A 115,343-nucleotide genomic window follows, 5' to 3' on the forward strand; every position below is an offset into this window, starting at 1 on the left:
CAAACCCTTGGCCTAAAGCCTCACAGTTTAAACGCCGCGTGCACGGCCACGCCAGTTTCAAGGCGCTGCTCCAGATTTCACCGAACCTTGAACTACGCACAAACTGGGACATTTATGCCCGTGAATTTGCGCAAGCACTCACCATTGCACGTCGTCCAACAGAGTTAACGTCTTTTATACCAAAAGAGCCGATAACGCGTTTCGAAGCGAAGTATATTGCCAGCCAGCATAGACTGTGGCGGGTTTGCTCCACGACCAGCCCGTGACGTTCTCCTCTGTTTGCGATAGAGTGTGCGCCTAATTTAGGAGGACGCATGACTCAGGCCAACGACCCCGTGTGGGAACGAATCCGCCAAGAAGCTGCGCATGAAGCTCAACAAGAGCCCATACTCGCTAGCTTTTTCCACGCCACGATCTTGAACCATCGTAAGCTTGAGTGCGCCCTCAGTTTTCACCTTGCCAGCAAATTAGACAGCCCAACGGTACATGCGCTGCTGCTGCGAGAGGTCATCATGCAGGCTTTCGAGAGCGACCCTGAGCTCGGAGTTGCGGTACGCCAAGACCTGCTTGCGGTCGAAGAACGCGACTCAGCATGCCACGAACTGTCTGTGCCCTTTTTGCATTTCAAAGGGTTCCACGCGCTGCAAACCTATCGCGTGGCCAATTGGCTATGGCGGCAAGGCAGACACTCTTTAGCCTTATTCTTTCAAAACAGAATGTCGAGCGAGTTCGATGTCGACATTCATCCCGCGGCCAAATTAGGACATGGCATCATGCTCGATCATGCCACCGGCTTGGTGATTGGCGAAACCGCAGTGGTTGGCAACAACGTATCAATACTGCAGTCAGTCACTTTGGGGGGCACTGGCAAAGAGGATGGTGACCGCCATCCTAAAATTGGCGACGGCGTTCTGATCAGCGCAGGCGCTAAGATACTGGGCAATATCACCGTGGGCGAAGGCGCCAAAGTGGGTGCTGGCTCAGTGGTACTTGACCACGTACCACCGCACGTCACTGTGGCCGGCGTGCCCGCCAAAATTGTAGGTCGACCCGCGAGCGAGCTACCTGCACTAGAAATGGATCAGGGCTTCGATAACGCTAGCTAGCGGGCAACAGCCTGGTGGTATACCGGCGACAACTCCACGACTGCGTCAACAAAGGCCTTGACGTGATCAGGGTTAACACCGGGCGTTACACCGTGCCCAAGGTTAAAGATGTGGCCCGAACCATGACCGAAGCTTTCTAAAATAGTCGCAACCTCTTCACGAATTCGCGCTGGACTTGCGTACAAAATCGCAGGGTCCATATTGCCCTGCAAAGCGACTCGACTACCAATTTGTTGGCGCGCAGAACCGATGTCGGTCGTCCAATCCAAACCGACACAATTAGCGCCGCAATCTGCAATTGAAGATAACCACTGACCGCCGTTCTTGGTAAACACAATCACGGGCACGGAGCGACCATCCGCTTCTTTCGTCAGTTGCGCGATAATTCGCTGCATGTACTTCAACGAGAACACTTTGTAGGCCGAAGCACTTAAACTACCGCCCCAGGTATCAAAAATTTGTACGGCCTGCGCACCCGCGGCAATTTGCGCGTTTAGGTAATCTGCTACTGCATCGGCCAACAAGGCCAGCAGCTTATGCATCACCTCAGGCTGGTCATAGGCCATAGCTTTAACGCGAGCGAAGTCCTTGCTACTGCCGCCTTCAACCATATACGTCGCTAGTGTCCACGGGCTACCGGAAAAGCCAATCAAAGGAACTTCGCCGTTCAATTCATTACGAATCGCGCTGACTGCGTCCATAACATAGCTCAAATCGTCTGCCGCTTTGAAATCATTTAAGGCATCGATATCTGCCTCACAGCGCACCGTCTTGTGGAACCTAGGTCCTTCACCCTCTTCAAAATACAGACCCAGACCCAGGGCATCGGGAATGGTCAAAATATCCGAAAACAGGATTGCCGCGTCCATTGGGTAGCGTCGCAAGGGCTGCATAGTAACTTCACAAGCGAGCTCAGTATTCTTGCAAAGATCCAAGAAAGAGCCAGCCTGGGCGCGCGTTGCCCGGTACTCAGGCAGATAGCGGCCCGCCTGACGCATCATCCAAATCGGCGTGCGATCGACAGGTTGACGCATTAAAGCGCGTAAAAAACGATCATTTTTTAAATTCGACACAGGCTCGCTCGCTGTAAATTTACACGTCTAAGTAGTCTAAGATGCCTTCTGCAGCTTGGCGTCCTTCCCAAATAGCAGTCACTACAAGATCACTGCCGCGGACCATATCGCCCCCAGCAAAAATTTTGGGGTTCGTTGTTTGGAACTTAAAATTCTGATGCTCTGCCGCCACAACACCTTGCCAATCATTCAGCTCAACACCCGCTGAGCCAAACCATTCTGCAGGGCTTGGCTGGAAGCCAAAGGCGACAATCACGGCGTCCGCATCGATTACCTGCTCGCTGCCTTCGATAGGCTCAGGTCGACGACGGCCATCAGGGCCCGGCTCACCGAGCGCAGTTTCGACCACGCGAATACCGCTGGCCTTACCGTTGGTTTCCACAACTTCAATCGGCTGGCGGTTAAACAAGAACTGAATGCCTTCTTCACGCGCGTTTTGGACTTCTTTACGAGAACCCGGCATGTTCACTTCATCACGACGGTAAGCACAAATGACTTCTTTAGCGCCTTGTCGAACAGCGGTTCGAACGCAGTCCATCGCCGTATCACCACCGCCCAAGACCACCACGCGCTGGCCTTTTAAGTTAACAAAGGCTTCAGGGTCTTGTTGATAGCCGCGATTGTTGTTTACGTTGCCAATTAGGTAATCCAAGGCTTTATGCACACCGGGCAGATCTTCACCTGGGAAACGGCCCAACATCGCTTTGTAGGTACCCATGCCCAAGAACACCGCGTCGTAATCGGCCAGCAATTGCTCGATCGTGATATCACGGCCAATCTCGGTATTTAACTTAAATTCAATACCCATGCCTTCAAACACTTCGCGACGACGAACCATAACGTCTTTTTCAAGTTTGAACTCTGGAATACCAAAGGTCAGCAAACCGCCGATTTCAGGGTAGCGATCGTAGACAACCGCTTTAACACCGGCACGAGTCAGCACATCGGCGCAACCCAAACCGGCAGGGCCCGCGCCAATAACGGCAACCCGCTTATCGGTTTGCACGACGCCCGACAGATCAGGACGCCAGCCCATCGCCAAGGCTGTGTCAGTAATGTATTTCTCGGTAGCGCCAATCGTGACCGCACCAAAACCATCGTTTAATGTGCAGGCGCCCTCGCACAAGCGATCTTGCGGGCACACACGCCCACAGACTTCTGGTAGCGTATTGGTCTGATGCGACAGCTCTGCTGCTTCAAACAAGTGCCCCTCGGACACCAGCTTCAACCAGTTGGGAATGAAGTTGTGTACGGGGCATTTCCACTCACAATAGGGGTTGCCACAGGCCAAACAACGATCGGCTTGGTTCTCTACCTGCGACTCAGTGAATTGATCGTAAATTTCAATGTACTGGGTTTTACGATTCTGAATATCACGCTTGTTCGGATCGTTACGTCCAACATCAATAAACTGAAAATTGTTTCCTGCACGGCTGCCCATAATGCCTATCCTCCTTGTGATTAATCCGTATCTCGCAGACGCGACAGCAAAGTACCAAGGTCTGCGGCTTTAGGTTTAACCAACCAGAATTTACCGATGTAATCTTCAAAGTTTTCTAACAAATGTGCCGCCCACGCCGAGTCGGTCTCGCGGGCGTGGTCTTTAATGCGCTCTCGCAAGTGATGGCGGTAAGCCTCCATATACTCTGCGTTAATGCGACAGATCTCGACCAATTCGCTGTTATAACGATCAATGAACGTTCTGTCTTCGTCCAGCACATAGGCGAACCCACCGGTCATGCCGGCGCCAAAGTTTACTCCGGCTGCACCTAAGACGATGACCGTGCCGCCCGTCATGTATTCACAGCAGTGGTCACCGGCACCCTCAACAATCGCATGAGCCCCACTATTACGCACCGCAAAGCGCTCGCCCGCCGTACCCGAGGCGTAAAGCTCGCCACCTGTGGCACCGTAGAGGCAAGTGTTACCGATAATGGCTGCGTCTTTGGCTTCAAAAGCACTGCCCTTAGGCGGATACAATACTAATTTACCGCCGGCCATACCCTTGCCCACATAGTCGTTGGCATCACCCTCTAAGTACATGTGTAAGCCACCGGCATTCCAAACACCAAAGCTTTGACCGGCTGTACCCTCTAAGCGCATAACCACAGGGGCAGACTCCATACCTAAGTTGCCGTGCCGCTTCGCAATTTCACCGCTTAAGCGTGCGCCAATCGAGCGATCGCAGTTACCCACACGATAACTGAATTCGCCACCGCTTGCTGCCTCGATCGCTGGCAGTGCATCCGCAACCATGCGCTCAGCCAGTTCGCCTCGATCAAACGGATCATTAGACGCAACTTGGCAAAACTGGGGCTGATCGGCCGCCGCGGGATCAACGTGCAAAATCGGCGCTAAATCTAGATGGCTCTGTTTCGTGGTGTTGCCCGGCAACAGCTCGAGCAAATCAGTTCTACCGATCAGCTCTTCAATGCTTCGAACGCCAAGCTTCGCCAACCACTCTCGAGTTTCCTCAGCCACCATCGTAAAGAAGTTAACAACCATATCAACCGTGCCGTTGAAATGATCATCACGCAAACGGCTATCTTGAGTGGCAACCCCTGTTGCGCAGTTATTAAGGTGGCAGATACGTAAGTACTTACAACCTAACGCAACCATGGGTGCAGTGCCAAAACCGAAACTCTCGGCACCCAAAATGGCCGCTTTGATAACATCAAGGCCGGTTTTCATACCACCATCAGCCTGCAGCCTGATGGAGCCGCGCAAGCGGTTACCACGCAGTGTTTGCTGAACTTCAGCCAAGCCTAATTCCCAAGGCGAGCCCGCATGACGAATCGATGTAATCGGGCTGGCCGCGGTTCCGCCATCGTACCCGCTAATGGTAATCAAATCGGCATAGGCTTTTGCCACACCCGCAGCGATTGTGCCAATACCGGGCTCCGATACCAATTTCACCGAGACCAACGCGTCAGGGTTGACCTGTTTTAAATCAAAGATCAGCTGCGCTAAATCTTCAATCGAATAGATATCATGGTGGGGAGGCGGCGAAATCAACGTCACGCCAGGAACCGAGTAACGCAACCGCGCGATGAGGTCGTTCACTTTACCGCCCGGTAACTGACCACCCTCGCCAGGCTTGGCACCCTGCGCCACTTTAATTTGCAGTACCTCAGCATTCACCAAATAGTGCGGCGTTACACCAAAGCGACCCGAGGCAATCTGCTTAATTTTTGAAACGCGCTCGGTGCCGTATCGCGCTGGATCTTCGCCGCCCTCACCCGAATTTGACCGCGCTCCGATGCGGTTCATGGCAGCCGCTAGCGCTTCGTGTGCTTCTGGGCTTAGCGCCCCCAGCGACATGCCCGCTGAGTCAAAGCGCGGCAATATCGCCTCTATCGATTCAACGTCATCTAACGGCAAGGCCTGCTCTGCTAACACGGGCTTCATCAAATCGCGCAAGGTCGCCACAGGGCGGCTATTCACCATCTGACTGTACTTTTGATAGATGCCTCGGTCGCCAGTCGCAACCGCTTGCTGCAGAGCCAAAACAACATCGGGGTTAAAGGCATGATATTCCTGCCCATGCACGTATTTTAGCAAGCCACCCTGAACCAACGATTTGCGCAATGACCACGCCGTTCTCGCAAGCGCCTTTTGATCATCTTCGAGATCCGTGAAATCAGCGCCGCTAATGCGGCTGGCAACGCCTTTGAAGCAAGTATCAACGACTTCTGACGCCAAACCAATAGCTTCAAATAGCTGCGCACCGCGATACGAACTGACTGCCGAGATGCCCATTTTGGACATAATCTTCAACAGCCCTTTATTGATACCCTTGCGGTAGTTTTTGTAGCAGATACTAGGATCGCCCAAAATCTCGCCTTTGCGCAATAAATCGTCTAATACTGAATAGGCCAAGTAGGGATACACCGCGGTAGCCCCAAAGCCCAGCAAACAGGCAATTTGGTGTGAGTCGCGCGCGCTACCGGTTTCTATGACGAGGTTGGCGTCGCAGCGCAGGCCCACTTTAATCAGGTGGTGATGCACCGCACCGGTCGCCAACAAGCTGTGAATCGGCAAACGATCTGTCGCAATCTTGCGGTCCGAAATAATCATTATCGTGGCGCCATCGCGGACAGCTTGCTCAACTTGCTGGCACAGTCCCGCTACGGCTTGGGCAAGGCTCATGTCAGCAGGTGCATAAGTCGCGTCGATATCGGCGACCTCAAACCCCGAACGGTCAAGGTTGAGCAGGCGGTTAAACTTACTTTGCGACAGTACCGGCGAGCGCAGAATAATGCGTCGCGCATGCTCTGGACCCTCGGTAAAAATATTTTGTTCACGACCCAAATCGGTTTCGAGTGACATCACGATCGTTTCCCGCAAAGGATCAATCGGGGGGTTAGTCACCTGCGCGAACTTCTGCCGAAAATAGTCGTACAAGCTTCGTGTTTGCTGCGACAGCACCGCCATTGGGGTATCGTCACCCATGGATCCAACCGCCTCGTTACCCGATTCTGCCAAGGGTCGAAACACTTGATCTCGCTCTTCGAATGTGACCTGGAACATCTTTTGGTAAGCGTCTAGTTCGGCAACGTCAATGCCAGGATCGACCTCGCCATCGAAGGTGCCCTCGATACGTTCAGAATTATCACGCAGCCACTGCTTGTAGGGCTTTCGTGTCTTCAAGCGGTTATCGATGTCAGCGGTGTGCAGCACCTCGCCGGTTTCAGTATCCACCACTAACATCTGCCCAGGACCCACACGACCCTTCGCCACAACGTCTTCAGGCTTGTAGTTGTAGGTGCCGATCTCAGACGCAACGGTCATGAAGCCGTCTCGCGTTTTGACCCAACGCGCTGGTCGCAAACCGTTGCGATCGAGTAAACAGGTCGCGTAGCGGCCATCCGTTAGCACGATACCGGCAGGACCATCCCAAGGCTCCATATGCATCGAGTGATATTCATAGAACGCTCGCAGGTCTGGATCCATTGATTCCAAGTTTTGCCACGCTGGCGGAATCAACATCCTCAAAGCACGCGGCATATCAACGCCACCGGTAAGCAGAACTTCGAGCATGTTATCCAAACTTGATGAGTCCGAACCCGTGCGGTTAACGATAGGCTGGATATCAGCGATATTCGGTAACATGTCGGTTTCAAACAGAGCTGAGCGAGCATCGGCCCAGTTCCGGTTACCTTCGATCGTATTAATTTCGCCATTGTGCGCAAGCAAACGGAAAGGCTGCGCCAAGGGCCACTTAGGCAAGGTATTGGTGGAAAAACGCTGGTGAAACACACAAATAGCCGTTTGCAGACGAGGGTCACCCAAATCGGCGTAAAATTGTGCCAAATCAGCGGGCATGACCAAGCCTTTATACGACACAACCTTCGCTGATAAGCTGCAAAGATAAAACGCTTCGTGTGCAAAACCCGATAAGGCTTGCTCTGTTTTACGTCGCGCAATCAATAGCTTTGCTTCTAGCGAGACCGATTCATCCGCCTCGTCTTGCACCACAAAACATTGCTCAATTCGGGGTAGGCTCGCCAGAGCAATCTCACCACAAATCGAGGCGTCTGTAGGCACAACACGCCAACCCAGAGGTTTCAGACCTTGAGCACGCAAGGACGTTTCCAGCGCCGTTCGTTCAGTAGCAGCAGCGTCTTGATCTTGACTTAAGAACGTCTGACCAACGGCAAAGTGGTCTGGCAAATCAATGCCGAGTACCTTTTTCGCCTCATCTTTAAAAAAGCTTTTGGGCATTTGGAATAACAAGCCGCAGCCATCACCGGTCTTACCATCTGCGGCGATACCACCTCGGTGAGTCATGCACGTTAACGACTCAATCGCTGTTTGCAGCAAGCGGTGACTCGCTTCACCTGTGGTTTGGGCGATTAATCCAAACCCACAGTTGTCGCGGAATTCTTCAGGGCGATATAGGCCAGCGTTCATAGCTATTCCAATAAAGTTAACAGTTGTAGATAACGTGTGCGGAGCACTCCCCGCGTGAGGCTCAAGGGGCACTTCTTCTGAGGGGGAAGCGGATTTTACACGCTCTTAGGCATCTCGACAAACACAGGCCCAAAACTGTACAAGATTTGCCTCGAATTAGAGGGCTTATCCGTCGATTAGAGCGGTTAATTCGGCTTCGGTGACATCATCAACGACAACAGCAGACCCCAGTGCATTCAACAGCACAAAGCGCATTTGTCCATCAATCACCTTTTTGTCCAGAGCCATCAGGTCGATAAAAGTCGCTGAGGTCATGTCTTGCGGTGCCCATACCGGCAAACCTAAATCGACCAAGAGTTGCTCGAGTTCAACCACCAAATCAACATCCACCGAACCGCGCATCGCCGATAAACGCACGGCCATGACCATTCCTGCAGCAACAGCCTCACCGTGCAACCATGAACCGTAGCCCATGTGCGTCTCAATCGCGTGCCCAAAGGTGTGGCCTAAATTGAGAATTGCCCGCAGGCCAGATTCGCGCTCGTCGGCCGCCACGACTTCCGCTTTGATCTCACACGAACGTTGAATGGCATGGCGCAGCGTATCGACATCACGTGCCGCCAAAAGGTCTCGGTTAGCACAAATCCAACGATGGAACTCGGGGTCGTAAATTAAACCGTACTTAACGACCTCGGCCAGCCCCGCCGCATACTCACGTTCACCAAGAGTCGCAAGCGTACTCGTATCAATGACCACCGCAGTAGGCTGATAGAATGCACCGATCATATTTTTGCCCAATGGGTGATTGACCGCGGTTTTACCTCCGACGGAGGAATCAACTTGAGCCAGCAGGGTCGTAGGTATCTGAATAAAATCAACACCACGCTGATAGCACGCGGCGGCAAAGCCGGTGATATCACCAACAACACCGCCCCCTAAGGCAATGAAGGTTGTGCTGCGATTGTGCCGCGCAGCGAGCACCTGATCGAAAAGATCACCCAAGGTCTGCCACGTCTTATACTGCTCCCCGTCAGGTAGTATGACCGAAGTTACCAGCATAGTATCTGGCAATTGTCGCAGCACGGTATCAAGATACAAAGGGGCGATGGTTTCGTTGGTCACCACGACCACTTGTCGACCCTTAATCGCCCCAGCTATCAAATTGCTAGCGCTCAATAAGCTCGCGCCAACATAAATAGGATATCGGCGGTCGCCAAGTTCGACGTGTAATGTAGTTTGCTGCTGTGACATGTTTTCGCTCGCGCGTTATAGGGCTTGATCACCGTATTGGCGGGCAAGCTTGGTGGCAATAGACCGAGAGTTGGCGCCATCGGTTTCGATGATTTGCGTCGCAATGTCGCGATACAAAGGGTCGCGAATGGTCATTAGACGCTCGAGCACCGCTCGCGGATTCTCCGTTTGCAGCAACGGACGCTTGCGGTCGTTCGCGGTGCGGCGCAGCTGCTCATTCAAAGATGCACGCAAGTATACCACCTGCACGGGCTTTAAGAGGACTCGATTTTCTTCACGCATCACGATACCACCGCCGGTGGCAATAACGCCCTCAGGCATCGCGAGCAGATCTTTCAGCACTTGAGTTTCACGATCCCGAAAGCCTTGCTCGCCCTCAACATCGAAAATCCAAGGAATATCGGCACCGGTGCGCGCCTCGATTTCGGCATCGCTATCTTTAAAAGGCAGACGCAACTTTTTTGCAAGTAAGGTGCCAACGGTGGTTTTGCCGGCCCCCATGGGGCCGACTAGGACAATCAAAGCCATACTGACAGCTCTAGTCGAGTAAAGAATCTGCCAGTATACGCGGAGTAATAAAAATTAGCGTCTCTGTTTTTGTGCGAGACGTCGAGCTGCTCTTAAAAAACTGCCCCATGATCGGGATGTCGCCTAGCACTGGAACTTTGGATACTTTTTCAAGATCTTCGGTACGGAACACACCGCCCAGGACAATGGTTTCACCGTTACCGACCAACACCTGAGTGGTAAGCTCCGTGGTATCGATCGTGGGAATGCTGCCGCCATTACCAGAAGGCACCAAATCACCGATACTGTCTTGGTTAATCACAAGATCGAGCAAGATACGATCATCCGGCGTAATATTAGGTGTCACGTCAAGCTGCAGCACAGCCTCTTTGAACTGAGTCGCTGTTGCACCACCTGCCGATGACTCTTGATAAGGCACCTCAGTACCCGATTTAATCGAGGCCTTTTGTTTATCGCCGGTAATTACTTTGGGCTGAGACACAACCTCACCCTTGCCCACGGCCTCTAAGGCACTCAGCTCGGCGGTTAAAAATACGTCCTTACTGGTAAAGCCTACCGCAAAACTGCCTGCGGGCTCGGCGACACCCAAGTCAACTAAGAGCGAACCCGGCAGGGAAACAGACCCAGGCAAACCGTCAATGATCGACTGGTTTAAATTAGTGACATTCTCCACGTCGCCACTGATCGACAAGGCATTCCCGAAAAAGTTATTGTTGGTGTGCCCGCCGCCCCAAGAGATGCCGAGCTCATCATCGAGATTCGATTGCGCAATGACGATACGCGCCTCGATCATGACCTGACGAATCGGAATATCGACCAAATCAATTAAATTACGAATTTCGGCGAGCTTAGCCGACGTTTCCGTAACGATAAGCGAGTTAGTTCTGGGGTCGACAATGACGCTACCCCGCGTCGAAATCAATGAACCACCCTCTTCACTGCCCGCTGAGAACAAAGCGACGATAGCGTCCGCTTTCGCGTAACGAATTCGAATGAATTCGGTATTCAAAGGCGCCAATTCAGCGATTTGTTTATTGGCTTCAATTTGCTGACGTTCGCGTTCGGCGATTTCATCTGCAGGCGCGACCATCAGTACATTGCCGATCTGGCGTTTGTCCAAGCCTCGAGTCTTTAACACCAACTCGAGAGCCTGATCCCAGGGCACGTTCTGCAAGCGCAAGGTAATACGGCCGGTTACCGTATCGCTCGCAACTAAGTTAAGTTCAGTAAAGTCGGCAATAAGCTGCAATACAGCTCGAACTTCGATGTCTTGGAAATTTAATGAGATACGATCGCCCACATAGGCAAACTCGTTGCGACGGTCCTCGACTTCTTCAACCGACAACGCTTTGACGCTCAGCACATACTGATTATCTGTTTGATAGGCCAAATAATCGAAATCTTTGGCGGTTTTCAGCGTCAATACCGTACCGAGCTCGGTCGTATTCACATCTACGCTGTAGACTGGAGTGGCAAAATCGGTCACATCAAAGCGACGCAATAAACGCTCAGGTACGGCAGTGTCTTTGAACTGGACCTTGATGTCACCGGCCTCCGAATACACGTTCACGTCGACATTCGGGTTACTCAAATCCAATAATAAGCGACCCTCGCCATCCGTAGTGCGCTGAAACTGGAGATCGGTGATCATGGCCTCGACGTCTAAGACCTTTTCGACTTTCGCCATGACGGCATTTGGGTCGGATGCTGGCTTGGTATAGTCACCCTGGCCACCCTCGCCGACCGTGACGAAGAATGAATTACCCTCGACGCGTGTTTCGTAAGGCACCAGCTTGACCAAATTCACGATCATTCGAGTACGTTCGCCCGCCTCCACGACCATAACCGCGGTTGCATTGCCATAAGGCAGAGAAAAACGCTTGCGATCCAGCCCACTTTTCGTATTGGCGAAGTCCAAGGCAATACGCGCGGGCTTCTCCACGGTGTAGCCCTTGTAATCATCCGGTACCGAATCGAAATCCATACGGATTTCGAACTTGCCACCCGATCGCGAGGTGAAGCTAATTTCTTCGACCACACTGGCCATCGACTGAGAAGTTAAGGTCAAAGCAAACGCAGCCGCCACCCATCGCGCCGAAGCCCTGCTTAGTAAAGTTCTGACGGTACGCCACAACATGCTATTACCCCTCTCCCAAATTCATTCCGCTGAGCATGATCGAGCGAGGCCGCTCTACCCAACCATCTTCTGAACCATCGCTCACGATTTCAACCACCGCAACATAAGTAGGCCCCATGTCAATCACACGCCCGTGATTCCGACCAATATAGTTACCCAGACCCACGCGATGAATTCCACCGTCGGGGTCTTGCATCAGGGTCCAATCCTTACCGTTGCGACGAATCGTGCCCACCATGACCAACGATTCAAGCGTGTATTGCTCTAAAAATTCTTTTGGCCTGTTTGGATCTGGCCGCACCGCTGACACAGACTGCAACTGCGCCACATCCTGAACCGCGACAGGCCGCTCAAATGGGCTGCGTGTCGTTGTCGCACTGTAGGCAAAAGCTTCGTAATCTTTGAAGGGCGGTATCGCGGCAATAATACCCGCCGGGCGAGCTCGCTTCTCTGCCATGAACTGATCGAGATCACTGAAGTCGTCGTTAGCGCACGCTGCCAAACCCAGCACCACGCCCCCGGCGACTAGCCTTTTACACAACCTCAGCATCACCCACCATCCCTGTAGCGGTAGGTTTTAGCAATCATGTTCATGCGCAAATCACCACCGCCCCGCGCCGTTTCGATGCTGAAATCGTGCAGCGTCACAATGCGAGGCAAGCCAGCCATCGACGAGACGAAACTCCCCAAATCATGATAAGAGCCCGTGGCGACAATCGCGATCGGTAGCTCGACGTAAAATTCATCGGCGCGCTCGTCTTGTAGATCGATGCTGGCAATTTCTAGACCGTTCGCCAAGCCTTTGTTGGTGATGTCTTCAAGCAAACCAGGCACCTCAGTGTCACTAGGTAATTGACTCACAAGCGCACCAAAGGAATCTTCCATTTCTAACATCTGACGCTTGTACGCGTCCAAATTTGCTGCTTTGAAGGCCTTGTCTTCAAAATCTTTCTTGGTGTCTAGCTCTTTCTGCTCAGCACGAGCCAAATCTTGCTGAAGACCTTTAACATGATAGTTGTACCCAACAAAAAGCACTGCCGCAAAGACTAAGACCCACAACAACACGAGAATGGGCAGAGGCCAAGAGCCAATATTATCCGGGTCAAGATCGCTGACATCGAACTCTTTTAAATTACGTAAAGTATCTTCAATGGCCATTATCGCGCACCCTCGCCATCCGGCTGGATTTTCACAGACAAATTAAAGGTGGTTGCCTGCGGACCAAACTCAGGCGCAGCTCTCACCGAATCGAGATTCGGCGACGAAAACCAATCGGAAGCCTCTAGGTTTCGCATTAAACTCGACACTCGGTTATTCGATTCAGCAACGCCGCGGATACTGATAACACCGTCAACAGACTGCAGACTGGTGTAATAAACACCGTCGGGCACCGTGCGAACTAACTGGTCCATGACCCGAACAATAATGGGGCGATTGCCCTGCAAGTCCTGAATCACTCGCATGCGATCAAGCAACTGGGTACGCCTTTTTTGCAAATCACGGATTTCAGCCACCTGAGCGTTCAGTACCGTAATTTCATTTGCGATATAGTCGTTGCGCCGCTTCTGGGCGTCAATTTTACCACTGATCACAAAGTCCACCGCGATCAACAGCGCAATGGCGATTAACGCTATCAGCGCCGACACCAAGTAGAACTCTCGCTTTTTCTGCTCGCGGAGTTCTTCGCGCCAAGGCAGTAAGTTAATGTTCGCCATCAGTCAAAACTCCTCATGGCCAAACCGCAGGCGATCATCATCGCCGGGGCATCACCCGCCAAGGCAACCGCATCTACCTTCGATGAAATGGACATTTCAGCAAAAGGATTCGCAACCGTCGCAGGGGTTCCCAATTTGTCCTGTACCAGGGTATCGAGGCCCTGCATAGACGCCACACCACCGGCTAAAATGATGTAATCCACATCGTTGTACTGACTGGACGAAAAGAAGAACTGCAAAGATCGAGCGACTTGCTGAACCACCGCGTCTTTGAAGGGCTCAAGCACTTCGGGCTCGTAATCGTCGGGTAACCCGCCTTGTTTTTTGGCTAAACCTGCTTCTTCTAGCGGCAAGCCGTAGCGGCGCATAATTTCATCGGTGAGTTGCTTACCACCAAATAACTGCTCACGGGTGTATATTGTTTGGCCTTGATGCAAAACGCTTAATGTGGTCATCGTCGCACCAATATCTACGACGGCAACCGTATTGTCCGGCTCCAAATCTAGTTGGTGCTCGATCAGCGTAAACGCTCGCTCCATCGCGTAGGCTTCGACATCAATGATTTTGGCCTCTAGACCCGCTTCTTCAATTGCCTCAACCCGAGCCTCGATAGTTTCACGTCGACATGCCGCAATCAAAACGCTGTCGTAGTTTTCGGTATCCAGCGACGGCCCTTGAACTTCAAAATCAATGGCGACTTCTTCGAGCGGATAGGGAATGTACTGGTCAGCTTCTACCGCTAGCTGAGCCTCCATCGCGTCGTCGTTCAAACCTTCGGGCATATCAACCAACTTGGTAATAACGCTAGAACCAGCCACTGCAGCTGATACAAACTTAACCTTCGTTTTGGACTGGTTAACGACTTGCGTGATGGCTTTAGCGACGCCGGCAACGTCGTTAACATTTTTTTCGATAACAGCGTCCACAGGTAAAGATGCCACGCCATAGCTTTCGACGCGGTATCTTTCGCCGCTGCGACTCAACTCCAAGAGCTTCACAGTCGTTGAGCTAATATCTAGGCCCAGCACCGTGATCTTAGGTTTTTTACCGAACAAATATAGCAACTAGCGCCTCACCATCTTGCAGATATGCTAATGTGTCATATTACTTCACATTACCACAAAGATATAGGGTTGTTGGACTCGCATGCAAGCATCATTAGCGCCTATAATTCAACCCATGCCCTACCTAATCATCAAATGTTGCTGTGACTAAATCTTTTCCTCGCTGGGTATATGCCGTAATCGCGCTTGCTGCCATGGGAGCGTGCGGCGTCGTTTGGGGTCTCGCTGGACTCTATCTGTATCTGAGTCCAGGCCTGCCGGCACCCGAGACATTAAAAGAAGTTAAGCTTCAAACCCCAATGAAAGTCTACAGTAGCGATGGCCAGCTCATCGCACAATTCGGAGAGCAAAAGCGCACACCTCTGACCTTCGATGAAATTCCAGAGCCTTTCATCCAAGCTCTTCTCGCCGCTGAAGACGACAACTTTTTTAACCACGGCGGCATTGATTTTATGGGCCTGGCGCGCGCCATGTCACAGCTGGTCGTCAGCGGCTCTATTGTCAGTGGTGGCAGCACGCTCACCATGCAGGTGGCGCGAAACTATTTTTTGACGCTGGACCAAACCTTCATCCGCAAGTTCAACGAAATCTTGCTAGCGATCGAAATCGAACGGGCGCTGAGCAAGCAAGAGATTTTTGAGCTGTACTTTAATCGCGTATTTCTCGGACATCGGGCCTATGGTTTTGAAGCCGCATCCGAAGTGTATTACGGCCGATCGATCAAGGAGCTCAGCTTGTCGCAATGGGCGCTGTTAGCGGGCATACCCAAAGCGCCCTCTCGCGACAACCCGGTTTCTGACCCCCAAGCAGCCAAAGATCGGCGCAATTGGATTCTAGGCCGCATGGTGAAACTCGGCTATATCACAAGCACTGAAGCCGAAGCCGCAAAGCAAGAACCGGTTCTCGCATCGTTACATGGCGGCCAAGTCGAACTCAGGGCGGATTACGTCGCAGAATTGGTCCGCGCCGAAATGCTCGAGCGCTTCGGCAACAGTGCCTACACCGATGGCTATGTCGTCACCACCTCGATAAACGGAAATTTGCAGGCCACCGCGCGACGGGCGGTGATTAATGGGCTGCAGGAGTATGACCGACGCCACGGCTATCGCGGCGCCGAAGCCAAACTCCCCGGCGACCCAATGATCAATAAAACCGAGTGGCAAGAAGCGCTAAACCAACGTCCGAGCATCGCCGATATGCAGGCCGCAGCGGTAATAGACGTCAACGAACGCGACATAAACGCGATGCTCAGCAGCGGACGGACGGTCCAGATTGCTTGGCAGAACGGCTTACAACAAGCCAATCCATACATCAACGAAGACTTATTCGGACGCAGCCCCACAAAGGCGTCGGACGTAGTTGCCGTAGGCGATGTCATACGCATCCGCGAAAGAATTAACGGCGACTTCGAACTTACCCAGCTGCCCGCCGCTCAGGCCGCCCTCGTTTCACTTGAAGCTAAAACAGGTCGAATTTTGAGTCTCGTCGGCGGCATTGGGTTCAGCAAAAGCAAATTCAACCGCGCCACACAGGCCAAACGTCAACCCGGCTCCAGCTTCAAACCGTTCATTTACGCAGCGGCCTTAGACGCGGGCATGACCGCCGCAAGCCTCGTAAACGACGCCCCACTTGTCTTTAAAGATGCATCGCTAGAGGGTGTGTGGCGTCCTGAAAACGATGGCGGAAAGTTCTACGGACCCACTCGCTTACGCTGGGCTCTGACCAAATCGCGCAACCTAGTGTCTATTCGGATACTCGAGAAAATGGGCGTACGCAATATGCTGAAATACGCTTCAACGCTGGGGTTTAGCACCGACGAGTTCGCGCCCGATTTATCGCTTGCTTTGGGCACACACGCCATGACTCCGATCGAAATCGCCAAAGCCTATGCCCTGCTCGCTAACGGAGGTTTTTTAATCGAGCCTTTTATTATCGAAAGAATCGAATCGGCCACTGGGGAACTATTGTTCGAAGCCAATCCGGCGCAAGCATGTGACCCCTGCAAAACGCGTGAGGAAGTATCGATGGCCGATGTTTTAGCCGGCAATATCGAAACGCCACAAGCCCCCAGGGTTATGGACGAACGCATTCACTTCATTTTAGACAGCATGCTAAAAGACGTTGTAAAGCTGGGAACTGGTCGCGCAGCTCTAAGCCTAAAACGCAATGACCTTGCGGGAAAAACAGGCACCACCAATGGACCTAGAGACGCGTGGTTTTCAGGCTACAACCCGAACATCGTGACAACAACGTGGGTTGGCTTTGATGATTTTTCAGAGTTGGGCTCAAGAGAATTTGGCGGTACTGCGGCACTGCCCATTTGGATTGACTTTATGCGTGAAGCCCTGAAAGGACAACCCGAAATTGATCGCCAAATTCCTCCCGGTATCGTCAGAGCGACGATCGACAGCGAGACCGGCCTACTGGCTCGATCCGGACAAAAGAACACCTTAGAGGAATATTTTCGGGCAGAGCTGGCGCCAAAACGCTACGCTGACGAAGCCCAAACCGGAAGCCAAGACCTGTTATTGGATGTGTTCTAAATCACACCTATTAGGCCGCCCCGCTCCTACCAACAGCCTGACATCTTTTGCCCCACAAATAAAAACGCCGCGCTTGAGCGCGGCGTTTTAGAATTCGTTCTACGCTTATTTCGCAGCGCCACGGCTACCAAAACGGCGCTTGAAGCGATCGACGCGGCCACCGCTATCAACGATTTTCTGTTTGCCGGTATAAAAAGGGTGACACTGCGAACACACATCGACATGAAAGTCTTCACCGATGGTTGAGCGAGTCTGGATGGTATTGCCGCAGCTGCAAGTTGCTGTAACTGCAACGTATTTTGGATGGATATCCGCTTTCATGCTATTTCTCCGTTGGGCACCACCGCCACCTCGTCGTTGCAAGGCACCGCAGTGCATGGCACTGATGTTGTTAAAAGGGCGCGTATTGTACCTTAGATTTAACAATAAGCAAGCCACTGCTTTTGTCTGCTACACTAGCCACTCTTAAGCCAATATTTACAGCGCATGCCGATACTGAGAATCGCAGTGGCCAAGCCCTTGCGAACAACCTTTGATTATCTACCGCCATTGGACTGCGACGACGCCAGCATTGCTAAGTTGCAGCCAGGCACCAGGATAGAGGTACCTTTCGGTAGAGCGCAGTTAGTGGGTATCTTGGTCAATCGCGCACCGGAATCAGAGGTTAACCAAACCAAGCTTAAGCGAGCAACACGGATTATCGATCCAATCAGCTTGCTACCAAAACCATTATTTGAGCTGTGCCTTTGGGCGTCACAATACTATGCACATCCAATTGGCGAAGTTCTGACGCTGGCTTTCCCGCCGCTATTACGCAAGGGCGTGGAGACTAACGCACCGCATAATGCCATCAAACTAACCCCAGAGGGGCGCCTTGCACCACAGGGGATCCTCAGAAGCCCCAAACAAGCGGCCCTTATAGAACGCCTGCAACGCCACGAAGCCACCCGCAGCGCACTCAAAGCCGAGGGTTTTAGTAGCAGCATCATAAAAGCACTGATCGATAAGGGGCTGGCAATACCCTGTCGCATTGAAGACTCCGAGTTCAGCCCAAGCGAGAGCGACCCACAACCGCGGCTTAATTCCCAACAGCAGTTCGCGGTAGCGCAGCTCTCGCAACACGCCGGATTCAAAGCCTCTTTGCTGTATGGCATCACAGGTAGCGGCAAAACCGAGGTGTATTTGCAAACCATTGCCAACACCATAGCCTCGGGCGCGCAAGCCATGGTGCTGGTGCCAGAAATTGCGTTAACACCACAAACCGCTGCACGCTTTCAAGGCCGATTCGGCGCTTGTGTTGGCGTACTACATTCAGGTCTTACGGAGACCCAGCGTGCGCGCGAGTGGGAGCGAGCTCGGACGGGCAAGTTACAGGTACTACTCGGCACGCGATCTGCGCTATTCACACCCTTTCAAAATCTGGGCCTGATTGTGGTCGATGAAGAGCACGACTCGGCGTACAAACAACAAGACGGATTTCGTTATCACGCCCGCGATCTCGCCGTCAAACGAGCACAAATCGAACAATGCCCAATTATATTAGGCAGTGCCACACCATCACTCGAAACCATCAGTAACGTTAACATCGGGCGATTTGAGCAGTACACCCTCAACACACGCGCTAAAGCCGCCAGCCTGCCCAGTTGGCAGATCATTGATGTGCGCCAACAAAGCCTAGAAGCAGGCTTGTCTCAAACATTAATAGATGCCTGCCATCACACCTTGGGTAAAGGCGAGCAAGCACTGCTCTTCTTGAACCGACGGGGTTTTGCGCACACACTCCTGTGCCATGATTGCGGCTGGGTCGCGGAATGCGACAATTGCGACAGCCGAATGGTCATCCACAAGCGCCACAATCGCCTTCGCTGCCACCACTGTCAGGCACAAAAGCCGCTACCCAAAACCTGCCCTAGTTGCCACAGTAATCATTGGCAGGGCGTGGGGTATGGTACAGAGCGCGCGGAACTGGCCCTGCAAAGTTTATTCCCGCACACGCCCATTCACCGTATCGATAGCGATACCGTGGGTTCAGCTTCGCAGCTCGACCACGTTCTGGATGCCATCAACGCGAATCAAACCGGCTGCTTAATTTTGGGCACCCAAATGCTCGCCAAGGGTCATGACCTAGCAAAAGTGACACTGGTAGGGATCGTCGACACTGACGCCCTGTTATTCAGCTCTGACTTCCGTGCCGAAGAGCGCCTAGGTCAACTCTTGACCCAAGTTTCTGGTCGATCGGGCCGCGGCGACAGACCGGGTACCGTCATGCTTCAAACCCATCATCCCGATGCCGAAATATTCCACCAGGTGATCCATCAAGATTATAGGGAGACGGCAAGCTCTTTACTGCATGCTCGACATCAAACCGGGCTGCCGCCTTTTGGCCAAATTGTGATGGTGCACGCAGACAGTAAAGATCCGAGCGAGGCGGAGCGTTTTCTGAATTCAGCACGTCATACCTTAACCTCAAGCCTGCCGCAGAATCATGTACTCATTGGGCCACTCCCAGCCCCCCTATCAAAACGTGCAGGTAAGTTTCGATATCAACTGACCTGGCTGGCGCCGCACGAGAAGAATTTGCATCGTTTTGTTCATAGTATTGCCGATACTCTGACGCGACTGCCTCACAAGAGCGAGCTGTCTTGGGCCATTGATATCGACCCACATGACTTTTTGTAGTCGAGGTAGGTCTGGCCATTGCTTTCGTAAACTTGGATAATACGCCTTTTCTCGGAGCCCTAACACAATCATGCAAGATCACCTGCAAGGCCTCATCGCTCAGGCACTGAACGCACTCGTGGAACAGTCGACACTGCAAAAAGACTCCGTTGGCGCAATTCAAATCGAGCGTACACGCGACCCATCGCACGGTGATTTCGCCAGCAACATCGCCCTCGCCATGGCAAAAAAAGCGGGGCTTAACCCTCGCCAGCTTGCCGAAAAAATTATCGCTGCCCTGCCCGCGGATAAAGCGCTAGACCGTTGCGAAATCGCCGGACCCGGCTTTATTAACTTCTTTTTATCAAAATCTGCCAGCACCTCCGTCATTGCCAGCATCTTAGAGCAGGGTGCAGCGTTTGGAACCAACGCTTTGGGCAACAATCAGCGCGTCCAAATCGAGTTTGTCTCGGCCAATCCGACGGGCCCGCTACATGTAGGGCACGGTCGAGGGGCCGCTGTCGGTGACACCCTGTCGCGCCTGCTACAAGCGTGTGGTTATCGAGTCGATCGAGAGTTTTACTATAACGACGCAGGCGCACAAATTGATCACCTAGCGCGCTCCGTACAAGCGCGCTGCGAAGGCTTAGATCCTAGTAGCCCTGAGTGGCCACAAGACGGCTATCGCGGGGAATACATTGTCGATTTAGCGAAGGCCTTCCAAGATAAAGCCGTCATTCAGGCCGAAGACCGCGAGGTCGCTGCCTCGGGCGACATTGGCGATATCGATGCCATTCGAGAATTTGCGGTTGCCTATTTACGTCGTGAGCAAGATCTTGACCTAAAGGCTTTTGGCGTCGAATTTGACTACTACTTTCTAGAATCATCGCTCTACGCTTCCGGTGCTGTAGACGACACCGTCGAACGTTTGCGCGACAACGGCTTTACGTATGAAGACGACGGGGCGCTATGGCTGAACACAGAAGCCTTTGGCGATGACAAAAACCGCGTTATGCGCAAGCGCGAAGGCGGCTATACCTACTTTGTGCCGGATGTTGCCTACCATTTAAACAAATGGAATCGCGGCTACGACGTCGTGATTAACGAACAAGGCGCAGACCATCATTCGACAGTCACTCGCGTGCGCGCAGGATTGCAGGCGCTCAAAGCCGGCATCCCCGAAGGCTGGCCCGAGTATGTGCTGCATCAAATGGTGTTGGTCATGCGCAACGGTGAAGAAGTCAAACTCTCTAAGCGCGCCGGCAGCTACGTCACGCTGCGCGACCTAGTCGATGAAGTCGGTCGTGATGCCACGCGCTATTTTCTCGTCGCCCGCGCACCTAGCTCACAGCTGACCTTTGATATTGACCTTGCCTTATCACAAAGCAACGAAAATCCGGTTTACTACATTCAATATGCCCATGCGCGAATCTGCAGCATGCTCAACAAACTGGCCAACACACCGAGTGCCAGCGTCTCGGATGCGGCACTTGCAGCATTGAGCGAACCACAGGAAGAGGCGCTGATCAAAGAGCTAGACAAATTCCCTGAGGTGGTAAAACAAGCCGGACAACAGCGCGCGCCTCACATGATCGCCAATTTCCTGAAAGATTTAGCAGCAGCCTTCCACACCTTCTACAACGCTCACAAAGTGCTGGTTGATGACGCCACTACCCAAGAAGCTCGCGTCGCCCTGTGTTTGGCGACCCAACACGTGTTGCAAAATGGCTTAGATATCTTGGGCGTCAGCGCACCGGAGTCGATGTAAGTGTCGAGACCACAGGCGCGAAGGGCCAATCAAACACCGAAGCCAGCAGGTAAACCCGCGTGGGCAGTCTTCCTGTCTGGCTTAGTGACGGGCAGCATTGTGACGCTTGTTGCTCAAAATCTCGACTACGGCGCTCTGCTACAATCGCAGAATCAAGAGACCGCCAGCGGCGCTCAAGAGCAGCAAAAGCCGAGCCCGAAATTTGAATTTTACACGGTACTGCCCGAACAAAACTTGAGTAAACCCGCGTCTAAGGTAGACAATTCGAAACAAACAGCCAGCCGCACCGACAGCAACACTCGGACGGATTACTTCATTGTGCAGGCAGGGTCGTTTCGCAACGAGGCCGATGCAGATCAACGCCGCGCAGAGCTGATTCTGCTTGGGCTGGATCCAAAAATCGATCAGGTGACCAATCAAGCGGGACGCTGGCACCGCGTGTTTGTCGGACCACTAAGCGAGCGCAGTGAGGCGGAACGAATTAAAGCTCTCACCGCGAGTCAAAACATCGAAACTTTGATTTTAAGCCGAAAAGCCAACTAAACCTTGAATTTTCAGGGTCTGGCCACACATCCACCTAAGAGGTGATCTATGGAACAGTTCAGAGGCACGACGATTGTTTGCGTGCGGCGCGACAATCAAGTCGTCATTGCCGGTGACGGGCAAGTATCAATGGGCAACACAGTCATGAAAGGCAATGCTCGAAAAGTTCGTCGCCTCTATAAAGACCAAGTGATTGCCGGTTTTGCCGGTGGCACCGCTGATGCGTTTACTCTGTTCGAACTTTTCGAAGCGCAACTCGACAAACACCATGGACATCTCGTTCGCGCCGCGGTGGCTTTAGCTAAAGCTTGGCGCACAGAGCGCAGCCTACGACAGCTCGAAGCCTTACTCGCCGTTGCCGACAAAGAAACGTCCTTAGTGATCAGTGGTAACGGCGATGTCATTGAACCTGAAAATAACTTAATTGCTATTGGCTCAGGCGGCCCTTTTGCTCAATCTGCAGCGCGCGCACTACTGGACAATACGGAACTTAGCGCCCACGATGTCGCCACCAAGGCCCTCACCATCGCCGGCGATATTTGTATTTACACCAACCACCACCACACGGTGGAAATAATAGATTACTAGGCCCAACTATGTCTGATATGACCCCAAGAGAAATCGTTCACGAACTCGACCGACACATAGTGGGCCAAGCTGATGCGAAGCGAGCCGTGGCGATAGCGCTGCGAAATCGCTGGCGCCGCATGCAGCTGCCAGCCGACTTGCGCGCAGAAGTCACACCAAAAAATATTCTGATGATCGGCCCCACCGGGGTCGGAAAAACTGAAATCGCCCGACGTTTAGCAAAACTCGCCAAAGCGCCCTTTTTAAAAGTAGAGGCCACTAAGTTCACCGAAGTGGGCTACGTAGGGCGAGACGTGGAATCGATCGTGCGCGATCTCGTCGAAACGTCAATCAAAATGTATCGCGAACAAGCGGTAGAACAAGTGCAATTTCGCGCCGAGGAAGCGGCCGAAGAGCGCATCCTAGACGCCTTACTACCGCCAGCGCGTACAGAGGACAGCTCGAGCTCAGGTGCCGCTCGCCAGATGATGCGCAAAAAACTCCGCGAAGGCGATCTCGACGACAAAGAAATAGAAATAGACCTGCGCGAACGCGTTGCCGGCGTAGAAATCATGGCACCGCCGGGCATGGAAGAAATGACGCAACAGCTTCAATCCATGTTCAGCTCAATGGGACAAGGTAAACACAAAAAGCATAAGCTCACCATTAAAGAGGCGTTCAAAGCCTTAAGTGAAGAAGAGGCCCACAAGCTCATCAACGAAGATGAGCTCAAACAAAAGGCTGTGCAAGCGGCTGAACAAAACGGTATCGTATTTATTGATGAGCTGGATAAGGTCGCCAAACGCGGTGATACGGGAGGCGCCGACGTATCGCGCGAAGGCGTGCAGCGCGACCTCCTGCCCTTGATCGAGGGTAGTTCAGTGAGCACTAAATATGGTTTTGTTAAAACCGACCATATTCTGTTTATCGCCTCGGGCGCGTTCCACCTATCCAAGCCCTCTGATTTAATTCCGGAACTACAGGGTAGATTGCCTATCAGAGTAGAACTCGCGGCACTTACCCCCGACGATTTTGAGCGCATTCTTACAGAACCCAAAGCCTCGTTAACAGAGCAGTACACAGCTCTGCTCGCAGCCGATGGCTTAGCCATACAATTTACACCGGACGGTGTACGCCGCATTGCCGAGTCGGCGTATCAGGTCAACGAGCAGGTCGAGAATATCGGCGCAAGACGCTTACACACGGTGATGGAGCGATTGCTCGATGAGGCCTCTTTCAGTGCCTCCGATCATGCGACAGGCGAGACCTTGATTATTGATGCAGACTATGTCGATCAGCATCTCGGTGCATATCGCGACGACCAAGACTTATCTAAGTTTATTTTGTAAGCCATGACTCAAATACCGACACTGACCGACATCAAAGTCAAACGCAAATCAGGGCTTGTCAGCTTAAGCTTTGATTCGGGCGAGCTTTTTGACCTAAGCTTCGAGTTTCTGAGGGTTCATTCGCCCTCCGCCGAAGTCAAAGGCCATGGGCCAGGGCAGGAGGTTTTACAAGTTGGCAAAAAGAATGTGCAAGTCAAAGGGCTGAGTCCCATTGGGCATTATGCCCTACAGATCGAGTTCGACGACGGACACGATTCAGGGCTGTACTCCTTCTCGTACCTGTATCAACTCGCCACGCAGCAAGAAACCTTATGGTCACGCTATTTGCGCGCCCTCGAGGAAGCGGGCGCAAGTCGCGACCCGGATGTGCAGGTCATTCGCTTGGGCAATTGATCGAGAACACTGCACAAGTTGCCACAACGCGCTAAACTAGGCGCCTATCGCAGATAATGAGGCAGCCGCATGAGCGAGCAAGGCAAAACCCATTTTGGCTATCAGCAAGTGGACGTGGACGAGAAAGCAGGTCTTGTCGCTGGCGTTTTTCACTCGGTGGCGAGTCGCTATGATCTCATGAACGATCTAATGTCAGGCGGCATTCACCGCTTGTGGAAGCGCTTTACCATCGAATTAAGCGGTGTGCGCAAAGGCCATTCCGTGCTGGATATTGCCGGCGGAACAGGTGATTTGGCCGCTAAATTCGCAGACATTGTCGGCCCAGAAGGGCGCGTTGTGCTTGCGGATATCAATGAGTCCATGCTGAATGTTGGCCGCGATAAGCTGCTGGATCAGGGCAAAGTCGAGCCCTTGAGCTATGCGCAAGCCGATGCTCAATTTCTGCCGTTTGCCGACAACAGTTTTGACTGCGTAACCATCGCCTTTGGCTTGCGCAATGTCACCGACAAAGATCTTGCCTTAAGATCAATGCTTCGGGTTCTAAAGCCCGGTGGCCGCTTGCTGGTACTGGAGTTCTCTAAACCTACCAACGATTTGCTCAGTAAAGCCTATGATGCGTATTCATTTAACGTTCTACCAAAACTAGGCCAGTTAATTGCAGGAGACTCCGATAGTTATCAATATCTGGCCGAATCTATCCGCATGCACCCCGACCAAGAGACGCTGAAAGAGATGATGCTAGATGCCGGCTTCGAGCAATGCGAATTCTTTAATATGACTGGCGGTATCGTGGCCTTACACCGAGGTTTAAAGCCTTGGTAGATTTACCAACACTCGACCCGACGCTTCACGTTGCCCTGCTCGGAGCAGCGGAAGAAGCCATCAATCGAGCCCTACCCTATGCGCCGCAGACTCAAGCCACACTCGCCAAACTTGAGGGTCAAAGTGTGCAGGCCACGGTAACCGAGCCCCACTTTCATGTGACCATCATACTGGGCAAGACCCTGCAACTGCGCGCCGTGTATGAAGAAAAAGTCGATGCCTCCATAGAGGGAACCTTGCGCGAGTACCTCGCTGCGGCTGCGGCCGACGACCCAGCCATTGCCCTGATAAACGGCAATTTGCGCATTCGTGGCGACAGCCGGCTGATGCAGAACCTACAACGCCTGGTGAGTGAACTCGATATCGACTGGGAAGCACCTATCGCCGCTGTGGTGGGTGACGTCGCAGGACATCAAATAGGAAAAACACTGCGAGGTTTGTTTGCCTGGGGCAAGCAAAGCCGCTCATCGGTAGAACGACAACTTAGCGAATTCATCTTAGAAGAGGCGCGCTTGAGCCCCTCGAAACGTGAACTCGAAGATTTTTATCGGGATATCCGCAAGCTGCAACAGAATATTGACCGCGCCGAAGCCAAACTCAAGCGCCTCGCCCGCCAGAGAGGCAGTTAATGCCGTCGCTAAAACGTCTTACACAGATTAGACATACCGCCAAAAAATATGGCCTCGCCGAGTTCGTGCCTTTGCAAGCACTGCCAGCAACAGCGCGTTTACTCACCCGATCTTTTTTGGGTCCGCAAAAACATAAGTTGACCCAACCGCGCGCTGAACGATTGCGCCTCGCTCTGGAATCGCTGGGGCCTGTATTTGTTAAATTTGGGCAAGCACTCTCGACGCGACGCGACCTACTGCCGTTAGATATCGCCGATGAGCTCGCTAAGCTGCAGGATCAAGTGCCACCATTCTCTAACGAACTGGCACGCGAGATCATCGAGACGGAGCTAGGCGATTCGGTTAACAACCTATTTGCAGAATTCCAAGCCGAGCCCTTGGCCTCAGCATCGGTCGCCCAAGTGCACAAAGCAAAGCTGCGTACGGGCGAATCCGTCGTCGTTAAAGTCATACGGCCTGACATTGAAGCAACCATCATTGAAGATACCCGCTGGATGGCTTGGCTGGCCCGATGGATTACGCGATTGCATCCTGATGGACACCGCCTAAAAGCTCAAGACGTGGTAGCCGACTACACGGCCACGATTCTGGATGAGCTCAACCTGGCGAGAGAAGCAGCGAATGCCAGCCAGTTGCGACGTAATTTTGAAAACAGCGACCAGCTATACGTACCTCAAGTCTACTGGGACTACACCACATCCCGTGTGTACACGATGGAAGAGGTGACGGGTATTCCCGTCAACAACCGAGCTCAACTCGAAGCGCTTGATGTGAACTTTAAATGCTTGGCAGAGCGCGGCGTCGAAATCTTTTTTACTCAGGTGCTGCGCGACAGTTTTTTTCACGCCGACATGCACCCTGGCAATATTCTCATCGACGCCAACAACCCCAACACACCCAGCTATATCGCCCTTGATTGCGCAATTATCGGCAGCTTAAGCGCCGACGATCAGTACTACTTGGCTCGCAATCTACTGAGTATCTTCAAACGCGACTATCGCACCGTGGCCGAGCTTCACGTCGAATGCGGATGGGTCCCACCCCACACCCGCGTTCAAGATTTTGAAAGCGCCATCCGGACTGTCTGCGAACCCGTCTTTGAAAAACCCATCGCCGAGCTGTCGTTTGGACAACTACTGCTTAACCTATTCCAAACCGCTAGCCGCTTTGATATGCCTATTCAGCCCTCGCTGGTGCTGCTACAAAAAACCCTGCTCAACATAGAAGGTCTAGGACGAGAGCTCTACCCACAGCTCAACTTATGGGACACCGCTCAACCCTTCCTTGAGAACTGGATGCAAGAGCGCTACTCAGCAAGCAACACACTCCAGCGTTTAAAAGATGAAGCTCCTGGACTGCTCGAGCAACTGCCTAAGTTACCGAACCAGATGATAGAGCGACTCTTGCAGACTGCTTCACCTCAGACCACCGAGACGCCACAACGTCAAGTTCAGTCACCTTTGTGGATCATTGGCAGCTGGGTGCTCGGCGGGTTAACCGTGGGCACCGCGCTGTCGGGCTTGACCGCCACGGCCGCTGGGTTAAGCGGTGCATTTTTACTATTAATACTCTGGAGATCCGCAAGATAACATGACTTCACCCCTACTTTCGGCGATTAAATTTAACGAGCAGGGCCTCATTCCAGCGATTGCTCAAGATGCTGACTCCGGCGATGTGTTAATGATGGCCTGGATGAATCAAGACGCAGTGCTCGCAACGCTCCAAGAGCAGCGAGCCGTGTATTTCAGCCGCTCACGCGATCAACTCTGGCGTAAAGGTGAAAGTTCAGGCAACGTGCAGCAATTAGTGGATATCCGCCTCGATTGCGACGGCGACACGCTCTTGTTGAAAGTGCGTCAAATAGGCGGTATCGCTTGTCACACGGGACGTGCCAATTGCTTTTATCGCGCACTCAAGAACAATGAATGGTATGATTCCGAGCCTGTTATCAAGGATCCCGAGAGCTTGTACGGTAGCTCCACGAAAAGCGAGTAAACGCGATGTCCGAACTACTGCAGGCACTGGCCGAAACTCTAGAGCAACGCAAATCTGCTGCGCCAGAATCCTCGTACGTGGCGTCGCTTTATGCGAAAGGATTGAATAAAATCCTCGAGAAAGTGGGCGAGGAAGCCACCGAAGTGATTTTAGCGGCCAAAGACGCTGAAACGTCGGGAGCTAAAGACGCAGTGACGCAAGAAATGGCAGACCTCTGGTTTCACTGTATGATCTGCCTTGCGCATCTAAATTTATCGCCGGATGACGTGCTCAAGGTTCTAGCAGAGCGTCAAGGCTTGTCCGGCCTGGTCGAAAAAGCGTCCAGAACACCATCAAACTAAGGAGATTACTATGGGCCTAGGTGGAATTAGTGTACCGCAGCTACTGATCATTTTAGCCATTGTCATCATGCTGTTTGGAACGAAACGGTTGCGCACACTCGGCAGTGATTTGGGCGCGGCTGTTAAGGGCTTTCGCAAAAGTGTGAGCGCCGACGAAGAGGCAAACATTCAAAATAAAGAAGCCCAAGACGATCCAAATAAGCCTTCGAACACTGACACAAAGTAAGGCCTCCGGTGTTCGACATAGGGTTTGCAGAGTTACTGCTCATTGCTGTCGTAGCCTTGCTTGTCATTGGCCCCGAACGGCTGCCCGGCGCCATAAAAACAGCGTCGGTATGGCTCGGGCGCCTGAAACGCAGCTACAACGACATCAAGCGCGAGGTTGAACTCGAGCTTCACAACAACGAGGTCATGGAAAACCTAAAGCGCGCGCAATCAGAAATAGAAGATACGATCAACGTCGATCTCAACGCCAGCGCGCCCGGCGACACAAAGCCTGCACAACCGTCCGTCGATCCAAAGCAGACTGCGCAACGCAACACCCAGGCCGACTCCTAGTCTATGAGTGAATCGACCGATCAAGCCCAACCATTAGTCGCGCACCTCACCGAACTGAGGGATCGCTTACTCAAAGCCCTATTGAGTGTGCTGGTTGTATTTCTGTGTTTGTTCCCCTTCGCCAATGAAATTTACACCTTCGTCTCTGAGCCATTGCGGGCCATTTTGCCTGCGGGCTCAAGTATGATCGCAACCGAGGTAGCGTCGCCCTTTTTAACACCTTTTAAACTGACGCTATTTGCGGCTCTGTTCATTTCCATACCCTACGTGCTGTTTCAGGTTTGGAGCTTCATAGCCCCGGGCATGTATCGACAAGAGAAGCGTCTAGCCATACCGCTGTTAGTATCTAGTGTACTGTTATTTTACGCCGGCGCTGCTTTTGCGTACTTCGTCGTCTTCCCCTTGGTGTTTGCGTTTTTTACGAGCGTGGGACCCACCGACGTCACGATCATGACCGACATTAATCGTTATCTTGATTTTGTCTTAAAGCTATTTTTCGCATTTGGGCTGGCTTTTGAAATACCCATTGTCGCGGTACTTCTGATTTGGGCGGGCATTAGCACGACCGAGTCTCTCAAACAAAAGCGCCCCTTCATCATCGTATTTTGTTTCGTGTTTGGCATGCTGCTCACACCCCCAGACGTGATTTCACAAGCGCTGCTGGCGATTCCCATGTGGTTGCTGTTTGAGGTCGGCGTATTTTTCGGTCGGTTTATCGAGCGTCGCCCGGACGCCGACAGCGCCGCCGCCACTGATGAGTAAGCCCTCTAAGCAGTCGGGACTCGGGGTACTGCTGCCCATCCTCCGGTTGCTGCGCCCCTACAAAGCCCGCGCTACGGTCGCTGCCATCGCTCTGTGCTTTACTGCAGCTGCGACTCTGGGCCTAGGCTTTGGCGTGCAAACTTTAATTGATGTGGGCTTTGCCTCCGATTCTATTGCAGGATTGCAGCAGGCAATGCTAACACTATTGGCCATTGCCAGTGCCATCGCCGCAGGGACCTTTACGCGCTTTTATTTTGTGTCGTGGCTGGGTGAGCGAATCTCGGCGGATCTGCGCGCTGAAGTATTCAACAACTTAGTAAACTTGCACCCTAGTTTTTTCGAGGAGAACCGGCCTGGCGAGATTATGTCTCGACTGACCACCGACACCACCCTATTGCAAACCATCATAGGCTCATCGCTAAGCATGGCCTTGCGCAGCATGCTCACCCTAAGTGGCGCCGTGATCATGATGTTTGCCACCAACTGGAAACTGAGCCTATTCATCGTGGTTGGAGTCCCCGCCATCTTGGTGCCAATTTTGTTTTTTGGCCGCAAAATCCGCAAATTATCCAGCGCAAGCCAAGACTCCATGGCGCAAGTCGGAACCTACGCCGGAGAGGTCATCCATCAACTCAAAACGGTACAGGCTTTTAACCGCCAGGCGTTCGAACAGGGCATGTTCAAAGGGGAAGTCGAGAGTGCATTCGACGTAGCCAAGCAACGTATCCGCAACCGCGCCCTATTAATCGGTGTCGCGATCTTTGTGGTTTTTGCCAGCATGATCGGTATGCTCTATTCAGGCGGCAGCGATGTAATCAACGGAGTTATGACCGCCGGTGAACTGGGAGCCTTTATTTTTTATGCGGTCATGCTCGGCTCTGGCTTTGCCACAGTGTCCGAGGTTTGGGGCGAAGTACAGCGGGCCGCAGGCGCGGCTGAGCGCCTAATTGAACTCATGAACGCAGAATCCGAACTCATCGAGCCACCTGAGTCACCTGAGTTGGGCACGCAAGAAGCAGCCATTGAGTTCAAGGACGTGTCATTCGCCTACCCTTCACGACCCAATCAATGGGCCCTGGAAGGGTTCAATCTCAGGATCAACGCCGGAGAATCCGTTGCCTTGGTGGGCCCCTCCGGAGCCGGTAAGTCGACTATTTTTGAGCTCATACAGCGCTTTTATGACCCACAGCAGGGTGAAATCCAATTTGGTACCACTGCAATAAAACAAACGAGCTTGATGGAATTGCGCGCCCAAATCGCAGTGGTGCCGCAGCAACCGGTGCTATTCAGCACGACGGTCCGCAACAATATCGCCTATGGGCAACCAAAATGTACATCAGATCAAATAGAACAGGCCGCAAGAGCCGCTCACGCGCATGATTTCATTGAGCAGCTACCCGACCAATACGACGCCTATTTGGGCGAGCAGGGTGTGCGTTTATCCGGCGGTCAGAAGCAGCGCATTGCGATAGCGCGAGCCATTCTGAAAGATCCCAGAGTGTTGCTGCTCGACGAAGCAACAAGTGCACTCGACACCGAGTCGGAGCATCATATCCAGACAGCCTTAGCGGAGCTGGTGCAAGATCGCACGACAGTTATCATCGCCCATAGACTCTCGACCATCTTGCACGTCGATAGAATTGTTGTGGTAGATCGAGGAAAAATCGTTGCACAAGGCACGCATCACGAGCTGCTAAAAACCAGCCCCTTGTACAAACGGTTAGCAGAACTGCAGTTTAACGAGCGGGCTCACGCCCGCTCGCAAGAGATGGCCTAGCTGAATTCTCGAATCAATCCGCCGATTGACTCTTTTGCATCACCAAACAGCATACGAGTGTTCTCTTTGTAGAACAGTGGGTTCTCGATGCCGGCAAAGCCAGAGGCCATAGAGCGCTTCAACACAAATACCGTTTTTGCCGTATCAACGTTGATAACAGGCATACCGTAAATCGGCGAAGACTCGACCTCTCGTGCTGCTGGGTTAACGACGTCGTTAGCGCCGATAACAATAGCGACATCCACAGTTTCCATACGAGGGTTGATCTCGTCCATTTCCAGCAACTGATCATAAGGAACATCGGCTTCGGCCAACAGCACGTTCATGTGACCAGGCATACGCCCTGCCACGGGGTGAATACCAAAATTCACCTCGGCACCGTTTTGCTCGAGTAGCTCACACAATTCCTTAACGACGTGCTGTGCCTGCGCAACCGCCATACCGTAACCCGGAATAATCGCAACGTTAGTCGCAGCCTCAAGCACGTAGTAAGCGTCTTCGACCGAGATCGGTTTAATCTCACCCTCAACCACGGTCGCCTCGGTCACACCCGAACCAAACCCGCTAAACAATACGTTGCCCAAAGAGCGGTTCATTGACTTACACATGATTTGAGTCAGGATAATACCCGACGCACCCACCAGTGAGCCCGCCACAATCAAAATATTATTGTTAATGGCAAAACCCGCCGCACACGCCGCCAAACCCGAGTACGAATTGAGCAGTGAAATCACAACTGGCATATCGGCACCGCCAATGGGAATCACTGCCATGATGCCAAACAGCAGGGACAATCCAATAACTGCGTACAGCCAAGTCGTGTTAGTAGGGTCCATCGACAACATAACCGCGGCGCCAATGATGCCAAGCACGATTAACGAATTCACTACTTGCTGACCGCGGAACATAATCGCACCGCTGCCCAAAGTTTCACTCAATTTACCGTAAGCAATTAAGGATCCAGTGAAAGTTACACCACCAATTAAGACCGACAGCACGATGGTAATAACGGTAAACGTTGAAGCATCGCCACTTAAAGCCGCCCAACCGACGAGTAAGCTGGCAAGGCCACCAAAACCATTAAACAGTGCCACCATTTCTGGCATAGACGTCATTTGTACCAGACGCGCCGCTACAGCACCGATCAGACCACCGACCAAGACACCAATAATAATCCACTGATAGCTGACAATGCCTTGGTCAATCAAGGCAGCCACGATGGCAACCAGCATACCGACAGCAGACAGCGTGTTGCCTTTACGAGCAGTAGCCGCCGAACCCAGCAGTTTAAGGCCCATAATGAACAAGGCGGCCGACGCCACATAAGCCAACTGAATAATCAAACCATTCATAGAACTCATTTGCGGGCCCCCTCTTTCTTCTTGAACATTGCCAACATGCGATCGGTCACTAAGTACCCACCCACCACGTTGATCGAGGCAAGAGCAACCGCAGCAGCGCCTAACCACTGTGCCAAGTCTTGGTCACCCGTCCCAGCCAAAGCGATAGCACCCACTACGGTAATACCAGAAATGGCATTGGCGCCCGACATCAAAGGCGTGTGCAGGGTAGCTGGCACCTTATTAATAAGTTCAAAACCTAAAAATACTGAGAGCATCAAAATGAAGGTCAAAAATACAATCGTCATGCTACTGCCCTCCCTCATAGAACTGTTTGATTGTGGCGTTGGTCACCTCACCACCGTGAGTTATGATGCAACCGGGCAAAATATCGTGTTCAAAATCGATCACAAAACTGTTGCCCTCTTTGTCCCAGCTGTCTTCGACCAAATTGAACAAGTTGGAGGCGTACATTTGGCTCGCGTCCTTGCACACGTAATTGGGTAGATTACCCAGGCCCACAATGGTCACGCCGTTCACGGTGACGACCTCGTTAGGGACTGAGCCTTCGACGTTACCACCCGTCTCTGCCGCCATATCTACGACGACAGAACCCGGCGTCATCCCTTCGAGCATATCTTGGGTGACGAGTACCGGCGGTTTGCGACCAAAGACTTGCGCGGTCGTAATGACAATATCAGATTCGGCAATGACGGCTTTTTGTGCCTCACGCTGCATCGCGATTTGCTCGTCGGTCAGTGCCTTTGCATAACCGTCTTTGGTTTGCCCCGTCTCACCCAAGTCAATTTCTAAGAAGGTCGCGCCTAAAGACTGTACTTGCTCAGCCACCACCGCTCGGGTATCGAACGCCGTGACACGGGCGCCTAAACGCTTAGCCGTTGCAATGGCCTGAAGCCCAGCAACACCCGCTCCAATGACAAACACTTTGGCGGGTTTCAGTGTGCCAGCAGGCGTCATCATCATGGGCAGAATACGGGGCAAATGCATCGCTCCCAGCATGACCGTCATGTAACCCGCTAAGTTAGCTTGCGACGACAAGGCATCCATTTTTTGGCTGCGGGTAGTCCGTGGAATCATCTCCATACTAATAGACGTTACGCCTTTGGCTCGCAAGGCTTCAATCAGCTCACGCTCGTTGAACGGATCCAAGTAGCTCACATGGATGCAGCCTTCGCGCATAAGTGCAACTTCTTCCAAGCTTGGCTTACGCAAACGCAACAGTACGTCTGCTTGCGTAAACAACGCTTCTCGGTCAGCGCTTATGCTCGCACCTGCTTCCTGATATTCACTATCGCTGTACCCTGTTCCTTCACCCAAACCCGTCTCGATAACAACCTCGGCACCAAGACGTACTAGTTTCTTTGCGGTTTCTGGGGTAACAGGCACGCGGTTTTCTCCGGGATGAGTCTCCCGTGGAACGGCTATACGCATTGCTAAGTTCCCTTGTTGTAATAATGTTTGCTGCCGTGGCGCACAGAGCATGTGCCACACACGAGTCCACTCGCGCACAAAAGTGGCGCGAAAGTTCACTCTATCACACAAAAATGGATCGGCGTATGGTCAAGAATGGCTATATCGACGATCCTAGTCGCAATGCGTGTCACATAGACACGCTTAAGTGAGCGGCTTAGGAGGCCTTAAGTTGCAGGAAGGGGTTCATCCATCGGTGACGCATGCGAGTGAACTTCAAGGGGGCATCAAGTACCGCTAAGCAGATACAATCTTCGTCCGCTAGCGCGGCTGGCGAATGCACATCACCCGCCTCACGGAATAGGAAATCGCCTGCGTGGTAGGTTCCATCAGAATCACTGAACCCGCCTTCTAATACCAGTGTCATTTCTGAGCCGCGATGGTTGTGCTCAGGAATCACACCGCCCGCTTTGATATGGTATAGGGCGAACTCGTAATACGGGTCGCCCGTCGTCAAATACGAGATTCGAAGCGACGACGTGATTTTTTTCCAGGTGAGATCGCTAAAGTCCCCCTGCATAAGACGCTGCAGTATCGCTGGCGTGCTGGATTGTGCCCCCTTCGACTCTTTTGGGTACGTCAAGGGTGCGTCTTCGTCGAGCCGAGACATCACAATATCGAGCTGACTGTCGCTAACGCTCACGGGCTCTAAATCTTCAAATAAGCTCGCTGCCATAGCCGTCTGTGCTTCGGATATCTCTTGGCACTTCGTACAGTAGGTCAAGTGCATTGATACGCACGCCGATTGAGCCAACGAGAGCGTTCCAGCGGTGAACTCAGTGAGCATCTGTAAGTCAGGGTGAAACTTCGCCATCTTTCTTAATCTTCCATCTGTATCTGTAGTTTCTGGATCGCCAATCGCACACGCGATTTCACGGTTCCCAGCGGTAAATCCAGCTCACTGGCCACTTCGGAGTGCGACTTGCCCTCCATGTACACCTTGGCCAATATGTGTGCCTGGTCAGCGGGCAGTGTATCCATCATTGATCGAATTCGATCTCGAGTTCGTCGCTGATGTAACATGACCGCCGGTTCCTCGCCATCCTGATCCAGAGATACATCGTCTGCAGAGAGAGGCGTATCGAACTTTTGTAAGCGCCGATACAAATCTGTTCGGCAGTTACGAGCAATCGTGTATACCCAGGTGCTTGCAGACGCCTTGTCTGGGTTGAACCCATCGGCTTTCTGCCACACCTTCAACATCACTTCTTGAACCAATTCGTCGGCGTGATTCGCCGACAAAGTGGAACCTGACAAGGCAAAGGCTTTGATCAGAGGAGCGAATTGTTTGAAAAACCGTGCAAACGCTGACCTATCGCGATGTTTCGCGATAGAGCGCAAACACTGGCTCCACTCGTCTGTACGCCGCCCAGACTCAAGGTTGGTTACCTCGTCTCCCGGCTTTTTCGTCACCACGGACATATCCTTGCCTCGATGTATGTCACTTAAGTATACGCACATTTGTCAAGGTGGATCACTTTCTTCGTTGATCTGATCTTAAAAAACCCGCGTAAGTGCTTCTGTAAGAATCAAAATCAATCACACGCGAGAGGTGTTGCGGTGAAAATTGCGGTTATCGGCTCGGGCATTTCAGGTCTTACCTGTGCTCATTATTTAAGCAAGGCGCATGACATTACGGTGTTCGAAAGCGCCCCACGAATCGGCGGCCACACGGCAACCGTCGACGTGCAGCTTGGGCCCCGCAGGTACGCCATTGACACTGGGTTTATCGTATACAACGACTGGACGTACCCCAACTTTATTCAGTTGCTCAACGAGATTGGCGTGAGCTCGAAAGCAACATCCATGGGTTTTAGTGTCAAAGATAGCGCAGCCGGACTCGAGTACTCTGGGAGCTCGCTTGACACGCTGTTTGCGCAGCGGCGCAATCTAATGTCGCCCAAATTTATCCGGATGGTGCGCGATATACTTGCCTTCAACAAAGATTCACAGCGAGATTTAGAAAGCGGTGCATTGCGGGCCGACGAGACACTGGGCGAGTACTTGCAGAAAAAACGGTATTCTGAGAGCTTTCGGCAGTGGTATCTGATACCTATGGCGGCGGCAATATGGTCAGCGTCTTGGCAGGCCATCGAGTCCTTTCCCGCTCTATTCTTCCTGCGGTTTTTCAAAAACCACGGTCTGCTGAACATAAAAAACCGCCCCCAGTGGCGAGTCATTGATGGCGGCTCACGCGAATACATCGCCCCACTGACCGCGCGCTTTGCCGATAAAATTATCACCAAGGCGGCCGTTACTGACGTCGAGCGACGCCCGTCAGGCGTGCGCTTCAAAGCGGGCGGGCAGACCTACGAATTCGATCAAATCGTTATCGCGACGCACTCCGATCAAGCGTTGGCGATGTTAAAAGATGCAACGACGACCGAGAAAGAAATATTGGGAGCCATTCCCTACCAAACCAATGACGTGGTGCTACATACCGATGACCAAGTACTGCCACGCAACCGCAAGACATGGACGAGCTGGAACTACTCGCTGACCCCCGACCGAAGCCGTGCGGTTGTCACCTACAACATGAATATACTGCAAGGGATACAGGCACCCGAGACATTTTGCGTCACGCTCAACCAAACCCACGGGATCAACCCGAATCGGATTTTAGGTCGGTTCAGCTACGACCATCCAGTATTCTCACTTGACGGAATTGCAGCCCAAAAGCGCTGGGACGAGATCAATGGAGTAAACAATACTTGGTATTGCGGCGCCTACTGGCACAACGGCTTCCATGAGGATGGCGTCAACAGCGCGCTTCGTATCGCACAAGCGATACCGAAGCAAGCGCGGGCAGCTGCCTAATGAACCGTTTGTACGTCGGTACGCTCTACCACCGACGACAAGCACCGACCATTCATAAGTTTACGTACTCAGTCTTTTTACCTTACCTGAATGTTAGTCGTCTCGACGAAAGCTTGCGTCATCTCCCGGGCTGGGGCACGGGTCGCTTCAGTCCCGCAAGCTTCCGGCGCACTGACTTTCTAACACCTCACGATCAGGACCTCGGTACCGTCGTGAAGGATAAAGTTAACCAAGAACTTGGGTTTAGACCTAGCGGAGACGTTTACTTACTCGCAAATCTGCGTTACTTCGGCTACTCGATCAATCCCATTGCCTGCTACTTTTGCTTTGACACCAGCGAAGAACTTCAGGCCATCGTGCTCGAAGTCACGAATACGCCTTGGGAAGAGCGCATTACCTACGTAGTGCCATGCGCCAATGGCCAGGCCGACTTCCAGTTTCATAAGGCTATGCATGTCTCGCCCTTCAACCCGATGGACATGACCTATCATTTCGCGTGTAAGGCCCCCAACGACAAGCTCAACCTCCGGCTACAGGTCAGTCAGGCGTCGGAACCCATATTTCTGGCCTCACTTGCCTTGACAGCCCAACCCCTAACAGCAAAATCGGCCGTCGCAATCTTGTGGCGCTACCCCCACATGACTGTGAAAGTCGCCGCAGGAATTTACTGGCAGGCACTAAAGCTCTGGCTAAAAAGGACGCCAGTCTACGCACACCCAAGTAAGGAGCATGCACTATGAATACCCCCAGCGTAGGAAGTATTCGCTTACCCAAAATTGGATTACGCCAGGGCAAAAGTAACATTGCCCGGCAACTCTTCTTAACCTTGCTCCACAAGGCCCAAGTGGGTCACTTAGAATTACGCGAGGGTGATCAGAGCATGCAGTACGGCCAGGCCGACTGCGCTTCAGGTATTCGCGCCAGTGTTCAAGTCCATGACCAACAGCTCTACAGAGATATGTTAGGTGGAGGCTCGATCGCGGCAGGCGAAGCCTATATCAGGGGTTACTGGTCTACGCCAAATCTTACTGAAGTCATGCGTTTCTTTAGCGCAAATTTACACCTACTGGAGGGTTTCAAAAGCAAACACTCATGGTTATTCAAACAGACCCTGCGGCTACAGCATTTTTTCAACCGCAACACACAAACGGGCTCCAGAAAAAATATCGCTGCCCACTACGATCTGGGCAATGATTTCTTCCAGCACTTCTTAGACCCAACAATGATGTATTCAGCCGCGGTTTACGAGGATAACACTTCCAATCTTCATGAAGCCTCGATCAATAAACTTCGGATCTTATGCGAACAGCTCGAACTCAAGCCCAGCGACCACCTCGTAGAAATTGGCTCTGGCTGGGGCGCAATGGCGGTCTATGCCGCACAAAATTATGGCTGCAAAGTGACGACCACTACTATCTCGCAAGAACAGTTCAAGCTGACCTGCGAGCGCGTTAAAGAAGCAGGACTTGAAGACCGCGTCACCGTATTGTGCGAAGACTACCGCGATTTGAAAGGTCAATATGACAAGCTGGTGTCTATCGAGATGATCGAAGCCGTGGGTCACGAGTTTTTCGCAACCTACTTCGCCAAGCTAAGCTCGCTTTTAAAGTCCAACGGCGTCGCCGTTATTCAAGGAATCACCATACCCGATGCACGTTATGAAGCTTACAAGTCCAGCGTCGACTTCATTAATCGCTATATTTTCCCGGGAGGTTGCCTACCCTCGCTAGGCCAAATTGCAACACATATAGCAGAGCAGACTGACCTTGAGATGATACATTTGCGCGACATCACTCAGGACTACGCCCGCACACTAGCCGCCTGGCGAGATCGCTTCTTTCAAAACCTTGGGGCAATCAAAGCCATGGGCTTTGACGATGACTTCGAACGCTTGTGGGAGTACTACTTGTGCTACTGTGAAGGCGGCTTCAGGGAACGCGTGATTGGCACCGTACAGCTAACCTTCGCGAAGCCCGGATACCGACCGTCGTTCTAGGCCCGTCGTGAAGTGCAAGCGTCTGGGTGCGAATCAAGCGTCGCGCTGCTGCAGTAAGATCGCAGGTACAATCAGCGCAAAACCAACAACCGTCGCCGGATGAATAGGTTCGTCCAGCACAAGCTGTATCAGGACCAATGACAACACTGGGGCTAAAAAAATCAAATTCGCCACGCGAGCCACGTTAACCGCTCTCGATAACGCTTGTGACCACAGCAAAAACGTGACGCCCATTTCAAATAACCCGATATACACGGCGGCACCCAAACCCTGCCAGCTGAGCTGAGCGAGACCACCGCCATAAGCGAGATAAGCAATAGCCACAGGGCAAGACATCACAAACATCGCAGCTAAAGCCACATCTTTCGGCTCTTGCAAGCGGGTATTCGCCAACCAAAATCCAGCCCAAACTAGGGTGCTGACCAAGGCCAAGATTAAACCTAGGGTGCTTTGAATGGCGCCCAAATGAAAGCTACCTTCAGTGGCAATAATCACAACGCCCAGATAGCCCACCGCAATGGCGACTAAGTCTTTGCGCTGCAGGCGCTGACCCAGCACCGGCGCGGCCAAGAGCGACAAAATGATCGCCCAAGTATAATTAATCGTTTGTGCTTGCTGCGCCGGCAATAAATCGTACGCGGTAAGCAAAATGACGTAATACAGCAGGGGGTTTATACACGCCATGATGAAGTATTTCAGGGGCTGATTGCGCAGAGCCGTCAACAGTTCGGTCATGCGGCCTTGCGCCACCAACCAACACACTAAAACGCACGCAGATACGACAGATGCGAGACACACCAAACTGAAAACATCGAGATAGCGCAGCGCGATCTTAAACGCCGTTGCTACCGTAGACCACAATAAGACAGCGCTCAAGCCCAGTACGAGTGCCTGCTTAGATCTGTTCAAATAAAGCCCCTAAATCCCAAAGTCTGTACCTTGAAGCGTTTTTCGGGCATGCTCCCCGACAATGACTATTGGGGAGCCAATGCACTGTGTCGACGCCACTGGAACATCAAGAAAAAACCACCATGCCCTTAGCGCTGGCATTGTTACCCATTGTGTTTTTGATTGCCAGCTTAGGGGCGTCTGTTTACTTTTTTGGCGCCGATGCTTCCTATGGCGCCAATCAAATCGCCCTGATTCTAGCCGGCTGCATCGCGATGTTAGTTGGTTTAAAACAAGGCATTGGCTACGAAGAACTGCAAGCGGGCTTAACCGAAGGCATCCATGTAGGACTCGGGCCTATCCTGATCTTGTTAAGTGTCGGCATGCTCATAGGCACCTGGATATTAGCTGGCACGGTTCCCGCCATGATTTACTACGGCATCGAGCTTATCAACCCATCGTACTTTTATGCCACCTGCGCGATTTTGTGCGCAGTTGTTGCCGTCAGCATCGGCAGCTCTTGGACGGTCGCCGGCACGCTGGGCGTTGGCTTGATCGGCATTGCTGGCAGCTTCGATTTATCACTCGAAATTACCGCTGGGGCGATTATCTCGGGGGCTTATTTCGGCGATAAGCTCTCGCCCTTATCCGACACAACAAACTTGGCATCGGCAGTGACTGGGGTCGATTTATTCCAACATATCCGTCACATGCTTTGGACAACAATCCCGGCTTTTGGCCTAGCTTGCATCGCGTTTTTTATACTTGGCAGCAAACAAGGCGGAACGCCCACTGACATCGCCGCACTGCAAGGTGCCATCAACCAACAGTTTCAAATTGGGCTACACCTATTAATCCCTCTGGTGATTATGCTGACACTCATTGCCAAACGCATTCCAGCCTATCCATCGATTATTATTTCCGCGCTGATAGGGGGTATTTTTGCAGCTGCATTCCAGGCCGATACCGCTGCGGCGTTGATTGAAGGCAGTGGCGACAATATAAGCGATGTCGTCGTCGGCATTTGGAGCGTTTTATTCAATGGCTTTCAGGCAGACACCGGTAACGCCTTTTTGGACAAACTGCTCAGCAAAGGTGGCATGTCGTCGATGCTGAATACCGTTTGGCTGATCGTATGTGCTCTGAGTTTTGGCGGCATTTTAGAGCGCACGGGCATTCTCGACCGGCTGATCGCAATTGCGCTCAAAGGCGTTCGAGGGCTGACCTCACTGGTTGCGACCACAGTCGCCACCTGCTTTTCAACCAATCTGTTAGCGGCCGATCAATTCATTGCAATTGCACTGCCGGGGCGGATGTTTAAACAGGCCTATCGCGACCAGGGTTTAGACGAGCTTAACTTGTCCAGAACGCTGGAAGATTCCGGCACGCTGACTTCGGTGCTCATTCCATGGAACACCTGCGGGGCCTACATGACAGCGACTTTGGGCGTGGCATCATTCTCTTACGCCCCCTATGCATTTTTTAATTTACTCTGCCCATTCATCGCAATCGCCTTTGCGTCACGCAATATTGGGCAAAAACATCTGTGACGAGTGATGTGAAGAATTAGGCCTGGTCCCAAGCTAGCGCCAAAGCATCAGAAACTTGCCGATATCCGGAACTCAACGCCACCAAACGATCAAAGCCGAGCGCCACACCGGCGCAGTCCGGCAAGCCAGCGCGAAGGGCCTGCAAGAGCCGTTCATCCGGTTTCACTCGCGGTTGACCCGAGCACTCACGATGTTGGTTATCGGCTTCAAAGCGGCCGTGCTGCTCGTCAGCGTCTGTTAACTCCCAAAACCCATTGGCCAATTCAACACCTTGAATCACCAGCTCGAACCGGTGAGCTACTGCTCGCCCCTCACTGTCACCCAATCGCGCCAAAGCTGCCTGCTCGATCGGGAAATCGTAAACAAAACAGGCGCGATCTTGCAGCGCTGGCTCGATACCGATCACCCACAGTAAATCCAGCCAAAATACTCGACTTGTTTCAGTGAATGGACATTCCTGCAGATTTTGAGCACGATCTTTTAGCTGCTCGACGCTCGCACTCAACGAGTCAACACCCAGAATCTGTTCGTATAACTCTCGGTGCGACAGCCGTTCGAGAACCGGCATACTCGGCCAAACCGAATGCACCAAAGACTCAACCTCGCTCATCAAATCGTGATGATTGAACCCCAGCCGATACCATTCCAGCATAGTAAACTCAGGGGAGTGCCACCGACCCTGCTCATCATTTCGGAACACTGTACCCAGCGAATAAACATCCCCGCTGCCCTGAGCTAACAGCCGTTTCAAAGCAAATTCTGGAGACGTTTGCAGATATCGCGTTTCGTTCATCACCCGAAAGGGTATCGATTCAAGCTGAGGATCGGTGACTGCTCGCGCCCCAGCCACGGGGGCCGCAACTTCTAGCACCTGACGCTCGGCAAAAAAATCGCGCACCGTGGAACGCACGTGCGCGATTCGCTCCAGCCTTTGACGTGTGTCAATCACCTACGATTTAGACGCTCTAGAGACATACTCACCCGAGCGCGTATCCACCTTGATCACTTCGCCTTGTGTTACAAACAGTGGAACTTTGACGACCGCGCCGGTCGACAAACGTGCCGGCTTGTTTCCACCCTGAGCGGTATCACCCTTCAAGCCTGGATCTGTTTCGACAATTTCCAGCTCAACAAAGTTGGCCGGTGTAACCGACAAAGGTGTGCCGTTGTATAAAGTCACCTCGCAGGTATCTTGCTCTTTCAGCCACAAGTACGTTTCACCCACCGCCTTTTTGTCGGCCTGATGTTGTTCGAATGTCACGGGATCCATGAAATAGTAAAACTCACCGTCGGTATATAAATATTCCATGGTATGATCCATGACGTCGGCGCCTTCAAGCGTTTCGCCTGATTTGAATGTGCGCTCCCAAACACGGCCGGTCGACAAGTTGCGCATTCTCACTCGGTTAAACGCTTGACCTTTACCGGGCTTAACGAACTCGTTTTCAAGGATGCTACAAGGTTCGCCATCTAACATGACCTTTAAGCCTGGGCGGAACTCGTTGGTTGAAAAATTTGCCATAATGTTTATCTCAATATCTACAGTAGGCCTATGATATCGCACACCTCCCTTCAATGGCAGAGCTCTGATTGGCAAAGTATTTTACAAACTGCTATTCGCGACAGTGCCGAGCTACTTCAAGCGGTTGGCGTACCCCAGAGTTCATTAGATACAATCACAGGCGAGACCGCAGGGTTTGCTGTGTTAGCACCGAGGCCCTTTGTGGCGCGCATGGAATACGGAAACCCAAAGGACCCATTGCTGCTTCAAGTCTTGGCGCTACAGGAAGAAATTGCGCCAAACGCGGTGGGCACCACCGACCCATTGGAAGAACAGCGATTTACGCCCGTACCAGGTATCATCCACAAGTATTTCGGGCGTGTATTGTTGATGACAGCAGGCACCTGCGCCGTGAACTGCCGCTACTGCTTCCGTCGCCACAATGACTATGCTCAAAATATTCTCACCCCCGCCCGTCTAAACGAAGCGCTTACCTACCTTCGCAGCCAGAGAGATATTACAGAAGTGATTCTGAGCGGGGGTGACCCGCTGTTGACCAGCGACCGCAAGCTCAGTGAGCTAGTCGCCGAACTCGAGGCTATACCTCACATTCAGCGTTTGCGTATCCATACCCGCCTGCCCATCGTAATACCACAGCGTATTACCACCGAGCTGTGCCAACGGCTCGGCCAGTCACGCTTTCAGGTGACATTGGTTGTTCACTGCAATCACCCCAAGGAACTTGATGTCGAGGTCGGGCTCGCAATGGCTCAGCTAAAAGCGCAAGGTATCACCTTGCTGAACCAAACCGTTCTGTTAAAAAACATTAATAATTGCGCCGCCACGCTCGAAACGCTCAGTGTCGAGCTATTCAAGATCGGGGTGCTTCCCTATTACCTGCATACCCTCGATCCCGTTCAAGGCGCCGCACACTTCGCACAGCCCATGGGCGACAGCAAACAACTACACCAAACACTTCAAGCAAGATTGCCGGGCTATCTCGTGCCAAAATTGGTCAGCGAAATACCCGGAGGTGCTTCAAAAACACTGATTTACTGAGGGTAGTTACACTCTCATCGATTGCTGATTTAGCATCTCATGCTATAGTGTGGTGCTAAATTATCGGTCAGCGGTTGGCGATTACGAGTGACAGAAGCTCCTCCTATCAAATTACGTATACCAAGAGCAGAACTATCGTCCTGCTCTCTGTTTGACGTTACGCCAGCTGCCGCCACCAAATGGGCAGAAGATTTACCGCTCACCAACGCCAAGCTGATGTCTCGCGGCTTGCTCAAGGCGACGTGGGAATTAAACCGCATCGATATGCCCGCCGACCAGCGTTTGGCAATCTTGAACAGCCTGCGCCGCCCCGTGTACACCGCGCTCAACAGCTTGGCAACGCATTTTCTAAATCAGCCGCTATCGCTACCGGCCGAAGCGCGAGAAATGTACGAGCTCGCCGACAACTTAGCCAAACAAGTCACCACCGGTTATACCCTAGTTGCGGTGCAAGCCATTCAACAGCGGGGGCGATTTCAATCTGGCAGCCCAGCCAAAACAACGTGTGAAGGTCTGCATCGTGCCATCAGCATGGCGGGACGTCGATTTCTGCAAACCTTACAGCTGTACAAGCCCATTGAACGCGGCAGTTGGTTAGAACTGTATCAACTCTACTTACTGTGTGATCGACAACAGCTCTCAGATATAAAAGTCACCGATGAGCTCGACGGCTCGTGCTCTGTGAAAACACGTTTTACGCAAATTTGTTTGCTGGGTTCTTGTCGACCAAACCAATTGCGGCAAAAAGATCTGCCGGTCGTCTACCGGCAGTTTTACGAACAGCGCGAGCTCTGTCATTTGCTGCCGGCCAGCTCTGGCGAAGGGCTACTCATTATCGATTTGAGTTCTGACAGCGCTCCTGTTTATAACACCGAACCTGAGAATACCGCTGAGCTCGGGGCCCAACATCGGTATCTATTTATCGAGCCGCTCACCACCCGATTTAAAGAACACATCAATTACATTCGTCATCGACCCGCAAAATCGATCGTCGAAAACCACAAAGAGCCGATGCTGAGCACCGATGTACTCGAGCATCTTGTGAGCTCACTCGGGCAAGTCAATATCCGTGGTTTTTCGCGCACCCAGGTTGCGGGCACCATGCACATTGTTGTCGGTCTTGCGAGCGTCCATTTCCACATCGCTGGCGAGCGTATTTTCGAACGCGTGTTGCAAGAAGGTCCGTCATCAGAAAGCAAACACACCAGTGACGTTGCGGCATTTTTACATCGCAGCGATAGCGATCAAAACGCCAAGGAAACTGCCGAGACCGAAGATCAAAGCGTCACCGATGAGATCAGCGACGACGCCTACTCGCAAGAACGCAGCCGAACGGCTCGAATCGCCCCCGATGACGATCTATCCGGCGCGGAATTGAGCCGGCGCTATCCCAAACATCGGGTCCGAGTCATTAATTCAAGCACGGGTGGGTACTGCCTAGAGTGGAGCAGTGCTCTGCCGCGCAGCGTTAAAACCGGCGACGTGGTTGGCCTGTGTGAAGAAGGCACAAAAGACTGGGTCATTGCGACGATTCGCTGGGTCAGCCAACTCGAAAACGCCAAGACGCTCATCGGGGTGTCGCTGTTGAGCCCGAGTGCGTTTGCCTTCGGTGCCCAAACCATCAAAAAGCTTGGCGAGGTGTCAGATGCTGTGCGGGTACTGTTGCTACCCGAAATTTCACTGACCGGCACGCCTCAAACGCTGATCACACCGCGTTTAGGCTTTAAAGAATTTCAGAAAATCTCTTTGATACAGGGCAATCAGAGCCATTACGCTCAGCTGCAACGACAAGTCTCGTCAACGCCGAGCTACTCGCAGTTCGCGTTCCGTTACATGCAGCAGCTCAAAGATGTGATGGCCGACGAACACGGGATACTCGACAAAAACCCCTTCAACGCGGTGTGGCACTACCTGTAAGCGGCTTAAATTTAGGCGGGCGTCTGATACCGATCGGCAATACCGAGTAGATATAAAATCGCATCCAGCCCCAAGGTAGAAATAGACTGCTCGGCAGCTTCCTTCACTAGGGGCTTGGCGCGAAAAGCCACGCCGAGTCCCGCGATACCCAGCATGGGTAGATCGTTAGCACCATCACCCACAGCAATTACCTGCTGAAGCTCGATGTTCTCTTGCTCAGCTAATTGCCGCAATAAGTAAGCCTTACGCTCACCGTCGACGATCTCACCTTTCACATCGCCGGTAACGAGGCCATCTTGAATATCAAGCTCGTTGGCAAAGACGTAATCCATGCCCAACTCTGCCTGTAACTTTTTAGCAAAGTAAGTGAATCCGCCCGAGACAATCGCTGTTCGATATCCCAACCGACGCAAAACGCTAATTAAATGTGCGGCCCCTTCGGTAATCGGCAATTCGTCCGCAATTTCCGACAAGACAGACTCAGACAAACCTTTTAGCAAGCCCAATCGCTCACGAAAACTGGCCTTAAAATCTAACTCGCCCCTCATTGCACGCTCGGTGATTGCGGCCACCTGTTCGCCCACACCTGCACGCTTGGCCAACTCATCAATAACTTCCGCCTCAATCAGGGTCGAGTCCATATCGAACACCACCAAACGGCGATTGCGCCGATACATATCGTCTTGCTGGAAAGCCAAATCGATTTCTAAACCACTGGCAACCGACATCAATTCACGTTTGAACTGCGCTCGATCAGCGGTTTGACCCCTAACTGAGAATTCCACACAGGCTTTACTCGAGGGGGGCATAGGGCCTAATGGTATACGACCCGATAGGCGTGTGATTCCATCAATATTGAGACCATGACGATACACAACAGCACCGAGAGCTGCGATATGCTCGGCGGTGACTCGACGGGCAAGCAGAGTCACAATGTACCGCGGACTGCCCTGAGCTGCCACCCAGTCAGAATAGCGCTCAGAAGACACCGGCTCCCAACCTAAACTTAGCTGTTCCTCGTTGCACATCGACTGCAGTTGCTGACGCAAGGCGCTTTGCGATTCCGCCGTGTGAATGGCCAACAGCAAACCAATGGACAGTCGATCGTGAATAACAGATTGACCAATATCCAAAATATCACATTGATGCTGGGCACAGAGCGCCATCATTTTGGCCGTTAGGCCCGGCACGTCACTTCCTGAAAATGTCGCGAGAACGATATCGGTCACGGGGAATTCCTAATATTCAGAGACGCGTAGTTTACTGGTCTGGTTAACGGACACAAGTGGGTATTACTTCGCAAAATGGCATCGGTGAGGTATCCTCCGCGCTAACCTTGGTTGGATACAGACGTGCCAGAATACTTCAAACAACTTCCGATCCGACTGCAGCTCGGGATCGCCACCGCTGTACTCACGCTCATCGCCAGCTTGACACTGGTATTCTTGGCGACGCGTTCAACCCAGTACATCACCTCAGAGCAAGCAAAGGTTGTGAGCGTTACCTTGGCTGAGCAGCTCAGCAGCCAGGTCAACTTAGCGCTCCTCAACAAAGACAATCTAGCCACGAGCGCAATACTTAACCGAAGTATTCGCGAGGGCTGGATTCAAGGCGCGACGGTCAGCGAACCCAGCGGCAACGTGATCGCAAAAGCTGGAACCAAGACAGATGCGCACCAGACCATACCCATTGAAATCGATGGCAGAGTGCTGGCTCAACTGCGTATCGACTACAGTGATCAGATGGCGTCTCATTTGCGCTCGCAGCAATGGTGGACCCTGTCAGGTCTCGCGGTGATTATTGCAATCGCAATGGGCGCGCTGGCCGCCCAAATTGGCCGTCTATACTCGCGCGCGTTAGAGGCATTGAAACAACAAATTCCTCAGCTCGAGGATACAACGGATACCGCCAACGAAATTCGCGCCATCGAGACACGTTTACGAGCACTGCCGCTAGATCTTCTCGCAGAGCAAGTTGATTTAGACCCACTGCGCCCGCACGTGAATCAAACGGTGATATCGCTGGTCTCGCTTGATGCACTGGAACACTACATTGCGACACTCAACGAGGAGTCTTTAGAGCGCTACACGCAGCGTTTATATCAGTGTCTGAGAAGCGCGGCCCAACTCTACGGTGGAAAAATCCACGTGGTACGTCAACTCTGCGTTGCGATGGTTTTCTCTGACCAAGACTCCAGACGCGCCACCACGGCTGCATCACAGGCCTCCTTGTTGTTGCAGATGCTTTGCAAAAAACAGGAAGACGCCGGACAACTGAAATATCAGGTACGCTGCGTTTTAGGACAATCCGAACTCCGACCGCTCGAAGAACACAGCTTTTACGCTGACCTGTACGTCCAAAACCAGTTTGATCAACTTCAGCAAGCCTTTGAACAAAGTGGGGTATTGTGGATCGAACACAGCCTGTGTGACGAAGCGCCATTTAACGAGGGTTATACCCTCGGCCCCATTATTGATGGCTACGCTGCGATTGTAGGTATACCGCCCGAGACGCTTGAGCTGCTGGCCGAGCAAGCAGATCAAGCGCACCGCAAACTTAAGTAGCGTCGGGGTGTTCGGCCACAAGGTAGTCGACGTTTTGTAAACCCCTAGGTAACTTGCTGCCTCGGCGTCCTCTCTCACCACGGTAGTGATCCAACTCGCTGACTTTAAGCGTTAAATGACGCTTACCGGCATGCAATACAAGCCTAGATTCCTGTGTCAAAACCGCAATGCCTTTTACCATTTCCTCGCGAGATTTAACGCGCGCGCTGGGTACCGAGAGTATTTTATTCCCTTTACCACGGGCCAACTCGGGTAAATCGGCTAAGGGGAATACCAACAACCGCCCCTCGGTTGACACCGCTGCAACCAGCAAGTCATCGCCAGGAGGTACCTGGGCCGGAGGCAGAACCTCGGAACCGTTGGGCAAATTCAGAATGGCTTTACCGGCTTTGTTCTTCGCCATCAAATGACCAAGCTCTGTCACAAAACCATAGCCCGCATCACTGGCCAACAGAATTTTTTGCCGCTCATCTCCCAACAACAAGGCTTTAAAACCCACACCCGGCGGTGGACTGATACGACCCGTAACCGGCTCGCCTTGCCCCCTCGCGGATGGCAAGTTGTGAGTCGGCAAGGTATACGCTCGGCCCGTGCTATCAATTAAAATTGCACTTTGATTGCTTCGCCCCGCCGCCGCTAAATTAAAGTTATCGCCGGCTTTGTAACTCAAGCTGGTGGGGTCAATATCATGGCCTTTAGCCGCGCGAATCCAACCTTTCTCTGACAAGACAACAGTGATTGGCTCGGTCGACATCAGTTCCTTTTCAGAGAATGCCTTCGCTTCTTCACGAGCCACTAGTGGGGAGCTGCGCTCATCACCAAATTGTTCGGCCACTGCTAGAAGTTCTTTTTTGATCAAGGTTCGCATGCGAGCTGTTGAGCCCAAGGTCAACTCAAGCTGTTCGCGCTCTTTCTCAAGCTCGTCTTGCTCTCCTCGGATCTTCATTTCTTCAAGCTTGGCCAAATTGCGTAATTTCAGTTCGAGTACGGCTTCGGCTTGCGCATCGGACAAGCCAAAACGCTGCATTAAAACTGGCTTGGGCTTATCTTCGGTGCGGATGATATGAATGACTTCATCAATATTTAGGTAGGCAATTAAATAGCCTTCGAGCAAGTGCAGGCGCTTGAGTACTTTTTCGAGACGATACTGCAAGCGGCGGCGAACGGTTTCCGTCCGAAACTCGAGCCATTCACGCAGTATGGCGTCTAACGATTTCACCCCTGGGCGACCGTTATTGCCAATCAAATTCAAGTTAATTCGATAGCTGCGCTCTAAATCGGTAGTAGCAAACAGATGCAACATCAGGGCGTCGATATCGACTCGGTTTGACTTAGGCACAATCACTAAGCGCGTAGGATTCTCATGGTCCGATTCGTCGCGCAGGTCATTGACCAAGGGCAGTTTTTTGGCTTGCATCTGCGCTGCGATTTGCTCGAGCACTTTGGCGCCCGACACCTGATGGGGCAGTGCGTCAACGATAATGGCGCCATCCTCTTTTCGCCAGTGGGCGCGCATTTTAATCGATCCGCGGCCACTGCGATAAAAAGCTTTGATCTCGTCTCTAGGTGTAATGATTTCGGCTTGCGTGGGGAAATCTGGCGCCTGAATGTGTTCGCACAACTCATCAAGGGTCGACTTCGGATACTCCAACAAGCGAATCGTCGCAGACACCACTTCACGCAAGTTATGTGGTGGTATGTCAGTCGCCATGCCCACAGCAATACCCGTTGTCCCATTGAGCAACACATTGGGCACTTGCGCAGGCAGTACCGAAGGTTCGTCCATAGTGCCATCAAAGTTGGGGACCCAATCGACCGTACCTTGGCCAAGCTCCCCTAACAGCGCATCGGCATAGGCCGTTAATCTGGATTCGGTATAGCGCATCGCAGCGAAGGACTTGGGATCATCCGCCGAGCCCCAGTTACCCTGACCGTCTACCAATGGGTAGCGATAACTAAAAGGTTGCGCCATTAAGACCATCGCTTCGTACGCGGCGCTATCGCCATGAGGATGAAATTTACCGATCACATCACCGACGGTACGTGCTGACTTTTTGTATTTAGCGGACGCCTTGAGACCTAGCTCACTCATGGCATAAATGATTCGGCGCTGAACAGGTTTTAAACCGTCGCCCACATTAGGTAAGGCGCGGTCCAAAATGACGTACATTGAGTAATCAAGGTAGGCTTTTTCGGCGTAATCGCGTAGCGATACCGACTCATCTTCTTCCGGCAACATGGGCATGTCAGACATGGGGGGATTCCAATCTTATAAAACTTTCGCTGGCCAGCTTAGGCTTTTTTAGCCGACCCGTTTTGTAGTGACACCAACTGTTCGTTCAAATTCACAATGGAGTTGGCCATATCGACCATCAAAGAGTGAATTGTCGTCGGATTGGTTTTAATCATTTCAGTAAACTGTGCTTCTGGCACCTTAACAACCGAGCACTGCGTCTTGGCGCGCACTGTGGCCGAGCGCTCACTGTGTGTCAAGGCCGCCATCGCGCCGAAAATTTCGCCCTCAGCGATAGTCCCAACAACGATACCATCCACCACGACTTCGGCTGTACCCGATGACAGGTTAAACACGAAATCGGCCTTCTCGCCCTGATTAATGATGATATCGCCCGATTGATACACCTCGAAGCCTGGCGTGACACGAGTATCTTCTTGGGCTGCCGCTGCAGTGACGCGCAACATCAGTCCCGCATAAGTCACCAGCAGGCGAGTCCAAACTTTAATACCATCGTTCTCGGAAAACACACGGCGCATAAATTCAAGGGCGGCAAAACTGTGGAGAGTGGCGCCCGATTCGCTACCATAAAATACCGTGGCATCGTCTTGGGAGTCGCCCGCAATATCCGGCAGTAAAATATCACCCTCTTCTAGAACGTAGATGGTTCTGCCGCGATAACGCGCAGAAATCGTACCGCGCTCGATAAAGTAGAACTTACCCACATCAAAACCACGGAAATTGCCGGTCGCCGTCGGTTCGATTTCAACCGGAATATGGGGGATATTTACAACATCCAGCAGCGCCTTGACTAAAGCCTTGTACTGCTGACTAAGCGTTGTAAAATCTCGTGACAATTCTGCGTTTGCGAACATAGATCTACCTTTTATTAATTCAGGAACCCAAGCCACCCCTTGAGATTCGCTGCATACCCCATAGTAGCAGTAAACCAGAAAGTCTCAAACGCCGAAACAAAGGCAAACTTTAGAAAATAAGGATTTATGCAACTATGACCCCCTTAACTTGGCAGTGGCTTTCGTTTGACTCATTGTCTAACCTGCAGTTGTACCAAATGCTTGCACTTAGATCTGAGGTATTCGTCGTTGAGCAAGACTGTGCCTATCAAGATCTCGACGGCAAGGACCTCAAAGCATTACATCTCGTCGGAGCACTCGACGACAAAGTGCTCGCCACTGCACGCTTGCTTCCCGTAGGGGTATCGTATCCCGACGCCGCATCGATTGGCCGTATCGTGGTGCACCCCTCGTTAAGAGGCCAAGACTTGGGTCGCAAGACGGTGAAACTTGCGCTCGAACAGTACCAGAGGCTCTGGCCAAGTGAAGCGTTATTAATTGGTGCTCAAGCTCGTTTGACGCGGTTTTACGAGGAGTTAGGCTTTGTTTCCGAAGGTGAAATTTACGACGAAGACGGTATCGACCACATCACCATGCGGTGGGCAAAGTGCGCTTAGAGCAGGAACATTGAAGAGCAGGCCTTATGGCCTGCTCAAGATCAAGACTACCAGCGCCCAGCAGTATAGGCATCGGCCGCATCGGCCAACGACATTGGCTTGATTTTATCGGCCCAGCCAGCGGTACCAAAAGCCTGATAGCGTGCGATGCAAATCTCTTTCATGGCCTTAATGCTGTGCGCCAAATATTTACGCGGGTCAAACTCAGAGGGATTCTCGGCCATAAAGCGACGGATAGCCCCTGTCGAGGCCAAGCGTAAATCGGTATCGATATTCACTTTGCGAACGCCATGTCGAATGCCTTCTTGAATTTGCTCAACCGGCACACCATAAGTCTCTGGAATTTTTCCACCAAACTCGTTGATGATAGCCAACCAGTCCTGAGGTACCGACGAAGAGCCATGCATGACCAAGTGCGTATTTGGAATACGCGCATGAATGTCGCGAATACGGTCAATCGCCAAGATATCGCCAGTAGGCGGACGAGTGAACTTGTACGCGCCGTGGCTGGTACCGCAGGCAATTGCCAAGGCATCAACGCCGGTCGCCGCCACAAAATCGGCAGCTTCGTCTGGGTCCGTCAGCATCTGGTCGTGCGTTAATTTTCCCGCCGCGCCAATGCCGTCTTCTTCTCCTGCTTCGCCGGTTTCTAGTGAACCCAAACAACCTAATTCGCCCTCGACGGAAACGCCGCACGCGTGCGCCATTTCAACAGCTTGACGCGTCACTCGAACATTGTAATCGTAGTCCATGGGTGTTTTGCCGTCCTCGCCCAACGACCCATCCATCATCACCGAGCTAAAACCCAGCTGAATCGAGCGCTGACACACGGCAGGTGACACACCGTGATCCTGGTGCATGACCACCGGAATATCCGGAAATTCTTCAATGGCTGCCGCAATCATGTGACGCAGAAACGGTGCGCCAGCGTATTTACGAGCGCCTGCACTGGCTTGCATGATAACGGGTGAATTGGTCTCAGCAGCGGCCTCCATAATAGCCCGAGTCTGCTCGAGGTTGTTAACATTGAACGCTGGCACACCGTAGCCGTGCTCGGCGGCGTGATCCAACATTTGACGCATGCTTATCAGTGCCATAATTTCCCCCTAGTTTGCACGCTGCTCTAATACAGCAACGGCTGGCAAGACTTTTCCTTCCACATATTCCAAGAACGCACCGCCACCCGTGGAGATGTACGACACATCAGCGGCAATTCCAAACTGATCAATGGCGGCCAAGGTATCACCCCCGCCTGCCAGCGAGAAACCGGGACTACGCGCAATTGCTTCAGAAATCACTTGCGTCCCGTTCGAAAAAGCCTCGAATTCGAACACGCCAACGGGCCCATTCCACAAAATCGTGCCGGCGCTTTGTAATTGCTCAGCCAGCGCTGCCGCTGACTGCGGACCAATGTCCAAAATCATATCGTCCTCGGCGACCTCCCCAACCAACTTCACGGTGGCAGGTGCATCGCTCGAAAATTCTTTTGCGGTCACGACATCGATGGGCAGAGGTATCGATACTTTCTCAAGCAGGGCTTTTGCGGTATCGACCAAATCGTCCTCGCACAAAGATTTACCCACTGGATAACCCGCCGCCTTTAAGAACGTATTGGCAATACCGCCACCGACAATCAACTGATCGACTTTATCGGACAGGGTTTCCAAAACCGTGAGTTTAGTGGATACCTTAGAACCGCCCACAATTGCCGTCATTGGGCGGGCGGGTGCAGCAAGTGCCTGCTCTAGCGCCTTAAGCTCTGCCACCAACAAAGGTCCCGCACAGGCAATCGGCGCAGCTTTTGCGACCGCATGCGTAGAGGCCTGGGCACGGTGCGCTGTACCGAAGGCATCCATCACAAAAATATCGCATAAACCGGCATAGGCTTGGCCCAGTTCATCGGAATCGGATTTTTCACCGACGTTAAAACGCACGTTTTCCAGCAACACAACTTGCCCAGGCTCGATATCGAGCCCTGCGCGCCATTCGGCCTGTATGCCAACATCTTGGCCCAGCAAGCTCGCCATATGACGAGCTACGGGAGCCAAAGAATAGTCGGAGTTGTACTCGCCTTCGGTTGGCCGACCCAGATGCGACATCACCATAACTGCGGCACCCGCATTCAACGCTGCTTGAATGGTAGGCAGTGCGGCGCGAATACGCGCATCGCTTGTCACAGCGCCATCTTTAACTGGCACATTAAGATCCTCACGAATTAGCACTCGCTTACCAGCCAAATCAAGATCTTGCATTGCCAGTACGGCCATTAACGTTCTCCTTTGCGTGAAATTTTTGCCCAGTGCTCTGCGACATCGAGCATACGATTCGCGTAACCCCATTCATTATCGAACCAAATCAGCACCTTGACTAGGCGGTCACCGCTAACGCGAGTCTGGCTTGCGTCAACCACGCCCGAGCGACTGTCGTGATTGAAGTCACACGATGCCAGAGGCTCAGTGGTAAAGCCTAATACCCCAAGATAGTGACATTCGGCCGCCTGACGCAGCACCTCATTGACGCTGGCAATGCTCGTCGAGCGCTGTAAATATACACTCAAATCCATTGCGGACACATTAACAGTTGGTACTCTTAGGGCTTGCGCGCTGAATCGATCAGCAAGGTGCGGCAAGATACGCTCAATACCCTTAGCGAGGGCGGTATCCACTGGAATGATGGACTGAGAGGCGGCTCGCGTTTTGCGCAAATCGGTATGGTGATACGCGTCTAACACGGGCTGATCGTTCATCGCCGAGTGGATGGTTGTGATGGTTCCGTAATCAATACCGAAGGCCTTATCCAGCGCGTCGATCACCGGAACGATCGCGTTGGTGGTACACGAACCCGTCGAGGCCACCTGATGGGCACTTTGTAATAATGCTTGATTTACTCCGTACACAATAGTGGCATCAATATCGGCGGCTGCAGGCTGAGAAAACAAGAGTCGCTGACTGCCCGCATCTAGATGCCATTGTGCGGTTGTTCGATCACCCGCGGCGCCCGTGCACTCCAACACCAGATCGATCTCGTGTTTAGCCCAAGGACACAGAGCCGCGTCGGGCTCGTGCGACAAGGCAATCGGGCGGTTTTGAATAAGCAATGTATCGCCGTCAAGGTGGACGTCGTAGGCAAAACGTCCGTGCGTGCTGTCGTAGCGCGTCAAATGCGCAATCGTGCGCGTATCGGCTAATTCGTTAATTGCGACCAAATCTACATGAGGCGAGCCACCTCGTTCAAAGTAAGCTCGCAACACGCTGCGGCCAATACGGCCGTATCCATTAATGGCTAGGCGCATGAATCAAACTCAGCCGAGCAGCTCCTCGGCCGCCGCTAATACCGCACCTACCGTGATATCGAAATGCTCAAATAGAGCACCTGCAGGTGCCGACTCGCCAAAACTGTTCATGCCGATAATACGGCCGTCTAAACCAACGTATTTGTACCAGAAGTCTTGGTGTAGGGCCTCAATTGCAACCCGAGCAAAGACGTCGCTGGGTAATACCGACTCGCGATACTCTGCATCTTGCGCTTCAAATTGTTCAGGGCTGGGCATCGATACAACGCGCACCGCACGACCTTGCGCGGCAAATTCTGCCGCAGCTTCCTGGGCCAGAGCGACTTCAGAACCGGTCGCGATGAAGATAAGTTCGGGGGTGCCTTCGCAGTCCCGTAGGATGTACCCGCCGCGCTCAACGTTCGCCAACGTCTGCGCATCACGCGCTTGATGTGGCAAGTTCTGACGCGAGAAAACCAGAGCACTTGGACCGTCTTGACGCACAATAGCCTGCTTCCAGGCAACCGCAGACTCTACCGCATCGCAAGGACGCCACGTCACCATATTGGGCGTGCCGCGCAAGGAGGCGAGCTGCTCAACAGGCTGGTGTGTCGGTCCATCTTCACCTAAACCAATAGAGTCGTGGGTGTAGACGAAAATGCTTTGCTGCCCCATCAGCGCAGCCATACGCACTGCGTTGCGTGCGTATTCCATAAAGATCAAGAAGGTAGCGCCATACGGAATAAAGCCTCCGTGCAAGGCAATACCATTCATCATGGCGGACATACCAAACTCGCGCACGCCGTAATACACGTAGTTACCACCAGCCGCCTGGGCCTCTACGCCGACAGAGCCAGACCACAACGTTAGGTTTGACCCCGCCAGATCAGCCGACCCTCCCAACAATTCAGGCAGGGCTTTTGCGTAGGCCTCAATCGCATTCTGTGAGGCCTTGCGCGATGCAATGGTCGCGCCTTCAGCTTGGCATTGCGCAATGTAAGCATCAGCAGCTGCCGCAAAATCAGCGGGTAGATCACCGGTTAAACGACGCGCTAATTCGGCACCTTCTTTTGGGTACTGGGTTTGGTAGTCGGCCAGCAAAGCTTCCCATTGCACCTGCAATTGTTCACCGCGCGCCCGTGCATTCCAGCCTGCGTAGATCTCGTCAGGGATTACGAAAGGCGCGTGCGTCCAACCCAGGGCTTCGCGGGTCGCTGCGATTTCATCATCACCTAAAGGCGCACCGTGACATGACTCGGTTCCCTGCTTGTTGGGTGCACCTTTACCGATAATCGTGCGTGCACAAATAAGCGTTGGCTTACTCGTCTCGGCGCGCGCCGTCGCGATTGCCTGCTTAATCTGCTCGGGATCGTGGCCATCAACAGCCTCAATAACCTGCCAACCGTAGGCACGGAAACGCTCAGGCGTGTTATCAGTAAACCAACCTTCAACCTCACCATCGATCGAAATGCCATTATCATCGTAAATGGCAATGAGTTTGCCGAGACCCAAAGTACCCGCCAACGAACACACCTCATGCGAGATACCCTCCATGAGGCACCCGTCGCCTAAAAAGGTGTAAGTGTAGTGATCAACCACATTAAAATTGGGGCGGTTAAACTGAGCAGCCAGAACTTTCTCGGCCAAAGCCATGCCCACAGCGTTGGCAATACCCTGACCCAAAGGACCCGTTGTAGTCTCGACACCGGGGGTATAGCCGTATTCTGGGTGACCAGGCGTTTTGCTGTGTAACTGACGGAACTGCTGCAACTCTTCAATCGGCAAATCGTAGCCGCTTAAATGCAACAAAGAATAAATCAACATTGAGCCGTGACCGTTCGACAAGACAAACCGATCACGGTTGGGCCATGAGGGATCTGCTGGATTGTGGCTTAAGAAATCATTCCACAGCACCTCCGCAATATCGGCCATACCCATCGGGGCGCCTGGGTGACCAGATTTCGCCTTTTGCACGGCGTCCATAGACAGCGCGCGAATGGCATTAGCGAGTTCATTACGGGAAACCATGGTGTTCTCCAAACGATCAAATAAACGGTGGGCTCAAACTGGCGCGTATTCTCTCTTATCAGCCTTCCTAGGGCAAATAAACAGACCTTTTAACAGCTATTCAAGTGGATTATGCACATCTATATCAAAATTTTTTGATATAGATGTGCAAGTCCCTTATCATGCGCGTATGAAAACAGTCACGCCTTTATTCGCAACACCCAATCAGCCGCATCACGCCTCGGCCGACGCCTTGGCGGCCGTCTGCAAAGCAGGCGCTGATACACTGCGAGTACAAGTCCTGAGCTTATTGCACAAAAACTCGTTTAGCGTCGGTGAGCTGGTCGAAATTTTGGGCGTTCGCCAATCGGCCCTCAGCCATCATCTGAAGGTGCTAGCGCAGGCGGAACTTGTGGCCACTCGGCGCGAAGGCAATTCCATTTTTTACCGCCAAACTTCAGCTACGGGTAGATCGCCCTTAGACGCCCTGCGTGCGGCCATATTGGCTGAGGCGGCCAGCACCCAACTTGCACCCGAAACACTCGAGCGTGTAAAGCAGGTCTATCAAGCGCGCGCCGACGCCTCGGTAATGTTCTTTCAGTGCAATGCCGAAAAGTTTCGCGACGAACAAGATCTTATTGCCGATCATTATCACTATGGCGACGCCCTAGCTCAGCTGCTGGACGACACGTTATTTGCTAGGCGCGAAACAGCCCTTGAAATAGGCCCTGGCGACGGCGCCTTTCTGCAAGAGCTAAGCCAGCGTTTCTCCGAAGTGACTGCCCTGGACACCAGCGCCGATATGCTGAGCAAAGCCAAGCGACTTTGTGAGACGCAGCAACTGCAGAACATCGAGTTTTTACACGCCGACACCGCGTCAGCTGCGATTACCAAGCACAGCATTGATTGCGTAGTGATCAACATGGTGTTGCACCACGTGCCAGCGCCCAGCGAAATATTTTTAGACGTCGCAAAATTTTTGGCACCGCAAGGCATATTAACGATCACCGAGCTGTGTCGACATGAACAAACATGGGCGCACCGCGCCTGCGGAGACCTATGGCTGGGCTTTGAGCCTGAAGAGCTCACCGCTTGGGCTCGCGCCGCTGGCTTATCGGAGCGCAGTCAAACGATGCTGGCCCAGCGCAATGGCTTCCAAATTCAAATTCGACAATTTCAACGCCTACAGTAGGAAACACTATGAGCGAATATCAAATATTTACCTCGGAATCTGTATCGGAAGGTCACCCCGACAAAATGGCCGACCAAATTTCCGATGCCATCTTGGATGCCATGCTAAAAGACGACCCAAACTCTCGAGTAGCGGTCGAGACCTTAGTCAAAACCGGCATGGTGGTCATCGCCGGCGAGGTTCGCACAGCAACCTACGTCGATCTTGAAGACATCGTGCGCGATGTCATCTTAGATATCGGCTACAACAGCTCAAAAGTCGGATTTGACGGTGCCTCGTGTGCCGTGTTGAACGCCATTGGCAAGCAGTCGGGCGATATTGCGATGGGTGTCGACGAAGCCGACAACAAAGAGCAAGGCGCGGGCGACCAAGGCTTAATGTTCGGTTACGCCACTAACGAAACGGACACCTTAATGCCAGCGCCGATTTATTACGCTCACCGCCTCGTCGAGCGTCAAGCGCAGCTCCGCAAGAGCGGCCAGCTCGAGTGGTTGCGTCCCGACGCTAAGAGCCAAGTAACGCTGCGCTACGACGACAAAGGGCTACCTGTGGCCATCGATGCGATTGTACTGTCGACCCAGCACGATGAAGATATCAGTCAAGCCGAACTGCAAGCCAAGGTCTTAGAGCACATCATTCAACCCGTTCTCCCAACCGAGTGGCTGCACAAAGATACACGCTACCACATCAACCCCACCGGCCAGTTCATTATCGGCGGCCCTGTGGGTGACTGTGGCCTCACGGGCCGCAAGATCATTGTGGACACTTACGGTGGTATGGCGCGCCATGGCGGTGGGGCCTTCTCGGGTAAAGACCCCTCAAAAGTAGACCGCTCGGCCGCCTACGCTGGCCGCTATGTGGCTAAAAACATTGTCGCAGCCGGTCTCGCTGATCGCTGTGAAATTCAAGTCAGCTATGCCATCGGCGTATCAGAGCCCACGTCAATTTCAATCAACACTTTCGGAACCGGAAAAATCTCTGACGCCACCATCGCTGAGTTGGTACGCGAACATTTTGACCTTCGAGCGGGTGGCCTAGTCGCTATGCTCGACCTCAAACGTCCAATCTATCGACAAACCGCCAGCTATGGCCATTTTGGACGCGAAGAACCCAATTTCACTTGGGAAAAGACCGACAAAGTTTCTCTTTTAAAAACTGCACTGTAAGACACTAATTAATTAGGAGCCGCTATGAGCACAGTAACAAAATTACGACCTTTTGATGACTACAAAGTTGCCGACATTTCTCTAGCCGACTGGGGCCGGAGAGAACTGAAAATCGCTGAAGGCGAAATGCCAGCGTTAATGGCTATGCGCGAAAAATACCGCGCTACCCAGCCATTGGCCGGCGCCAGAATCTTAGGCTGCATTCACATGACCATTCAAACCGGCGTACTCATCGAGACTCTAGTGGCACTGGGCGCCGAAGTTCGCTGGTCATCGTGCAACATATTCTCAACCCAAGATCACGCAGCAGCAGCCATTGCCGCCGCTGGCATTCCTGTTTTCGCATGGAAAGGTGAAACCGAGGAAGAGTACGAGTGGTGCATTGAGCAAACCATCCTAAAAGACGGCAAACCCTGGAATGCCAACATGATCTTAGACGATGGTGGCGACCTGACGGGTATTTTGCACGACAAATACCCGCAAGTTTTGGACCACGTTCACGGCATCACCGAAGAGACCACGACGGGCGTCCACCGCCTGCTGGAAATGTTAAAAGCGGGTGCTTTGAAAGTGCCGGCCATTAACGTCAACGACGCCGTAACCAAAGCAAAAAACGACAACAAATACGGCTGTCGTCACAGCTTGAGCGACGCGGTGAAGCGCGCGACCGACCACCTACTAGCTGGCAAGAAAGCACTGGTCATTGGCTACGGTGATGTGGGCAAAGGCTCGGCACAGTCGCTCCGCCAAGAAGGCATGATCGTGCGCGTTACTGAAGTCGACCCCATTTGCGCCATGCAAGCCTGCATGGACGGTTACGAAGTGGTCAGTCCTTTTGTTAATGGCGTCAACGATGGCACCGACGCCTGTATCGATCGCGACATTATGGGCAACGTTGACCTGCTGGTCACCGCGACGGGTAACTACAACGTCTGTAACGCCGCGATGCTGCGCGCACTCAAAAGCGGCGCTGTCGTGTGTAACATTGGCCATTTCGACAATGAAATCGACACGGCCTACATGCGCGCCAAATGGGAATGGGAAGAAGTTAAGCCTCAGGTGCACACGGTATACCGCGATCGTGACAGCAACGACCACTTATTGCTGCTATCCGAAGGACGCTTGGTGAACCTCGGTAACGCTACAGGGCACCCATCACGTATTATGGATGGCTCGTTTGCCAACCAAGTGCTCGCACAGATTTATCTGTACGAGCGCAAATTTGCCAACTTGGAGCCTGAATTACGCGCGCAAGCCATTACCGTTGAAGTGCTACCCAAGCACCTCGACGAAGAGGTCGCGGCTCACATGGTCGCTGGATTTGGCGGCGTGATCACCCGATTAACGCAAGAACAAGCCGACTACATCCACGTAGGCGTTGATGGCCCATACAAATCGGAGACCTATAAGTACTAATGAGCACTCAGCAGCTTAGTTACGAATTTTTCCCGCCCAAAACCGATGCTGGGCGGGAGAAGCTCATTACCCAAGTACTGCCTCAACTGGCGGACACAAATCCGAAGTATGTCTCTGTGACCTACGGTGCGGGCGGATCCACGCGCGACAACACCGTAGGCACTGTGGCAGATATTCACCGCTCGGGCATGCCCGTAGCGCCGCACTTGAGTTTCGGCACCGACAGCGAAGACACCATGCGCGCTTTGCTGCAGCGCTATCAAGCTATGGGCATTTCACGTTTGGTGGCGCTTCGGGGCGACCTACCCTCGGGCGCAGGTGGCAGCCAGCAGCTGGTCTATGCCAGCGAACTGGTCGCTTTTATCCGAGCAGAAACCGCACAGCACTTTACCATTGAAGTCGCGGCCTACCCCGAAATTCACCCCGAGGCAAAGACCTACATCGCTGACGTGCAAAACTTAAAGCGCAAGTTCGATGCCGGGGCGAATGCGGCCATTACTCAGTACTTTTTTAGTGCAGATGCCTATTTTGAGTTTTTAAAAACCTGCTCGAGCATGGGTATCGACAAGCCGATTTACCCCGGCATTATGCCAATCACGAACTACGATAACTTGGCGAGGTTTTCACGCAACTGCGGTGCAGACATTCCGCGTTGGCTGGATAAAAAATTAGCAGGCTTTGGCGAAGATCTCGACGCTATTAAAGCCTTTGGCCAAGATTTTATCTTGGATTTGTGCAAAAGACTCTTAGACGGTGGTGCGCCCGGCCTGCATTTCTATACAATGAACCAGGCGGAACCGGTCATTTCGATCGTTCGGGAACTCAAACGTTTAGGTTACTTTGCGGATTAATCGGATCTACACAGAGGCTGACTTACAGTCTAATACCGACATTGAACTGGAGGCTGGTCCCAGCCTTCATTTGTTGAAAGTCTTGCGCCTAAAAACGGGAGCTCCGCTCGAACTGTTCAATGGCGACGGCAACAACTACCAATGCGAGCTACTTGATAGCGCAAAGCGTATTGCGACTATACGTGTGCTTAGCGCAAAAGCGAACCCAACTGAATCGTCTTTGCGCAGCAGGCTTGGCATTGTTGTATCCAAGGGCGATCGCATGGATTTTGTTGTGCAAAAAGCGACCGAGCTGGGCATCCACGAAATTTATCCACTCACGAGCGAACGCTGCGACGTTAAACTTAATGCCGAGCGCGCAGAAAAACGCCAACAGCATTGGTCAAAAGTCGCTGTCTCTGCCTGTGAACAGAGTGGGCGTTCGGTTATTCCCAGGATCGCACCGATCCAAAGTATTCACCAGTGGATCAGCGAGGTGAACGCCGATCTAAAATGGGTACTGCACCACCGCGCCAGCGCCGAAAAGTCGCCAACAGAAGCTCAAAGCGTGGCTATCCTGGTGGGGCCAGAGGGTGGCTTGAGCGAGACCGAGGTCGAGCTTGCCCTTCAACATAAATTTATACCGACGGTGCTGGGCCCTCGGGTACTTCGAACCGAAACGGCACCCTTGGTTGCACTTAGCGTTTTACAGCAACGCTACGGCGACTTTACACTCTTATAATTGACTAGCACGAGGAATCACTATGCCCGCCATTGGCATCGTCATGGATCCGATCGCTGAGATCGCCTACAAAAAAGATAGCTCGCTGGCCATGCTCTGGGCTGCAAGTGCTCGCGGCTGGGATCTGTGGTACATGGAGCCGTCAGACCTTCATGTGGCCAACGGTGTAGCCATGGCCTCCATGCGTCCCTTGCGCGTGTTTGAGGACCCTAACCACTACTACGAACTCGATGAGACACAGGTCAAAGAACTGAGCTCCTTAGATGTCGTGTTGATGCGTAAGGATCCACCCTTTAATAACGAGTACATCTACGCGACTTACATCCTTGAAATGGCCGAGCGACTGGGCACACTGATTGTGAATCGCTGCCAATCATTGCGCGACTGCAACGAGAAGATGTTCGCGACGCAGTTTCCACAGTGCTGCCCCGAGTTGTTGGTCAGCGCCGACAACGCGCGCTTGAAGGAATTTCACAAGACGCATGGCGACGTGATCTTCAAGCCACTCGATGGCATGGGCGGTAGCGCAATTTTCCGCGTTAAAGAGGATGACCCCAACGTCAATGTGATCCTCGAAACGCTCACCAAATTCGGTACTCAGACCATCATGGCGCAGCGTTACCTGCCCCAAATTGTTGATGGAGACAAACGCATTCTAATGATCAAAGGCCAACCCGTGCCCTACTGCTTGGCACGGATCCCCTCAAGCGGAGAGACCCGAGGCAACCTTGCCGCTGGCGGCTCGGGCCGAGCTCAGCCCCTGAGCGATCGCGACCGCTGGATTGCCGAGCAAGTGGGCCCTACCTTAGTCGAGAAAGGCCTTTTGTTTGTGGGCCTTGATGTCATTGGCGACTACTTAACAGAAATCAACGTCACAAGCCCCACCTGTATTCGCGAAATTAACGCCGCCTACGACTGCGACGTTGCGGGGCAGCTCATGGATGTCATCGCTCAGGAAAAAGGCTGGTCCTAAGAATGACAGACCGCAGCAATCACATCGTACTGTGCGCTTTTTTTGCTGTGGTCATTCACGCCGCCTTGGTACTGGGCTTAAACTTTCAGGCCGCAACGAAAGACAACTCGACCAAACAGCTGGCTGTCACTCTGTCGACTGTAAATCAAGTTCGTCACGAACAAGCGTTTACGCATCTGGCACAAACCAATCAGAAAGCCAGTGGCGATTGGGATGAAAAAGACGTCCGCGGCGCTTCTTTACCCCCGGCAGAACAAGCTTTTGAGGCCAAAAAAGGCAGAGCCGTTGACGATTCCGCCAGCAACTTGAGCTCGCAGGTCAACAGCCGCAATGGGCAATTTCAAATGAGCCCGCAAAACAGTGCGGGCACGGCAGACGGCGCCAACCAAGATCCTTTAACACAAAGCCAACGTGAACGGTTAAGTGCGCTGCAGCTGGAGTATGCTCAAACCAAATTAGCCTTAAACCGGGCACCCAGAGTATTACGAATTCACTCTCAAGCCGCCAAAGCCAGTATCGAGGCGGAATATATGCGGCTTTGGCGCCAGCGCATCGAAACCATCGGCAACCAATACTATCCTGAGAGCTCTAGGCGCTACGGCATTTACGGAGATGTCAGGGTGCTGGTTGCCATCGGCTTTGATGGCCGCCTGCTAGACACTGAGGTGATACAGTCCTCCGGTCACGCAGTACTGGACCAGGCGGTACTCAAAATTGTTCGCTTGGCAGCACCTTATCCACCCTTCCCCGCAGCGATGCGCGATAAAGCCGATCAGATCGAGATTATTCGCACTTGGGAATTCAAACCCATCGCTGAATAATTCTGGCCAAGTTCCGTGATTGTCGCTATTGTTTAAGATCTACGGTATTTGAGGAGGTGCTATGAATACGACCAGTCTTAAAGACCAATTGTTGATTGCCATGCCCTCTTTATCCTCTGGCTTTTTTAGCCACAGCGCGATTTACTTGTGCGAACACGACGAGCACGGCGCCATGGGTATTACCTTGAATAAGCCCATGGAATTTGAGCTCGAGCACGTACTCAGCCAACTGGACATCCCCTGCTCACCCCGTGTAGGACGCCTGCCGGTGTTATCTGGTGGTCCAGTGCAATCCGAGCACGGCTTTATTTTGCATTCGCTCGAGCGCGGCACCTTCGACAGCACGCTGATCGTCACTGACCAAATTGGCTTAACCACCTCCATTGACGTCATGCACGCGATTGGCGAAGAACGAGGCCCCGAACATTTTGTGTTGGCACTTGGCTACGCAGGCTGGGGGCCCGGCCAACTCGAGCAGGAGCTACTCGAGAACAGCTGGCTGACCGCACCTGCAACACCCACCTTGATATTTAGCACACCTTCTGCGGATCTCGTGCGTTCAGCGGCCGGACAGCTTGGGTTTGATATGAATCTTATGCCAAGCGGAGCCGGTCACGCCTAAGATGAGTCGAGTTCTGTGCTTTGACTATGGCTTACGCCAAATTGGGGTAGCCGTTGGTAACGCGGCCTTACAAACCGCTGAACCTCTGTGCACCTTAAAAGCACAAGACGGCATACCCAACTGGGATCAACTAGCCGCTTTACTGGAAGAGTGGCAACCCGCCATTGTGGTTGTGGGTGAACCGTCTAATATGGATGGCACCGACAGCGACATGGCCGCTCGCGCCCGCAAATTCGCCAATCGTATTCACGGCCGTTTCGGTGTCAAAGTGGCGCTGGCCGACGAACGCCTATCGAGCTTCGAAGCAAAACAACAAGCCAGAGAAATGGGGCACGATGGCGACTACAAAAAGACGCCGATTGACGCACTAGCCGCCATGATTATTTTGCAAAGCTATTTTGAAACCGCCCAGAGCCCCTAGAAGTTCTCGGGTGAACGAGCCTTTTCGCGAGCGATGTCTTTGGTAATAATGCGTTCGTCCACTAAGTCCATCAAACACTGATCCATGGTTTGCATGCCAATGGCCTGACCGGTTTGAATCGCCGAATACATCTGTGCAATTTTGTCCTCACGAATGAGGTTTCGAATGGCCGGTGTACCACGCATGATTTCGTGTGCCGCTACGCGCCCACCGCCTGCGCGCTTGAGTAGCGTTTGCGAAATCACCGCCTGTAACGATTCTGACAGCATAGAACGAACCATAGACTTTTCGGCCGCGGGGAATACGTCCACGATACGGTCGATAGTTTTGGCCGCCGAGGTGGTGTGTAAGGTGCCAAACACTAAGTGGCCCGTCTCAGCTGCCGTTAAAGCCAGACGGATGGTTTCGAGGTCGCGCATCTCGCCCACCAGAATAATGTCGGGGTCTTCGCGTAGCGCCGAGCGTAAAGCTTCGGCAAAACCCAACGTATCACGGTGTACCTCACGCTGGTTGACCAAGCATTTCTTGCTGTCGTGTACGAATTCGATTGGGTCTTCAATGGTCAGGATGTGCTCGTATTTATTGTCGTTGATGTAGTCAATCATGGCGGCCAAGGTAGTCGATTTACCCGAGCCTGTCGGCCCTGTGACAAGCACCAGACCGCGCGGCGTCATCGAGATATCCCGAAATACTTTGCCCATCCCCAAGTCTTCCATGGTCAGCACTTTGGAAGGAATGGTTCTAAATACCGCGCCACAGCCCCGATTCTGGTTAAAGGCGTTGACCCTGAAACGCGCAACACCCGGGACTTCAAACGAGAAGTCCGTCTCTAAAAACTCCTCGAAATCTTTGCGCTGCTTGTCATTCATAATATCGTAGACAAGCTCCTGCACTTCTTTATGATCCAGCGCAGGCAAATTAATACGACGCACGTCTCCGTCAACACGAATCATGGGCGGCAGACCTGCCGATAGGTGCAGGTCAGAGGCTTTTTGCTTAGCGCTAAAGGCTAGCAATTCTGTGATATCCAAGGTGCTTCCTCTTTTAATTCTTACAAACGCCCACACTGAATTCAGGTAGACTTTAATTCCATGGACTCTAAGGTAGTATTAGCGCATGAACAAAGCAACTATTGCTTCTCAGATTAGCAAAGTGCTAACTCGCATCGAGGGAGCTGCATCGCTGGCCTCACGGCGCTCTGACGAGATCACGCTGATCGCAGTTAGCAAGACAAAGCCCGCAGAAGCCATCGAAGCTGCAGCCGCTTGTGGGCTGCAACATTTCGGCGAAAATTACCTACAAGAAGCCCTGGAGAAAATCGAAACTCTACACGAGCTTGATCTAACCTGGCACTTTATTGGCCCCATCCAGTCGAACAAAACTCGGCCCATCGCCGAGCACTTTGACTGGGTTCACAGTGTGGATCGTTTAAAAATTGCACAACGGTTGAGCGATCAGCGTCCCGCACACTTGGGCCCTTTAAACATTTGCTTGCAAGTGAACATTTCAAATGAGGACACCAAGTCGGGGGTAAGTGCCGACCAAGCACCGGAACTGGCCAAAGCAATCACGACACTCCCCAATATCCGACTTCGTGGTGTCATGACCATTCCCAAACCCAGCGATGACCCGGCTGAGCAAGCAGCCGCATTCGAGAAGGTCGTGACGCTGTTCAACACACTCCGCCACACAAACCCTGAGCTGGACATATTGTCGATGGGTATGAGCCAAGACCTAGAAGCCGCTATCGCTGCAGGCAGCACGATGGTGCGCATCGGTACCGACATTTTCGGCGCACGCAATCGCAGTTAAACCCCAAGCAAAGTATACTTAAGCGCAAATAGACAGGAGATCACCTTGATTCAAGCAAAGCTGGGGTTTATTGGGGCGGGGAACATGAATCGCGCCATCATCGACGGCCTGTTGAGCGCCGGCGTAAATCCTCAACACATTGCCGTAAGTAACCGCAGTGAACAAAAACTAGGGTACTTTGCGGATCGCGGGCTGACGACTTCGACCTCAAATACCGAGGTAGCGGCGCTCGCGGATGTGCTTATTTTAGGCGTCAAGCCCGCGCAGTTATTAGACGTTGCCCAAGAACTTAAAGCCACGTGTGCTGCCACTAAGCCACTGGTGATCTCGGTAGCTGCGGGTGTATTAACAGAACAAATCGCCGAGGTTCTAGGGGCAGATACCCCCATCGTCCGCGCCATGCCCAACACACCGTCAACGATTGGTGAGGGGGCTGCGGGCCTGTTCGCAAACTCCCTTGTCAACGATGGGCAACGCGAACTGGCCAAGACGATCATTCAAGCCTGCGGCATCGCCGTGTGGGTTGAGCAAGAATCATTAATCGATGCCGTCATTGCCGTTGCTGGCAGCGCACCCGCTTACTTTTTCTACATCTTAGAGACGATGGTGGATGAAGCTGAAAAGCTGGGACTTAACCCCAAAGACGCCAAAGCACTTGCCGTCCAAACCTGTCTTGGCGCGGCACGCTTGGTACAATCGACTGAGACAGATTTAGCCACGCTGCGTAATAATGTGACGAGCCCTGGCGGCACGACTCAAGCGGCGCTAGCGAGCTTTAAAGCATCGGGCCTAGACGAAACGCTAAGGGCAGGCATGCAAGCCGCCGTAGCACGGGCACAGGAAATGGCGGCAGAAGCTGCAAGGGGGCGTTAATGGGCGCAATGAACGAAATTGTTGTTTATCTTCTGCAAACAGGCCTTGGTTTATACCTACTACTGGTCATGTTGCGGTTTGTGATGCAGTTGGCCAACGCCGATTTTTACAACCCCATCAGTCAGTTCGTATTCAAGGCCACGCAACCCTTAGTCGGCCCACTACAGCGGTTTTTGCGGCCGTTTGGGTGCTTCGACTCGGCGTCCCTTACCCTTGCGATAGCCCTTCAAGCGGCGGGAATTATGTTGGTTTTGGCTTTGAATAATATCGCGAGTCCCAACCCGATTACTCTATTTTTGTGGAGCGCAATCGGTATCTTGGGCTTACTGCTTAAGATCTATTTTTTTGCGCTACTGGCGAGCATTATTTTGAGCTGGATCAGCCCCGGTGGTAGCAACCCAGCCGTGTATTTGCTGTATCAAATCACCGAACCTGTGATGGCGCCCGTGCGTAAACTCTTACCTCCAATGGGTGGATTAGACTTTTCGCCCATACTGGTTTTTATCGGTATTAATGTTCTAGAGATCGTCGTCAGAAACTTGGCCGCGTCGGTTGGCTTATATCCGGCTTTGGTTATGGGCTTATAAATGTCAGAACACAACTCGGTAGGCATTGTCAGTCCTCAAACCGCGCACTTTGATGCGCCGCTTGCGCTTGCCTGCGGCAAAACACTGAACGAATTCGACTTAGTCTATGAAACCTACGGCGAACTCAACGCTGAAAAAACCAATGCCATCTTAATTTGCCATGCGCTGAGTGGGCACCACCACGCGGCGGGCTATCACAGCGAATCCGAGACCAAACCCGGCTGGTGGGACACATGCATTGGACCCGGTAAGCCCATCGACACCAACGTGTACTTCGTTGTTAGCTTAAACAACCTAGGCGGCTGCCATGGTTCGACAGGACCCACGTCCATCAACCCAGAGACAGGTAAGCTGTGGGGACCCGACTTCCCTCAAGTTCGCGTTGCCGATTGGGTCAATAGCCAAGCAGCATTAGCGGACCGTCTCGGCATCGATATCTGGGCGGCGGTCATCGGTGGAAGCTTGGGTGGCATGCAGGCCATGCAGTGGAGCGTGCAGTACCCCGAACGCCTTAAGTATTGCCTCATCATTGCCTCGGCAATGGATTTATCGGCACAAAATATCGCTTTTAACGAGATTGCACGCCAAGCGATACAATCTGACCCCAACTTTTGCGCAGGGCATTATCGCGAGCAGGATACTAACCCCTCGCAAGGCTTAGCCCTTGCGCGCATGGTTGGCCACGTCACCTATTTATCGGATGACGCCATGGCCAACAAGTTCGGCCGCGATATTCGTTCGGGCAGTATCGAGCATAACATCGATCAAGAAGTCGAATTCCAGGTCGAAAGCTACCTGCGCTACCAAGGTAGCCAGTTTTCAACGGCGTTCGATGCCAACACCTACATTCTTATGACCCGCGCACTTGACTACTTCGACATCGCAGCAGACTTTAATGGCGACCCCGTCAAAGCGTTCGCCACAACCAAGGCGCAATTTTTGGTGGTGAGCTTCTCTACAGATTGGCGCTTTTCACCTAGACGTTCGCGCGAAATCACGAACGCGCTCATCGCTGCCAACCGCCCCGTTTCGTATGCAGAAATCGAGGCAGCGGAAGGGCACGATGCCTTTTTAATGCCAATCCCGCGCTACCTCGACGTACTCAAAGCTTATTTGGGACGCATTGCAGAGGACCTGCTATGAGACTCGATTTAACTCAGATTAAGCAGTGGATACCTCAGAAAGCCAAAGTCTTAGACCTCGGCTGCGGTGACGGCGAGTTTCTAGCCAACCTTCGCGACACCCACAAGGTGCAGGGTTTGGGTTTGGAAATCGACCCCGACAACATCACCCAAGCGCTCGCTAAGGGCATTGATGTGGTTGAGCAGAATATGGACAAAGGGCTGGATAACTTCCCCGACCAAAGTTTTGATGTGGTGGTCATGGCGCATGCGCTGCAGGTACTGCACTACCCCGATAAAGTCTTGGATGAGATGCTTCGCATTGGTCGCGAGGGCATCGTGACCTTTCCGAACTTTGCGCATTGGCGCTGCCGCGTACACTTAAGCACGCGCGGCCGCATGCCCGTTTCAAAGTTCATGCCGCACAGTTGGTACGACACCCCCAACATTCACTTTTGCACCGTCAAAGACTTCGAAGCCCTGTGCCGGCAAAAAGGCTTTAAAATTAAGCGCCGCGAAATGGTCGGTGAAAGCTCGTGGTTGGCGCGCACCTGGCCAAACCTGTTTGCCACCACCGCAATTTTTAAAATTACACGGTAGCCGCCATGCCTATACTCAACGCTTTATTCATTAGCCTCATGCTAGTCGCAAGCCACGCGAATGCGCAAATGTCGGAACGCTTCGATGAGTACGAATTGCACTACAGCTTTGTCAATACGACGTTTCTCAGCCCCGAAATTGCCGCCCAGTACCAAATCACTCGCGGCAAGCGACACGGAATTTTGATGCTATCGCTCCGCAGACATCAGGATGGCATCGATGGCACACAACCCAGCGCCATGAATGTGTCTGGCACCACCAGCGACTTGATTCGCAAAGACGAACTTAAATTCAGGGAAATTCGTGAAGATGGCGCGGTATACTACATCGCCCCGTTTAAATTTATTAACGAAGAATTCCGCCATTTTTATATCGACTTCCAAGCGGCTGGGGATGACCGAACCTACTCGCACCACCTAGAACATCAAATGTACATTCATGAATAAACTGGTACTTGCGAGCGGTAACGCCGGCAAACTCAAAGAGCTGAGTGAGATCTTAAACCCGCTTGGCTTTGAGCTCATTCCACAAGGCGAGTTCAATTTAGACAGCGCCGATGAAACCGGTCTTAGCTTTGTCGAAAACGCGCTACTTAAGGCGCGCTATGCCGCACAGGAAACCGGGCTTGGGGCGCTGGCCGATGACTCGGGCTTATGCGTCGATTGCCTGGGTGGCGCGCCCGGCATTTACTCAGCGCGTTTTGGCGATGGCACAGACCACGGCAACCTAGAGGCCCTGCTTGCCACACTGGCGCATCACGGCGACGGCCCCTGGCCCGCGCATTATCACTGCACCCTTGTGCTTGTTAAACACGCCGAGGATCCTGACCCCATCATCGCCCAAGGCCGCTGGCAGGGTGAGATTATCGCCACACCCAAAGGGGATGGCGGCTTTGGCTATGACCCGATTTTTTATTGCCGCAAGCTTGAGGTCACAGCCGCCGAGTTACCTAAAGATCAAAAGAATCGTATCAGCCATCGCGGTATCGCAGCCAAGGCCTTGTACGATCAATTGCAAAGCGCACTGTGATCACACCCTCAGGCACCGGTTTATACATTCATTTTCCGTGGTGCGAGCGCAAGTGCCCTTACTGCGACTTTAATTCGCATGTCAGCGGACAGGCGCTCCCCGAAGCTGAAATGGTTACAGCTCTTATTAACGATTACACCTCTGACCTAGAAATTTATGGCGCAAGGCCCATCGACAGCCTATTCATAGGTGGTGGCACACCAAGCTTAATTTCAGCGCAAAGTATCGCTCGGCTCTTAGATGGCATCGACCGTCTGACTCCCTTATCTGACACGACCGAGATTACGATGGAAGCCAACCCCGGTAGCTCCGAGCAGGAAAAGTTTGCCGGCTATCGCGCTGCAGGTGTGAATCGTCTATCCATTGGCATACAGTCTTTCAACAGCGAGCACCTCAGACGGCTAGGCCGTATTCACAGCCGAGACGAGGCCGACCATGCCATAAAGGCAGCGCAAGCTGCGGGCTTTGAGCGCATCAACATTGACTTAATGTATGGCCTGCCCGACCAAACCCTCAAACAGGCGCTACACGATGTAGAGCAAGGCCTAAGCTACAACACGGGCCATCTGTCGTGGTATCAACTGACAATAGAACCCAACACGGTATTCTATAAACAGCGACCGCCGCTGCCCGACGATGATGCCATTGCCGATATCGCCGATGAGGGCGAGCATTTCATGACTCAATCTGGGCTAAAGCGCTATGAGGTCTCGGCCTTTGCCGGCACAGGGCAAGAATGCCGACACAACGTCAATTACTGGCGCTTTGGCGACTACTTCGGGATTGGTGCTGGAGCGCACGGCAAGATCAGCTTCAACGATCACATCATTCGAACAGCTAAGCAACGCATGCCGGACAGCTATTTACAAGCCAGTGATCGTGCCTCTCGGCTAGCCGTCGAGAGCGCTTTAGATCAAGCGCAATTAATCAGCGAATTTATGCTAAACGCCTTACGCTTGCGCGAGGGCGTAGAAATCGCCTTGTTCCAACGCTCAACCGGCTTAGCGCCCGAGTGTATGCACCACACTTGGCGGAGGCTGCAGGCGCAAGGTCTAATGGTTGAGGGCGATGACCGCCTTCAAACCACTGAGCTGGGCTGGCGTTTTTTAAACACCGTGATCGAAAGCTTTATGGAATAAGCTCGGCTTCAAGAGCCGGGACCTCATCTTCGGAATCACCACCGATGGCATTTTCGTACATCGTGACGTAGATCATCATGACAAATGGAATCAGGAACAAACCCAGCAAACCAATAACCGGTAAAGCGCTCAGCACCGAGTTCACGACATTAATAACGAGCAAAACGCCAAAGATCTTCCAAAAACCCTGCTCGTGAACCAATTTTCTTGAAGTCTGCAGCGTCTCGAAGATATCCATTTTCTTATCCACCAGTAGATACATAGCGTAATACCAAACAACACTTAAGTAGATGCCGGGAATAATCAGCAGCATGAAGCCAATCATAAGTCCTACGGTAAGCACAGTGACCAAGAACAAAGACTTCCACCACATCCCATCGGCAAAACCTGCCGAAAACGAAGCGCCAAAGTTTGCCTCTTGACCACGAGCGCTGGCTAACAAAAAGTGAATCAAGCCGGCGATTAATGCGGGGATGATTAAAATGCCAATCACAGTGATCGCGGCGACCACGATAGCCAAACCAAACAGGCAGAAATTACCCAATAAAGACCAATACTTTGGCTTTGCCCGCTCGATGCCCCGACTAAAAAAAGCGTCAAAACTGATGTCTTGCACGGTTACCACCTCTTAGTTTGTTGTCTAACTGTGACGGTATCAGTTTTCAGGGTGAAGTCAATTTGCGGCCTGGAACTCGACTGGTGACCTGCGCGATAAGCTCAGCAACCGCCGCTACAACTTACAATCGCTCATGTCCGCTCGAACAACAAATCCCAAACACCATGCCCCAAACGCTCGCCGCGCTTCTCGAACTTGGTCAAAGGCCGTGACTCCGGCCGCGGCGCGTAGGGCTCAATCTCAGGCATCGTATTCTTGAAATCAGGATGGGGGGTTAATACTTCAAGCATGTGCTCAGCGTAGTGTTGCCAGTCGGTGGCCAAATGCAAAACGGCACCGGGCTTCATATGACGCGCAAGCAGGCTTAGAAATTCTGGCTGAATTAGGCGGCGCTTGTGGTGCTTTTTTTTGTGCCAAGGATCGGGGAAAAACACCTGCACCCGGTCCAAGCTTGTGGCGGGAATACATTGCTCTAACACTTCCACCGCATCGTGGCAGTAGACGCGAATATTGGTGGCTTGCGCCTCCATGGCATCATGCAACAACTTACCGACCCCGGGTCGGTGAACTTCGACGCCAATATAACGGTGATCGGGTTCGGCCAAAGCTTGAGCGAGTAGCGATTGTCCCATACCAAAGCCGATTTCAAATACAACGGGGCCGCGCTGCTCGAATACAGCATCGTAATCTAAGGCTCCGGTTTCCGCTAAAAGACCAAAACGCGGCCAGCCCAAATCAAGACCTTCGCGCTGAGCTTCGGTCATGCGCCCTGCGCGTATCACATAGCTTTTAATACGACGTGAAAAGCTGCTTTCACTCATGCTTTATCAATTCCTTAGAAGCTGGTATCAAGCACAACCAAGCCAAAATAAAGGCTAAACCGCCAAAAGGCGTAATGATACCCAGAAAACGCCAATTCATCAGCGTTAAGGTGTATAAGCTTCCAGAAAATAACACACAGCCCACAGTGAACAGCAAAGCGGAGCGGGCCAGCCAAATGCTTGCAGGTGGCCGCCATTGCGCAATGGCAATAAGCAACAAGGCCAATGCGTGCCAAAAATGGTATTTGACGGCTGTTTGATACACCGCGATGTCACTCGGCGGCATAAAGCGATCAATCGCATGACCACCAAAGGCGCCAGCGATGACCGCCAAAGCACCGAGCGCCGCTGCAGTTTGCATTGTGCGCTCGGGTTTAGAGAACCACATAAAAATTACGCGACCAGCTCACCCATGAGCTTGCGCACTTTTTGCATGGCATTCTGCTCGAGCTGACGAATACGCTCTGCCGATACACCGTACTGCGCGGCCAAATCGTGTAAGGTTGCCTTTTCGTCGTTCAACCACCGTTGCGCTAAGATGTCGCGGCTGCGCTCATCTAACTGCTCTAGGGCGTAGTGCAAGCGCGACTCGCTATCTTCTTGCCAATTGGTCGACTCCACCTGCTGAGCAGGGTCAGCGCGGTGATCTTCCAGATAATACTGAGGCGCGTACACGTCATCGTCGTCGCTATCGCTTGGGGCATCAAACGCCACGTCGCGCGAGCTCATACGCGCTTCCATGGTAGCGACTTCGCGCACATCAACCCCTAAATCGTCAGCCACCGCTTGTGCTTCCTCGGCAGACAACCACGCTAAGGCTTTTTTAGATGACCGCAAATTAAAGAACAGTTTGCGTTGTGCTTTGGTGGTAGCCACTTTCACGATACGCCAGTTGCGCAGAATGAATTCGTGCATTTCGGCTTTAATCCAGTGCACTGCAAAAGACACCAGACGAACACCTTTTTCGGGGTTAAAGCGTTTAACCGCCTTCATCAAACCCACGTTACCTTCTTGGATTAGATCGGCTTCTGCCAAGCCGTAACCTGAGTAGCTACGTGCAATGTGAACCACAAAACGCAGGTGCGACATCACTAACTGTCGCGCCGCTTCTAAATTGTCGTTGTAGTAGAGATCCTCGGCCAATTCCCGCTCACGCTCAACCGACAGTACTGGGATGCTGCTTACGGTCTGAATGTAGGCGGCCAAATTGGCGCCAGGCACCATTTGATCAACAGGCTGTAGTTGGGTAGACATTCTCTCTCCTTGCTGTGCCATGTGATTTTAGCACTCTCACCCTTAGAGTGCTAATTTGGCAAAAGTTCCGTAGATACGCAAGTAAAATACGATTAGATGAGTGTTATCGAGGTTCGATAAGCTTCAATTGACGCCGCGCAGACACCCAAGCGCCGATCATGCCAAGCACAATAGCAACGACCAAAAGGGCAAACGCCAGGCTTAGAGGGAAGCGCAGAGCAAAATAGGGCGCCTGATAAGAAGTGGCTAAGGCGTCTATCGGGGCGCCCAACCAGTACTTCACGCTGTAGGTAATTAGCAGCGCAACCAGGCCTCCGGCGGCACCATAAGCAAAGCCAGTATACAAGAAAGGTCGCATCACATAGGCGTTATTGGCACCGACAAGTTTGGTCACCAGGATCTCTTGTCGCCGGCTTTCCACCGCAAGCCGAACGGTATTACCAATGATCAGTAAGCAGGCCAGTAAAGCAATGGCCACAAATGCCCACATTAAGCGCTCACCAAATAAGGCAATGGACTGCAGCCGGCTCAGCCACTCCATATCCAACAATACGTCAGCGACCATAGGATTACTTGCGAGCTGCTCGGCAAGGGCTTGAAGCGCAGCCGGTTGCGTTGAGATTAAGGTTAACGAAATTGAGTGCGGCAAGGGGTTACCCAGCGAGGCTAGGACCTCAGGACTTAAGCCCAACCACTGACTCAATTCTTCCAGCGCTTGTTCTTTTGATACAACCGAAACTGACTCAACCAACGCGAGAGACGCCAGCTCTTGAGATAGCGCACTCACTTGTTCCAAAGAGACGGCGTCGTGCGTCATTACCGTGATGGAGTCACCTCGATCAACTTCAGCAAGTGCTGCATCTAGGGTCAAAACCCCCATACTTAACGCCGCCGGCAAGCTCAGCACCACGCCCATCACAAGGGCCGTTAACAAAGTCGACACCCAGTGGCGCCCCAAGCGCTCAAGGGTATCGTGTCGAGCTAGACGGTGATGTCCGCGCCAGGTCGCAACGCGTCGAGCAAAGGGCACTTTTGTGACAGGCTGAACTGCCTTGCGGCCCGACTTACTCACGACCACCACCAGTCACCAGCGCACCATCTTTTAGGGTCAGAATGCGGTGCTGCATCCGCGAAATTAAAGCCAAGTCGTGAGTGGCAATTAATACCGTGACACCTGCTCGGCTAAAAGCCCTGAACAGCGCCATAATTTCGGCCGACAGGGCAGGATCTAGGTTTCCAGTGGGCTCATCGGCTAAGAGTATTTTGGGTCTAGACGCCACCGCGCGCGCAATTCCAACCCGCTGCTGCTCGCCGCCAGACAGGGCTTCGGGGTTAGACTTTTCTTTGTCGAGCAAGCCCACTTTATCTAAGGCGGCCCGAACCCGACGACCGATATCACGATGCTCGAACCCACTGATCAGCAAAGGCAGGGCGACGTTGTCGTAGACACTGCGGTCGTACAGCAATTGGTGATCCTGAAAAACGACCCCAATATCTTGCCGGTGCTTGGCAATGCCACCACCTTTAATGGACTGCAGATCCTTGCCATTGACGATGACCCGACCACGCGTTTGGCGCTCCATAATCATGATCAATTTAAGCAGGGTGGACTTACCGGCGCCCGAATGCCCGGTCAGGAATACCAGTTCTTCGGGCTCAACAAAAAGACTTAACTCACGTAACGCATCGCGCCCACTGTCGTAACGCTTGCTGACGCGGTCAAACTCGATCACACACTAGCCTCGTCGAATAGGGCGTTCACAAACGGCTCAGCTTCGAAAGGACGCAAATCTTCTAAAGATTCACCCACGCCAATGTAACGAATCGGGATACCCAGTTTATGAGCGATGGCAAAAATCACACCGCCCTTGGCCGTGCCATCGAGCTTGGTCAGCGTAATGCCCGACACATCGACCGCCGCCTTGAAGTGCTGGGCTTGCGCAATAGCGTTTTGACCCATGGTCGCGTCTAAGACCAGCATCACCTCGTGCGGCGCCTCTGGGTTTAACTTTTTCATGACACGAACAACCTTTTTTAACTCTTCCATCAGGTTGTCTTTGTTGTGCAAACGGCCAGCCGTGTCGGCGATCAAGACATCAACGCCGCGCGCTTGTGCCGCTTGCAGGGCATCAAAAATCACCGAGGCACTGTCGGCTCCGGTGTGTTGCGCCACCACGGGAATGTTGTTGCGCTCGCCCCACACCTGCAACTGCTCTACTGCGGCCGCTCTAAAGGTATCGCCTGCCGCTAGCATGACCGACTTCCCCTCCGCCTTATAGCGCTGCGCAAGCTTGCCAATGGTCGTGGTTTTGCCGGCGCCATTCACACCTACCATCAAAATGACTGTCGGGGCAGTGGCAGCTAAGGGCAGCGCTTTTTCGTAGGGGCCCACCATGTTAGTGAGCGCTTGCTTTAAGGCTCTCAGCAAGGCGTCGCCATCGGCGAGCTCTTTGCGCGATACTTGGGCTGTCAGCTGTTCGACGATATGAGTCGTTGCCTCGATACCCACGTCTGCCATTAGCAAGGTACTCTCAAGGTCCTCTAAAAGATCCGCATCGATAACTTTTCGACCCAGAAATAAATTGCCCAAGCCGGACGAAAGCTGACCGCGAGTTCGACTTAAACCCTGTTTTAAACGCGCGTACCATCCGCTTTTTTCCGCTTGTGGTGATGCCGCTTCGACTGTCACCTCGGCAATGGGTTCAACGCTCGTATCAGGAGCGATCACATCGGACTGCTCTGCCTGCGGTGGCTGTGTTGCGGTAGGTTTCGCCGCTTGACCCGCGCCCGCCTCGAGGGCCTCGTTGTGTATTTCGGGTGCAGCATCTGCGGGCTTCTTACGCCTGAATAACTTCATGCTCTGTGGTACCTTAGGTGTTCAACCTCAGAGTTTACCATTGATGCCTAAACCTCAGAAGCAAAGCGCAGCATCTCGACCACAAAAGTCTGGGACAGTGCGCATGATCAGTGGCGCTTGGCGCGGACGCAAAGTCCCGGTGCTGGATTCACCGGGACTTCGCCCGACGCCAGACCGTATTCGTGAAACACTGTTTAACTGGCTTCAAGGTGAGCTGGTAGACGCTACCTGTATCGACCTATTTGCCGGCACCGGCGCCTTGGGTCTCGAGTGTTTATCGCGGGGTGCACGCTTTTGTCACTTTATCGACCAACAAAGCCAAGTCTGCCGCCACTTAAACACACAACTACAAATCCTTGGTGGCACGGCAAAAAGCCAGGTGCACTGCACTGACGCCACCAACTTTATCGACCACTTTGCAGACTCGGCGGATCTCGTCTTCATTGATCCCCCTTACCGCCAAAACCTAATCGAGCCCTTATTACCCATATTGAGCGGGTGGCAAACACGCTGGTTTTATATCGAAACGGCCAGCGATGAAACAGCACCTTTTGTGCCGGGGCACTGGTCTTTGCACCGCGAAGTTAAGGCGGGCCAGGTGTGCGCTAAACTCTACTACAACACGCTGACGGATTGAGCACCAAGCCCAGAAGGTTTAGGATGCGCGCTTGACTTGTAGGAGCAATCACCATGCAAATTGATACCGTTGTTTACCCAGGCACTTTCGACCCCATCACCAACGGCCACGTCGATCTTACCGAGCGCGCGTCTCGATTGTTCAAACGTGTTGTTGTCGGTATTGCCTACAGCGAGAAAAAAACACCGATGTTTTCGCTAGAAGAACGCATCGAGTTGTGCCAGCAATCGCTTGCCCATTTACCGAACGTTGAAGTCGTAGGCTTTAATAATTTGCTCATCGATTTTGTGCGCTCTCAGGGAGCAAACTGCGTATTGCGAGGGCTTCGTGCGGTGTCCGACTTTGAATACGAGCTTCAACTTGCCAACATGAATCGCGCCATGCATCCAGAGTTCGAATCGGTCTTTTTAACACCCTCAGAGCACCTGGGCTTTATTAGCTCGTCACTGGTGCGAGAAATAGCGGTATTGAATGGCGATATTACCCCCTTTGTCCCCAAGCCCGTAGCCGAGCGACTCATCGCGCGCTATCAGCGCTGACACGCAGTGCAAAACACCGTGGTGCGCTGCCCCAAGCGCACTTCATGTAGGGGCTTGGAGCAAGTCACACAGGGCAGTCCCGCGCGACCATACACAGTGAGTTCTTGTTTGAAATAACCCGGCTTACCGTCGCCCCCCACAAAATCCCGAAGAGTCGTACCACCCCGAGCAATCGCGTAGGACAAAATACGCTTGATGTGCTGGGCAAGGTCCTGATACCTCGCCAAACTCACTTTGCCCGCAGCGCGGCGAGGGTCAATGCCTGCCGCAAACAATGCCTCGTTAGCATAGATATTACCCACACCCACCACCACTTTGGCATCCATAATAAACAACTTAACGGCTTGGGTTTTACCGCGCGAACGGGCATAAAGTGCTCGCCCTGAAAAGTCGTCGCTCAAAGGCTCGGGCCCTAGGGTGTCGAGCAGCGGGTGCCCTAAATCTTGGCCTGCAATCCAGTGGATAGACCCAAACCGCCTAGGGTCGTGATAGCGCAGAATGGCACCATCATCAAAACAAATGTCGACATGATCGTGGGTTTTAACTGGCTCGCCGGCAGCAACAATCCGCATAGAGCCGGTCATACCAAGGTGGGCGAGTACAAAACCATCGGTATGATGCAGGACAATGTATTTTGCCCGACGCTCGACGCGCAAGAATTGCCCACCGACCAGAGCGCTCGCCAAGTCAGCCGGCACAGGCCAACGTAAACGCGTATCGCGCACAAGCACATTGCAGATGGGCTTGTTAAGAACATGAGGCTCAATGCCCCGACAGGTGGTTTCGACTTCAGGTAATTCAGGCATGGTTCATCCGGGCACAAAAAACCCCGGCTATACCGGGGTTTCGGCAAAGCACAAGCATCAAGCTTACTTGATCTTGCCTTCTTTATACATCACGTGCTTGCGAACCACTGGATCAAACTTTTTCATTTCCAGTTTGTCAGGAGTCGTACGCTTGTTTTTGTCAGTGGTATAGAAATGGCCTGTACCCGCTGATGAAATCATTCGGATTTTTTCTCTCATGATCTACTCCTTATACCTTCTCGCCGCGAGCGCGAAGCTCAGCTAATACGGTGTCGATACCGCGCTTATCAATAACACGCATGCCTTTGCTTGAAACGCGCAGACGAACAAAGCGCTTTTCTGACTCAACCCAAAAACGGTGACTGTGCAAATTAGGCAAAAAACGACGACGTGTGCGGTTTTTTGCGTGTGATACGTTATTTCCTGTCACGGGACGCTTACCCGTTACTTGACATACTCTTGACATCTTTCGCCTCTCCCATCGTTGGTGGGATCGTAAATTCGGTAACCACGCTGGATTTTTTACCCCCAGCGCACGGAGCGCGACTTTATACCAGAGCACTGTTCGCGAAGCAAGCCAAACCTATAAAAATCCCGCTTTTGCAAAGGAAAAAAATTCTCCCTGCCCCAAAACCAAATGATCCAACAAACAAATGTCGACCAAGCCCAAAGCTTGGCGAACCTTTTCTGTCACTCGATGGTCAGCATCACTGGGCTGCGAACTTCCCGATGGGTGATTGTGAGCAATGATGATATTCACAGCACCCACCTGCAAGGCGGTGCTGACGATTTCTCGCGGATACACGCTCGCGGCGTCAACCGTACCCGAAAATAAGGTATCGACCTTAAGCACTTGATTACGCACGTCCAGATACAAGCACACAAAGTGCTCGCGCTTAGCCGCAACCAGATATTCCGACAAATACTCGCGCACTAGAGTCGGATTAGACAATGCGTCGACATGTAGTAGGGCCTCTTTTGCGGCACGAGACGACAACTCCGCCACTACCCTCAAGCGCCTTATAGACCGCGGAGAAAGCCCCACCGTCCTGCGCAACCATGCGCAATCCGATTTGAGCACTCGCGCCAAACCACCGCATTGTTCCAGCAAGGATTCAGCCACGTACCTCCCTTCGTTCTCGATACCCAACTGAATAGCCAACAGTTCGGCGCTGCTCAGCTCACTTAAATCCTCGCTACAACAATTAGTTACCACTAAGTCGCTCCTATTAACTGTCTCTGTATCCAAACCGCTTACGGTGTTATCTTTACACCTTTGTTATTGTCCATAGTCAGAGGCCCAATGGGACATCTTAATCAGCGAAATATCATCATCGGCGTCTGTGGAGGCATCGCAGCCTACAAATCCGCTGAATTGGTGCGCCAACTGCAGAAGCAAGGTGCCAATGTTCGCGTTGTGATGACCGAGGGTGCACAAGCCTTTATCACCCCTTTGACGCTGCAGGCCTTGAGCGGAAACCCTGTACATACCGAACTTCTCGACGCTGAAGCCGAACGCGGTATGGGTCACATCGAACTGGCGCGCTGGGCTGATGCCATTGTGATTGCGCCTGCGACGGCCGATGTTCTCGCCAAACTTGCGAATGGCGATGCCGACAATCTATTGACCACCCTTGTGCTGGCCACCGCAGCACCCGTATTTGTTGCGCCCGCTATGAATCAGCAGATGTGGGCGCAAACGGCCACGCAAGACAATTGCGACACGCTGCGACGACGCAAGTTTGTGTTCGTTGGACCTGAGGCGGGTGAGCAAGCGTGCGGCGACGTCGGGTCAGGCCGTATGAGCGAACCCGCCGATATCGTCGAGGCATTAAATACACACTTCCCCTCTAGAGCGCTTGAGGGTTTACGCTTGGTGATTACCGCAGGTCCCACCCGAGAAGCCATAGACCCCGTGCGCTTCATCGGCAACCACAGCTCAGGCAAAATGGGCTTCGCGCTGGCCCGCGCTGCCATTGAAGCGGGCGCGACGGTTACGCTTGTCGCCGGCCCAGTTCACCTAGACACACCGGAGCGGGCCACGCGGATTGATGTCGAAAGCGCCCGTGACATGCTAAGCGCCTGCCACAGTGCCTGTCACCAGGCAGATATTTTTATTGCCTGCGCCGCGGTGGCCGACTACAGACCGGTAACCGTGGCGGATCATAAACTCAAAAAGCAAGGGGACAGCGGGCTGACCATAGAACTTACCCAAAACCCCGACATTGTTGCCACCATCAGTAAAGAATTCCCTTCGCTCTACACGGTGGGTTTTGCCGCTGAAACGCAACACGTCCTTGAACATGCGCGCGAAAAACGAATTCGCAAACAACTCGATCTTATTATTGCCAACGATGTGGGCAACGATGCTGTATTCGGACAAGACCATAACAGCGTGATCATTATTGGTTCAGAGTTAGAATTACACTTACCGGAAGCGAGCAAGTTGGACGTCGCTCGAACCTGCATCAATGAGCTTGCCAAAGAATATCGCCGCACCCATTAACCGCGTAACGAGTCAGTGAATCTCATGATTAAACCCGCTTTTGCTGCTGTACTTGCCAAACACCCCAAGGCTTTACTGATCATTATCGCGCGAATCTACGGAGCGTCGCTTTTGGTCACAGCGTTAGCCCTGGTCTTCATCCTGGCGGTTCACGTACCTCAGCAGACCGAGCGCACCTACTCGCAGGTCAGCGAAGCCGAGTCGGCCGCACTGGCCGAACGTGTTGCCCAAAATATCCGATTGACCCAAGCGCAGCTCGCGAACCTGCTGAATGGATCAATTGCAAGGGATGCCATAGAGCAGGGAACACCCGAGGCACTTGCCGCCGCACAAGCACAAATTGCCAGCGCTTTTCCAGAGGCGCTTAGCGTGCAACTGATTAAATTGGACGATATGGGTACTTCAGCCATGATGGCAGGTACCGAGCAGCTCAGAAACCATATCGAAGTAGACTTGATAAGACGAGCACAACTTAATACTCCACCTCCAGAGGCCTACATTGTTGACCAGCAAAGCCTAGTCTCGTTTGCCGTCGCCTCAGAATGGCAGAGCAGCAACGGCAACCGGGGCGTTGCCTTGCTGACACGAACCGAAAGCTATTACCGCACACTTCTCACCCCCACAGATCGAGCCAACACACCCAACCTGATTTTGGGACAAATACTTAGGGGAGCGAACGGCACGAATCTTCATCCGATACTGAAACTCGGAAACCTCGGCACCCACGAACATGGCGTCCAAACGCGAGCTATTGCCGGTAGCGACTGGGAGTTACGGTACGCCCCCAGCGCGAAGACCTACGCGCAACTCATAAAAACCCCGTGGGGGCTATACCTAAGCCTGCTGCTAATCTCGCTTTGCGTTGTTATACCGCCGTGGTATTTGTTAGCGCAAAGCCGAAAGAATTTGCAACGCAGTATCGATGCTATTTTGCTGGCTGAGGCAACACAGTCATCCGCGGGCGATGTCTGGCCCGAGCTCGAACCTTTAATTGCGAGGATGGGCGACAAGCAGGGGCCTGCTAACGAACTCGCAGAGCTGGACTTACCCAACCTAAACTCGGCGCCAACGGTACCCAGCTTTATTAAGGTGACGCCTGCGCCAGACGGCGACAGCAGCATGAGCGCCATGATGGATGAGGTTCGCAACCGCCGACACCGAACAACACTCCTCGAGGTAGAGGAGGTAGCGGATGAGGAGGTTGCGGCGTCAGAGGACACTGCGACACAAGAGACTCCAACTCAGAAAGAGCCCCTTGAGTCGGACAATTCACTCGAAGCAGAGATGGAGGCGATGCTTGGGTCCCTAGAAACACCCGAGGGTCATAAGAGCACCTCTGCAAAAGACAAGGTGAAAGAAACACCGAAACTAGAGCTCAGCGACCCAGACGAACCTCTGGAGTTAGCCCCCAAGAGCGTTGAGACCGATACGGTTGCCGAGGGTGAGTTTGATCTTTCCGCTTTCGCCTCAGACGAGGTGTTGGATTTTGTCAGCGCCAAACCAAAAGAAGTCGAGCCTGAAAGCCGCGAGACCGCGTCTACATCGGAGTCAATCAGCACCCAGCTCGAACCAGACGAGCCGAGCGCACTCATAGCCGATACCGAATCAGTGTCAGGCGATACTGATGACACCCCACGCAAAACTCTCACGGTGACCAGCACGCTTCAAAGCGACCGCGTTATTACCAGTGAAGCCCGTAAACTAACGCTTGACGAGCTACCCGAACAAATCTTTCGAGCCTACGACATTCGCGGCGTGGCGGACACCGAACTCACCGACGAGATCGTTACTGCGATTGGCGGCGCGATAGCCACCATGGCTGCCGACCAGGGCGAATATACCCTGATTATCGGATGCGACGGACGCCTATCTAGCCCCCGAATTAAAGCCGCACTGACTAAATCTTTGTTAGCCTCAGGTATCGACATTATCGATATTGGCGTAGTGCCCTCACCCGTAATGTACTTTGCTACTCATGAGCTAGAATGCCGATCGGGGCTAATGATTACGGGCAGTCACAACGATGCTGAAATTAACGGCATCAAAATTGTACTCGATCGCAAACCGCTTGCATCGGGGGCCATCAAGTCGCTCTATACCCTTGCCAAAGGCGGTGTATTTAGCAGCGGGCAGGGCGCCTTGAGCCGTGAAGACGTCATCCCGGCTTACCTGCGCAAAATCAGCGACGATATCCTGATACCAGCACCACTCAAGATTGTGATCGACGCCAGCAATGGCGTAGCAGGCCGAGTTGCTCCGCTGCTCTTCGAGCAGCTAGGGTGCGACGTGATCAGCATGAATTGCGACATTGACGGCAACTTCCCCAACCACTCGCCCGACACCAGCAACGAGGAAAACTTGGCACCCTTGGCGGCTCGAGTTGTGCGTGAACAAGCGGATCTTGGTGTCGCGTTTGATGGCGACGGCGACCGCATCGCGGCTGTCGACAGCGAAGGTAATATCATCCGAACCGATCGTTTGATGATGGTACTCGCACGAGATGTACTGTCCCGCAACCCAGGTAGTGACGTGGTGTACGACATTAAATGCAGCCACCAACTGGGGGACCTGATCTCACGTCTGGGGGGCAGACCCGTACTGTGGAAAACAGGTCACGCACTCATGAAACAGAAAATGCGCGAAACCGGGGCTATTTTAGGCGGCGAATTCTCAGGCCATATCTTTTTCTCAGAACGCTGGTACGGTTTTGATGACGGCGTCTACGCAGCGGCAAGACTTGCCGAAATTATCAGTGCCGACGAGATACCGCTCGTGGATCTACTGGCCGATCTGCCCAATGCCTTGAGCACTCCGGAATTACTTATTTCAGTGCCGGACAGCGAAAAATTCGAGTTGGTTGAAGCGCTACTCGCCCAAGCCGACTTTAAAGATGGTAAAATCACCACCATCGATGGGCTCCGAGTTGATTACACCCATGGTTGGGCGCTGGTTCGGGCCTCAAACACCAGCGCGGCGCTAACACTGCGCTTCGAGGCCGACTCTGAAGAGCAACTTAAGACCTTACAAAGCGCTGTTGGTCAAGCGCTGTTAAACCTCAACCCGAATTTACTGCTACCTTTTTAAGGACGGAAACACACGCATGTCTCTCAGTCGCGAAAATGCTCTTAATATCGCTCAGGTACTGACCGAATCGCTACCCTACATACAACGCTTCACGGGCAAGACCATTGTGGTCAAGTTCGGCGGCAATGCCATGACCGATGCCGAGCTACATGACAGCTTTGCGCGTGACATCGTGCTCATGAAACTGGTAGGGATGAACCCCGTCGTTGTTCACGGTGGCGGCCCGCAGATTGGATCGTTACTTGAACGACTGAACATTAAAACCGAGTTTGTTAACGGCATGCGCGTCACCGATGCCAAAACCATGGATGTGGTCGAGATGGTCCTGGGCGGCAGCGTCAACAAAGAAATCGTCGCATCAATTAATCGCAATGGTGGTAAGGCGATTGGCGTTACCGGCAAAGACGGTCAGTTTATTCGAGCCAAGAAAATGACCATCGATCGCTACTCACCCGAACTGGGCGCGCCAGAGATCATCGATATCGGCCACGTGGGCCAAGTCAAGTCTATCGACACCGAAGTACTTCAAGTCATTCTGGGCAGCAATTTCATACCGGTGATTGCGCCTATTGGCGTAGATGCTCAGGGCGCCACCTACAATATCAACGCGGACTTGGTGGCGGGAAAGATTGCCGAAGTCATGCAAGCAGAAAAGCTGATGCTGTTAACCAACGTCTCGGGCTTACTGGATCGCGAGGGCAACATCCTGACCGGCTTAAGCACGAGCCAAGTAGATGAACTCATTGCAGATGGCACGATTTATGGCGGCATGCTTCCTAAAATTCAATGCGCCTTAGATGCCGTCAAGGGTGGCGTCAATAGCGCCCACATTATTGATGGTCGCGTTCCACACGCCACCATGCTCGAAATTTTTACGGACCAAGGTATTGGCACGTTAATCACCAACCGGCCCAACCGGTAATAAGGCGGACCATGACTCGACAAAAAGGCCAACGTAAGCAAGAAATACTGGAAACACTGGCAACCATGCTAGAGCAAAGCCCGGGCGCTCGAATCACGACCGCGGCTTTGGCCGAGCAGGTCGGAGTCTCTGAAGCTGCGCTTTATCGACACTTCCCGAGCAAGACCAAAATGTTCGAGGGTCTTATTGAGTTTATTGAAGAGACGCTTTTCACACGCATAGCGATCATCATTAAAGAGCAGCAAAGCGCCCTAGTGCAGTGCGAACGCATCGTTGCCCTGTTGCTGGGCTTTGCCGAGAAAAACCCCGGCATTACCCGTCTCATGACGGGCGACGTACTGACGGGAGAGACCGAGCGTTTACGCAATCGAGTTGGGCAGTTGTTTGATCGACTCGAGACTCAGCTAAAACAAATATTAAGAGAAGCCGAATTACGGGAAGGCAAGCGCACACAAATCCCCGTGGCTTCGGCCGCCAACCTTATGATGGCCGCGGCGGAAGGGCGCCTGATTCAATTTGTGCGCAGCGAGTTCAAGCGCGTGCCCACAGCTGGCTGGCAGCAGCAGTGGCAAGTACTTACTCACGGTTTATTAGACTAAGCGCTTGGGTATTACAGTGCGTCGCGGCTACTCTTGTGTGGAGAGTGTGCGCCGCATTTCCACCTGATCCTCAAGGTGCTTAAACCGATCGATGTCCACTTGATATTCGGCGATGACCTTGTCGATCTCAATCTCGCGTTCAGCCAGAGCCTTTTGGGTTGATGCGAGTCTGCGCCTCGCAATCTCGATCGCCTCGCTGGTCGCTTCATCCACCTTGCCACCACTGCGCTCAATGTTAGCGGCCTGCGCCTGATAGTTTTCGATTTGCTGCACCGCTGAACGCACATTGCTTCTTAATATGCTCACCCGAATCCGAATGGACTGAAGCGCCCGCTCTCGAGCGGCCTCGATATCGGCAACCGAGCTATACCGCATTAACAGGGATTCATCTCGAGCTTTTTGCGCAGCGGCGGCGTCGCGCTTTGCCTGCGCCTCTCTCTCCTGAGCGCTTTGTAACGCCAACTCTTCTTCCGTCATTTGAGGCGGCACAACTCGAATAACAACACCGTCCTCGCTCAAGACCTCGTATCCTAAGGGCACAGCCTCGGGCGGCAAACGATCATTAATCACAGGGATACCCGAGGCATCCTTGTACTTATATAACTCTTTTGCCCCGACAGCATCTTTGGTACCCAGGCAAGCGACAATAAGCACAAGGTACGATAGCGGGAGTCGGCTCTTGATCATGTGCGTATCCTATTATTCTGTCGCACCGTATTTAGCACGATAGTGTTGCATAGCAAGCAATACACTGTCATCTGCACCCCGATCCTGCCCTAAATAATCAATCAAGTCAGCAAAGTTCACGATACTTGCTACCGCCAAATTGAACTTAGCCGAAATGGTTTGCACCGCGGAAGCCTCACCATCAAGTTTTTCTTGCCGATCCAATCCGATAACCACGCCCACCGCTTGCGCACCTGCAGTATCGATCATGTCGATAACTTCTGACACTGCCGTTCCCGCCGTAATGACATCATCGATGATCAAAATTCGCCCCTCGAGCGGCGCACCCACCATAACACCACCTTCGCCATGTGTTTTGGCTTCTTTACGGTTGTAGGCAAACGGGACATCCAAACCGTGCTGATCGGCTAATGCGACTGCGGTTACGGCCGCGAGCGGAATACCTTTATAGGCAGGGCCTAACAGTACATCGAACTCAATCCCAGAAGCCATAATGCAATCCGCATAACATCGACCTAACTCTGCCAAGGTTGCACCGCTATTGAACGCACCGGCATTAAAAAAGTAAGGCGAAACGCGCCCCGATTTTAGAGTAAATTCGCCAAACTTGAGCGCATCGTGCTTTTTAGCAAGCTCGATAAACCGGTTTTGATAGGCTCGCACTTCCGCTATTCCTCGCCTTATGACTCAACGCACCACTTTAGCCCTTAAATGCTTTATTTTGATGCAGTTCGCATCACGTTCATGGTTGTTGGCGTCAACTTAATTAAAATAAAACAACGAATGACACGCTTTAAACATACTCATACGTCCTAATGTTAGGTATCATACACATTCTAGTATTAGGGAGCTATGAATGCGGGTTATCAGTTTTAGCGCCGACGGATTGATCGAGGCCGAAAAACAAGGGTTTTACGAATGGGTTCGCGACCAAGACGCGGATTTCATTTGTATCCAAGATATCCGCTGCTCCGAGTACGACTTACGGAAAGATTCCTTCTTTCCGCGCGAATACAATGCCTACTTCTACGACAATCTCAACGACTCCAAAAAAGACGGTGTTGCGATTTATTGCAAAGAACTACCAAAAGCGATTATGACTGGATTGGGCTTCACGGACTTTGACATGGACGGCCACTATATCCAAGCCGACTTTGGCAACGTAAGTATAGGCTCTTTGATTGCCCCTTACGCAGCGCCCAACGACGCGGCCGCGCAAGCCCGCAAAAACGAGTTCTATCAGCTTCTTGTTGCTCACTTAGAAAAGGTCAGCCACAAACGGCGCGAGTTTATTATCTGCGGCAACTGGCGCATCGCACACAAAGCCAAAGATGTTGAATACACCGAGCGTCGCAGCAAGTTGCCTGGGTTCTTAGCCGAAGAGCGCCAAAGCCTCGATGAAATCATGGAGCTGGGCTACGTTGACGCCTTTAGAGAAGTGAACTCCGACAGCGATGAGTACAGTTTTTGGCCAGGAGGGCAAGTGGGTGTTGACGGCATGCGCACGGACTTCCAGCTGGTGTCCAAAGGACTAAAGTACAACATCGACTACGGCGTCATTTACAAGGCGAAAAGCTTTTCAACGCACGCCCCCGTGATCATGGATTACGACCTAGAGGTCTAAGGCCTCTAGGTCCAACCCCACACTAGCCCTGGGCCAAGGCCTTACGCTGTGCTTCAAATAAGTCTCGAATACCGGCTTCGGCTAAATCCAACATTTGATTCAAGGTAGCTCGATCGAAGGTTGCGCCCTCAGCCGTGCCTTGCACCTCGATGAGCCCACCGTCCTCACCCATGACCACATTCATATCGGTGTCAGCCGAGGAGTCTTCCGGATAGTCCAAATCAAGCACAGGGACGCCCTGATAAACACCCACTGACACCGAAGCCACGAGCTGGTTTAAAGGATCCGTTTTTAACGCCTTATCCCGTTGCAGGCCGTTTAAGGCATCAACGAGTGCCACGCAAGCGCCGGTGATCGACGCCGTACGCGTACCGCCATCGGCTTGTATCACATCGCAGTCGACGGTGATGGTGTATTCACCTAGACGCTTAAGATCCACAACCGCACGTAAAGAGCGTCCAATCAAACGCTGAATCTCTAGAGTACGACCGCCCTGTTTGCCGCGCGCTGCTTCGCGATCCATTCTCGATCCCGTCGACCGGGGTAGCATGCCATATTCTGCGGTAATCCAACCCTGACCAGAGCCGCGCAGAAATCGAGGGACACCTTCGGAGACCGAGGCATTGCAAAGGACTTTTGTACGGCCGAACTCGACGAGTACCGAGCCCTCGGCATGACAGGTGTAATTGCGTGAAATAGTGATTTCACGAAGCTCGTGTGGCTGGCGCCCGCTGGGTCGCTGCATAAGTTGACTCCCAAAGGGCTCTAGTATAGCAAAGCCTGAGCCCGCAACCGAGCGAATCGCACATCCGACTAGGTGGTGCTACAATCGCGAGCAAAAGGAGACGCTATGATTCACAGCATGACAGGCTTTGGCCGAGCCGAAGCAGACCAACAGGGCAGCAGCATTCAAGTTGAGATTCGCAGCGTCAATCAACGCCACCTCGACCTTTATTTACGGCTCCCAGAGTCACTAAACAGCCTAGAGGCAAAAATCCGCGAGCAGGTAAAGCAAACGCTTGCGCGCGGCAAAGTCGATATCGGTATTCGCTTGGGCACCGCCACCAACAGCGAGTCAGCTCTGACCATCAACCAACGCAAGCTCGACAGCGTGTTAGCGCTTTTGCAAGCGGTTGCTCAACAGGCAGGCGATACCCTAGCTAAAGCCAACGCGCTTGAAGTTCTGCAGTGGGACGGCGTACTAGAAAAGCAAAGTATCGGTATTGAACAAATCGAACCTGCCGTGTTGGGCTGTTTGGCAGAGGCCTTGGGGCAACTCATCGAGTCACGACAGCGCGAGGGCGAGAGTCTAGCCACAACACTGCAAGACCGGGTAAACGATATTCGCGCACAGATCGAGCGTATTAACAGCACATACCCCGCAGCGCGTGAAAGCTACCATACTCGGCTGAGGCAAAAACTTGAAGACACGGCAATATCTGTAGACGAACAGCGCCTAGCGCAAGAACTGGTAATCTTCGCCCAGAAATCCGACCTTGAGGAAGAGCTCGACCGCCTTGGCGTTCACCTTGACGAAATGCTGCGAATTCTAAGCCAGGGTGGTCCCTGCGGGCGCAAGCTCGACTTCCTGATGCAAGAACTTAACCGAGAGGCAAACACCATCGCATCAAAGTCGATCCACACGGACATCACCCAGGCCGCCGTCGAGATTAAGGTGCTGATCGAACAGATGCGCGAGCAGATCCAGAATATAGAGTAAAATACAGGTTTGTCTCAATTCATCCTGAAAGCCCAGTATTTACTGGGTTTTTTATTGAGCTATGTCCTGTAAAGTCCAGCTGTGTATTTCTAAATCCAATTTTTAATGGTGGGTATATTGGTGGGTATTTCGATGTTTACTGGAATCTAAGTGGTGGGTATTATCAGAATTCTCTAGGCAAAAACCACCGGTGCATCAATGAGTAAATCAGAAAATCTCACTGCTAAAGAGATTCAATCCAAGGTTAGCAAAGGTCTAGTTGGTCGTTACGCTGATGGTGGTGGTCTCTACTTAGTCGTTCCAAAATCAGGCACCGCATTTTGGATGTTGCGTTATTCAGCGAACAAGAGGCGTAAAGAGATGACACTCGGTAAGTGCACCGACCTATCGCTCAAGGATGCGCGGTTTGAGGCTGCATCTAAGATGAAGCAACTCCGAGAAGGCGTCGATCCTCTGCTAGCAAAGCGTCGTGAAGAGCAGGAGAGTATACAGACTGTGGATGACTTGTTTGCCGACTGGTATCCAACGCTCGTATCTAGATTGAAACACCCAGAGATTCCAAAACGTGTCTACGAGAAAGAGATTGGTCCTCAGATTGGTGAGTACAAACTAGTTCAGGTTACCGCGCGTGATATCCGTAGCCTCATCGAGTTAATTAAGAAGTCAGGAAGAATGGCAATTGCGAATGACGCTTTGGGTTACTGTAAACAGCTATTCAATCACGGGGTAAAGCTCGACTTGATTGGGCTTAATCCGGCCTCACCGTTCACTTTCAAAGACGCCGGTGGGTTAGAGAAAAGTAGAGAGCGCGCGCTTACAGAGTCTGAACTCAGACACTTCCTTGACGTTGCTAGACAGAACAGCAAAAGCTTCAGCCGGGACAATTACCTTGCCTGTCTCCTGTTGGTAACTTTAGGAGTCCGGAAATCAGAACTTTGTGAAGCGAGATGGGAGGAGTTTTCCCTTCGTGACGGTATTTGGAAGCTTCCGGCAACACGAAGCAAAACAGGAGTCGGTCTAGATATACCGTTATCTCCAATTGTTGTTGCCTGGCTGCAAGAGTTGGAAGTTAGAGCGATTGGCTCAGAGTATGTCCTCCCCAGTCGCAGAACAGCTAGCAAGCCTCACATGGGAGCGGATACATTGAACCGGGCAATTTCGAAGCTCTTCGGTCGGGAGGCTGGCAAGAAGAAGCAGCCACCGAACTTGATGGGTGATATGGAGCACTTCACAGTCCACGATTTACGACGTACCTGTCGAACCTTATTAGCGCAGCAAGGAACGCCGGGTTATGTGGCGGAGCGTTGTTTGAACCATAAACTGAAAGGCGTAGAAGGAATCTACAATAAGCACGATTACTTCGAAGAACGGAGGGAGGCGCTAGGCTTGTTGGCTGAAAAGGTAACTAGGTTACAGACGGTTCAACAAAACTAGGTGCGCAGAACATAAGCAAGTCTAAAACCTGCTTCCTCACCAAGCCGACCGTCTAAAGTGACGGTTGGCCACATGAGATGACATTGTAGGCTCGGTAATGTAAATTTTTGTCATGTTGCCAACGAAAAGGATTTCCTGTGAAATTACATTTGGACTTATCGAGTCTCAGCAGTGAAGAAGAAGCAATAGCCGCAAACGATCCAGCCTTCTCCGCAAGTGTTGAAGTGCCATCTTTGAATGAGCTGGAGGAGGAGTACCGGGATGATTACTCCGAGGAAAGCTTCTGGGATAAATGCAAGAACTACGCTAGCAGCATCGGTCGCGAAGGCCTGGAATCAGCGCTTTTACTTTACTACGCGGCTCAAAGCGATAAGCTCGACACAAAAGATAAGGTGATTATTTATGGGACTCTCGGTTACCTCATTTGAAGTAGTTCAGACCAAATCTGACACCTCTTATTGAAAAAGAGAGGGTTACCGGTTTTGATTGAAGGTGACTAAACCTGAAATCAACCGAAACCAAAGGTAACCCTCATGCTTCATACTAATGACAAGATTGTTAAACACAAGGTGGGTCTGCTGAATTTAGCGGACGAGTTGGGCAACATCTCCAAAGCCTGCAAGATGATGGGCGTGTCTCGAGACACGTTTTATCGCTACAAAGAAGCCGTCAGTGACGGAGGTGTCGATGCCCTTCTTGACCAGAATCGAAGAGTCCCCAACTTCAAGAATCGTGTCGATTCATCCATCGAATTAGCAGTGACAAGCTACGCTATTGAGCAGCCAGCCCACGGCCAAGTTCGAGTCTCGAATGAACTGCGCAAGCGAGGTGTGTTTGTATCCCCAAGCGGCGTACGTTCAATTTGGATGCGTCATGATCTTGCAAACTTCAAACAGCGACTAAAGGCTCTGGAAGCCAAAGTCGCGGAAGAAGGTTTGATCCTGACTGAATCACAGGTTCAGGCACTGGAGCGCAAGAAGATCGATGATGAGGTATGCGGCGAGATAGAAACCGCTCATCCTGGCTATCTCGGCTCGCAGGACACATTCTACGTCGGCACATTCAAAGGCGTTGGTCGCGTGTATCAGCAAACGTATGTCGATACATTTGCCAAGACAGCTCACTGCAAACTCTATACGACCAAGACGCCAATCACCGCAGCGGACTTGCTCAACGACCGCGTACTGCCGTTCTACGCTGAACGCGATCTGCCCGTGTTACGCATACTTACCGATCGAGGAACCGAGTATTGCGGGAAAGCAGACAGCCACGATTATCAGTTGTATCTCGCAATTAACGACATTGAGCACACGAGAACCAAAGCTCGTCATCCACAAACAAACGGCATTTGTGAGCGCTTCCACAAAACGATACTGCAGGAGTTCTATCAGCCAGCGCTGCGCCGAAAAATCTACGGCTCGTTAGACGAGCTACAATTGGATCTGGACACTTGGATTGATTATTACAACAATGAGCGTACCCATCAGGGTAAGCAGTGCTGTGGAAGAACACCCATCGAGACTTTAATCGATGGCAAACGTATCTGGCAGGAAAAGTTCGTGAACTGAATTTGACCTGACAGACACCTTCGTCAAAATCGGTAACTGTCAGATCAAGTCTGGATTACTACACCTCATTAGCTTTATTGATGCTATTCCTGACCTTACTCCTGTCTTCGGTTATACCGACGATATTGCCCTTATCGCTTTAGCTGCAAAAAGCCTGTATGACGTTATCGATGAAGACGTGAAAGCTCAAGCCAGAGAAACTACCGCTTCGCTTCTAGATTGAACACGAAAGTTCTTTTCGGCAAATAAATTAAACACCTACAGCTTTGAGGCGAGCGTAATATGGTCACTTTCTCTGTGTTTTTGATTGTCATAGGAATAGCTACGTATGTTGCACTAAAGGCTTTTCGTAGAGCTGGAAAATGGGGTTTAAGAACGACTCGTGCAGCTTCAGATCAGGTCTATAAAGCCGCCAGCAATATCCGCTTTGAAGTTCCGGAGGTGCCTCATAAGAAGACCATTTGGAGACTTACGAAGGTTTCAGTTTTGATCTGGGTATTGTTCTTTATGTTCTTGCCAGTAATCTTAACTATCGCGATGATATCCTAGGACTTACTGTCATCGCCGCGGTGTTTTGAGAATTCACTTTAAGTGTCTCATGGTGCAGTCAATGTGCAACCCTGCATAGGGGTTGGGTGCGCAATTCTGCATACCCTGATTTACCTACACGACCATACACCCAGTTCTCAAGTTCCCATCCAAGAACCTTTACATACAAGCCTCTACACAGAACATGTTTTGACGTACATGAAAGTACAGATAACTAGCAGCTACTCTTTGTCGAATACAAAGTCAGACATGTCCCTCTTGATCACCATGGAAACTAGCTTGTATCCATCCTTAGGCAGCGCAGTAAATACCAAAGAACTTGATTGATGTACCCAGAACTCGAGCCCTGGTGAGGGTACAGGTATTACTAGCTGATCTATCTCTGCACTTTGTAAAATACGTATAGCGTCATTCGTGGCGGTTGTTTCATCACCGTCAGCCTGCTCTTTAATGAAGTACCTGACGACGTGCTTCGATATTGATACTGGACCTAGGTTCGGTGTTTGAATAAGTGGTTGCATACAGTGTCCTAGATCCTCTGATTACTGGCTTGGATACAACCACATTCTAGAACCATTAACGGACGGATAACCAAATACCTAGTGATACCTGATCCGTCCGCTTTAAATTAGGGCTGGACGGCTATTCACGACCCATTTGAGACACTCACGTTAAATTAATAACCCGCGTTTCAAGGATCATTTCAACATCATCGCGACATGTTTTCAGAGAATAAAATTCTTATATAGGCAAACACAAAAATCAAAAAGCCTATACTCCAAAGAAGAGCTGATGACGCTATAACAATTGAATATTCTATGCCGAGTAATGATCCTGTAACACGGTCAACCGCAGCTAAACTCAGGGCTAATAAGGAACAAGTAACCCAAGCATTAGCCTTAATTAGTCGTCCCGTATGGCCTAATGAAACTCTCGATATCATCGATAAGATCATAAGCCCCATTCCGCCAACCGTGATCGAATGAAAACCAATTGAAATACTCGGTATTAAATGCATTTTCGCAAAGGCGAGTAGAATAAAACCTAGACTCATAGCTAAGTAACTAAGATGTAAGGACCATACTAGTGGAACCTGAAAGGTCACCCATAGTCTCCATCGCAAAGCCCTATATAGATTTGAAATCCCCGCCACGAATAGAACGGCAATGCTAAGAGTGTTCGGTACAAAGTTTTGAGTCAAAGTTGTAATAAACACAATCACAATGCTTAGAATCGAAAGTTGCTCTAACCACCCAATAGAGTTAACCCGAGGTGTCTTTGTTCCGTTGGCTGTGAACATAGGAAAGACTCGTCCTCCCATTATGCTCATTACTAGCGCAGCTAGGATGACCATGGCGTGTGAAATGGTGGTGATGTCGATGATAGAGTCATTCGACAATGACAAATGGAAAATCGCATTTAGCATTGCCATCACAAGGAGAAGAGGTACAAAAAAGAGATTTCTCCACATCTTAGCCTGCAGTATCGGGCGTGCTAAAAAAAACGCACAGGCTGGCAAGAAGAGAAGATCTATGACGATTATGTAATCACGAAAGAAGGCGGGTTGAAAGGCAAGTGTTATTCGACCTAGAAGCCATATCAGTACAAGAGCAGCTAACCACCATCCTTCAATGCATTTACGTTTTGTCCAGGTTTGAACGGCAGTTAGAAGAAACCCAACCATAATAGCTGGAAAAAAACCGAATAGCATTTCATGTAGGTGCCACGCATAGGCACCGCCATAGAAATCAAACTTAATCAAACCGAGAAAACTAAGAGCCCAAGCGGGTATGCTTAATGCACCAAACGCAGCACCAAGCAAGAAGAATGGCCTGAATGCTGCGTTTAGAAAAGCAGGGTGATGCCTCTTCGTATTGTTTTCTTCAGTAACGGATCCATCAATTTGTAATAGAGCCACAAATAGTCTCTTAGTTTGTCGCTGACTTAGATTTCAGGTCATTAACAATTGCATATAGTGAAGGAACAACAATCATGACCAATACTGTCGATGCTAGCAAACCAAACACAACAGAAATCACCAGTGGTTTAAGGGTTTGTGCTTGAGTCGATGTTTCCGTGAGTAATGGCGCCATTCCCATTATGGTCGTTGAAACTGAAACAAAAATAGGACGAAATCTTGAGCGAACGGCTTCGCTAGCAGCATCTATTACCGACTTGGTATCAGAAACTCTCTCTTTGATGACGCCTATTAACAGTATTGCATTGTTTACAACGATACCTGATAGCGATGCTGCCCCAACAAGTGATGGCATAGATATATTGTACCCCATCAAATAGTGACCCCATACAACGCCAAGAAATGCCATTGGGATAGTTAGGAGCACTATCAAGGGTTCAACATAGCTCCTAAATTGGAATGAAAGAATTAGATATACCCCTACTATTCCAATCAAGAACCCACGAAGAATAGAGGCAACAGTTTCAGCCGAATTCGCTGCTTGTCCAGCAACCTCAAAAGCAATACCTGAGTAATTTGCTTGGATATTTGGAAGCAAGGTTTTCTTGATGTCTGCAGTAATAGCATCAGCATTGGCTATTCGGCCATCCACATCCGCTTGAATTGTTACAGATCTTGCTCCATTTCGTTGTGTAACTGAACTCCACTCTCTAGTTTCATAAAGCTTTACAACATTAGGTAAGAGAACAGTTGATCCATCATTCAGCTGAAGCTCAAACGCGAACAGATCGTTGATGTCTTGCGTGCTGTCATCCGCAAACTTAACTTCAATCGCGTATTGAAGTTCACCAACGCGAATATCATCAAGGGTTTCGCCAAGAAATGCTCCGCGCAACTGATTAGCAATAGCTAATGGCGTTAAGCCTAAAGCTTGTCCGTCAGAAGTTATCTGCATACCAAGTTGAGGCTTGCCAACATTTAAATCATGTTTGGCGTTTAATACACCTTGGTACTTTTCTACTTCACTTAATAGATCTTGCGAAGCCCTAAAAAGCAAATCTAAATCCTCATGGAATAGTCTTAGCTCAACAGCTATACCCTGTGGACCGATACCTGGCTCTGTAAGAATTAAAGATGTGATTCCTGGTAATACACCAATTTCACGCTTCCATATTTCTATGAGTTCATCGAGCGTTGTATTTCGGATCTCTGCAGATAAGAGGTCAGCTGAAACCGTTGCCACATGACTTCCGCTCTCTCCGACAGATAAATTTCTTCCGAATCGAGTTATCACACGTTTAACAAGGTCCTGTTGTTGCGGTTGTTTAGACTTCAGCTCGATATTCACACGTGCAAGGGCGTCTTCCACCTGGCGGACAGCTTCTTCAGTTCTAGCGAGCGATACACCCATGGGTAGCAAAATTCGTGCTTCAATTACATCGCCATCAATTTCAGGCATTGCTTCACGCTTTACTACGCCAGAACCTAAGGCTCCAATAGTAATGATCAATAATCCAACAGCGACTCCAACAACTAGCCAGCGATGATTAATAGCCCAGTCTGCTAGCCTGCCAATGCCCCGCTCTTTAAATGAATTAAAGATCTCTTCGAAGCGGACTTTGAATTTGTTGGGCGAATAATTCGATTTAGTTAGGCTTTGTTTAAGGTGATGAGGAAGTATGAAAAAAGCCTCAACTAGGCTTGCTGTTAACGCAGCTAAAAGAACGACTGGAAGTACCTCAAGCACAGCGCCAAGCTCACCCGCTAAAAAGGATAACGGCAAAAATACTGATACAGTTGTAAGGAATGAAGAGACTACACCTGGAGCAACCGCTACAACGCCCTGAACTACAGAAGGCAAAGTAACGTTGCCGTGTGAGTGCACTGCTATGGAGTCGGATAACACAATGGAATCGTCCATGACAATCCCTATGGCCATAAGTAACGCAACTACGGTGATCATATTTAAACTTTCACCTGTCAATGACATCCAAGCAAAGGCGCCTAGAAATGCTACAGGCAATCCCATTGCTGCCCATGCAGCATAAGCAGGTCTGAAGAATAGGCTCATTACAAGTATAACTAGTACAAGACCAACGACACCGTTTTGAACAAGCATTGTTAATCGATCACGTATTATTGAAGTTACATCTTGAACGACTTCAAGGTTAATCGAACCAATTCCTCTGCTTTGCTCGGCTTTCACCGTATTTGTTAAGTCGTCGAGAGATCTTAAAGCATCAGCATCTAGGGGTTTGTGCACTTCAAGTAGAATGACGGGAACACCATCTAAAAAAGCTGCATTACTCGATGGCTCATATTTTTCATCTACCCTAGCGATATCACTCAGCTTGATCACGGCACCATTGGTTAACGTGACAATAGGCAAATTTAATAGTGCATTCTTTGATAGCGCTTCGGTGTCAAATCTGATGTTGTACTCACCGCTTTCTCCTTCAAGCGTACCAGCTGGAAGATTGATGCTTTGTTGCTTAAGTGCATTAGCAATAGAGGAAGTTGTTAAACCGTACTCTTTTAAAACACGAGGGTCAGCCTGTATTGACCAGGTTCTTTCCCCAACACCAGAACGAATAACTTTCGCTACAGTATCGAGTGAAGCTAATTGGTCTTGTAGATACTTTGAGTAGTGATCAAGTTGTTCCAGTGGTAGCTCACCAGATACCGCGACAGAGGCCACTAAATCTGTGCGATGAAGTTCACGAATAACAGGAGCTTCAGCCAATGTTGGAAATGAATCTATTGCCGAGATTTCAGTTTTTAGATTGCTAACAAACCTAACAGCATCTCCACTTGGCTGCATTGTAGCTACAGCGTGAGCCAGATTGTTTTGTGCAGTACAGACAAATTCACTCAGTGATTCAACCGATTGAACGGCATCCCATAGGGGCTCACATATTTTCTTTTCAACATCTGAAGGTGTTGCGCCACGATAAACGACAGATACCTCTGCCTCGACAGGGCGAAAGTCTGGAAATGTCTCTCGTAAAAGTGTCGGTGCTGAAAACGATCCAACGGCTATAAACACTAAAAGAAGTAAATTGGCTGCAGTGGGATGAGATGTAAACCATCGAATCATTTCGCTACCTCAATCCCAGTAAACTTTTGTCCTGGTATTGCAGTTATCAGAGAGTCGAGTATCAATTTGTCACCCGCGTTGAGCCCGCTCATAATTTTCACTTGGTTCTCTTGCATGAGACCAAGCTGGACTTCTCGAAACTCAATTTCATTCTCTTCATTTAGCAATAGAACTTGATCTTGGTGGATCGCAGATAATGGAATCGTAATTACACTTGAGGGCTGAATCGTTCTAAATACCAACTCAATGGGTTGATTTGGTAACAGCGGGAAGTTCTGAGCTGCTGAATGGCTCGAATATGGATCATCTACCCTTACTACGATTTGAAGTGTTCTTGCTCGGTTATCTAACTCAGAGCGAACAGATATCACCTCTCCCTTCCAAGATTCGCTTACGCTCCCAACTGTTCGCACTTCAGCAGAAACCAGTTTGTTTAATGTACCTGTTACAAATTCATTATCCAGCGTGGAAGGTGGCGTATTTAGACCGATTAAATTTCTAAACTTATCGATGTTTACTTGTGCAGTAACATCCGCTGATTTAATGCCTATCCCTTCAATTAAAGGCTGTCCAACGTTAACAGCCTGATAGTCTTCAACAAGCAGCTTAGATATCCTAAGTGGGTAAGGTGCGATAATATCTGTTCTAGCTAAATCCCTATGTGCACGCTCTAATGAGATACTTAACGCCTGCTTTTGAGCTAGCAGCTTCTGCTTTTTAGGTTCTACAAGCAACAAGCCATTATTAATGTCTGTAACGATCTTCTCCGAAGTCAGAGTGGCCCTTTGGATATCATCTAATTGCTTACGTGTTGCGGATCCGCTGGCATATAGCTTTTGGATTCGATCTAGATCCGCTTTTGCATAGGTAAGCTGTCGCTGCTCTAAATCTAAGATCCGCTGAGTGTTTTCTGCCTCGGCGCTCAGAAGTGAAAGCTCATACTCAATGCCAGACAACTCTGCACTAATTTGAGAAATAGCAAGCTCATAGTCCAAAGGATCTATCTTGAGAATGACATCACCAGCGTCAACCCAAAGCCCTTCAACGATTGAGTCATTTGATCGGTAAATTTCCCCTTTAACCTGTGCAACAGCCGACCATTTGTCGCCTGCCTCAATTGTTCCCGAAATCGACAGCTCTGAGAATGCTTCCTCGGGCTGAACAACTAGGTATTTAACCGCTTTGAGTTCTTTTAACGATGCGCTCTTTTCTGGTGGTTTGACACCGTTGAGTAGTAATGCAGTTCCAGCAATACCAACAACAATAGGAATTCCAAACTTTAAGTAACGAGTCCACTGCATCTTGTTACTTCCTTGCAAGAAACATTCGATTCAATAAACCATCTTTCATTATGAAATGATGGTAAAGAGCAGCTAAAACATGCCCAAGAACTGTTATTAAAAGTAATACCTTAAAAAGGTTGTGTGCATTGGCCGCAGCGTCAATATTGAAGAACCATGCCATTCCACCGCTAAGTACCATCATCAGTAAAATTGCATAGAGAAGCTTATGCGCTATGTTTGATAATCTGTTGCCGAGTAAGTCTTTTGTTTCATGGGTGCTTATTGACCTCAAACGCAATCGTATGAGTACAATTAATGCTATAAAGATACCGCCAGCTACGTGTGATAGCACCAGCGGATCAAATGAAACAGACTTGCCTGATTGGATGAGTTCCCAAGCGTTTACAATAGAGTCATGAAGCACGTATTGAGCTATAACAAGGGCTACTGTAATCCAATGGAGTACGATTTGAGTTTTGCTATACCAGCGTAATTGATCGGACATGGTTTTGGGTCCTTAAACTATTAATTAGATAGTTCTAATGTTATGTTAGTATTTAATTACTTACAAGAGAAAACGTTTTGCTAAAAAGAATATCCGCATCAAAGCGCAAGGATGAACTTATCAATGCACTTCTAGAGTTGGCTTATGAAATAGGACCAGACCGCCTTACTACCAGTGATATCGCAGCGCGAATTGGAGTCACTCAGGGAACGGTTTTCCGCCATTTCAAAAATAAAGATGAGTTGTGGGTAGCAGCAATACGCAAAGTCACTGATGGACTGAAGAGCGAATGGGCTGAAAATTTACTCCTATCCAAGGAGGTGGATGCCAAACAGCGAGTTGCTCGATTAGTCCATTGCCAGCTTGAACTTATTCAAAATACACCAGCTTTGCCCTTGATTCTCTTTTCACGTGAGTTAAACACGGAGAATGAAGAGCTGCGAACGATTATCAGAGAAACACTGTTTGTGTTTGATAGCCATCTCTCCTCTCTGATTGAAGAGGCGCTCATTGGTCGTGACCAATCGGGAATTACAGTGCCTGATGTAGCCAAATATTTAACATCATTAATACAGGGGCAGGCTGTACGATGGGGATTGAGTGATAAGAGCTTCGATTTAGTAGCTAGTGGCAATCATTTATCCCTCAAATTGATTGATGTCTTAATTAGTTAGCCCATCAAATGTGAGCGGCGGATATGTGCCGTTTTGCGAAGCTCAGCCGAACGGTCTAAGACGACCCTTTTGAGACACTCGTGATCTATAAGTAATTCGAGATTTCTATCAGATTTTGATCAGGATCGCGAATATAGACGGATAAAATTGTACCTACGGCACCTGTTCGTTTTACTGGACCTTCACAGATATCAATTTTCAAGTTGGTTAGATGCTCAATGACTTTTTGAATCTCGGTTTTTGTAATAAAACAGAGGTCAGCAGAGCCTGGGGTGGGTAATGCTGCTTTAGGTTCGAATTCCTGTTTGTGTAGGTGTAGGTTGATTTTCTGACTTCCAAAAGTAAGTGCTTTTCTACCTTCACCGAATTCGACCACATCCATACCTAAAACCGACCTATAGAAATGACCTTTCCCCAGAGTTAGCACCACAGCTCTGATGAGATTGTCCAAAAGTTACGCCGCCTGTTTTGCGAATGCAACAGGTGGCAAATAATCCAGAGAACTGTGTGGTCGAACGTGGTTGTAGTGGTGCCGCCACTGATCGATCTCCACTCTAGCTTCCTCCATTGACCGGAACCAGTGGCGGTTTAAACACTCGTTCCTAAACTTTCCATTCAAGCTTTCCACGAAAGCATTCTGCGTTGGTTTTCCCGGCTGTATGAAGCCAAGCTTTACTCCGGCCTCTTGGCTCCAGAAAAACATGGCCTTACTGGTAAATTCCGTGCCGTTGTCGCAAACAATCGTTTTTGGTTGTTCCCGGCTTTCAATTAACTGACCAAGGAAGCGAGCGACTTGCCGACCACTAATCGACACAGAAACCAGTTGCCCAACCATCTCTCGCGAATAATCATCGACGATATTCAGTACACGAAAGCGCCGCCCGTTACTCAGCTGATCCGACACAAAATCCATCGACCAGCGTTGATTAACACCCAGAGGCACTTCCATTGGCTGGCGAGGCCGCTGGAGCTTCTTCCTCTTCTTAGTGCGCACCTGCAGGCCTTCCTCTGTGTAAATCCGGTAAGTACGTTTCCTGTTAACAACCAACCCCTCTGCCTTGAGCAACCCGTGCAGCAATAAATATCCATAGGCGGATTGATCAACGGCCAATTCCTTTAACCTCGCTCTCAGGGCTCCGTCGTTACTTGGTCTGGCCTGATAACGGTAGGCCGTTCGGCTAATGCCCGCCAACCGGCAGGCCGCTCGTTCACTGATGCGGTGTTCTGCGATCATGTGTTTGGCTGCCTGCTTGCGACTAGCAGGCTTCACCACTTTTTTGATAGCACATCCTTCATTGCTTCAACTTCAAGGAGCTTGTCGGCTAATAGTCTCTTGAGCTTATTGTTCTCGCTCTCAAGCTCCCGTAACCGCTTGGCTTCGCTGACTTCCATACCGGCGAACTTGCTACGCCAGTTATAGAAGGTGCCATTTGATATACCCAGGTTGCGACAGATGTCTTCAACCTTGGCCCCCGCCTCATGCTCTTTGATGGCTTTGATGATTTGTTCGTCGCTGTATCGCTTCTTCATACTGAGATCTCCATCCCGTTAGGTTAACTGGAAATCTCATCGAGGTCATGGTTCTAAAATCGGGAGAAAGGTCACTCAATAAGAACCATATTACACTTTTATGCGCGTAAAAGTGTGCAATACAAGTTGAGTACTCGTCTATGCGTTTTACCAAACGGGAAAATCCAGCGGTTCGAGGTCTATACAAAATGACTTCATAGGTGACAATTTGTAGACCTGAAAGCGGCATTCAAGCTTTCAACCAATCAAAACTGAACGATATTTTTTGCTAACAACATTTGACCTGTCTATAACTTCATAGTTTATCGTCATTCGTGTTCTGGTCTGTTTGAGCCAGCCGCGCCATTATTAAAAAGAACGGAAAGGTCGTTTTATCTGTGTATCGCATTTCTGAGTTAGCTGAAAAAGTCGGGCTGTCACGGTCAACCTTGCTCTACTACGAGAAGCTAGGTTTGTTGCAGGGTGTTCGCGAAACCAACGGCTATCGACTGTATTCAGATAAAGATGTTCAGCAGTTGCGATTGTTGCAACAACTGCAAGTGGGCGGTTTAACACTTAAGGAATGTAAATCCTTTTTGGACAGCAAGGTGCAGCGCTCTGTACTTGAAAAGCGCTTGCAGCAGCTGGACGAAGACATCGCTCAAAAGCAACAAGCTCGCGCGTTACTTGCCGCCATGGTTGGTGAAGGTTCGCTGCGTCTTTGGCACCAACAGACCGATAAATTAGCACCAGATGCCCATCTGGAGTGGTTAAAGCAGCAAGGCTTTAATGAACAACAAGCCCTGCATTTGAAATGGTTATCAAAAGATATGAACGCACACGAGCAATACATGGCTGACTTTATGACGGTATTCCAACGCTTAGAACGCTGGGGGCCGAGTTCTGATGCTGATACACTAAAAGCATTGTCCAGACTGCCAACAATACCCACCAAGATCATTGATATTGGCTGCGGCAAAGGCTTTTCAACCCAGTTATTGGCAAAGCACACCCAAGCCGAGATTGTTGCAGTGGATAACGAGCAAAGTGCGCTGGATGAACTTGATGAACGCCTCACTGAGCAGGGGTTAGATACCCGCGTTACTCTAAGCTGCGCCAGTATGACGGATCTGCCTTTTGCACCTGAAAGCTTTGATTGCATCTGGTCTGAAGCAGCGGCTTACATAATGGGTGTCGAGCAAGCGTTAACCCAGTGGAGTAAACTACTGACTAATCGCGGCTATATGGTCGCCAGTGATTTGATCTGGTTAACCGATAACCCAAGCCAAGAGGCGGTTGCATTCTGGGAAGGTGAATACCCAGATATGCAAACCATCGAAAAACGCTTAAGCCAAATGCGCCAAGCAGGCTTTGAAGTGATTGATCATTTCACCTTAAGGGAACAAGCATGGCACGATTACTATCAACCACTCAAAGCGCGAGTGGCAGAAGTAAAAGCAAGCATGCCAAATTCAAACGCCATCGCAGATATCGAGCGAGAAATTGCGATTTATGAACGTTACCTAGGCGAGTTTGGGTACCACATGTTTGTGCTACGCAAAGGGGCGTAAAACAGGAGCGTAAAAACGCCCCTGCCACAAACACCGTTTAACTGAGCATTAGGATGAGCCTTAGCGATAATAAAGCGCTGCATTTTCCTGTTTGCGCTGATCCAATGTCTTAGCAATCGCAGACACTGTTGTTTTACTGATCCCTTGCTGCTGTGCCAGATACGTAAATTGACTGATGGCTTCTGCGACTTCTTCAATGACTTGCCTTGCATCATTCCAATTCGCAAAGCCAGCACTGGTAGCAAGTTTTTGCATCACCTTAAGCGGTGGCGCTTTGCCATAACCTCCGAACGCAGTGGCGTGTTCGTTGAATGGATGTGGGCTGTAGGTAACATCGTAAAAGGGGGCTGGATCCCATTGACCGTCATCCGCTTGCAAAAACGCCCAGTTTTTACTGTGGTCGTCTTGATTAGACGACAGCAGGTTAAAAATGGCACGGCGAAATTGCAGCTGCCCAGCGGCTGGCGATTTACACAACTGACGGCTGGCTTTAACTAAATCAATGTAATCTAAACTTGGCGTTCGAAAGTCTGCATCCAGCAGCCCGCAAGCGCTGTGCATATGCAATCGACCTGCACTGCGCTTGCTGCCTAATTCAGCCTGTTCAGTGACATAATCAAAACGCTTAAGCGCTAACCAGGCAGACGCACCGCTTGTAGGTGGTGCTTCAATGAGTTTCCATAGCGGTGGTTGACACTTAGCTTGTTCAGCCATTTGTAAATAAACCGCCTCGCACAAACCTTCTTCATGGCCGAGTGCGAGATTTTTAGAGGTAAACTTAACCAGCCAAGCCTCATCTCCAGGCTGAGCGAAGGTTCGACAATACTGAGTTTCTTCAGTAGGCATATAAATCTGTGCCTTAGGTCTTGCCCCACCCGAACTACCTCCGGCGACTAATGCGGCCAACACCTGTTGCGTATGCCCATCTAACTCATCGTGATTATCATCCATATAATCTGACATCGAAGAATCGAACAGCGTTTGTGCTTCTAAGCCTAACGTCGCTAAATCAATATCCGCGTGCGTGGTGGCTGAAAACTCAGACGCCGGAGAAAAAGACAATGCTCCCATGCCTTTATCACCGACAAAGGCCAGTCTATCCATCGCCGTTAATTGATTAGGCAGTATGCCCTTTTGCCGGAAAATACGATCTTGTAACAGCATGCCCCAGCCATCGGGCAAAGAATCTCCAAATACGCCATGTACACCTTGGTGCGGCGCTTTAGGAGCGACTTGAACTTGCGCGTTTGCATGCAAGGTAAAAGGTGATAAGTTGCCAAGCTGCTGCAAATAGCTATCTGCATACTGAAAAAAAACGCCTTGCCGATTCTGGGCCAAGACCCCTACTGCAACCTGCTCACCTGAGCTTAACGTACGAGTTACGGCGAGTTTTTGAATGGGTTTAAAACTCATCTTTTAGCACCTCATCAATACTCGCGGGTACAGCAGCGCGTTCTTTGCTAGGTTGTGTGAGTTGATAGAGCCTCTCTAGCGAATCAAGGGTCTGCCATAGCAACAGCAATTGGCGAAATGAAATTTGCCCGGTCAGCTCAAATTTCTTAATGGTGGCCGCAGGCACACAGCTGCGCTCAGCAAGCGCCGCTCGCGACAGCTTTGCCTGCTTTCGTAACTCACGTAAATAAGCCGCATAGGCTTGGCTTACATCGGTATCATCAAGTAAGGTAAACTTCATCCGCAAAGGCCAAATGGATACATTCATATCCATTATAGCGAAATAAAACATAAATTGGATGCTATTGTATCCACTATTTAATTACGTGTTGAAAAAATTACTCGATAAAGCCCTTCAAAACTGCTATGTTTTAGCTCTAACAGCAGCATAAAAACGGCACTGTTTTTCCATTGCTCACCACTAAGATTTAGTAAAAGCCATAGGCAAGTGGTGGGCAGTTTGGTGGGCAAACAGGCATTTTTGAACGGTTTCTTTTCGATAACTCATTGAGTTTATTAAGGTCTAGGCCACTGCTCAATGAGCAGATCCAAAACATTGAGTAAGGTAAGCAGTAAAGTGAATAACAATACGCATGTCTGTTAATGATGCGCTCGTTCAACTCATTGGCTCAATCACGTGATATCACCCGATTTTATTACCGCCTCGGTCTCTACATTTAGCTTGGTGTCTCTGGCGGAGATCGGCGACAAAAGTCAGCTGGTATGCATGGCGCTGGCAACGCGTCACCGTCACTGGCCCGTGCTTTTGGGTGCTGCGTCGGCCTTTTTACTGTTAAATGTTCTAGCCGTTGCTTTTGGCGCTAGTGTCGCCGCATGGATTCCTGAGAGCGTGTTAGCGGGCATCGTCGCTGCAATGTTTTTTGCCTTTGGTATCCAAGCACTACGTTCAGGTGATGACGATGAGGATCTCGAGATTCAAGAAAAATCCAATCACGGCGTGTTCGTCACCACTTTTTTAATGATTTTAGTTTCTGAATTTGGCGACAAAACTCAAATTGCTGTAGCCGGGCTGTCGACTTCATTGGCCGCTGTCCCCGTATGGGTCGGCGCCAGCCTTGCATTAGTACTCATCTCTGCCCTGGGCATCTGGGCCGGCAAGACATTAACCGGCAGAGTACCCTTGCACTGGCTGCACAGAGCGGGGGGATTACTATTTTTGGTCTTCGGTGGCTTGGCTGGCTATCAATGTATTCATGCCGTGTTAGAGCTATCGAGCTGAATTTGGCAGGCTCACGTATCCGTACTTAAGACTCAAACGCATCAATCAAATAGAGTGTCTAGGCGACTGCGCTCATAGCGAACCGCCCCAAATTTGAATCACCTGAGTTCAAATTTGTTGCAATCGTAACGCATGCGTAACGCGTATACTTCACCAGTGTCCACAACACGAACAGGAGAGTCGCAATGAAAACACTATCTAAAGTTACACTAATTACCGGTATCATCGGTTTCAGTTTGTTTGGCAACGTCGCGTTTGCACAAGATTCAAGCGATCAGTACAACACGTGCCAAGCTATCGTTAAACAAGCCTTGGGCGAGGAGTCGATTGTGAAAGTGAAAAGCTCTAAAACCCGATCTGGCGTAACTACCATCAAGCTCCAAGTCGTTCCCCCAACAGGTGGCCGATCGGTCATGCGCTGCATCAGCGATGCGAATACGGGTGGCGAAGTCAGCGTCATTGATAAGAACGGCAATAAGCTCTAAACGCACAGTCATGTAATGAACTGGGATGATCTGAAAATACTGTTAGCACTCAATCGTGAGCGGTCTTCGAGGAAGGCAGCGAACCGGCTTGGCATCAGTAACACAACGATTATCCGACGTTTAGAACTGCTCGAAGAAGCCGTGGGGGCTCGTCTGTTTGATCGCACCCCCGACGGCTTTCAAACCACGTCAGTGGGCGAGCAATTGGTAAGAACGGCAATTGAAGTCGAAGACAAAATTGCCGAAGGTGAGCGCCACGTGACCGGCAGAGACACAGATCTTGAGGGCATTATCAAGGTCGCGTTACCAGAGGGACCCGTGCAGTACATTGCTCAATCGTTTGCCGAATTCGTTAATCAATACCCCCGTATACAACTCGACTTATCGGCCAGCAACGAACCCGTTGACCTTGCCCGTCGAGAAGCAGACGTCGCACTTCGAGTATTGCGGCTTGACGCAAAGTTACCCAAAGATATTGTCGGTATCCGATTGGGATCGATGTCGTTTGGGTATTATATTCACAAAGACTTGCTTAGCGAGGTACAGGCGGGTCGTACACCACTTACCATCATGAGCTCCTCAACCGATGAGCCCGACATAAAACTCGCTCCCACCACGTACCCAACGCCCATTGTGAAACGTCACGTCATGCGAGGCGTAAACCAAATGCGCGCAGCCATTCTGTGTAGGATGGGCGCCGGCGAATTGCCCAGCATTGCGTGCTCCGACACCCCTGAAGTAGTTCAATTGCCGGACACCAAAGCAGAGCGTTATGGTTACGTTTGGCTGCTGTATCACAAAGACTTGAGACAATCGGCGCGAATTCGCGCCTTTTTTAAACATGTTGCGGGCCTGCAACGAAACTGGTCAGCAGCGTGGGATACCTCGACGAGCGCCGAGCAATAACCGAAAGGGGAGAGCGAGTGAGCACTCACCTTTGACTGCGTTTCAAAACAATTCTGGACCGAGCCCCTTGTGTCGCAAATGGGAATAGAATCAACACGGGCGACAGCGGACTACTGACTCATTAAAGCTAAGAAGCGATAACAGCAATCAACGCCAAGACAAATCCACCGCCAGCGATTTTCAAGCCATTCTTAAAGGCTGGTGCTGTGGGTAAATACATAAAAAAACGCTGATATTGAAAAGAATAACAGTGATAGACCAAAAGCGATGTTCAGGAAAAATAAGGGACTATTCGTTGTTGCCTTGTGCATGGCCACGATTTTATCGATAACAATTGGGTATTTCCTATCTGTGATGGTGGCTATACCCGTGTTTGGGTCATAGTCGCCATGAGAATGAATGATGACTTGCGGCGATTCATCTACTATCTTGAATCCTTTAATTCTCAGCGCACTTCCCAAACCTTCCGCTGCCAAACCGGCCTCAAGCTGAAAAACGACCAGGACAAAAAATAGCCAAAGCCCTAGAGTGTCGCAAGCAGAAATAAAAACGGCGCTATCAAGCAGGTCTGGATGACCATCACGATTTAAAATGTCATCACGTCAAAGTCCTTATCGAACTTCCTCTTGCCAATCGACACCGTTTGCCAACACAGCAACTGATGGAGAGCTTAGCGGTGACACAAGGGACTTCAATCGCGCACAAAGGAAGCGTAATTATGCAGCACTACTCGGGTTTTGGGCTGTTAAAGCACAGCCTCAGTCATCACGAAAATTGGCAACCCGCATGGCGTAACCCCACGCCCAAAAAACACTACGACGTCATTATTATTGGCGGTGGTGGTCATGGTCTGGCCACCGCGTACTACTTAGCTAAAGCGTTTGGAGTCACGAATGTCGCCGTGATCGAAAAAGGCTATCTCGGGGGCGGTAACACGGGTCGCAACACGACGATCGTTCGCTCTAATTACTTGTGGGACGAAGCAGCTCACCTGTACGAACACGCCATGAAACTGTGGGAGGGCTTGTCGCAAGACCTCAACTACAACGTCATGTTTTCGCAACGCGGCGTATTAAACTTAGGCCACACTTTACAAGATATGCGCGATATTCAGCGACGCGTTAACGCCAACCGTCTAAATGGTATTGACGGCGAGGTACTAGACGCCAAGCAAGTCCAAGAAATCGTGCCCCACATGGATTGTTCAGCCAACCGACGCTACCCCGTATTAGGCGCATCGTGGCAGCCTCGGGCAGGCGTTGCCCGCCACGATGCTGTCGCTTGGGGCTACGCCCGCGGTGCCGACGCACTTGGGGTCGACCTAATTCAACAAACAGCGGTAACCGACCTGCTGATTGAGGATGGCACCTGTGTCGGCGTCAAGACCGACCGCTACGGCGATATCAAAGCGAATCGCGTGGGCTCAGTAACCGCTGGCAACTCAAGTGTTATCGCTAACATGGCAGGTTTTGAACTGCCCTTAGAATCCCACCCGCTGCAAGCACTGGTATCCGAGCCCATCAAACCTATTTTGGACACCGTGGTGATGTCCAATCACGTGCATGGTTACGTCAGTCAGTCGGATAAAGGCGACCTAGTTATCGGAGCCGGCATTGATGGTTACAACGGCTACGGGCAGCGCGGCTCATACCCGACCATCGAACATACGCTGCAAGCCATTGTTGAACTCTTTCCTATCTTCAGCCGTGTTCGCATGAACCGGCAATGGGGTGGCATTGTCGACACCACACCCGATGCCTGCCCCATTATTAGCAAAACACCGATCGAGAATCTGTTCTTCAACTGTGGTTGGGGCACCGGAGGATTCAAAGCAACAACAGGGTCGGGGCATGTGTTTGCAGCCTCGCTCGCCAGCGGAGAGATGCACCCTTTAGCCGAACCATTTTCGATGTTCCGATTTCACTCTGGCGCCTTGATTGACGAACACGGTGCGGCCGGCGTAGCGCACTAAGGAGTTGATGCAATGTTCCACATTTACTGCCCGCACTGTTGCGAGTACCGCGAAGAAGAAGAGTTTCACCCCAAAGGTCAAGCGCATATACCGCGACCCATCGAGCCTGAGGCCTGCTCAGATGAAGAGTGGGGCAACTATTTGTATTTTCGTAAAAACCCGCGCGGTCTGCACCACGAACTGTGGGTGCACAACGCCGGTTGCCGTAAATTTTTTACTATCACACGCGATACCGTCACCTACGAAATTAAGGAGGTGTACAAGATTGGCGAAAAACCCGCTGTGGTCACCTCAGAAAAATCGGCTCAGTAAGGAGTAGCGACAATGGTACAAAAAAATCGCCTCCAGACTGGTGGCCGAATTAACCGAAATAAAATCTTGCGGTTTTCCTACAATGGCAAAAGCCTGCAGGGTTACGAAGGCGACACCCTTGCCTCAGCTTTATTAGCGAATGGTATTGATGTGGTAGGTCGGAGTTTCAAGTACAGCCGCCCGCGTGGCATTGTGGCGGCAGGCGCCGACGAACCCAATGCGATCATGCAACTGGGTGCGACCGAAGCCACACAGGTGCCGAACGTGCGCGCAACTCAGCAAGAACTGTTTGATGGCTTGGTCTCGGGGGCCGTCAATGGCTGGCCAAGCGTCGATAGTGACTTAATGAGTTATGTCGGGAAGATTGGTGGTAACGTCATGCCGCCCGGGTTCTACTACAAAACGTTCATGTACCCACAATCCATGTGGGAAACCTACGAAACCTTCATCCGCAAAGCAGCGGGGCTCGGCCGCTCGCCGCTCGAATACGACCCCGATACTTATGACAAGCTTAACCAGCATTGCGATGTCTTAGTTGTTGGTGGTGGCCCTGCTGGTCTCGCGGCAGCTCTTACCGCGGCGCGAGCCGGCGCACGCGTGATTCTTGCCGATGAGCAAGCCGAGTTTGGCGGCAGCCTGTTAAGCTCAAAAGAGACGCTAGATGATATGCCCGCTGACACGTGGATAACAAACGCCGTAAGCGAGCTGTCCGACTACAAGGACGCTTTGCTACTCCCACGCTCAACCGTCAACGGCTATCACGATCACAATTTTCTTACTATTCACGAGCGGTGCACCGATCATATGAGCGATCGAGCGCCCGCGAACAAACCACGGCAACGCTTACATCGTGTGCGTGCTAAATGGGTGGTGTTGGCCTGCGGTGCTCACGAGCGACCTCTGGTCTTCGGCAATAACGATGTCCCTGGCTGCATGCTGGCAAGCGCGGTATCGACCTATATCAACCGCTATGGCGTTGTGCCCGGCCATGAACTGGTGCTGATGACCACTAATGACAGTGCCTATCAAACCGCCTTTGATTGGCACGAAGGCGGGCGCAAAGTCACAGCAATTGTCGATACCCGTCAGAACCCCCAAGGCGCCTGTGTTGCGAAAGCTTCGAGCCTGGGTATTACGGTGATTACGGGCTCTGCCGTCATCGATGCGGTGGGCTCTAAGCGAGTTAAAGCCGCTATGATTGCGCCAATCAGTGCCGACGGGAGTCAAGTCGTTGGGCCCGCAACTCGCGTCCGCGCCGATACCATTGCCAGCAGTGGTGGCTGGAGTCCCGTGATTCACCTTGCCGGACACACCGGCAGCAGGCCTATTTGGAACGAAGACATTCTCGGCTTTGTGGCAGGCCCAACCGTGCAAAAACAGCTGACCGCAGGCGCGATTACGGGCGAGTATTCTACCTCAGGCGCAATCGCTCAAGGTGTGAGCGCTGCCAATCAAGCGCTGACCGAACTTGGTATCGCTAAGGTCGAACTTGCCGTGCCAGCAGGGAGATCGGAAGTGCCAGACCCGACCATGGCGCTATTTCATATTCCCCACACAAAACGCACCGCTCAAGCACCGAAACAATTTGTTGATTTGCAGAACGATGTGACTGCCGCTGGTATCGAACTTGCGTGCCGCGAGGGCTATGAATCGATTGAACACGTAAAGCGCTACACCGCCATGGGTTTTGGTACCGATCAAGGGAAACTCGGCAACATTAATGGAATGGCCATTGCCGCCAAAGCGTTGGGTAAATCCATCCCGGAAACAGGCACAACCATGTTCCGTCCGAACTATACGCCGGTAACTTTTGGGGCCATTGTGGGGCGGGATTGCGGTGAACTATTCGACCCGCAACGCTTCACAGCGATGCATTCGTGGCACCTGAGGCACGGTGCTAAATTTGAAGACGTCGGGCAATGGAAGCGCCCTTGGTATTTCCCGAAGGACGGGGAGACCATGCAGCAGGCCGTCGATCGCGAGTGCCTGGCAACGCGCGAATCTGTGGGTGTACTTGACGCATCAACCCTCGGCAAGATTGATATTCAAGGCAAAGATGCCCGCGAATTCTTAGGGCGCGTCTATACCAATGCCTGGGCTAAGCTCGCTGTAGGCCGCTGCCGCTATGGCCTAATGTGCGGCGAAGACGGCATGTTATTCGACGATGGGGTCACTGCGTGTTTGGGCGACAACCACTTTGTGATGACCACCACTACCGGTGGCGCAGCCAGAGTGTATGAATGGCTCGAACTCTATCATCAGACTGAATGGCCTGAGCTTGAGGTGTATTTCAACACCGTAACGGATCACTGGGCGACCATCACAATTTCAGGACCCAATAGCCGTAAGTTGCTGACAGAACTGACGGATGCCGACGTGTCAAACGACAGCTTTGGCCACATGGACTGGAAAGAAATGACCGTGGCCGGTGTCCCAGCCAGGGTCTTTCGCATATCGTTTACTGGAGAACTTTCATTTGAAATTAATGTACAAGCCAACTTCGGCTTACATGTTTGGGAGCAGGTGTTCGAGCATGGAGCAAAGTACAATATCACCCCCTACGGTACCGAGACGATGCACGTTCTTCGAGCCGAAAAGGGGTTTATCATCGTCGGCCAAGACACCGATGGCTCGGTGCACCCCTACGATTTAGGTATGGGCTGGGCCGTTGCCCAGCAAAAACCTTTCAGCTTTATAGGCAAACGCGGCATGGCACGGGAAGACTGCGTACGCCAAAATCGCAAGCAATTAGTGGGCCTAAAAACAACCGACCCGAATGTTGTACTACCCGAAGGGGCTCAAGGGGTATTCGACCCCAAGGCACCCATTCCCATGCCGATGGTGGGGCATGTTACCTCAAGTTACTACAGCGCCAACTTGGGCCGCAGTATCGCTCTAGGACTCGTGAAAGGCGGCTTGGACCGTCTAGGTCAAAAAGTCTATTACCCCCTAGCCGACGGCCGAGTCATCGAAGCAGAGATTTGCAGCACCGTGTTCTTTGATCCGACAGGAGAGCGTCTAAATGTCTGAAGCAAGAAGCCCCGTTGCCATTATGAATCAAGTACCCGAAGCAAGCGCGAACGTGCGCGGCGAATCGCCACTGCACCACGTCGACTTGGCCAACATGGCGTCTCTTTCGACCCGGGGCGCTGGTGTGATATTTCAGGAACTTGGCCTACAAGGGCACCTAACCCTGCGCTGTCAACCTGATGACGCCCAGCTCACCAATATCGCCCAACGAATTTTAGGCGTGGC

Annotated in this window: 113 protein-coding genes and 1 pseudogene (2 of these 114 running past the window's edge); 64 read left to right on the forward strand and 50 right to left on the reverse strand. The window is 51.6% G+C overall.

Going from position 1 to position 115,343, the window contains the following annotated elements; genetic code table 11:
* Nucleotides 1-266: the 3' portion of a tRNA (guanine(46)-N(7))-methyltransferase TrmB gene (trmB, locus tag EYZ66_RS13175; RefSeq protein ID WP_009575025.1), read on the forward strand. It extends 397 nt beyond the left edge of the window; 266 of the gene's 663 nt are visible here — the last part of the coding sequence; the start codon falls outside the window, past its left edge; it ends in the stop codon at nucleotides 264-266.
* A 48-nt stretch (nucleotides 267-314) separates the two neighbouring features.
* Nucleotides 315-1,106, forward strand: coding sequence for a serine O-acetyltransferase (gene cysE / locus EYZ66_RS13180; RefSeq protein WP_009575023.1), 792 nt, complete (start codon nucleotides 315-317; stop codon nucleotides 1,104-1,106).
* On the opposite strand, the gene hemE is transcribed toward cysE, so the two are convergent.
* From hemE to EYZ66_RS13230, 10 genes are all read right to left on the reverse strand, one after another.
* Nucleotides 1,103-2,179, reverse strand: coding sequence for a uroporphyrinogen decarboxylase (hemE, locus tag EYZ66_RS13185; RefSeq protein WP_009575021.1), 1,077 nt, complete (start codon nucleotides 2,177-2,179; stop codon nucleotides 1,103-1,105). The two genes, cysE and hemE, sit on opposite strands and share 4 nt — an antisense overlap.
* A gap of 19 nt (nucleotides 2,180-2,198) precedes the next feature.
* On the reverse strand, nucleotides 2,199-3,620 hold the full coding sequence (locus tag EYZ66_RS13190; protein WP_009575020.1) for an FAD-dependent oxidoreductase: 1,422 nt from the start codon (nucleotides 3,618-3,620) through the stop codon (nucleotides 2,199-2,201).
* A 20-nt stretch (nucleotides 3,621-3,640) separates the two neighbouring features.
* Entirely contained in the window at nucleotides 3,641-8,092 is a 4,452-nt protein-coding gene (gltB, locus tag EYZ66_RS13195; protein ID WP_009575019.1) for a glutamate synthase large subunit, read from the reverse strand.
* A gap of 165 nt (nucleotides 8,093-8,257) precedes the next feature.
* Complete coding sequence (aroB, locus tag EYZ66_RS13200) at nucleotides 8,258-9,343, reverse strand: 3-dehydroquinate synthase (protein WP_009575018.1); 1,086 nt, start codon at nucleotides 9,341-9,343, stop codon at nucleotides 8,258-8,260.
* Between the two features lie 15 nt (nucleotides 9,344-9,358).
* Complete coding sequence (locus EYZ66_RS14310) at nucleotides 9,359-9,871, reverse strand: shikimate kinase (protein WP_009575017.1); 513 nt, start codon at nucleotides 9,869-9,871, stop codon at nucleotides 9,359-9,361.
* Between the two features lie 10 nt (nucleotides 9,872-9,881).
* Entirely contained in the window at nucleotides 9,882-12,008 is a 2,127-nt protein-coding gene (locus EYZ66_RS13210) for a type IV pilus secretin PilQ (protein WP_083814339.1), read from the reverse strand.
* Between the two features lie 4 nt (nucleotides 12,009-12,012).
* The gene (locus EYZ66_RS13215; RefSeq protein WP_009575015.1) at nucleotides 12,013-12,558 is read right to left on the reverse strand and encodes a pilus assembly protein PilP; all 546 of its coding nucleotides are present in this window, start codon (nucleotides 12,556-12,558) and stop codon (nucleotides 12,013-12,015) included.
* Nucleotides 12,558-13,166 carry a type IV pilus inner membrane component PilO gene (locus EYZ66_RS13220; RefSeq protein ID WP_160195702.1) on the reverse strand — a complete coding sequence of 203 codons (609 nt, stop codon included), beginning with the start codon at nucleotides 13,164-13,166 and terminating at the stop codon, nucleotides 12,558-12,560. The genes EYZ66_RS13215 and EYZ66_RS13220 overlap by 1 nt, the downstream gene beginning before the upstream one ends.
* Nucleotides 13,166-13,723 carry a PilN domain-containing protein gene (locus EYZ66_RS13225; RefSeq protein WP_009577183.1) on the reverse strand — a complete coding sequence of 186 codons (558 nt, stop codon included), beginning with the start codon at nucleotides 13,721-13,723 and terminating at the stop codon, nucleotides 13,166-13,168. The genes EYZ66_RS13220 and EYZ66_RS13225 overlap by 1 nt, the downstream gene beginning before the upstream one ends.
* The gene (locus EYZ66_RS13230) at nucleotides 13,723-14,787 is read right to left on the reverse strand and encodes a pilus assembly protein PilM (RefSeq protein WP_160195703.1); all 1,065 of its coding nucleotides are present in this window, start codon (nucleotides 14,785-14,787) and stop codon (nucleotides 13,723-13,725) included. The genes EYZ66_RS13225 and EYZ66_RS13230 overlap by 1 nt, the downstream gene beginning before the upstream one ends.
* A gap of 143 nt (nucleotides 14,788-14,930) precedes the next feature.
* Between EYZ66_RS13230 and EYZ66_RS13235 the strand changes: the two genes are divergently transcribed.
* Nucleotides 14,931-17,330: a penicillin-binding protein 1A gene (locus EYZ66_RS13235; protein WP_235714694.1), complete on the forward strand. Its 2,400-nt coding sequence runs from the start codon at nucleotides 14,931-14,933 to the stop codon at nucleotides 17,328-17,330.
* 105 nt (nucleotides 17,331-17,435) lie between these two features.
* Here the strand turns inward: EYZ66_RS13235 and rpmE are convergent, their stop codons facing one another.
* A complete protein-coding gene (gene rpmE / locus EYZ66_RS13240; protein WP_009575262.1) occupies nucleotides 17,436-17,651 on the reverse strand; it encodes a 50S ribosomal protein L31 in 216 nt (71 codons plus the stop codon).
* A gap of 165 nt (nucleotides 17,652-17,816) precedes the next feature.
* Between rpmE and EYZ66_RS13245 the strand changes: the two genes are divergently transcribed.
* From EYZ66_RS13245 to EYZ66_RS13315, 15 genes are all read left to right on the forward strand, one after another.
* Nucleotides 17,817-20,009, forward strand: coding sequence for a primosomal protein N' (locus tag EYZ66_RS13245; RefSeq protein ID WP_009575264.1), 2,193 nt, complete (start codon nucleotides 17,817-17,819; stop codon nucleotides 20,007-20,009).
* A gap of 70 nt (nucleotides 20,010-20,079) precedes the next feature.
* Nucleotides 20,080-21,756: an arginine--tRNA ligase gene (argS, locus tag EYZ66_RS13250; RefSeq protein WP_009575266.1), complete on the forward strand. Its 1,677-nt coding sequence runs from the start codon at nucleotides 20,080-20,082 to the stop codon at nucleotides 21,754-21,756.
* Nucleotides 21,757-22,299, forward strand: coding sequence for an SPOR domain-containing protein (locus EYZ66_RS13255; protein ID WP_050793390.1), 543 nt, complete (start codon nucleotides 21,757-21,759; stop codon nucleotides 22,297-22,299). It abuts the gene before it with no gap.
* A gap of 48 nt (nucleotides 22,300-22,347) precedes the next feature.
* Nucleotides 22,348-22,887, forward strand: a complete 540-nt coding sequence (hslV, locus tag EYZ66_RS13260) for an ATP-dependent protease subunit HslV (RefSeq protein WP_009575269.1) — start codon at nucleotides 22,348-22,350, stop codon at nucleotides 22,885-22,887.
* A gap of 8 nt (nucleotides 22,888-22,895) precedes the next feature.
* Nucleotides 22,896-24,215 carry an ATP-dependent protease ATPase subunit HslU gene (gene hslU / locus EYZ66_RS13265; RefSeq protein ID WP_009575270.1) on the forward strand — a complete coding sequence of 440 codons (1,320 nt, stop codon included), beginning with the start codon at nucleotides 22,896-22,898 and terminating at the stop codon, nucleotides 24,213-24,215.
* 3 nt (nucleotides 24,216-24,218) lie between these two features.
* Nucleotides 24,219-24,608, forward strand: coding sequence for a gamma-butyrobetaine hydroxylase family protein (locus EYZ66_RS13270; RefSeq protein WP_009575271.1), 390 nt, complete (start codon nucleotides 24,219-24,221; stop codon nucleotides 24,606-24,608).
* A 69-nt stretch (nucleotides 24,609-24,677) separates the two neighbouring features.
* Nucleotides 24,678-25,430, forward strand: a complete 753-nt coding sequence (gene ubiE / locus EYZ66_RS13275; protein ID WP_009575272.1) for a bifunctional demethylmenaquinone methyltransferase/2-methoxy-6-polyprenyl-1,4-benzoquinol methylase UbiE — start codon at nucleotides 24,678-24,680, stop codon at nucleotides 25,428-25,430.
* Nucleotides 25,424-26,059 (forward strand): ubiquinone biosynthesis accessory factor UbiJ, encoded by a 636-nt coding sequence (locus tag EYZ66_RS13280; protein WP_009575273.1) that lies wholly within the window; start codon nucleotides 25,424-25,426, stop codon nucleotides 26,057-26,059. The genes ubiE and EYZ66_RS13280 overlap by 7 nt, the downstream gene beginning before the upstream one ends.
* Nucleotides 26,059-27,648: a ubiquinone biosynthesis regulatory protein kinase UbiB gene (gene ubiB / locus EYZ66_RS13285; RefSeq protein WP_009575274.1), complete on the forward strand. Its 1,590-nt coding sequence runs from the start codon at nucleotides 26,059-26,061 to the stop codon at nucleotides 27,646-27,648. Before EYZ66_RS13280 ends, ubiB begins: the two co-directional genes overlap by 1 nt.
* A gap of 1 nt (nucleotide 27,649) precedes the next feature.
* Nucleotides 27,650-28,054 (forward strand): phosphoribosyl-AMP cyclohydrolase, encoded by a 405-nt coding sequence (hisI, locus tag EYZ66_RS13290; protein ID WP_009575275.1) that lies wholly within the window; start codon nucleotides 27,650-27,652, stop codon nucleotides 28,052-28,054.
* A 5-nt stretch (nucleotides 28,055-28,059) separates the two neighbouring features.
* The gene (locus tag EYZ66_RS13295; RefSeq protein WP_009575276.1) at nucleotides 28,060-28,395 is read left to right on the forward strand and encodes a phosphoribosyl-ATP diphosphatase; all 336 of its coding nucleotides are present in this window, start codon (nucleotides 28,060-28,062) and stop codon (nucleotides 28,393-28,395) included.
* 10 nt (nucleotides 28,396-28,405) lie between these two features.
* Nucleotides 28,406-28,621: a twin-arginine translocase TatA/TatE family subunit gene (tatA, locus tag EYZ66_RS13300; protein ID WP_009575277.1), complete on the forward strand. Its 216-nt coding sequence runs from the start codon at nucleotides 28,406-28,408 to the stop codon at nucleotides 28,619-28,621.
* Between the two features lie 8 nt (nucleotides 28,622-28,629).
* On the forward strand, nucleotides 28,630-28,953 hold the full coding sequence (gene tatB / locus EYZ66_RS13305) for a Sec-independent protein translocase protein TatB (protein WP_009575278.1): 324 nt from the start codon (nucleotides 28,630-28,632) through the stop codon (nucleotides 28,951-28,953).
* Between the two features lie 3 nt (nucleotides 28,954-28,956).
* Complete coding sequence (tatC, locus tag EYZ66_RS13310; protein WP_009575279.1) at nucleotides 28,957-29,715, forward strand: twin-arginine translocase subunit TatC; 759 nt, start codon at nucleotides 28,957-28,959, stop codon at nucleotides 29,713-29,715.
* Nucleotides 29,708-31,492, forward strand: a complete 1,785-nt coding sequence (locus EYZ66_RS13315) for an ABC transporter transmembrane domain-containing protein (RefSeq protein WP_040816310.1) — start codon at nucleotides 29,708-29,710, stop codon at nucleotides 31,490-31,492. Before tatC ends, EYZ66_RS13315 begins: the two co-directional genes overlap by 8 nt.
* Here EYZ66_RS13315 and EYZ66_RS13320 read toward each other — a convergent pair.
* From EYZ66_RS13320 to EYZ66_RS13340, 5 genes are all read right to left on the reverse strand, one after another.
* Nucleotides 31,489-32,844 carry an NAD(P)(+) transhydrogenase (Re/Si-specific) subunit beta gene (locus EYZ66_RS13320; RefSeq protein WP_009575281.1) on the reverse strand — a complete coding sequence of 452 codons (1,356 nt, stop codon included), beginning with the start codon at nucleotides 32,842-32,844 and terminating at the stop codon, nucleotides 31,489-31,491. The genes EYZ66_RS13315 and EYZ66_RS13320 overlap by 4 nt on opposite strands.
* 5 nt (nucleotides 32,845-32,849) lie before the next feature.
* The gene (locus EYZ66_RS13325; protein WP_009575282.1) at nucleotides 32,850-33,140 is read right to left on the reverse strand and encodes an NAD(P) transhydrogenase subunit alpha part 2; all 291 of its coding nucleotides are present in this window, start codon (nucleotides 33,138-33,140) and stop codon (nucleotides 32,850-32,852) included.
* Nucleotide 33,141: 1 nt separating this feature from the next.
* A complete protein-coding gene (locus EYZ66_RS13330) occupies nucleotides 33,142-34,284 on the reverse strand; it encodes a Re/Si-specific NAD(P)(+) transhydrogenase subunit alpha (RefSeq protein ID WP_040816312.1) in 1,143 nt (380 codons plus the stop codon).
* 196 nt (nucleotides 34,285-34,480) lie between these two features.
* Nucleotides 34,481-35,137: a ChrR family anti-sigma-E factor gene (locus EYZ66_RS13335; RefSeq protein WP_009575284.1), complete on the reverse strand. Its 657-nt coding sequence runs from the start codon at nucleotides 35,135-35,137 to the stop codon at nucleotides 34,481-34,483.
* A 5-nt stretch (nucleotides 35,138-35,142) separates the two neighbouring features.
* Nucleotides 35,143-35,745 (reverse strand): sigma-70 family RNA polymerase sigma factor, encoded by a 603-nt coding sequence (locus EYZ66_RS13340; RefSeq protein ID WP_009575285.1) that lies wholly within the window; start codon nucleotides 35,743-35,745, stop codon nucleotides 35,143-35,145.
* Nucleotides 35,746-35,883: 138 nt separating this feature from the next.
* Here EYZ66_RS13340 and EYZ66_RS13345 point away from each other — a divergent pair, with 138 nt between their 5' ends.
* The 3 genes from EYZ66_RS13345 to EYZ66_RS13355 are packed head-to-tail and all read left to right on the forward strand — an operon-like array spanning nucleotide 35,884 to nucleotide 39,136.
* On the forward strand, nucleotides 35,884-37,140 hold the full coding sequence (locus EYZ66_RS13345) for an NAD(P)/FAD-dependent oxidoreductase (RefSeq protein WP_009575286.1): 1,257 nt from the start codon (nucleotides 35,884-35,886) through the stop codon (nucleotides 37,138-37,140).
* On the forward strand, nucleotides 37,140-37,880 hold the full coding sequence (locus EYZ66_RS13350) for a DUF1365 domain-containing protein (RefSeq protein WP_009575287.1): 741 nt from the start codon (nucleotides 37,140-37,142) through the stop codon (nucleotides 37,878-37,880). The genes EYZ66_RS13345 and EYZ66_RS13350 overlap by 1 nt, the downstream gene beginning before the upstream one ends.
* A complete protein-coding gene (locus EYZ66_RS13355; RefSeq protein ID WP_009575288.1) occupies nucleotides 37,877-39,136 on the forward strand; it encodes an SAM-dependent methyltransferase in 1,260 nt (419 codons plus the stop codon). The genes EYZ66_RS13350 and EYZ66_RS13355 overlap by 4 nt, the downstream gene beginning before the upstream one ends.
* Nucleotides 39,137-39,169: 33 nt before the next feature.
* On the opposite strand, the gene EYZ66_RS13360 is transcribed toward EYZ66_RS13355, so the two are convergent.
* Nucleotides 39,170-40,045 carry a DMT family transporter gene (locus EYZ66_RS13360; protein WP_009575289.1) on the reverse strand — a complete coding sequence of 292 codons (876 nt, stop codon included), beginning with the start codon at nucleotides 40,043-40,045 and terminating at the stop codon, nucleotides 39,170-39,172.
* Between the two features lie 86 nt (nucleotides 40,046-40,131).
* Between EYZ66_RS13360 and nhaC the strand changes: the two genes are divergently transcribed.
* On the forward strand, nucleotides 40,132-41,574 hold the full coding sequence (nhaC, locus tag EYZ66_RS13365; RefSeq protein ID WP_009575251.1) for a Na+/H+ antiporter NhaC: 1,443 nt from the start codon (nucleotides 40,132-40,134) through the stop codon (nucleotides 41,572-41,574).
* Between the two features lie 16 nt (nucleotides 41,575-41,590).
* On the opposite strand, the gene epmA is transcribed toward nhaC, so the two are convergent.
* Together epmA and efp are read right to left on the reverse strand one after the other, a co-directional pair.
* Nucleotides 41,591-42,523: an EF-P lysine aminoacylase EpmA gene (gene epmA, locus EYZ66_RS13370; protein ID WP_040816317.1), complete on the reverse strand. Its 933-nt coding sequence runs from the start codon at nucleotides 42,521-42,523 to the stop codon at nucleotides 41,591-41,593.
* Nucleotides 42,524-43,096, reverse strand: a complete 573-nt coding sequence (gene efp, locus EYZ66_RS13375) for an elongation factor P (RefSeq protein WP_009575253.1) — start codon at nucleotides 43,094-43,096, stop codon at nucleotides 42,524-42,526.
* Nucleotides 43,097-43,126: 30 nt separating this feature from the next.
* Between efp and epmB the strand changes: the two genes are divergently transcribed.
* On the forward strand, nucleotides 43,127-44,134 hold the full coding sequence (epmB, locus tag EYZ66_RS13380) for an EF-P beta-lysylation protein EpmB (RefSeq protein WP_009575254.1): 1,008 nt from the start codon (nucleotides 43,127-43,129) through the stop codon (nucleotides 44,132-44,134).
* An 87-nt stretch (nucleotides 44,135-44,221) separates the two neighbouring features.
* Nucleotides 44,222-46,051 carry a hypothetical protein gene (locus EYZ66_RS13385; RefSeq protein WP_160195704.1) on the forward strand — a complete coding sequence of 610 codons (1,830 nt, stop codon included), beginning with the start codon at nucleotides 44,222-44,224 and terminating at the stop codon, nucleotides 46,049-46,051.
* A gap of 11 nt (nucleotides 46,052-46,062) precedes the next feature.
* Here the strand turns inward: EYZ66_RS13385 and serB are convergent, their stop codons facing one another.
* Entirely contained in the window at nucleotides 46,063-47,280 is a 1,218-nt protein-coding gene (serB, locus tag EYZ66_RS13390) for a phosphoserine phosphatase SerB (protein WP_160195705.1), read from the reverse strand.
* A gap of 123 nt (nucleotides 47,281-47,403) precedes the next feature.
* Between serB and EYZ66_RS13395 the strand changes: the two genes are divergently transcribed.
* Entirely contained in the window at nucleotides 47,404-48,615 is a 1,212-nt protein-coding gene (locus tag EYZ66_RS13395) for a diguanylate cyclase (RefSeq protein WP_009576333.1), read from the forward strand.
* Here EYZ66_RS13395 and parC read toward each other — a convergent pair.
* Both parC and EYZ66_RS13405 read right to left on the reverse strand, forming a co-directional pair.
* Nucleotides 48,608-50,869: a DNA topoisomerase IV subunit A gene (gene parC, locus EYZ66_RS13400; protein WP_009576334.1), complete on the reverse strand. Its 2,262-nt coding sequence runs from the start codon at nucleotides 50,867-50,869 to the stop codon at nucleotides 48,608-48,610. The two genes, EYZ66_RS13395 and parC, sit on opposite strands and share 8 nt — an antisense overlap.
* A gap of 38 nt (nucleotides 50,870-50,907) precedes the next feature.
* Nucleotides 50,908-51,723, reverse strand: a complete 816-nt coding sequence (locus EYZ66_RS13405; protein WP_009576335.1) for a cyclic nucleotide-binding domain-containing protein — start codon at nucleotides 51,721-51,723, stop codon at nucleotides 50,908-50,910.
* A 134-nt stretch (nucleotides 51,724-51,857) separates the two neighbouring features.
* Here EYZ66_RS13405 and EYZ66_RS13410 point away from each other — a divergent pair, with 134 nt between their 5' ends.
* The gene (locus tag EYZ66_RS13410) at nucleotides 51,858-52,319 is read left to right on the forward strand and encodes a GNAT family N-acetyltransferase (protein ID WP_009576336.1); all 462 of its coding nucleotides are present in this window, start codon (nucleotides 51,858-51,860) and stop codon (nucleotides 52,317-52,319) included.
* A gap of 47 nt (nucleotides 52,320-52,366) precedes the next feature.
* On the opposite strand, the gene fba is transcribed toward EYZ66_RS13410, so the two are convergent.
* From fba to tkt, 4 genes are read right to left on the reverse strand one after another with little or no spacing between them, the layout of a single operon-like run.
* On the reverse strand, nucleotides 52,367-53,416 hold the full coding sequence (gene fba, locus EYZ66_RS13415; protein ID WP_009576337.1) for a class II fructose-bisphosphate aldolase: 1,050 nt from the start codon (nucleotides 53,414-53,416) through the stop codon (nucleotides 52,367-52,369).
* Nucleotides 53,417-53,425: 9 nt separating this feature from the next.
* A complete protein-coding gene (locus tag EYZ66_RS13420) occupies nucleotides 53,426-54,586 on the reverse strand; it encodes a phosphoglycerate kinase (protein ID WP_009576338.1) in 1,161 nt (386 codons plus the stop codon).
* The gene (locus EYZ66_RS13425) at nucleotides 54,586-55,611 is read right to left on the reverse strand and encodes a glyceraldehyde 3-phosphate dehydrogenase NAD-binding domain-containing protein (RefSeq protein WP_009576339.1); all 1,026 of its coding nucleotides are present in this window, start codon (nucleotides 55,609-55,611) and stop codon (nucleotides 54,586-54,588) included. The genes EYZ66_RS13420 and EYZ66_RS13425 overlap by 1 nt, the downstream gene beginning before the upstream one ends.
* A gap of 9 nt (nucleotides 55,612-55,620) precedes the next feature.
* Nucleotides 55,621-57,618: a transketolase gene (tkt, locus tag EYZ66_RS13430; RefSeq protein ID WP_009576340.1), complete on the reverse strand. Its 1,998-nt coding sequence runs from the start codon at nucleotides 57,616-57,618 to the stop codon at nucleotides 55,621-55,623.
* Nucleotides 57,619-57,787: 169 nt separating this feature from the next.
* Here tkt and EYZ66_RS13435 point away from each other — a divergent pair, with 169 nt between their 5' ends.
* From EYZ66_RS13435 to ruvX, 9 genes are all read left to right on the forward strand, one after another.
* Nucleotides 57,788-58,789, forward strand: a complete 1,002-nt coding sequence (locus EYZ66_RS13435; RefSeq protein WP_009576341.1) for an ArsR/SmtB family transcription factor — start codon at nucleotides 57,788-57,790, stop codon at nucleotides 58,787-58,789.
* A gap of 8 nt (nucleotides 58,790-58,797) precedes the next feature.
* A complete protein-coding gene (gene metK / locus EYZ66_RS13440; RefSeq protein ID WP_009576342.1) occupies nucleotides 58,798-59,955 on the forward strand; it encodes a methionine adenosyltransferase in 1,158 nt (385 codons plus the stop codon).
* A 24-nt stretch (nucleotides 59,956-59,979) separates the two neighbouring features.
* Nucleotides 59,980-61,371, forward strand: a complete 1,392-nt coding sequence (gene ahcY, locus EYZ66_RS13445) for an adenosylhomocysteinase (protein WP_009576343.1) — start codon at nucleotides 59,980-59,982, stop codon at nucleotides 61,369-61,371.
* Complete coding sequence (gene metF, locus EYZ66_RS13450; RefSeq protein WP_009576344.1) at nucleotides 61,371-62,222, forward strand: methylenetetrahydrofolate reductase [NAD(P)H]; 852 nt, start codon at nucleotides 61,371-61,373, stop codon at nucleotides 62,220-62,222. The genes ahcY and metF overlap by 1 nt, the downstream gene beginning before the upstream one ends.
* Nucleotides 62,212-62,943: a 16S rRNA (uracil(1498)-N(3))-methyltransferase gene (locus tag EYZ66_RS13455; RefSeq protein ID WP_040816859.1), complete on the forward strand. Its 732-nt coding sequence runs from the start codon at nucleotides 62,212-62,214 to the stop codon at nucleotides 62,941-62,943. The genes metF and EYZ66_RS13455 overlap by 11 nt, the downstream gene beginning before the upstream one ends.
* Nucleotides 62,944-62,965: 22 nt before the next feature.
* Nucleotides 62,966-63,916 carry a glutathione synthase gene (gshB, locus tag EYZ66_RS13460; protein WP_009576346.1) on the forward strand — a complete coding sequence of 317 codons (951 nt, stop codon included), beginning with the start codon at nucleotides 62,966-62,968 and terminating at the stop codon, nucleotides 63,914-63,916.
* Nucleotides 63,917-63,918: 2 nt separating this feature from the next.
* Nucleotides 63,919-64,737, forward strand: coding sequence for an energy transducer TonB (locus tag EYZ66_RS13465; RefSeq protein ID WP_009576347.1), 819 nt, complete (start codon nucleotides 63,919-63,921; stop codon nucleotides 64,735-64,737).
* Nucleotides 64,738-64,798: 61 nt separating this feature from the next.
* Nucleotides 64,799-65,359 (forward strand): YqgE/AlgH family protein, encoded by a 561-nt coding sequence (locus tag EYZ66_RS13470; protein ID WP_009576348.1) that lies wholly within the window; start codon nucleotides 64,799-64,801, stop codon nucleotides 65,357-65,359.
* A 1-nt stretch (nucleotide 65,360) separates the two neighbouring features.
* A complete protein-coding gene (ruvX, locus tag EYZ66_RS13475) occupies nucleotides 65,361-65,780 on the forward strand; it encodes a Holliday junction resolvase RuvX (protein ID WP_009576349.1) in 420 nt (139 codons plus the stop codon).
* Here the strand turns inward: ruvX and EYZ66_RS13480 are convergent.
* Entirely contained in the window at nucleotides 65,777-66,811 is a 1,035-nt protein-coding gene (locus EYZ66_RS13480; protein ID WP_009576350.1) for a type IV pilus twitching motility protein PilT, read from the reverse strand. The two genes, ruvX and EYZ66_RS13480, sit on opposite strands and share 4 nt — an antisense overlap.
* Before the next feature lie 85 nt (nucleotides 66,812-66,896).
* Here EYZ66_RS13480 and EYZ66_RS13485 point away from each other — a divergent pair, with 85 nt between their 5' ends.
* The 8 genes from EYZ66_RS13485 to hemW are packed head-to-tail and all read left to right on the forward strand — an operon-like array spanning nucleotide 66,897 to nucleotide 72,941.
* The gene (locus EYZ66_RS13485) at nucleotides 66,897-67,592 is read left to right on the forward strand and encodes a YggS family pyridoxal phosphate-dependent enzyme (protein WP_009576351.1); all 696 of its coding nucleotides are present in this window, start codon (nucleotides 66,897-66,899) and stop codon (nucleotides 67,590-67,592) included.
* A gap of 45 nt (nucleotides 67,593-67,637) precedes the next feature.
* On the forward strand, nucleotides 67,638-68,465 hold the full coding sequence (proC, locus tag EYZ66_RS13490; protein ID WP_009576352.1) for a pyrroline-5-carboxylate reductase: 828 nt from the start codon (nucleotides 67,638-67,640) through the stop codon (nucleotides 68,463-68,465).
* Nucleotides 68,465-69,052, forward strand: coding sequence for a YggT family protein (locus EYZ66_RS13495; RefSeq protein ID WP_009576353.1), 588 nt, complete (start codon nucleotides 68,465-68,467; stop codon nucleotides 69,050-69,052). The genes proC and EYZ66_RS13495 overlap by 1 nt, the downstream gene beginning before the upstream one ends.
* Nucleotides 69,053-70,195 (forward strand): homoserine O-succinyltransferase MetX, encoded by a 1,143-nt coding sequence (gene metX, locus EYZ66_RS13500; protein ID WP_009576354.1) that lies wholly within the window; start codon nucleotides 69,053-69,055, stop codon nucleotides 70,193-70,195.
* A complete protein-coding gene (gene metW / locus EYZ66_RS13505; protein ID WP_009576355.1) occupies nucleotides 70,192-70,773 on the forward strand; it encodes a methionine biosynthesis protein MetW in 582 nt (193 codons plus the stop codon). The genes metX and metW overlap by 4 nt, the downstream gene beginning before the upstream one ends.
* A gap of 5 nt (nucleotides 70,774-70,778) precedes the next feature.
* On the forward strand, nucleotides 70,779-71,219 hold the full coding sequence (locus EYZ66_RS13510) for a DUF4426 domain-containing protein (protein ID WP_040816860.1): 441 nt from the start codon (nucleotides 70,779-70,781) through the stop codon (nucleotides 71,217-71,219).
* Complete coding sequence (gene rdgB / locus EYZ66_RS13515) at nucleotides 71,212-71,802, forward strand: RdgB/HAM1 family non-canonical purine NTP pyrophosphatase (protein ID WP_009576357.1); 591 nt, start codon at nucleotides 71,212-71,214, stop codon at nucleotides 71,800-71,802. The genes EYZ66_RS13510 and rdgB overlap by 8 nt, the downstream gene beginning before the upstream one ends.
* Nucleotides 71,799-72,941, forward strand: a complete 1,143-nt coding sequence (hemW, locus tag EYZ66_RS13520; RefSeq protein WP_009576358.1) for a radical SAM family heme chaperone HemW — start codon at nucleotides 71,799-71,801, stop codon at nucleotides 72,939-72,941. Before rdgB ends, hemW begins: the two co-directional genes overlap by 4 nt.
* Here the strand turns inward: hemW and EYZ66_RS13525 are convergent.
* The 7 genes from EYZ66_RS13525 to ftsY form a co-directional block, all read right to left on the reverse strand.
* On the reverse strand, nucleotides 72,931-73,557 hold the full coding sequence (locus EYZ66_RS13525) for a YciC family protein (protein ID WP_009576359.1): 627 nt from the start codon (nucleotides 73,555-73,557) through the stop codon (nucleotides 72,931-72,933). The genes hemW and EYZ66_RS13525 overlap by 11 nt on opposite strands.
* Nucleotides 73,558-73,688: 131 nt before the next feature.
* Complete coding sequence (gene trmB, locus EYZ66_RS13530) at nucleotides 73,689-74,378, reverse strand: tRNA (guanosine(46)-N7)-methyltransferase TrmB (RefSeq protein WP_009576360.1); 690 nt, start codon at nucleotides 74,376-74,378, stop codon at nucleotides 73,689-73,691.
* The gene (locus EYZ66_RS13535; protein WP_050793430.1) at nucleotides 74,371-74,739 is read right to left on the reverse strand and encodes a DUF423 domain-containing protein; all 369 of its coding nucleotides are present in this window, start codon (nucleotides 74,737-74,739) and stop codon (nucleotides 74,371-74,373) included. Before EYZ66_RS13535 ends, trmB (EYZ66_RS13530) begins: the two co-directional genes overlap by 8 nt.
* A 32-nt stretch (nucleotides 74,740-74,771) precedes the next feature.
* The gene (gene rpoH, locus EYZ66_RS13540; RefSeq protein ID WP_009576362.1) at nucleotides 74,772-75,632 is read right to left on the reverse strand and encodes an RNA polymerase sigma factor RpoH; all 861 of its coding nucleotides are present in this window, start codon (nucleotides 75,630-75,632) and stop codon (nucleotides 74,772-74,774) included.
* Nucleotides 75,633-75,735: 103 nt separating this feature from the next.
* Entirely contained in the window at nucleotides 75,736-76,704 is a 969-nt protein-coding gene (locus tag EYZ66_RS13545) for a cell division protein FtsX (RefSeq protein ID WP_139042594.1), read from the reverse strand.
* Entirely contained in the window at nucleotides 76,697-77,365 is a 669-nt protein-coding gene (gene ftsE, locus EYZ66_RS13550) for a cell division ATP-binding protein FtsE (RefSeq protein WP_009576364.1), read from the reverse strand. The genes EYZ66_RS13545 and ftsE overlap by 8 nt, the downstream gene beginning before the upstream one ends.
* Nucleotides 77,362-78,489: a signal recognition particle-docking protein FtsY gene (ftsY, locus tag EYZ66_RS13555; RefSeq protein WP_009576365.1), complete on the reverse strand. Its 1,128-nt coding sequence runs from the start codon at nucleotides 78,487-78,489 to the stop codon at nucleotides 77,362-77,364. Before ftsY ends, ftsE begins: the two co-directional genes overlap by 4 nt.
* Nucleotides 78,490-78,532: 43 nt before the next feature.
* Between ftsY and rsmD the strand changes: the two genes are divergently transcribed.
* Both rsmD and coaD read left to right on the forward strand, forming a co-directional pair.
* Nucleotides 78,533-79,126, forward strand: a complete 594-nt coding sequence (gene rsmD, locus EYZ66_RS13560; RefSeq protein WP_040816861.1) for a 16S rRNA (guanine(966)-N(2))-methyltransferase RsmD — start codon at nucleotides 78,533-78,535, stop codon at nucleotides 79,124-79,126.
* Nucleotides 79,127-79,179: 53 nt separating this feature from the next.
* Complete coding sequence (gene coaD / locus EYZ66_RS13565; RefSeq protein WP_009576367.1) at nucleotides 79,180-79,665, forward strand: pantetheine-phosphate adenylyltransferase; 486 nt, start codon at nucleotides 79,180-79,182, stop codon at nucleotides 79,663-79,665.
* Here the strand turns inward: coaD and mutM are convergent.
* The 4 genes from mutM to radC form a co-directional block, all read right to left on the reverse strand.
* Nucleotides 79,656-80,471, reverse strand: coding sequence for a bifunctional DNA-formamidopyrimidine glycosylase/DNA-(apurinic or apyrimidinic site) lyase (gene mutM, locus EYZ66_RS13570; RefSeq protein ID WP_009576368.1), 816 nt, complete (start codon nucleotides 80,469-80,471; stop codon nucleotides 79,656-79,658). The genes coaD and mutM overlap by 10 nt on opposite strands.
* 63 nt (nucleotides 80,472-80,534) lie before the next feature.
* Nucleotides 80,535-80,690: a 50S ribosomal protein L33 gene (rpmG, locus tag EYZ66_RS13575; protein WP_009576369.1), complete on the reverse strand. Its 156-nt coding sequence runs from the start codon at nucleotides 80,688-80,690 to the stop codon at nucleotides 80,535-80,537.
* Nucleotides 80,691-80,700: 10 nt separating this feature from the next.
* A complete protein-coding gene (gene rpmB, locus EYZ66_RS13580; RefSeq protein WP_009576370.1) occupies nucleotides 80,701-80,937 on the reverse strand; it encodes a 50S ribosomal protein L28 in 237 nt (78 codons plus the stop codon).
* Nucleotides 80,938-81,054: 117 nt separating this feature from the next.
* Entirely contained in the window at nucleotides 81,055-81,687 is a 633-nt protein-coding gene (gene radC / locus EYZ66_RS13585) for a RadC family protein (RefSeq protein WP_009576371.1), read from the reverse strand.
* Nucleotides 81,688-81,774: 87 nt separating this feature from the next.
* Here radC and coaBC point away from each other — a divergent pair, with 87 nt between their 5' ends.
* The 4 genes from coaBC to slmA are packed head-to-tail and all read left to right on the forward strand — an operon-like array spanning nucleotide 81,775 to nucleotide 87,582.
* Nucleotides 81,775-82,977, forward strand: a complete 1,203-nt coding sequence (gene coaBC, locus EYZ66_RS13590) for a bifunctional phosphopantothenoylcysteine decarboxylase/phosphopantothenate--cysteine ligase CoaBC (protein ID WP_009576372.1) — start codon at nucleotides 81,775-81,777, stop codon at nucleotides 82,975-82,977.
* Nucleotides 82,978-83,001: 24 nt separating this feature from the next.
* Nucleotides 83,002-86,061, forward strand: a complete 3,060-nt coding sequence (locus EYZ66_RS14315; RefSeq protein ID WP_009576373.1) for a phosphomannomutase/phosphoglucomutase — start codon at nucleotides 83,002-83,004, stop codon at nucleotides 86,059-86,061.
* Between the two features lie 16 nt (nucleotides 86,062-86,077).
* Nucleotides 86,078-86,983 (forward strand): acetylglutamate kinase, encoded by a 906-nt coding sequence (argB, locus tag EYZ66_RS13600; protein WP_009576375.1) that lies wholly within the window; start codon nucleotides 86,078-86,080, stop codon nucleotides 86,981-86,983.
* Nucleotides 86,984-86,994: 11 nt separating this feature from the next.
* On the forward strand, nucleotides 86,995-87,582 hold the full coding sequence (gene slmA, locus EYZ66_RS13605; protein WP_009576377.1) for a nucleoid occlusion factor SlmA: 588 nt from the start codon (nucleotides 86,995-86,997) through the stop codon (nucleotides 87,580-87,582).
* Between the two features lie 27 nt (nucleotides 87,583-87,609).
* Here the strand turns inward: slmA and EYZ66_RS13610 are convergent, their stop codons facing one another.
* Both EYZ66_RS13610 and pyrE read right to left on the reverse strand, forming a co-directional pair.
* On the reverse strand, nucleotides 87,610-88,269 hold the full coding sequence (locus EYZ66_RS13610; protein ID WP_009576378.1) for a hypothetical protein: 660 nt from the start codon (nucleotides 88,267-88,269) through the stop codon (nucleotides 87,610-87,612).
* Between the two features lie 12 nt (nucleotides 88,270-88,281).
* Nucleotides 88,282-88,932 (reverse strand): orotate phosphoribosyltransferase, encoded by a 651-nt coding sequence (gene pyrE, locus EYZ66_RS13615; protein WP_009576379.1) that lies wholly within the window; start codon nucleotides 88,930-88,932, stop codon nucleotides 88,282-88,284.
* 193 nt (nucleotides 88,933-89,125) lie between these two features.
* On the opposite strand from pyrE, the gene EYZ66_RS13620 reads away from it, so the two are divergent.
* Nucleotides 89,126-89,893: an exodeoxyribonuclease III gene (locus EYZ66_RS13620; RefSeq protein ID WP_009576380.1), complete on the forward strand. Its 768-nt coding sequence runs from the start codon at nucleotides 89,126-89,128 to the stop codon at nucleotides 89,891-89,893.
* A 22-nt stretch (nucleotides 89,894-89,915) separates the two neighbouring features.
* Here the strand turns inward: EYZ66_RS13620 and rph are convergent, their stop codons facing one another.
* Entirely contained in the window at nucleotides 89,916-90,638 is a 723-nt protein-coding gene (gene rph / locus EYZ66_RS13625) for a ribonuclease PH (protein WP_009576381.1), read from the reverse strand.
* A gap of 105 nt (nucleotides 90,639-90,743) precedes the next feature.
* Here rph and EYZ66_RS13630 point away from each other — a divergent pair, with 105 nt between their 5' ends.
* From EYZ66_RS13630 to EYZ66_RS14420, 5 genes and pseudogenes are all read left to right on the forward strand, one after another.
* Nucleotides 90,744-91,613 (forward strand): YicC/YloC family endoribonuclease, encoded by an 870-nt coding sequence (locus EYZ66_RS13630; protein WP_009576382.1) that lies wholly within the window; start codon nucleotides 90,744-90,746, stop codon nucleotides 91,611-91,613.
* 198 nt (nucleotides 91,614-91,811) lie between these two features.
* A complete protein-coding gene (locus EYZ66_RS13635) occupies nucleotides 91,812-93,047 on the forward strand; it encodes a tyrosine-type recombinase/integrase (RefSeq protein ID WP_009576383.1) in 1,236 nt (411 codons plus the stop codon).
* Between the two features lie 137 nt (nucleotides 93,048-93,184).
* The gene (locus EYZ66_RS13640; protein WP_009576384.1) at nucleotides 93,185-93,475 is read left to right on the forward strand and encodes a YkvA family protein; all 291 of its coding nucleotides are present in this window, start codon (nucleotides 93,185-93,187) and stop codon (nucleotides 93,473-93,475) included.
* A 105-nt stretch (nucleotides 93,476-93,580) separates the two neighbouring features.
* Nucleotides 93,581-94,603, forward strand: a pseudogene (locus EYZ66_RS13645) (IS481 family transposase); the annotation flags it as partial.
* A 55-nt stretch (nucleotides 94,604-94,658) separates the two neighbouring features.
* Complete coding sequence (locus EYZ66_RS14420) at nucleotides 94,659-94,838, forward strand: YkvA family protein (protein ID WP_412767118.1); 180 nt, start codon at nucleotides 94,659-94,661, stop codon at nucleotides 94,836-94,838.
* Between the two features lie 1,035 nt (nucleotides 94,839-95,873).
* On the opposite strand, the gene EYZ66_RS13655 is transcribed toward EYZ66_RS14420, so the two are convergent.
* Genes EYZ66_RS13655 through EYZ66_RS13670 form a run of 4 tightly spaced genes read right to left on the reverse strand, consistent with a single transcriptional unit; the run spans nucleotide 95,874 to nucleotide 101,967 of the window.
* Complete coding sequence (locus EYZ66_RS13655) at nucleotides 95,874-97,082, reverse strand: NnrS family protein (RefSeq protein WP_009576387.1); 1,209 nt, start codon at nucleotides 97,080-97,082, stop codon at nucleotides 95,874-95,876.
* Between the two features lie 10 nt (nucleotides 97,083-97,092).
* On the reverse strand, nucleotides 97,093-100,179 hold the full coding sequence (locus EYZ66_RS13660; RefSeq protein ID WP_009576388.1) for an efflux RND transporter permease subunit: 3,087 nt from the start codon (nucleotides 100,177-100,179) through the stop codon (nucleotides 97,093-97,095).
* A complete protein-coding gene (locus EYZ66_RS13665; protein WP_009576389.1) occupies nucleotides 100,176-101,480 on the reverse strand; it encodes an efflux RND transporter periplasmic adaptor subunit in 1,305 nt (434 codons plus the stop codon). The genes EYZ66_RS13660 and EYZ66_RS13665 overlap by 4 nt, the downstream gene beginning before the upstream one ends.
* Nucleotides 101,481-101,484: 4 nt before the next feature.
* Nucleotides 101,485-101,967: a cytochrome b gene (locus EYZ66_RS13670; protein ID WP_040816864.1), complete on the reverse strand. Its 483-nt coding sequence runs from the start codon at nucleotides 101,965-101,967 to the stop codon at nucleotides 101,485-101,487.
* 77 nt (nucleotides 101,968-102,044) lie between these two features.
* Between EYZ66_RS13670 and EYZ66_RS13675 the strand changes: the two genes are divergently transcribed.
* Nucleotides 102,045-102,641 carry a TetR/AcrR family transcriptional regulator gene (locus EYZ66_RS13675; protein ID WP_083814392.1) on the forward strand — a complete coding sequence of 199 codons (597 nt, stop codon included), beginning with the start codon at nucleotides 102,045-102,047 and terminating at the stop codon, nucleotides 102,639-102,641.
* 85 nt (nucleotides 102,642-102,726) lie between these two features.
* On the opposite strand, the gene EYZ66_RS13680 is transcribed toward EYZ66_RS13675, so the two are convergent.
* Entirely contained in the window at nucleotides 102,727-103,092 is a 366-nt protein-coding gene (locus tag EYZ66_RS13680; RefSeq protein WP_040816865.1) for a VOC family protein, read from the reverse strand.
* A 3-nt stretch (nucleotides 103,093-103,095) separates the two neighbouring features.
* Nucleotides 103,096-104,171, reverse strand: a protein-coding gene (locus tag EYZ66_RS13685; RefSeq protein WP_160195580.1) for an IS3 family transposase whose coding sequence is annotated in 2 segments (ribosomal slippage) — nucleotides 103,096-103,922 and nucleotides 103,922-104,171 — 1,077 coding nt in all. Because the reading frame shifts where the segments join, the coding sequence is not laid out codon by codon here.
* 377 nt (nucleotides 104,172-104,548) lie between these two features.
* On the opposite strand from EYZ66_RS13685, the gene EYZ66_RS13690 reads away from it, so the two are divergent.
* Nucleotides 104,549-105,721, forward strand: coding sequence for a MerR family transcriptional regulator (locus EYZ66_RS13690; RefSeq protein ID WP_160195706.1), 1,173 nt, complete (start codon nucleotides 104,549-104,551; stop codon nucleotides 105,719-105,721).
* 60 nt (nucleotides 105,722-105,781) lie between these two features.
* On the opposite strand, the gene EYZ66_RS13695 is transcribed toward EYZ66_RS13690, so the two are convergent.
* Nucleotides 105,782-107,134, reverse strand: a complete 1,353-nt coding sequence (locus EYZ66_RS13695; protein ID WP_009575813.1) for a type II toxin-antitoxin system HipA family toxin — start codon at nucleotides 107,132-107,134, stop codon at nucleotides 105,782-105,784.
* Nucleotides 107,124-107,441, reverse strand: coding sequence for a helix-turn-helix domain-containing protein (locus EYZ66_RS13700; RefSeq protein ID WP_235714730.1), 318 nt, complete (start codon nucleotides 107,439-107,441; stop codon nucleotides 107,124-107,126). Before EYZ66_RS13700 ends, EYZ66_RS13695 begins: the two co-directional genes overlap by 11 nt.
* 369 nt (nucleotides 107,442-107,810) lie before the next feature.
* Between EYZ66_RS13700 and EYZ66_RS13705 the strand changes: the two genes are divergently transcribed.
* The 3 genes from EYZ66_RS13705 (at nucleotide 107,811) to EYZ66_RS13715 (ending at nucleotide 109,804) form a co-directional block, all read left to right on the forward strand.
* On the forward strand, nucleotides 107,811-108,413 hold the full coding sequence (locus EYZ66_RS13705) for a TMEM165/GDT1 family protein (RefSeq protein ID WP_009575811.1): 603 nt from the start codon (nucleotides 107,811-107,813) through the stop codon (nucleotides 108,411-108,413).
* Between the two features lie 185 nt (nucleotides 108,414-108,598).
* Nucleotides 108,599-108,898: a hypothetical protein gene (locus tag EYZ66_RS13710; protein WP_009575810.1), complete on the forward strand. Its 300-nt coding sequence runs from the start codon at nucleotides 108,599-108,601 to the stop codon at nucleotides 108,896-108,898.
* 15 nt (nucleotides 108,899-108,913) lie between these two features.
* Nucleotides 108,914-109,804, forward strand: a complete 891-nt coding sequence (locus EYZ66_RS13715) for a LysR family transcriptional regulator (protein WP_009575809.1) — start codon at nucleotides 108,914-108,916, stop codon at nucleotides 109,802-109,804.
* A 191-nt stretch (nucleotides 109,805-109,995) separates the two neighbouring features.
* On the opposite strand, the gene EYZ66_RS13720 is transcribed toward EYZ66_RS13715, so the two are convergent.
* Nucleotides 109,996-110,280 carry a hypothetical protein gene (locus EYZ66_RS13720; RefSeq protein WP_009575808.1) on the reverse strand — a complete coding sequence of 95 codons (285 nt, stop codon included), beginning with the start codon at nucleotides 110,278-110,280 and terminating at the stop codon, nucleotides 109,996-109,998.
* A gap of 242 nt (nucleotides 110,281-110,522) precedes the next feature.
* Here EYZ66_RS13720 and EYZ66_RS13725 point away from each other — a divergent pair, with 242 nt between their 5' ends.
* The 4 genes in view from EYZ66_RS13725 to EYZ66_RS13740 are tightly spaced (at most 12 nt apart) and all read left to right on the forward strand, a layout consistent with a single transcriptional unit that may run on beyond the window.
* The gene (locus EYZ66_RS13725) at nucleotides 110,523-111,776 is read left to right on the forward strand and encodes a sarcosine oxidase subunit beta family protein (protein WP_009575807.1); all 1,254 of its coding nucleotides are present in this window, start codon (nucleotides 110,523-110,525) and stop codon (nucleotides 111,774-111,776) included.
* Between the two features lie 12 nt (nucleotides 111,777-111,788).
* Nucleotides 111,789-112,088 carry a sarcosine oxidase subunit delta gene (locus EYZ66_RS13730; protein ID WP_009575806.1) on the forward strand — a complete coding sequence of 100 codons (300 nt, stop codon included), beginning with the start codon at nucleotides 111,789-111,791 and terminating at the stop codon, nucleotides 112,086-112,088.
* Nucleotides 112,089-112,100: 12 nt separating this feature from the next.
* Nucleotides 112,101-115,118, forward strand: coding sequence for a sarcosine oxidase subunit alpha (locus EYZ66_RS13735; RefSeq protein ID WP_160195707.1), 3,018 nt, complete (start codon nucleotides 112,101-112,103; stop codon nucleotides 115,116-115,118).
* On the forward strand, nucleotides 115,111-115,343 hold the 5' portion of the coding sequence (locus EYZ66_RS13740; protein WP_009574350.1) for a sarcosine oxidase subunit gamma. Its footprint extends 448 nt past the window's final position; 233 of the gene's 681 nt are visible here — the first part of the coding sequence; it begins with the start codon at nucleotides 115,111-115,113; its stop codon lies off the right edge, out of view. The genes EYZ66_RS13735 and EYZ66_RS13740 overlap by 8 nt, the downstream gene beginning before the upstream one ends.

The organism is Aequoribacter fuscus (assembly GCF_009910365.1).
Lineage (GTDB): Bacteria > Pseudomonadota > Gammaproteobacteria > Pseudomonadales > Halieaceae > Aequoribacter > Aequoribacter fuscus.

Bases quoted from the DNA above. Each gene is read 5' to 3' on its own strand.
- EYZ66_RS14315 (WP_009576373.1), top strand. From the start codon at position 83,002: ATGATTAAACCCGCTTTTGCTGCTGTACTTGCCAAACACCCCAAGGCT.
- ubiE (WP_009575272.1), top strand. From the start codon at position 24,678: ATGAGCGAGCAAGGCAAAACCCATTTTGGCTATCAGCAAGTGGACGTG.
- hslV (WP_009575269.1), top strand. From the start codon at position 22,348: ATGGAACAGTTCAGAGGCACGACGATTGTTTGCGTGCGGCGCGACAAT.
- EYZ66_RS13435 (WP_009576341.1), top strand. From the start codon at position 57,788: ATGAAAACAGTCACGCCTTTATTCGCAACACCCAATCAGCCGCATCAC.
- EYZ66_RS13465 (WP_009576347.1), top strand. From the start codon at position 63,919: ATGACAGACCGCAGCAATCACATCGTACTGTGCGCTTTTTTTGCTGTG.
- tatA (WP_009575277.1), top strand. From the start codon at position 28,406: ATGGGCCTAGGTGGAATTAGTGTACCGCAGCTACTGATCATTTTAGCC.
- EYZ66_RS13295 (WP_009575276.1), top strand. From the start codon at position 28,060: ATGTCCGAACTACTGCAGGCACTGGCCGAAACTCTAGAGCAACGCAAA.
- cysE (WP_009575023.1), top strand. From the start codon at position 315: ATGACTCAGGCCAACGACCCCGTGTGGGAACGAATCCGCCAAGAAGCT.
- metF (WP_009576344.1), top strand. From the start codon at position 61,371: ATGAGCACTCAGCAGCTTAGTTACGAATTTTTCCCGCCCAAAACCGAT.
- EYZ66_RS13190 (WP_009575020.1), bottom strand. From the start codon at position 3,620: ATGGGCAGCCGTGCAGGAAACAATTTTCAGTTTATTGATGTTGGACGT.
- EYZ66_RS13420 (WP_009576338.1), bottom strand. From the start codon at position 54,586: ATGGCCGTACTGGCAATGCAAGATCTTGATTTGGCTGGTAAGCGAGTG.
- EYZ66_RS13710 (WP_009575810.1), top strand. From the start codon at position 108,599: ATGAAAACACTATCTAAAGTTACACTAATTACCGGTATCATCGGTTTC.
- ahcY (WP_009576343.1), top strand. From the start codon at position 59,980: ATGAGCACAGTAACAAAATTACGACCTTTTGATGACTACAAAGTTGCC.
- tatC (WP_009575279.1), top strand. From the start codon at position 28,957: ATGAGTGAATCGACCGATCAAGCCCAACCATTAGTCGCGCACCTCACC.
- argS (WP_009575266.1), top strand. From the start codon at position 20,080: ATGCAAGATCACCTGCAAGGCCTCATCGCTCAGGCACTGAACGCACTC.
- EYZ66_RS13630 (WP_009576382.1), top strand. From the start codon at position 90,744: ATGATTCACAGCATGACAGGCTTTGGCCGAGCCGAAGCAGACCAACAG.
- efp (WP_009575253.1), bottom strand. From the start codon at position 43,096: ATGGCAAATTTTTCAACCAACGAGTTCCGCCCAGGCTTAAAGGTCATG.
- rsmD (WP_040816861.1), top strand. From the start codon at position 78,533: ATGCCTAAACCTCAGAAGCAAAGCGCAGCATCTCGACCACAAAAGTCT.
- rpoH (WP_009576362.1), bottom strand. From the start codon at position 75,632: ATGTCTACCCAACTACAGCCTGTTGATCAAATGGTGCCTGGCGCCAAT.
- EYZ66_RS13425 (WP_009576339.1), bottom strand. From the start codon at position 55,611: ATGCGCCTAGCCATTAATGGATACGGCCGTATTGGCCGCAGCGTGTTG.
- EYZ66_RS13350 (WP_009575287.1), top strand. From the start codon at position 37,140: ATGAACCGTTTGTACGTCGGTACGCTCTACCACCGACGACAAGCACCG.
- metK (WP_009576342.1), top strand. From the start codon at position 58,798: ATGAGCGAATATCAAATATTTACCTCGGAATCTGTATCGGAAGGTCAC.
- EYZ66_RS13725 (WP_009575807.1), top strand. From the start codon at position 110,523: ATGCAGCACTACTCGGGTTTTGGGCTGTTAAAGCACAGCCTCAGTCAT.
- EYZ66_RS13335 (WP_009575284.1), bottom strand. From the start codon at position 35,137: ATGGCGAAGTTTCACCCTGACTTACAGATGCTCACTGAGTTCACCGCT.
- rpmG (WP_009576369.1), bottom strand. From the start codon at position 80,690: ATGAGAGAAAAAATCCGAATGATTTCATCAGCGGGTACAGGCCATTTC.
- aroB (WP_009575018.1), bottom strand. From the start codon at position 9,343: ATGTCACAGCAGCAAACTACATTACACGTCGAACTTGGCGACCGCCGA.
- ruvX (WP_009576349.1), top strand. From the start codon at position 65,361: ATGAGTCGAGTTCTGTGCTTTGACTATGGCTTACGCCAAATTGGGGTA.
- EYZ66_RS13535 (WP_050793430.1), bottom strand. From the start codon at position 74,739: ATGCAAACTGCAGCGGCGCTCGGTGCTTTGGCGGTCATCGCTGGCGCC.
- EYZ66_RS13410 (WP_009576336.1), top strand. From the start codon at position 51,858: ATGACCCCCTTAACTTGGCAGTGGCTTTCGTTTGACTCATTGTCTAAC.
- tkt (WP_009576340.1), bottom strand. From the start codon at position 57,618: ATGGTTTCCCGTAATGAACTCGCTAATGCCATTCGCGCGCTGTCTATG.
- EYZ66_RS14310 (WP_009575017.1), bottom strand. From the start codon at position 9,871: ATGGCTTTGATTGTCCTAGTCGGCCCCATGGGGGCCGGCAAAACCACC.
- rph (WP_009576381.1), bottom strand. From the start codon at position 90,638: ATGCAGCGACCCAGCGGGCGCCAGCCACACGAGCTTCGTGAAATCACT.
- EYZ66_RS13485 (WP_009576351.1), top strand. From the start codon at position 66,897: ATGAACAAAGCAACTATTGCTTCTCAGATTAGCAAAGTGCTAACTCGC.
- rpmB (WP_009576370.1), bottom strand. From the start codon at position 80,937: ATGTCAAGAGTATGTCAAGTAACGGGTAAGCGTCCCGTGACAGGAAAT.
- EYZ66_RS13210 (WP_083814339.1), bottom strand. From the start codon at position 12,008: ATGTTGTGGCGTACCGTCAGAACTTTACTAAGCAGGGCTTCGGCGCGA.
- EYZ66_RS13320 (WP_009575281.1), bottom strand. From the start codon at position 32,844: ATGAATGGTTTGATTATTCAGTTGGCTTATGTGGCGTCGGCCGCCTTG.
- mutM (WP_009576368.1), bottom strand. From the start codon at position 80,471: ATGCCTGAATTACCTGAAGTCGAAACCACCTGTCGGGGCATTGAGCCT.
- rpmE (WP_009575262.1), bottom strand. From the start codon at position 17,651: ATGAAAGCGGATATCCATCCAAAATACGTTGCAGTTACAGCAACTTGC.
- ftsY (WP_009576365.1), bottom strand. From the start codon at position 78,489: ATGAAGTTATTCAGGCGTAAGAAGCCCGCAGATGCTGCACCCGAAATA.
- coaBC (WP_009576372.1), top strand. From the start codon at position 81,775: ATGGGACATCTTAATCAGCGAAATATCATCATCGGCGTCTGTGGAGGC.
- EYZ66_RS13225 (WP_009577183.1), bottom strand. From the start codon at position 13,723: ATGGCGAACATTAACTTACTGCCTTGGCGCGAAGAACTCCGCGAGCAG.
- EYZ66_RS13735 (WP_160195707.1), top strand. From the start codon at position 112,101: ATGGTACAAAAAAATCGCCTCCAGACTGGTGGCCGAATTAACCGAAAT.
- rdgB (WP_009576357.1), top strand. From the start codon at position 71,212: ATGAATAAACTGGTACTTGCGAGCGGTAACGCCGGCAAACTCAAAGAG.
- EYZ66_RS13315 (WP_040816310.1), top strand. From the start codon at position 29,708: ATGAGTAAGCCCTCTAAGCAGTCGGGACTCGGGGTACTGCTGCCCATC.
- EYZ66_RS13220 (WP_160195702.1), bottom strand. From the start codon at position 13,166: ATGGCCATTGAAGATACTTTACGTAATTTAAAAGAGTTCGATGTCAGC.
- EYZ66_RS13620 (WP_009576380.1), top strand. From the start codon at position 89,126: ATGCGGGTTATCAGTTTTAGCGCCGACGGATTGATCGAGGCCGAAAAA.
- EYZ66_RS13405 (WP_009576335.1), bottom strand. From the start codon at position 51,723: ATGTTCGCAAACGCAGAATTGTCACGAGATTTTACAACGCTTAGTCAG.
- hisI (WP_009575275.1), top strand. From the start codon at position 27,650: ATGACTTCACCCCTACTTTCGGCGATTAAATTTAACGAGCAGGGCCTC.
- gltB (WP_009575019.1), bottom strand. From the start codon at position 8,092: ATGAACGCTGGCCTATATCGCCCTGAAGAATTCCGCGACAACTGTGGG.
- EYZ66_RS13510 (WP_040816860.1), top strand. From the start codon at position 70,779: ATGCCTATACTCAACGCTTTATTCATTAGCCTCATGCTAGTCGCAAGC.
- hslU (WP_009575270.1), top strand. From the start codon at position 22,896: ATGTCTGATATGACCCCAAGAGAAATCGTTCACGAACTCGACCGACAC.
- metW (WP_009576355.1), top strand. From the start codon at position 70,192: ATGAGACTCGATTTAACTCAGATTAAGCAGTGGATACCTCAGAAAGCC.
- EYZ66_RS13325 (WP_009575282.1), bottom strand. From the start codon at position 33,140: ATGACGATTGTATTTTTGACCTTCATTTTGATGCTCTCAGTATTTTTA.
- EYZ66_RS13715 (WP_009575809.1), top strand. From the start codon at position 108,914: ATGAACTGGGATGATCTGAAAATACTGTTAGCACTCAATCGTGAGCGG.
- EYZ66_RS13245 (WP_009575264.1), top strand. From the start codon at position 17,817: ATGCCGATACTGAGAATCGCAGTGGCCAAGCCCTTGCGAACAACCTTT.
- EYZ66_RS13330 (WP_040816312.1), bottom strand. From the start codon at position 34,284: ATGCGTATAGCCGTTCCACGGGAGACTCATCCCGGAGAAAACCGCGTG.
- EYZ66_RS13700 (WP_235714730.1), bottom strand. From the start codon at position 107,441: ATGAATGTATCCATTTGGCCTTTGCGGATGAAGTTTACCTTACTTGAT.
- EYZ66_RS13610 (WP_009576378.1), bottom strand. From the start codon at position 88,269: ATGATCAAGAGCCGACTCCCGCTATCGTACCTTGTGCTTATTGTCGCT.
- EYZ66_RS13355 (WP_009575288.1), top strand. From the start codon at position 37,877: ATGAATACCCCCAGCGTAGGAAGTATTCGCTTACCCAAAATTGGATTA.
- fba (WP_009576337.1), bottom strand. From the start codon at position 53,416: ATGGCACTGATAAGCATGCGTCAAATGTTGGATCACGCCGCCGAGCAC.
- EYZ66_RS13340 (WP_009575285.1), bottom strand. From the start codon at position 35,745: ATGTCCGTGGTGACGAAAAAGCCGGGAGACGAGGTAACCAACCTTGAG.
- trmB (WP_009576360.1), bottom strand. From the start codon at position 74,378: ATGAGTGAAAGCAGCTTTTCACGTCGTATTAAAAGCTATGTGATACGC.
- slmA (WP_009576377.1), top strand. From the start codon at position 86,995: ATGACTCGACAAAAAGGCCAACGTAAGCAAGAAATACTGGAAACACTG.
- EYZ66_RS13635 (WP_009576383.1), top strand. From the start codon at position 91,812: ATGAGTAAATCAGAAAATCTCACTGCTAAAGAGATTCAATCCAAGGTT.
- parC (WP_009576334.1), bottom strand. From the start codon at position 50,869: ATGTCTGACATGCCCATGTTGCCGGAAGAAGATGAGTCGGTATCGCTA.
- coaD (WP_009576367.1), top strand. From the start codon at position 79,180: ATGCAAATTGATACCGTTGTTTACCCAGGCACTTTCGACCCCATCACC.
- EYZ66_RS13270 (WP_009575271.1), top strand. From the start codon at position 24,219: ATGACTCAAATACCGACACTGACCGACATCAAAGTCAAACGCAAATCA.
- EYZ66_RS13670 (WP_040816864.1), bottom strand. From the start codon at position 101,967: ATGTCCGATCAATTACGCTGGTATAGCAAAACTCAAATCGTACTCCAT.
- EYZ66_RS13215 (WP_009575015.1), bottom strand. From the start codon at position 12,558: ATGCTGAGGTTGTGTAAAAGGCTAGTCGCCGGGGGCGTGGTGCTGGGT.
- epmB (WP_009575254.1), top strand. From the start codon at position 43,127: ATGATATCGCACACCTCCCTTCAATGGCAGAGCTCTGATTGGCAAAGT.
- ubiB (WP_009575274.1), top strand. From the start codon at position 26,059: ATGCCGTCGCTAAAACGTCTTACACAGATTAGACATACCGCCAAAAAA.
- gshB (WP_009576346.1), top strand. From the start codon at position 62,966: ATGCCCGCCATTGGCATCGTCATGGATCCGATCGCTGAGATCGCCTAC.
- EYZ66_RS13695 (WP_009575813.1), bottom strand. From the start codon at position 107,134: ATGAGTTTTAAACCCATTCAAAAACTCGCCGTAACTCGTACGTTAAGC.
- EYZ66_RS13495 (WP_009576353.1), top strand. From the start codon at position 68,465: ATGGGCGCAATGAACGAAATTGTTGTTTATCTTCTGCAAACAGGCCTT.
- argB (WP_009576375.1), top strand. From the start codon at position 86,078: ATGTCTCTCAGTCGCGAAAATGCTCTTAATATCGCTCAGGTACTGACC.
- metX (WP_009576354.1), top strand. From the start codon at position 69,053: ATGTCAGAACACAACTCGGTAGGCATTGTCAGTCCTCAAACCGCGCAC.
- EYZ66_RS13470 (WP_009576348.1), top strand. From the start codon at position 64,799: ATGAATACGACCAGTCTTAAAGACCAATTGTTGATTGCCATGCCCTCT.
- EYZ66_RS13660 (WP_009576388.1), bottom strand. From the start codon at position 100,179: ATGATTCGATGGTTTACATCTCATCCCACTGCAGCCAATTTACTTCTT.
- EYZ66_RS13665 (WP_009576389.1), bottom strand. From the start codon at position 101,480: ATGCAGTGGACTCGTTACTTAAAGTTTGGAATTCCTATTGTTGTTGGT.
- EYZ66_RS13730 (WP_009575806.1), top strand. From the start codon at position 111,789: ATGTTCCACATTTACTGCCCGCACTGTTGCGAGTACCGCGAAGAAGAA.